Here is a 105,588-nt window from a genome sequence, read left to right on the forward strand (position 1 = left end):
CAAAGCCCAGTTCTAAAAAATTATCGTGAAATTCTGCATTTTGCTCAGGATCTAGAACTTCTAATAATGCCGAAGAAGGATCTCCCTGATTGCTGTTACTTAATTTATCTACCTCATCTAAAACAAAAACCGGATTACTGGTCCCTGCCTTTTTAAGACTTTGTAATATACGACCAGGCATAGCACCTATGTAGGTTTTACGGTGACCACGTATTTCTGCCTCATCACGTAACCCACCTAGACTCATACGCACATATTCACGTCCTAACGCCTCTGCTACAGATTTACCTAATGATGTTTTACCTACTCCCGGAGGGCCATATAAACACAAAATAGGCGACTTCATATCGTTACGCAGTTTTAGCACTGCGAGATATTCTATAATTCGTTTTTTTACATCATCAAGACCATAATGATCGCGATCTAGAATTCGCTTTGCACGTTTTAAGTCAAATTTATCTTTACTAAATTTATTCCACGGAAGGTCTAAAAATAAATCAAGATAATTACGCTGAATGCTATACTCTGCCACCTGCGGATTCATACGTTGCATTTTTGCGAGCTCTTTATTGAAGTGCTTCGCAACCTTCTCATCCCATTTCTTTTTCTTTCCGCGTAAGCGCATCTCTTCTAGCTCGTCTTCTTGAGAAACACCGCCTAGTTCTTCCTGAATGGTCTTCATTTGCTGGTGCAAAAAATACTCCCTTTGCTGCTGACTCATGTCATTATGCACACGATTTTGAATATCGTTCTTAAGCTCTAACTTCTGCATCTCGGTATTCATATGACGCAGTGTCTGCAAAGCACGCTCTTTTAAATCTCCAATTTCTAAAAGTTTCTGTTTTTCTTCAACCGTAAGGTTCATATTTGAACTCACAAAATTGATTAAAAACGACTCGCTTTCAATATTCTTAATTGCAAAGCCCGCTTCACTAGGAATATTAGGTGATTGCTTAATAATTTGCAATGCCTGCTCCTTAATAGACTCAATTATAGCCTTAAATTCTTCATTGCCTTTCTCCGGGCGCAGTTCAGGAACTTCACGAACGGTAGCAACTATATACGGTTTTTCGGTAATAACCTCAGCGATATTAAAACGCTTTTTGCCCTGTATAATCACTGTTACATTACCGTCTGGCATTTTTAATACTCTAAGAATTCGAGCAACCACACCAGTTGTATTTATATCATCTGCCGTAGGATTTTCTACAGATTCATCTTTTTGAGAAACTACTCCAATAATTTTTGAACCCTTGTTTGCCTCATTAATAAGATCTATAGACATATCGCGTCCTGCTGTAATTGGGATTACAACTCCGGGAAACAATACCGTATTTCTAAGTGGTAAAATGGGTAAGGTTTCGGGTAATTCTTCTTTATTTATCTCTTCCTCGTCTTCAGGAGTCATCAATGGGATTAAATCTGCTTCACCATCAAAATCCTGCAATGACAGATTGTCAAGATTTGTAAATTTTGTTCTAGCCATACTATTTAACGTCACATTGTCACAAATTGAATTAATAATGTGGAATGTAAACTTTTTTTATTTGATTTAAAGACCTGCAAAGCACTATATTAAAGACTTTCAGGCTTTCTTACGCTCTGTATAATTCAATTAATATGCCACCGTAAAGAACTTATAAATGAAATATTTTGAAGGCAACTGTAACAAAGTAAAAACAGGTCTATCTTTATAATGAAGCACAAACCAATTGAACACAACTAACCATCACATTGATTTGCTTTTAGAGCAATGTAAAAACGGAAATCAGCAGGCACAACTTGCTGTTTACAAACGCTATTATAAAGCGATGTACAACACCTCATTGCGTATTGTGAAAGATAGTAATGAGGCAGAAGACATCATGCAAGAATCTTTTTTAAGTGCTTTTACTAAGCTAGACAGCTATAATGCAGAATCCTCGTTTGGAAGCTGGTTAAAACGTATTGTGGTTAACAATAGCATAAGTAGCTATAATAAAAGTAAACGCCTAAAAGAAGATGACCTGGATGACTCGCTATATAAGCTTGAAGACGATCAAGGTATTACAGATTGCGATACCAGTAGTTTTGAAGTTCAGCGCGTACTGCAGACGATGAACGAACTTAAAGAAAATTACAGAGTTGCGCTTACCTTAAATCTAATAGAAGGTTTTGATTATGAAGAAATGAGTGAAATTTTAAACATTAGTTATGCTAATTGCAGAACTACAGTATCAAGAGCAAAAGACAGCTTACGAAAAAAATTAAGTGATTTAATTAGAGATTAGTTACTATGAAAAATAATTTAGATAACTGGTTTGAAGAACAGCGAAACTGTTTTGATATCGCTGAACCAGCCCAGGATCACGAGGTTCGTTTTTTAGATAAATTAAATGGTACTACGGTAAATAAAACCCCGCTACGTAAACTAAATTGGTGGAGACCACTAGCCGCGGCCGCTGCAGTACTCGTATTGGTATTTGCAGGTTACAGCTCCCTAAATACACCTGTAAACGCAGATCTGGCAACTGTTTCTCCAGAAATGGCAAAAACACAAGACTTTTTTACTAAAGCTATTGAAGAAGAATTATATAACCTTAATGAAGCCCGAACCCCTCAAACTCAAAAACTAGTAAACGATGCGCTAAAGCAACTAAAAGTCTTAGAAAGCGATTACTCAAAACTGACTAAAGACTTAACCGAAAGTGGTGAAGATAAACGTGTTATTTATGCGATGATCTCAAACTTTCAAGCACGCATAAACTTATTAACTTCAGTTTTAGAAGAAATTGAATCAATCAAAAATACAGATTATGAAAACCAACTACTTTAAATTTATACTACTTCTGTTTTTCTCTACGTTTTCTGCAATTGCACATACTACAGATCCTAAGTTAGGAGGCAGATATACTAAAGAGAAAAAAATATCTAAAGAATACACGGTAAATGCAAATGCACTACTTAAAATTAATAATAGCTATGGCAACGTAGATGTAATCGCCTGGGATCAAAACCGCATTACGATTGAAGTTATTGTCAAGACTAACGGTAATGACGAAGATAAGGTAATCAAAAAACTTAACGAGATTGATGTTAAATTTCAAGGTGATGCAACCATGGTTTCTGCATATACTGAAATCTCGGAAAGTAGCAACTCGTGGTGGAGCGCCTTTACATCTGGAAGCAACAATGTAAACATGGAAATTAATTATAAAATTAAAATGCCTGTTACAAATAATGCAGATCTAAGTAATGACTATGGTGGCATTTCTCTCGATAAAATTAAAGGTCAGGCAAAAATATCTTGTGACTATGGTCATCTAGATATAGGAGAGTTACTAGGTGATAATAACTTATTGAGTTTTGACTATACAAACAACTCTAATATTGCGTATATGAAAAGCGGAAAGATTAGCGCAGACTATAGTTCGTTTACACTAGAAAAAGCAGATAAAGTTTTATTGAATGCAGATTACACCAAATCAAGCTTTGGAAATGTAAAATACCTTAAGTACAATTGTGACTACGGAAGCATCAGCGCTAATGTCGTAAGTAATATTGAAGGGAGTTCAGACTATCTAACTGTGCGACTGGGCAAAATAAATGGCGTGCTAGATATTAATATGGATTACGGTTCTCTTAAAATTGAAGAAATCACCGCAAATGCCGGAAATGTACGTATAAACACAGAGTACGCAGGCGTAAAAGTGGGTTACAATGCTAATGCTAATTTTAAATTCACAATTAAACTTGATTACGCAAGTCTTAAAGGAGATGAAAATTTTGAAGTCACAAAAAGACAAATTGAGTCAACAGATAAATATTATGAAGGCTATTATGGTAACCCTTCGTCAAAAAATACATTCATTATAAATTCTGAATATGGTGGAGTAAGTTTATATAAAGTCAATTAATCAAGAAACATAATCAACATGAAAAAATTTACACTTATCGTGGCGCTTATCTCAATCGCTACAACGGCAAACGCACAATTCTGGGGCGGAAAAAAAATACAGGGAAATGGTAATCTAGTTACCAATAATCGGGATTTAAGTGATTATGATGAAGTAGGAGTCGCCGGGTCTTTTGATGTGATTTTAATCGCAGGAAAAGAAGGGAAAATTAGCGTAGAAGCTGAAGATAATCTACAAGAGTATATTATTACTGAGGTTAAAGGAAACAAACTTAAAATTTATACGAAAGACGGTTATAATTTAAATACCAGTAGAAATAATGTTATTACGATTACGGTCCCGTTTGAAGATATTAGCAAAGTTAGCATGGCAGGTTCTGGAGACATTATAGGCAAAGATCTTATTACGGCAGATCAATTTGAGTGTGCTGTTGCTGGTAGTGGTGATATGGTTCTTGAGGTTAACGCCAAAAATATTAGTGCTTCAGTAGCGGGCTCTGGAGATTTGACATTAAGTGGAAAATCTGATAAGAGTATTTTAAAAGTAGCAGGAAGTGGCGATCTAGACGCTTCAGATTTAAATAGTACAGATGCTGAAGCAAGCGTGGCAGGTTCTGGTGATATAAGCTTAAACTGTGATGGCGGTGATTTAAAAGCAAGCGTAGCAGGTTCTGGCGATATTCGCTACTCTGGGAAACCTAATAATGTAAGTTCTAAAATAGTAGGTTCAGGAAGTGTGAGCAACTAAGATTATATACATCAATCAAAATATTAATCTGAAAAAGGCTGCCTAAATAAGCAGCCTTTTTTTATTTTAAAGTTTCTGTAATACGTTTCCGCGGAACAAAAAGTAAAAGGATTACACCGGCAATAAAAAAGACGATAAAAAACAGAATGGCATACCTGACACTTCCTGTAAGTTGTGCAACATAACCATAACTCAACATACCTATTACAATTCCTATCTTTTCAGAAACATCATAAAAGCTAAAATACGAAGCCGTGTCTTTCTCCCCTTCCGGAATTAATTTTGAATAGGTAGAACGCGACAGGGATTGAATACCTCCCATAACTAAACCTACAAAAGCTGCTGTAAAATAAAATTCAAATGGCGTGGTGATTGTATAAGCGTAAATGCAAATCGCAATCCAGATACAGTTAATAACTATAAGCGTTTGAATATTTCCAAATCTTGCTGATGCCTTAGAGGTTAGCCAGGCTCCTAAAACTGCTACAAGCTGAATTAATAAAATACTTACAATTAATCCTGTGGTACTGTTTGTAGTACCCCAGTCTAACTCTTCAATTCCAAAATAGGTAGCCACGAGCATTATAGTTTGCACAGCCATACTGTATACAAAAAAAGCGGTCAGATACGTACGCATGGGTTTATCTGATTTCAGTTTTTTCCAGATTTTTTTAAGTTCTTTAAACCCGTTAAATAAAAGATCTTTTGTGAATTTCTCTTTTTTGTTTCCCTTTGGTAAATAATAATAGCTATACTGGCTAAAACCTATCCACCACAAACCTGTAAGAATAAAAGATAATCGTGTGGGCAAACCTTCATCTTCGAAACCAAATGTCTCGTACATTAAAATCATTGCAAGACATAACACCAGTAGGATAACGCTTCCTATATACCCTAAAGAATATCCCTTTGCACTTATTTTATCTTGCTGTTCTGGGAAAGCAATATTTGGTAAATATGAATTGTAAAATACAAGACTCGACCAAAAACCGATTAGCGCCAGAAAATAACAAAGCAGACCGAACCATAGGTATTCCATATCAAACCAGAAAAGGCCAATACACGAAACTGCTCCCAGATAACAGAAGAATTTCATAAAACTCTTCTTGTTTCCTATGTAATCTGCAATACCACTTAACAACGGACTTAACACAGAAACAACTAAAAATGCAGCAGCCGTAACATAACTAATTAGCGTATCGTTATTAAAGTCTATGCCTAGAAATGTAACTGTATCATCTAGTATTTTTCCGTTCTCATCTTTTACCAGCGTTAGTGCGCCATAAAAAATTGGAAAAACTGCAGATGCTATTACAAGACTGTACACTGAGTTTGCCCAGTCGTAGAACGCCCAGGCATTCAATAATTTTTTACTTCCTTTAGGTAAAACTTCCATAGATAAATGCTCCTTGTTGAAAGCCCTAAATTAAGAAAGCCGCTCTAATAGAGCGGCTTTTACTTTTTTATTTTATTGTTACCTATTTAAACGAAGTAACTCCAAACTTTTTAGCTTCGGTGACTGCTCTAGGAGCGATAGCCGTTAAAGCTTGAATACGAGTGTCTGGTGAAGGGTGTGTACTCAAGATTTCAGAAGTTCCTGAACCTCCTGCAGCTTTCATACGTTCCCACAGTTTAGGAGCCGCATAAGGATCGTAACCTGCAATTGCAGCTATGATAGTACCTATTTCATCTGCTTCAGACTCGTGACTTCTGCTAAAAGGTAAAATAGCACCTATAGTACTTGCAGTACCGTAGTACTGATTAAAAAGTTGTCCAGATTTAGAATCACCTAAGGCTAAACCACCTACTGCGCCTACCACAGATTGTGCTTCTCCTGCAGTCATACGTTGACCTCCGTGATTTGCTAATGCGTGAGCAAGCTCGTGCCCTAAAATCATGGCTAAGCCAGCTTCATCCTGTGCAATAGGTAAAATACCTGTGTACACTACAATTTTACCACCAGGCATACAGAATGCATTTATAGCTTCATCCTGAACTAAGTTATATTCCCAACGGTAATCATCAAGATAATTAGGATATCCTAAAGCGGTCATATAGCGTTCTGCAGCTTTTGCGATATTAGATCCCACACGTTGCACCATTTGTGCATCTGCAGTACCTTTTACAACCTTATTCTCCTTTAAAAAAGCATCGTATTGTTGAAATGCCATAGGAAACAACGTAGAATTATCGTATCTATTAAGCGTTTGCTTACCTGTAAATGGACTCGTCTTACAGCTTACTATAAAAAGCACAGCTACAAGTGCCAGAAGTATCGATTTAGATTTCATTTAAATTATATTTAGTTAGTGAGCGAAATTTACAAATTATGCCTAATGCGACACGCTACATTAGCTAAACTTTAGCAATAGACATCCTAACCTATAAGATGTACAACCGTAAAATTCTTATTAAGTTTCAGGTATTTACCCTCTTTATCAAGATTATTTAAATCATAATCAACATTGTCTACCGTAATTGATTTAATAACAAATGGCAGGCCTATCAAGTGCAGTTTTATGGTATTGTACGAAGTTTCAAAACTACCTGATTTGTGTTGCTGAATAGTTAACTCACGTTCTTTGCCTGTTAAATTTAAATTGCGAAGACTAAAGCGTCCCTTTTTATAGTCATAACCGTCATTAGCATCTTCATAAACCTGAGAAGCTTCTTTACCTATCTTGTAATACACATCAAGTTTTAACTCTGTAATTACCTTCTCATCTACATACTGCTGAACGGGATATCTAGGTATTATAGAGCCTTCTTTAACAAACATAGGTATGCGATCTAAGTCTGCATCTACCCACATTTCACGCCCACCTTCAATAACTGTTTTATCCCAGAAATCATACCAGGTACCGCGCGCAAGATACATACGCCTTCCCTTAGAATTAGGTTCTAATATAGGACAGACTAAAATATTGTTGCCAAAGATAAATTCATCTGTGCGATAGTTTGTATGTGGATCCTCCTGATCATAATACACCAGAGGTTTTATCATAGGTATCCCTTTAGTGGCATACTCATAGAACATCGTATACAGATAGGGAAGAAAGGTATAGCGCATTTCAATAAAGCCACGAGTAATATCGGTTATCTCATCGCCAAAAGTCCACGGCTCCTGATCACCGTGGTGTCCCGAAGAATGTACTCTGCAAAATGGATGAAAAACGCCCAATTGAATCCAGCGTGCAAAAAGCTCACCAGTAGGCTGCTCTGCAAAACCGCCTATATCAGTTCCGGTAAATGACATACCCGAAAGACACATACGTTGCACCTGATTATTTGCAATCCATAAGTGCTCCCAGGTTGCTACGTTATCACCCGTCCAGGAACTGGTGTAACGCTGGGCGCCGCTATAAGCAGATCTGGTAATTACTAAAGGTCGCTTAGGATATACATATTTTTTTACACCCTCATAAGTAGCTCGTGCCATTTGAGTCCCATAAACATTATGCGCTTTACGGTGACTACACGGGTGGCCATCATAATCGTGACGCACATCATCAGGAAAAGTTTTACCGGGAACCTCCATTACTGCAGGTTCATTCATATCATTCCAAACACCCCGTACGCCAATATCACCTACCAGTTCTTTAAAAAGACCAGCCCACCACTCACGCACTTCAGGATTTGTAAAATCTGGAAAAGCGCATTCACCAGGCCAAACTTTACCTATCATATAGGGCCCATCAGCACGTTTACAGAAATAATTATTTTCTAAAGCCTCATTATAAACCCAGTAATTAGAATCTATTTTGATTCCGGGATCTATGATTACAATTGTTTTAAAACCATCTGCCTCAAGCTCCTTAACCATACGTTTAGGATCTGGAAAATATTCCTTATTCCAAGTAAAGCATCTAAAACCTTCCATATAATCAATATCCAGATAGATACCGTCACACGGAATTCTAAGATCTCTAAACTTTTTAGCTAAAGACTTTACCGTGCTTTCAGGATAATAACTCCATTTACTTTGCTGAAAACCTAAAGTCCATAACGGTGGTAATTCTGGCTTTCCGGTAAGATGGGTGTAATTAGCAACCACATCACTCATATTAGGACCGTAGAAAAAGTAATAGTTCATTTCTCCTCCCGGTGCCCAAAAATTAGTAACATCTAAACGTTCCTGACAGAAATCGAAGTTTGTTTTGAAACTGTTGTCAAAAAAGATTCCATAAGCCCTCTTTTCTTTTAGACCTATATAAAACGGTACAGACTTATAAATAGGATCTGTGTCTTTACCAAAAGCATACGAATCTGTAGCCCAGTTGGCAAATCGTTTTCCTCTTAAATTAAGGTGCACGGGCTTATCTCCCAGTCCAAAAAAGGTTTCTCCGGGATGAGCTCGTTTACTCATTTTTACAATGTTTCCACCTAAAGTAAAACTCTCTTCATAATGAAAACCTATCTCATCTTCATTAATTAAAAACCCTTCACTATCCAGGATTTTAGTTTGTAAACTTATTTTTTCAATCTTAATAATAAGCTTCGTTGTAGTAACGATGTAGAAATTTTTATTTTCGGTAAGCTCAAGGTGATTGTAGCCTATATGACTATCAGGATCTATTGCATACGAGAAATCATCTTCTAAAATCCCTCTAGTGCCATATCTAAATCGTATAACACTATCCCGCAAAACGGTAAGTTGCAAAACGACTTCATTTAAGGTTGTAAAGTACAGTGTATCTACTTCTTGTCGTACCTCTTTTATATCATTAGGGAATTGATTACCCTTCTGTTCTAACTCTGTATTAATGATCATAAACCGCGCCTTACAATTATGTTAGCCCTACTAAAGTAAGGGTTTCATCTTCATTTTTATCTAAAGAATTAAAAAATAGTGACTACAACGTTAACGCTGTAAGTCTACTACTTAAGGGTATATACCATTAATGCTAGTGGTGCCAAATCAACTTGTATGGAATGTTCTCTACCATTCCAAGAGATATCTTCTACCGTTAGTTTATCGGTAATGTAATCGCCACTCCCACCGTAAACTGTTTTATTACTATTAAAAATCTCCTTGAGATTCTTTTTTACTTTAAATACTTCGGAAGGTAAACCAATGCGGTAATTTTCTCGGGGTACCGGTGTAAAGTTACAAATTACGACAACTGTATCTTTTGGCTTATTGCCTTTTCTCATATACGTAAGCACGCTATTCTCACTGTCATTCCATTCTAGCCACTCAAAACCTTCCCGGCTAAACTGATTTTCATAAAGAGCAGGATATGTCTTATATAATTTATTTAAATCTCGCACGCAATTTTGTATACCAGAGTGATACTCGTATTCTAGTAAATGCCAGTCTAAGCTTTGCTGAAAATTCCATTCTGAACTTTGAGCAAACTCACCTCCTTGAAAAATTAGATTTGCTCCGGGATGCGTAAACATATAGCCAAACATCAACCTTAAGTTCGCAAAACGTTGCCATTCTGAACCCGGCATTCTGTCTAGAAGAGATTTTTTACCGTAAACCACCTCATCGTGTGATAGCGGCAGCATAAAATTTTCGGTAAACGCATAGGTCATACTGAAGGTAATGTCTTGCTGATGAAATTTTCTAAATGCAGGATCTTTCTTAAAATACTCCAGTGTATCGTGCATCCACCCCATCATCCACTTCATTCCAAAACCTAAACCTCCTGCAAACACAGGACTCGAAACTCCTGCATAATTAGTTGACTCTTCAGCTATGGTTTGTACGTCAGGAAAATTCTCATAAACAGAAACATTCAATTCCTTAAAAAAAGAAACGGCGTCTAGATTTTGATTTCCACCAAATTCATTAGGCTCCCACTCCCCATCTTCTCTAGAGTAATCAAGATAAAGCATAGAGGCAACTGCATCTACGCGCAAACCGTCAATATGATATTGATCTAGCCAGAATAATGCATTGCTAATTAAAAATGCGCGTACTTCATTACGACCATAATTAAAAATGTACGATTTCCAGTCTGGATGCCAGCCTTTTCTAGGATCTGGATGCTCATATAAATGAGAACCGTCGAAATTTCCTAATCCATGAGGATCTTCGGGAAAATGGGAAGGAACCCAGTCTAGAATAACACCTATGCCAGCCTGGTGAAATTTATCTATAAGTAATTTAAATTCTTCGGGATATCCAAAACGTGATGTTGGCGCAAAATATCCGGTAAGTTGATATCCCCAACTAGGATCGTAAGGATACTCCATAATGGGCATAAACTCAACATGAGTAAACTGCATATCCTTAACATAGCTCACCAGATCGTCTGCCATTTCTGTATAGCTGAGACTTCGGTTTTCTTCTCCTGTTTTTCTCCAGGAGCTTAAATGAACTTCATAAACAGAGTACGGAGCATCAAGTGCATTTTTGGTACTTCGGCTTGCCATCCACTTCTTATCCTTCCACTTGTAATCTGCTTCATAAACTACAGATGCTGTCTTAGGCGGGTGTTCTGCTCTACGTGCAAACGGATCTGCTTTTTCAGTCTTTATATCATTATTAGTAGACTGTATTTTGTATTTATAAATAGTGCCGGCTGCGACTCCCGGTAAAAACCCTTCCCAAATTCCGCTACCATCCCAACGTACATTAAGTTTATGATCACCTTCTATCCAAAAATTAAAGTCTCCCACAACCGATACTGCTTTTGCGCTAGGAGCCCATACTGCAAAATAAGTACCCTTTACGCCATTAACGGTTGTGGGATGTGAACCTAGTTTTTCATAGAGTCTAAAATGTTTTCCGGATTTAAAAAGATCTATATCAAAGTCAGAAAAAAGACTATACACTTGTACGTTACTCATAATTTTGTTGGTTAAGTATATTTGAGATTCCTTTTAGGGGAATAATTGCCCAGGTGGGTCTGGCATTTAGCTCATAACCCAGCTCATACACCGCTTTTTCAAGCAAGCAATATTGCAATAAAAATTCGATTTCTTTAATGTAGCCTATGTTTAAATTGGCTGTTTGAACTTCTGTAATATAGGTCTTTAAAAATACTCCTACGATATGGCTATATAAGACGTCTGCTATTTTAAAAAGATCTTCCTGATTAAGATTAAGTTCACTCTCGTTATTAAATATGGTAGCATAAATAGCATAATTAAAAGATCTAAATATACCCGCAATATCTTTTATAGGAGGTTGCTTTACTTTACGGTCCCTAATTGTGCTCTCTGGCTCACCTTCAAAATCAATTATATAAAAATCGTGATCCTGAACTAAAATTTGCCCTAGATGATAATCGCCGTGAATACGTATACGCTCACTTTTAAGTTTATCTTCATCAAAATCAAGAAGCTGTTTTCGTATAATTTTTTTCTTACTCAGCAGTTCTTCAGCTAGTTCAAGCGCTAATCCATTAAGCTTATAAATGTTATTTTCAACTAAATTTATTCGGTTTTCAAACTGATAAATAAGACGGTTTTTTAACCATACAGTATAATCATTTCCAAAAGCCTGTGGGGTAAATGCTGTGTTAGATCGCTCTGATCCCAGCGCAATATGCATCTGAGCAGTACGTTTTGCTATCTGTGCCACATCTGTAAAAAAACTTTGAGGACACCAGGCTAAAATTTCTGATGGAATCTGATCTATGGGTATTTGCTGCAGATATTTAGTGGCTTGTAGAAAATCTACATTTGGTTTTTGTCTTGATAATTCTTCAAATATAAGTTTTACTTCGTGTGTAAAATACTCCCACGCATCACCTTGATTAGGTACTAAAGCCTGCAGTAAGCCTAATGTAATTACATTTTTATTACTAAAGCGCAATGTTATACTTCCTAGATATTTTGGAGTATTAGTAAATGTCCCCTTCATTGTTAAATACTTACTAATCTCATAATCGGGATTTTCATCTACATAAACCCTTCTGAATATTTTTAGAATGTATTTATCATTATAAATTATTGATGTATTACTTTGCTCAACGCCCATAAGTCTGCTACTCTCATAACACTTTGCCTCATTAGTACGTCCTCGTCTGTAAGCTACTTCTTTATATTTAAACTTATCACCCTCGAGTATTTTTTCAAATATTTGCTTTCTAAATGATTCTAAAATAAGCGCATCAACGAGATAGCCTTCTACCCCATTTAATTTTATACGTACTATGTAGTTATCCCCTATAAGTTCTGCATCTGTAACAAATGCAACGGGTAGAAAATAATTTTGAACAAAAGCTTCCTTGTAATTCACTTCGAGAACGATACCATAAAATAAATCTCCTTCTCGCTCAATAGGAAAATCATCAATAATTTCTATATACTTTAAAGCACTTGCTTTACCGCCATACCAACGTTGATTTAAAATATATTGCTCAAGGATATTCTCACAGAGCTCTTTTCTAAAGCGCTCTTCTTCTAGTAAGTTTTTCCATTCTACATCATAGTGTATTAAACAACTCCCCGCTCCCTGATTATCCTGACTCATAGTTTATTTGTTCTTTGTTAGTTTTTAATATTAGCTGTTTTTACCTAAAAATCTGGAAAATATGAAAAGGCAATGATGGGTGCAGCTCAATATAATTCCATTCTTCATTCCAATGATATGTGCTGTCAGTTATCAAATCTTTTACCATAATATGCGCGCCCGGGGTATGACGCATTAACTCATAAGGTAGTCGTACTCTTCCTGATTGTTTGTAATACGGGTCAAGACTTGCAACGATTAGAAGTTCGTTAGTCATGTCTTGATTCCATTTATAATATGCGATAAGGCCTTCATTACCTATCTCACAAAATCTAATATTATTAGTCTGCTGCAGTGCAGCTTGCTCCTTACGTATGGCGTTAATTTTAGTTATTACACGTATCAGTTTATTATCTGTGTTCCAATCCCAATGCTGAACCTGATACTTTTCAGAATTATAATACTCTTCTTTCCCGGGTACGGCTTCAGAAACCATAAATTCATAAACAGGACCATAGAGACCTATATTACTGCTCATCGTTGCTGCTAGCGCATACCTTATTAGATGCTGCGCTTCATTTGCTCCTTGCAAATGATACGGATTTATATCTGGAGTATTGGGCCAAAAATTAGGTCTGTAGTATTCTTTTTGTTTGGTTTGTGTAAGCTCAGTCATATACTGCGTTAGCTCGTGTTTGCTCGTTCTCCACGTAAAATAGGTGTAAGACTGGCTGTAACCCTCTTTACCTAATTGCTGCATTACCTTAGGTCTGGAGAATGCCTCGGCTAAGAACAACACATCTGGATGTTTTTTCTTGATTTCTGAAATAAACCAGTTCCAGAAGTAAAATGGCTTGGTATGCGGGTTATCTACTCTAAAGATATTTATTCCTAAATCTATCCAATGGAAAGCTACACTTAAAAGCTCTTTCCACAGGTCTTTGTAGTCATCAGATTCCCAATTAAAGTTTACAATATCCTGATATTTTTTAGGCGGGTTTTCTGCATATTGCATTGTACCGTCTGGTCGTTTCTTAAACCAGGATGGGTGTTGTTTAAGGTAAGGATGATCAGGTGCTGCCTGAAACGCAAGATCCATTGCAATTTCAATCCCCATTGCATCTGCCTTTTTAATTAAATGTTTAAAGTCTTTCTCAGAACCCAGTTCAGGATGTATCGCTTTATGACCTCCAAATTTAGAACCTATTCCCCACGGCACACCGCTATCTCCTTCAGCAGCATTAACAGCGTTATTTTTTCCTTTTCGATTTACTTCTCCTATGGGATGTATGGGAGGAAAATACAATGTATCAAACCCCATAGCTGCAACGCGAGGCAATAAACGCTCACAATCTTTAAACGTACCGTGCTTACCGGGCACTTCACTCGCTGATCTAGGAAAAAACTCATACCACGTACTAAAACCAGCCTTTTTTCGGTCTACATAAACCTGAAGTACCTTACTGTCTTTAGCAAATTTGCGGGTAGGGTTGTCTAAAAATATTTGGTGTAGATCGCCAGATTGCGCTATTGCTATAGCCTCATCATAACGCGCTTCATCTGCAAAAGCTTCCTTAGCATTTTTTAAATACTTCTTACCCTCCTTATCAAGCTGCTTTTCAATGGCTTTTATATACTGAATACCATCTAACAACTCACTCTTCACGTATTGACCATCCTTTAGTTTTGCTTCAATACCGTGCTGCCAGTTTAAGGCGTGATCTATCCAACCACTAATTTTATAATCGTAAAAACCCTGATTTTCAACATTAAATACACCGGTATACACATCATTCTCTAGAGGTGTTAGCCGTATCGTTTCCCAGTTTTTAGAATGCTCCCAATTGTAACAAATTTCTGCCTGTAACACGTCGTGACCGTCTCCCAGTACATCTGCGGTTACCTCAATTAACTCTCCTACTACTCTTTTTATAAAAAACTCACCATTTTGTAATTGGGGCTCTATATTTTGTATTACGATACGTTCTCGTGTCAAAATTGAATATGTTTTAAAAGTTGATACCTAAAATTAGCACTAATTAATTATATGAGTACGTAAAATACTAATTTGACGACTCTTTAACAAAAAGAGTCTGTTAGTTAGGCTTTTGTTAAATAATCGACCAATACTGCGGCAAGCTTTACGCTTTAATTAATTTTATCAAAAAATAGATCTATGAGAAAATTAGTAATACTTAGCCTTTTGGTTTCCTTAACCGCATGTAAAGGCACAGCACAAAAAGAAAAAAAAGAATCTTTTGAAGTTAATAAAACAGAAGCAGAATGGAAAGCTTCTTTAACATCAGAGCAATTTTACATTCTTAGGGAAGAAGGTACAGAACGCCCCTTTAGCAGTGAATTGCTTAATATTAAAAAGGAAGGAACTTACGTATGTGCAGCTTGTGAAACACCGGTTTTTAAAAGCAATACTAAGTTTGATAGTGGGACCGGCTGGCCATCATTTTACGACTACATTGAAGGTAATGTAGCATTTTCTACAGACCAAAAATTAGGGTATACCCGCAACGAAGAACATTGTGCAACCTGTGGCGGTCACTTAGGTCACGTGTTTGATGATGGACCAAAACCAACGGGTAAGCGCCACTGTATTAATGGTGACGCTCTAAAATTTGTTCCTGCGAATTAAGCACTGAACTTTGCATTTAAGTAATAAAAGAATTAATGAGAGATTTCCGTAGTTACGGAAATGAAAAAAAACTAGTCATGAAAGAATACCCTATACAAAAAACAGAAGCTGAGTGGAAAGAACAGCTGGGACCAGAACGGTATTATGTGCTACGTCAAAGTGGTACAGAACGACCACATACCGGTAAATATAATTTGCATTTTGATAAAAATGGAAGCTATCACTGTGGCGCTTGTGATGCAAAACTGTTTAAAGCAAACAGTAAATTTGAAAGCGGCTGTGGCTGGCCAAGCTTTGACGAGTCTATAGAAGGTGCTGTAGAATATGTACGTGATACTACCTTAGGAATGATGCGCACCGAAATACTTTGTGCAAACTGCGGGAGCCACTTAGGCCACGTATTTGATGATGGCCCCACAAAAACTGGACAGCGTTATTGTGTTAATAGCGCTTCAATAGACTTTGAGACAAATCAGTAATTTATAAATAAACTCAAGGAGTATTTTTTTGGAACAACTCTTGATATACTTTAAAATGTAAATTAATTAAAAAACTAAAACATGAAAAAAATAACAATAATTCTTAGCTTATTTACCATAATACTTGCCTCTTGTTCCGGTTCTGACGGAAGAGATGGAATAGATGGTCTTGATGGAATAAATACGCTAAGTGCTGTGTTTGAAGTTACAGACATAGATTACGTTTATGATAGCGCAAATAATGAATGGTTTACTCAAAACCCTATTCCTTTTGATGGAGTAGAAGTACTAGAGGGAGATGCAGTATTAGTATATCTAGCAGACGGGACTGTCACTGCATCAGATGGTCAACCAACAGATTTATGGAAATTAATGCCAATTACTTTTTTTGATGCTAGTGGTGAATTTCAGTATGAGTTCAATTATACATTTGATAGCGTAGAATTGAATATTGTTGGAAACTTCGATTTAAGTACTTTAAATGATGCTGCCGTCTCAAATCAAAAAGTAAGAATTGTAGTCATTCCTGCTGAATATGCTCAGGATTTTAATGGAAACTTCTCAAATTATAATGAAGTAATGTCAACTTTAGAATTAAAGGAATCTGATATTCAAGTATTAGACTAAAGAATCTTATTAAATAAATTTTATGAAAGGCTTACTCACGGAAATACGCAATTGTACCGTTTGTAAGCCTTTTTTGCCTTTGGGTGCTAACCCTATTATTTCGGCTACGCCAAAAAGTAAAATCATTTTAGCAAGTCAGGCGCCCGGAAGAATTGCTCACGAAAAATCTCTTGCCTGGGATGACCCTAGTGGAAGGCGTCTACGAGAATGGTTAGGAGTTGATGAAGAACTCTTTTATAATCCCGATAATTTTGCGGTATTACCCTTAGGATTTTGCTTTCCTGGGAAAAGTAAAACGGGCGATTTACCTCCCAGACCCGAGTGCGCTCCACTATGGCACCAGCAGGTTGTAGAAAAATTTGAAGAAAATCCACTTTATATTTTAATTGGTAACCATGCGCAAAGCTATTATCTAAAAGACAAGCTATCCCTCACAAAGCGTATTCAGAATTTTGTTGATTACTTACCAAAATATTTTGTCCTCCCTCATCCCTCACCCGTAAATCACTTCTGGATAAATAAAAACAAGTGGTTTTTAACCGATGTGCTTCCTCACTTACAACAGGAAATCAAGCACCGATTGCAGCTATAAAACAACGTGTAAATCCAGAGAAGTTCCGGTTCGTTTTTTAGGCTTTTTATGTGTAAATTTGTCGCTTCAAATTTCACTGATAACTATGAGTAAATACGATATTATTGTCTTAGGGAGTGGACCCGGTGGTTATGTTACAGCTATTCGTGCTTCACAATTAGGTTTTAAAACCGCTATTGTAGAAAAAGAAAGCCTTGGAGGTGTTTGTTTAAACTGGGGTTGTATCCCTACAAAAGCCCTTCTAAAAAGCGCACAGGTTTTTGAATATCTAAAACATGCAGAAGACTACGGTCTTAAAGTAGAGGGTGCAGATAAAGATTTTGATGCCGTAGTAAAACGTAGCCGCGGTGTTGCAGAAGGAATGAGCAAAGGAGTTCAATTCTTAATGAAGAAAAATAAAATTGACGTTATAAACGGTTTTGGAAAACTAAAAGCGGGTAAAAAAATTGACGTTGATGGTACTGAATATAGTGCAGATAATATTATCATCGCTACCGGTGCTCGCTCTCGCGAATTACCTAGCTTACCACAAGACGGTAAAAAAGTAATAGGCTACCGTGAGGCAATGACCTTAAAAGATCAACCCAAAAGTATGATCATTGTAGGTTCTGGTGCTATAGGTTGTGAGTTCGGAAGTTTTTACAACTCTATGGGAACCGAAGTTACTATTGTTGAGTTTATGCCAAATATTGTTCCTGTTGAAGATGAAGAAGTATCTAAACAGTTTGAACGCAGTCTTAAAAAGACCGGTATTAAAATAATGACCAACTCTTCTGTTGAGTCTGTTGATACTTCTGGCGATGGCGTTGTTGCAACTGTAAAAACAGCTAAAGGAGAAGAAAAACTACAAGCAGATATCATCCTTTCTGCTGTGGGTATTAAAACTAACATTGAAGGTATAGGCCTTGAAGATGTAGGTATTATTACAGATAAAGATAAAGTGATTGTAAATGACTGGTATCAAACAAATATACCGGGTTATTATGCAATAGGTGACATCACACCGGGACCAGCCTTGGCTCATGTTGCTTCTGCAGAAGGAATACTTTGTGTTGAAAAACTTGCAGGAATGCATGTTGAAAAATTAGACTACGGAAACATCCCCGGTTGTACATACGCTTCACCTGAGATTGCATCTGTAGGTATGACTGAAAAACAAGCTAAAGAAGCTGGTTACGAACTTAAAATAGGTAAGTTTCCGTTCTCTGCATCTGGTAAAGCAAGTGCTTCTGGTAACAAAGATGGCTTTGTAAAAGTGATTTTTGATGCAAAATATGGGGAGTGGTTAGGTTGCCATATGATAGGCGCCGGCGTTACCGATATGATTGCTGAAGCTGTTTTAGGACGTAAGCTAGAAACTACTGGTCACGAAGTCCTAAAAGCTATTCACCCGCATCCTACTATGAGTGAAGCAGTGATGGAAGCTGTTGCTGCTGCTTACGATGAAGTGATACACTTATAGACTTTAGACTTTAGACTTTAGACTTTAGACTTTAGACTTTAGGTAAAACTAAAAATCCTGTGACTCAACTAAGAGTTACAGGATTTTTTATTTACTTTAGATTTAGTGTCAAATTGAGCTTATCGAAATGTGATCAAACAAGTTCTTAGATACTAAACCGGTATTAAATCACAAAACCAAAACTTAGTATCCCAGTGTTTTTGATCATCAGAAAAGCAATTATCATCATCACTTTCTAAAGGTTCATAGCCACGTAACACTTTTTCACCTATGCTAAAATTAATAGGGCTCTTAAAAATAGGCCCATCATAGACAAAGGTGTGAAACTCGCCATTCTCTCCACAAGGATCAACTCCTGCTGGTAAGTCTTTAATAAATTGTTTATCAATCACGCGCCCTACAAACGACTCATTGAGAAGATTAGCATTTACACAAACCGTAATGGCTTTAAAACTCAGATCTATAAAATTGTGTATGAGTTCTGTTGTATTTTGTTTCCAAAGCGGAAAAACAGCTTTTAAACCCGCTTTCTGAAGTTGCTCCTCGCGATAGGCTTTTAAATCTTCAAGAAAAATATCTCCAAAAATACTATGCGTATTTCCTGCTGCTTTTAAAACTTCAGCAGCATCCCCTAAAATTTTAGAATATTCAGACATACTCACATTGCCCGAAAGAAGAATCTTCTCTAATGGTAACCCAAGACTTTCAGCCTGCAAATCTAAAAGAACTTCTCGCAAACCGTGCATAGAAACCCTATCAACATCAGAGTTTACTGTTGTAACTAACTTCGTGATTTTATATTCTTGCTGCTCCAGCATATTGTAAAGCGCAAAGGCGGAATCTTTACCACTACTCCAATTAAAATAGGCCTGTTTCAAATTGAATTATAAAAATGATTTAATTGCCAACTCGTAACTTTTGAGACCAAAACCTACGATAATTCCTGCGGCATTTTTTGAAATGTATGAATGATGGCGAAAAGATTCACGTGCAAACGTATTAGAAATATGCACCTCGATAACCGGTACAGAAACTGCCGCAATTGCATCACCTATACCTACCGAAGTATGCGTATATGCTGCTGCGTTTAAAACAATACCATCAAAAACACCATCTGCCTCCTGAATTTTTGAAATTAAATCTCCTTCACTATTTGATTGAAAATAAGAAAGCTCAGTTTCTTTAAACTGAAACTGAAGCGTAGAAAAATAATCTCCAAACGATTGATTCCCATAAACATCAGGTTCGCGTTTGCCTAAAAGATTAAGATTGGGACCGTTTATGATGAGTATTTTGAGTTCTTTTGCCATTGATTTTATTTGTGATTCAAATATAGCCGTTTCCTTCAAATTCAAAGAATACTAAAACCGATAACCTAATCCTAAATTCAAGTAATTGGTTTTTATTTTGGGTGCATTATCAATTTTAAAATAATCATTCAATTGAAAGATATAGCGTGCTTCTAAAAATAGATTTTCAGTAAAATCATATCCTAATCCTGCACCAGCTCCTATATTTAACTTATTGATGTCATCTTCAAATGTACCCAAGTTTTCTAAGATATAGGTAAACTGAGGTCCTACCTGAATATTTAAACCTCCAACACCCACATAATAATTCAACAAAAAGGGTATCTGCAAAAAATCAGCTTCATTATAATTGGCATAGTTGATATGACCACTCAAGCCTAAGGTTTCTGTAAAACGATATTGAACGCCTAGACCTACAAAAAAACCACTTTCAGCATTAGTTTCTTCTAAATAAGCACTACTTATAACAGGATCAAAATCATTAAATGAATCAATCATGGTTAAGTCTGCTGTTAGTTTACTAGTGCTCAACAAATACCCTGCGTTAATATCAAACTTGAATTCTTGAGCGTTTACCATGTAGCTTAAAAGCATAGTAAGAATACATAAAGTAGTTTTTTCCAAAATAATTAGTTCTAAAATTTTGAACGAATATAAATATTTTCTAAAAACAAAAGCCCCGCATTGCAGGGCTTTTTCATTTAAGTAACTAAAGATTATTATTTTAAAATCTGTAACCTACTCCTATTTGAAGCGAGTTTATTTTTCCTTTAAAATCTTTAGGTATTCCTTGCACATCGCCAATACGATTGGTTAATTCAAGACTATATCTCGCGTCAATGAAAAAGTTATCAGTAATGTCATAACCTATACCAAAACTGGCATCAATTCCTAATTCATTATATCCCTCACCTCCCTCTTCTAGGTCTATAGTAGCCTGAGGTCCTGCCATAATATTAAAGTTAGATTCTGAGATATAATATTTTAATAAAACAGGAATAAATAAGACGCTAGCATCGTTAATATTTCCATATAATACTTCTGGTTGTAAATGAAGTGAACCATTAAGGTCAATGTCTGCAAGTGCTCCTACATAAAACCCGGAGTCCGATTCTGAAATCGACCCTTGATTGTCTGCGCTAATTTTAACTTCCGCGTTTAAGAAACCTCCTGTAAAACCAAATTTAGTTTCTTGCGCAGATACTGATAATGCCGATAAGGCAAACAATAGAATAAATGTAATTTTTTTCATTAAAAAAGTTTATTTGTTTCTGCTAAAATAAAACTTCAACTAATATAATAGTTAAACCTCAATTATATTTAGCACAAATAAATTATTAAAATATTAATAATCAGAGTTTTATATTTACAATAAATTATTAATCTAAATAATAAAAAAAGCCCCACACAAGTGGAGCTTTTAAATAGTTGGTTAGTTTAAGCGTTTTTTAGAATACAAAACCTACGCCTGCCTGTATTGCATAGTTGTATGCATTTACGTCATCATAGATTTTTGTAAAACCTCTTGTGTAACGACCTTGAATAAATAAACCGCTGTCAAATTTATATTCTAAACCTGCTGCAGTACCAAATTCAAAATCATTTGCACCATCTACGATGTTTACATCACCACCATTATTAGTTGGCTCAAAATCAATCTCTTCATTAACTAAAAAGTTAAAAGAAGGTCCTGCCTGTAGGCTTAAACCATCTACTAAGTAAATTTTAGCCATTAATGGTACCTGAATGTAATCTAATTGATATTCTGTGTTATCATCAACATCAAAAATATTATCCTGATCTATAGTAGCAATAGTTGCTCCTTGTGCAGAATAGATAACCTCTGGCTGAATAGAGAATTTTTCAGAGATAGGTAATTCAGCTACTAGACCTGCATAAAATGCCGTTCTTGAATCTGGATCGTTAGAATCGTCACCTGCAATATTTGCAAAGTTAACTCCACCTTTTACACCAAATTGAAAAGATTCCTGAGCTTTAGCTGCGGTTGTTCCTAAAGCGATAATACTTGCGATTAAAATTAGCTTTTTCATAAATTGTTTGTTGTTTATATTTCGCTGCAAAGCTATATTCTACAAGGGCTAACGAATGCTAAGACTTCTCTAATTTTATCTAAATAATTGCCAATTGGCAACACCTTTACACTTAAAAGCTGAATGTTTTGAACTACTGCTATTTAGGAATTTTTAGACTACACTAAGCGCTTTTAATAACCACACAAAATACTGATTGAGTTAATTTTGCAATTTATTGCACTTTATATCAGATTTATTTTAAATGTTAAAACATGTTAATGAAAATAAATTTAAAAAGCCTACTGCATAAAAAAAGCCCCGCAATGCGGAGCTTTAAATTTTCTATATTTTAACCTTTTAATTAAAGCTAAAACCAAGTGATGCAGAAAATACACCATTCTTAGCATCTAGAAAGTCAGTATCAACATTGTTCCCATTGTCATACACATCAGAGAAACCTTGAGTGTAACGAGCGTTTAAAAATAAACCTCCGTCAAACTTATACCCTACTCCTACTGCTCCTGCAAAATCAATATCATTAAAGTTATCTTCGTCGATATCTATACTTCCATTAGGGCCGTCAAGCTTACTATCTACTAAAAATCCTATTTGTGGTCCTGCTTCAACATACAATCCCTGCACTAAATAAAGCTTAGCTAAAACAGGTACATTAATATAGTTTAACTGAAATTCTGTATCCTGATCATTATCTCGTTGAACCAAATCAAAACCCTGACCCGAATACACAACCTCTGGCTGCACTGCAAATTTTTCAGTTACAGGAATTTCAAGAACAGCACCTAAATTAAACGATGTTCTGGCACTATCGTCATCAAAACCATCGCTACCGTCACCAGTAAAGTTTGAGAAGTTTACACCTCCTTTAACACCAAATGCAAGGTTACTTTGAGCCATAACCGATGTAGAGCCTGCTACTAATACTATTGCTGCAATAAATATTTTTTTCATAATGATAAGTTTTAAATTTGGGACAAATCTACTAGGTCTAAACAATGAAGATTCTTAACAGACAATTAAATATTATCTAAAGAAATCCCAAATAGTATATCAGAATTAATGAATTGGCAAAAATCCTTAACAGATTATAAAGTATACCTAAAGCTAGAGCGCGGTCTTTCTGAAAACTCTATTGTCAATTATGCCTTTGATATTCAAAAACTAATTAACTGGTTAACACTCTCTGATACCGAAACTACACCACTAAGCTTAAATAAAGAACATTTACAAGAGTTTATATATAGTGTGGCAAAAGACCTCAACCCGGCTTCACAGTCGCGGTTAATATCAGGATTAAAGGGTTATTTTGATTATCTGGTTTTTGAAGATTATCGAAAAGACAATCCTACAGATCTTATTGAATCTCCTAAAATAGGCCGTAAACTACCCGATACACTTTCTGAAGACGAAGTAAATAGTATTATTGATGCTGTAGACCTAAGTCTTCCGCAGGGAGAACGCAATAGAGCTATTTTAGAAACACTTTATGGTTGCGGTTTACGCGTTTCTGAATTATTAAATCTCAAGTTATCTGACTTGTTTTTTGATGAGGGTTATATTCTTGTCACCGGTAAAGGAGATAAGCAACGTTTTGTACCTATTGCCCCTATTACAATGCGCTATATAAACATATATAAAGATCAAATACGTATTCACGAAAATCCCAAACCAGAATTTAAAAACATACTCTTTCTCAACAGAAGAGGCGCCCAACTTACACGTGCTATGATTTTTACAATCGTAAAGCAACACACTAAAATAGCAGGTATTCAAAAGACTATTAGTCCGCATACCTTTAGACATTCTTTTGCAACCCATTTATTACAAAATGGCGCAGATTTACGCGCTATACAGTTGATGCTGGGTCATGAAAGTATTACAACTACTGAAATTTATATGCACATAGATCGTACTCATCTTGCGCAGGTAATGAATGAATACCACCCTAGAAAATAATTCATAAGAAAACCGACAGTTAAGTCGGTTTTTAATTCTCTAAGTATAGGTCTAGCTAATTATCAACTACCAGTCGTATAGGCAGAAAATAAGTTTGCCCCTTTATGACCTTAGCAGAAAGTTTCTTGTAATTAAGACTATTTTGAATTGAATTTCTAATAACCAAATCATCTGTAGATACATTTAAAACTACAATCTCGTTCTCTTTATTAACGGTAAACGAAATTTGAATTACGGTCTCTTCACTAACTTTAAATGTAGAAGTACTTAGTAAACTTACTAATTGTTTATTCATAGAAGCTTTTGCTTCTTTACTGGTAGTTTTACCTACCGGCTTAGTAGGATCTACTGTGTTTGCGCTTAGAACACTTCCGCTAATGATTGCAATTGCAAGCATAAAAATTTTGATTGATTTCATAATATTTGATTTTTTGATTGATATTATAAAGACAATCAGAAAATACTACAGTTACAGTTTAAAATAATCGTTAACATTATTTTAACTTTATAACTTATTGAAATCTAAATTTTTACAATTTTATGCAAAGAAAAAGCCCGACTTAACAGCCGAGCTCTTTCCCCTAACTAAACAAAATTTTTGTTTATAAACTACCTTCCAAAACCACCGGTAGATAATAGGTTTGTCCCTTTAAAGCATTTGCTTTGATTTTTTTGTAATTAAGTCTATTCTGAATAAACTGTTCTACTTGTGAATTTTCTGTTTCCACATTAAGTACAACTACCTCACCCTCATTATTTATTGTGAAAGAAACAGTTGTAGTAACTGTCTGAATTAAATTCAGGTTTGACCTTGTTAATAAAGAACTCAGTTCTTTATTCATTGAGGCTTTTACAGCTTCACTAGTAATCTTTTTAACTGGGTTTGTAGGTTCTGTAGAATTTGCGTGCAAAGCACTACTAAATACAATTAATCCTGCTAATGCGATTGTCTTTAAATAATTCATAATGTTTGATTTTTGATTGATACTTAAAAGACGCCTTAAACCTATTTGAGTTACAGTACACACCCTGTTTTAACATAGTCTTAACGTATTTAGTGATTGATAATCAGTCATTTAAAATTATTGCTAAATCAATTAACTAAATAGTATTATGCTCAAAATCAGAATTTTAAAAAAAAAAAGGCTTTCCAAATGGAAAGCCTTTTTTTAAAAGATTCTATTTTATTTTCTACATTATAAATCAGCAAGTACTTTTTGAACTTTATCTGCAGCTTCCTGAAATTGAATTGCACTTTGAACATCAAGACCACTATTATCTATTAGTTCTTTAGCGATATCTGCATTTGTTCCTTGCAGACGTACAATGATAGGCACATTTATAGTCCCCATATTTTTATAAGCATCTACAATACCCTGAGCTACACGATCGCAACGTACAATACCTCCAAAGATATTTACCAATATTGCTTTTACGTTAGGATCTTTAAGTATAAGCTTAAAAGCTGTTTCTACACGTTCTGCATCTGCAGTACCACCTACATCAAGAAAATTTGCAGGCTCACCACCCGCTTGCTTAATTAAATCCATAGTTGCCATTGCAAGACCTGCACCATTAACCATACATCCTACGTTACCGTCAAGATCTACATAGTTAAGACCTACTTCTTTAGCTTCTACTTCTACCGGGTTTTCTTCACGGGTATCACGCATTGCAGCGTAATCTTTGTGACGGTATAATGCGTTGTCATCTAAAGAAACTTTAGCATCAACAGCAAGTATCTTATCATCACTTGTTTTTAAAACCGGGTTGATCTCAAATAAAGAAGAGTCAGAATCTGAATACGCTTTATAAAGAGCGGTAACAAATTTTGTCATTTCTTTAAATGCTGTACCGCTCAAACCTAAGTTAAATGCAATACGTCTTGCTTGAAAAGGTAATAATCCTGCAGCAGGATCTACTTCTTCAGTATATATAAGATGTGGTGTTTTTTCTGCTACTTCTTCAATATCCATTCCACCCTCTGTAGAATACATAATCATATTTCTACCTGTACCTCTATTTAAAAGTACAGACATATAATATTCTTCCGGCTCGCTATCACCAGGGTAATACACATCTTCAGCAACTAAAATTTGATGTACAAGTTTACCTTCTGCAGATGTTTGAGGAGTTACAAGATGCATACCTAAGATATCTCCTGCTATTTTCTCAACTTCCTGTAAATTCTTAGCAAGTTTTACTCCACCACCTTTTCCTCTACCACCGGCGTGTACCTGAGCTTTAATAACGTGCCATCCAGTACCTGTTTCTTCAGTAAGTTTTTTTGCAGCTTCAACGGCTTCTGCCGGACTGTTTGCAACTTTACCGCGCTGTATGCGCACTCCAAAACTATTTAATATTTCTTTTCCTTGATATTCGTGTAGATTCATAATCAGGCGTTTCTATGTATTTGAATTTTGCAGAGCAAAAATAAGTATTTTAAGGCAAACCCTACTAGTAAAATACTTGGGATTTCGTCCTTTACTTGCTAATCTATTTCCCCTAAGGTATAGTCTGTAAAATCTAAAGGATTGAAGTTTTTAAAATGACCATTTAGTTCTATAAGTTGTCTGGTGCGATTAATCTCTTCGATGATAGGTATGGTTACTGTTAAATGGTCTATTAAATAAACATAACGATCAGACTCGCGCATCATCTTTAAAACGAGAAGCTCTTGTTTTAAAGACAATCCTAACTTATGAGCAAAGCTAAAGCTGGTAATTTCTTCATACGGGATTTCTGGGAAATCAACTTCAAGCACATTATACAAACGCTGTACTAAATTTATAAAATGCTCTTTTTGTCTAATTGAACCATCTTTGTGATTTTCTCTAAATATTACATCTGCACCAGCATATAATCGATCATTAAGTGTAGGCTGAAAATTTACAATGCTAAAAACACGTAAGCCCCTACAAATAACATCACTCGCTCCGGTTGCATATTTTTTTTCAATTTTTTCGAGCCGCACTTCGGTACCATAAGCCAGCTTGCGATTTATATATGCAGGTATCCCAAAGGTGATTTCCTTTTCTTCACAGTCATTGATAAGTTGTTGATACCGCTCTTCAAAAATATGCAAGGCAAGTCGCTCATGCGGGAAAACAACCATCTCTAATGGAAACATTGCTAAAGTCGTTCTCATAACTAATTTTTTTCTTGTGAAATTAGGCAAATACAGGTCAAAAAATAAATTTTCAGGATTTCTATTACAGATTTATCATTTTTTAGCCTTGCGAAGTGCTTAAGTAGATATTCTATATTAGATTTGTACGCTTAAAGTCTATATAGTTATGACCAATCAAAATCTTTTAGCAATTGCTAAAGAATACGGCAGCCCTGTTTATGTTTATGATGCCGCTAAAATAGAATCTCAATACAACAGATTAACCAGCGCTTTTAAGAAAGTTAAGGAACTGCGTATTAATTATGCTGTAAAGGCACTTTCTAATTTAGCTGTACTTCAGCTCATACACAGTTATGGGGCAGGTCTTGACACAGTGAGTATTCAAGAGGTGCGTTTAGGTATTGCTGCAGGTGTAGACCCTTCAAAAATTATGTTTACTCCTAACGGTGTTTCTTTGAGCGAACTTGAAGAGGTAGATAAAATGGGCGTTCAGATTAATATAGACAACCTTTCTATCCTAGAACAGTTTGGCACTAAGCACCCTAATACACCGGTTTGTATACGTATAAACCCACACGTAATGGCCGGCGGAAACTCTAATATTTCAGTAGGACATATAGATAGTAAATTTGGTATTAGTATACATCAAATTCCACATTTATTACGTATTGTAGAAAACACTAAAATGAATATCAACGGAATTCACATGCATACTGGAAGTGATATTCTTGATATTGATGTTTTTCTTCACGCTGCAGAAATTCTTTTTGACACCGCAAAAGATTTTAAAAATCTTGAATTTTTAGATTTTGGAAGCGGATTTAAAGTGCCTTATAAAACAGGTGATATTGAAACCGATATAGAAGAACTAGGCGATAAACTGTCTACTCGATTTAACAATTTTGCTAAATCGTATGGTAAACCATTAACGCTAGTTTTTGAACCGGGTAAATTTCTGGTAAGCGAGGCCGGAAAGTTTTTAGTAAACGTAAATGTTATTAAACAAACGACTTCAACTGTTTTTGCACAGGTAGATAGTGGTTTTAATCATTTAATACGTCCTATGCTTTATGGTAGTCAACATGAAATTCACAATATAAGTAACCCATTAGGACGTGAGCGTTTTTATTCTGTTGTAGGGTATATCTGTGAGACAGATACTTTTGCAACTAACCGAAGAATCCCAGAGATTGCTGAAGGTGATATGCTTGCTTTTAGTAATGCAGGAGCTTATTGCTATAGCATGGCGAGCAACTATAATTCTAGATACCGCCCTGCAGAAGTATTGTTTTTAGACGGGGAAGCGCATTTAATAAGAGAACGCGAGACTTTTGATGATTTATTAAAACATCAAATACCTCTAAAACAAACCGAAAAAGCATAACTGCTTAGGATGTAGGCTAAAATAATAGCGCGTTTTAAAATACTCGCATATTGAGAACTCCTAAGAACTTCTAAGTAGTTTTTTTAATAATGTATGATTATAAATACGCTTATCAGATTATTTTCTCTACAAAGTTTTCAATATTCCTAAAGTGTATTAATTATCACGGCATTCTTAGAAATGCCGTGTAAATAGTCTTAGTCAAAATTTTTGTGCATCTCGATTTAACTTGTGCTAGTTCTTGAATTATTAGGATTACTTACAGTATTTAAAAGAGGATACAAGTTTGGCTTTTTGATGTAAATCTATAGCTTCAAGCACAAAAGCTAGAAAGAGTACCGGGTGTTGTTTTAATTACTTAGACTTAACGGTATTCTCTGTAGTGTAGTTTTTATCGACAAGAAATTATTCTAAATTATTATTTAGGGCGCTTAGTAATGAGCACCCTATCTTATAGGCTTTTGACTAGAAAATAGTTAATTTTGCACTTCAATTCAATAACAAATTTTACGTGAATCGATTACTACTCACAGGTATATTTATCTGCTCGCTGTTTTCATCTGTATGTGCTCAACAAGTAGCTGTACTTCAGTATGAAGGTGGTGGTGACTGGTATTCTAATCCTACCTCGGTTCCTAATCTCGTTTCGTTTTGTAATCAAAATATAAGTACCCGTTTAGATCCTAAGGTTGCTACTATACAAGCAACAGATCCCGGGATTATGCAGTATCCTTTTGTACATATGACTGGCCACGGAAATGTATATTTTTCTGATGAAGCTTTATTAAATTTAAGAAACTACCTCAACGGTGGCGGTTTTTTACACATTGATGACAATTACGGGATAGATCAATATTTAAGGCCACAATTACAACGTTTATATCCTGATGAAGAATTAATTGAATTACCTGCTTCTCACCCTTTATTTTCTTCAGCTTACCCTTTTGATAAAGGTTTACCTAAAATTCACGAGCACGAAGGTACGCGACCACAAGCTCTGGGGATATTTAGAGAAGGTAGACTTGTACTATTGTATACTTTGGAAAGCGACCTGGGTGATGGCTGGGAAAATCCAGAAGTTCACAATGATCCTGTAGCTGTGCACGAGAAAGCCTTAAAAATGGGAGCTAATATCATAAAATACGTCTTTGAAAACTGAGCAACTAACGCACAACACTACACAACTTCAATCTGGTGCGCATAATCTGGTTATACTTTGTGATGGCATTACGAGTCCGGCAAATGCTGGAAGTTTAATGCGACTTTCAGATGCTTTAGGACTAAAACACCTTTATTTTTGTAACAGTAATATCAATTTTGAAAGTTCAAGATTTAAAAGAACTTCACGGTCTACAGAAATGTATGTATCTTATACACAGACTTCAGACTATGATGAGATTTTAAAAAATCTTAAACGTGAAAACTATATCTTAATAGGTTTAGAACTCACGAATAACAGCATATCTTTGGCAGATTTTAATATTCAGGCAGATGAAAAAATTGCTTTAGTTTTAGGAAATGAGCGACACGGGATTTCTCCTACTGTACTTACAAAATTGAATAAATCTATTTACATACCTATGTATGGTAAAAATAGTAGTATGAATGTTGCCCAGGCAGCTGCAATAGCGACTTACACTCTTATAAATAACAGGCTTTAATGGAAGATAGATCTAAAATAATAGCATATGGTATTCTGCGAGCCCTAGGTATCGTGGGGGGTATCATTTTAATTCTCTGGTTTTTATATAAGGTACAGGCTGTTATTATGTTTATTGCAATTGCTGCAGTGGTTTCTTTAATAGGAAGACCTATTGTAACTTTTTTAAAAACCAAATTAAGGTTTAATGATATTGGCGCTGCAATTACTACCCTACTATTTGTTATGGGTATAATCGTAGGTATTATAGCTATTTTTGTCCCCATTCTTATAGATCAAAGTGAGCATATAAGCAAAATCAACTTTGAAGAAGTACAGCATAACGTAAACCGCCTAAATGTAGAATTTAGCCGCTCACTTGGCGTAGATCAAGTTACTTTAATTGAGGGTTTTAAGCAGTCTGAATTTATAAAGAACTTTGATATATCTGTTATCCCAACCTTTATAAACAGTATTCTGGGTAACTTCAGCTCTCTGGTTGTAGGCCTTCTTTCTGTGACATTTATTTCTTTTTTCTTACTAAAAGACAGCAGGCTTTTATTAGATAGTTTTTTAGTATTTGCAAATAAGGGCGAAGAGAATAAATTTAAGCACGTTTTTCATAAAACAAAGCATTTACTTTCTCGGTATTTTATTGGGATTCTATTGCAATTACTCATTCTGTTTATCATTTATTCTATTCTATTATTTAGTTTCCAAATCCCTAATGCATTTGCAATTGCTCTATTTTGCGCTATGCTTAACGTTGTTCCTTACATAGGTCCTGTTATAGGTTGCGGTGTAATGATGCTACTGGTTATTTCGGGCTATTTTACAGCAGATTTTGAAACTGTAATCCTGCCTAAAATGATTTACATCTTTATTGGTTACTGTATTGCTCAGCTCATTGATAATTTTATTAATCAACCGCTTATATTTGGTAACAGCGTAAAATCACATCCTTTAGAAATATTTCTGGTTATTATTATAGCCGGCTTGTTATTTGGAATTTTAGGAATGGTAGTAGCAATACCCACGTATACGGCTATAAAAGTTGTTGCACAGGAATTCTTATCAGAATATAAGATCGTTCAAAAGCTTACTAAAAATCTTTAATTTTTGAATAAACGCATTTTAGATCCAGATGTTTCAGAATTTATTAAAGCTAATTTAAAAGAGGATGTATCTCGTTTAATTCTTAATGGAAGCCCTTTCCCTGATGTTAGCGTACAAGAACTGGCTCAACAACTTTTAGGACTTCAAAAAGCACAAACTAAATTACCCACGTGGGCTGAAACAGCAGGTATTTATTTTCCACCAAAATTAAGTCTAGAACAAACTTCATCAGAACTTACAGCACAGTATAAAGCATCTCTAGTTAACGGTGCTAAACTTATAGATCTTACAGGTGGTTTTGGTATAGATGACTTCTACCTAAGTAACCAGTTCACACACGTTACACATTGTGAACTCAATGATGATCTCGCTGTAATTGCTGCGCATAACTATGACAAACTCAATATATCTAATGTTGAAGTAGTTACGCTAAATAGTCTTGAATATCTAGAAAATTCAATAGACCAGTACGATGTGATTTATGCAGATCCATCACGCAGAAGTGATAGTAAAGGAAAAGTTTTTATGCTTAAAGACTGTGAGCCTAATATTCCGGAAGCCCTCCCATTTTTGTTTACAAAATCTAAAACTATACTTATTAAAACGAGCCCACTACTTGATATTAGCGCCGGTTTAAAAGAACTTAGAAATGTAACAGAAGTGCACGCTGTTGCATTAAAAAATGAAGTTAAAGAGTTGTTATGGGTATTAAAACAGGATACAACAAATGAGCCTGTAAAGCTCATTTGCGTGAATCTTGAAAGTAGTTACACGCAACCTGTTCATTTAAATGCCCATTCCCTAGGTGATGCTATTGCAAACTTTGGAGAGCCTGCAACTTTCTTATATGAGCCCAACGCTGCTATAATGAAATTAGGAGCGTTTAATTGGGTAAGCGCTCATTACAACCTTGATAAACTTGCTCCTAATTCACATCTATATACCTCAAAGAATAAGATTGATTTCCCCGGAAGGGTTTTTAAAGTTGATGCGGTAATACCGTATTCAAAAAAAGAAATTAGCAAGCAGATAAAAAACATAAAAGCACACATCACCACCCGAAATTTTAAAGAAACTAGCGCTGCCTTAAGAGCGAAGTTTAAAGTCAAAGACGGCGGTGACACCTATTTATTCTTTACAACACTGTTAAACAATAAAACGTGTATGCTAAAGTGCTCTAAAATTGAAGATTAGTACGACTGTTTAAATACTGAAAATGCAAAGTTTGCTCCTGCTACAGCATCATCAATTTCAACATCAGTATAACTTTGTGTATCTACCGCTTCTGTAAATGATTTCCAACGATTAAGAACATCTGGAGCCGATTTACCAAAAAAATGATGCTTTTTAATATGCTCTAGATTTGAGCACGCTTCAAGATTTTTTCTAATTAATAATCCTCCCATCATAGAGCCTTCAGCAACATAAATCATTCCTAACATAAAAGAGGAGCTAATACTTTGTGGAATCTTAATAGTAAGTTTATCAAGCACTAAGGCATCTAATTGGTTCAAATCTCGCTTTAAAGCTTCCGTTTTCTGTGCGTCAGCAAATTTTTTTAAGTTACTAGGAACCAATTCTGCATATTCTTCAGACAATTCTGAAAGTGTAGCATAAGCCTTAAAGTTTTGAACAAGTAAGCTTTGATATTGATTAGTAGTTATGCTATGGTCTAGTATATATTTTGCAAGATTATCTTCTTCAGTTTCTTTGTGAAGCGTCGCTGTTCTTGTCTTTAGCTGTTTTAGAATCATATCCTATTTTAAGGCGTTTAAGGTCTTCCTGTATTTTGTGCATTCCGTCTCTATGAGACATATTTTCTTTAGAAAAATTCTCTAGAAAAAGCTCAATATCGCTAACTAACTTTTTGCTTTCTAAAATTCGTTGACGTACGGGATTTATGTAAGGCCCGTTATTACTTATCGCTTTTAAATACGGCTCAAGACGTTTATGTAGCGTACTTATGTTTTTCTTTAATATATATCCTGATGCGCCATTAAGAATAGTATCTGCTGCCAGTTCCTCATCGTTTATGGTACCGGTAATAAAAATAAAAGTTACAGAAGGTGCTAGTTGCTGCGCCATTTCTAAAACCTCTAAGCCAGTACACGTAGGCAAATTATAGTCAGATAATATAAGGTCTGGTTTTAAATTTTCAACAGCAAGTTCAAAATCGCTCAAATTGTTACACACTGAAATGGTTGCATTCTCAGCAACTTTAGATATTTCGCGTCGTATTAAAGTACTATCACTAGGATTGTCTTCAACCATTAAAATCTGCAAAGGTTCTTTAATCATATTATTTATTATAAACAATCCAATACTCTATTAAAACCGGCAATGTTTTACACAAATCAATGTAACTTTTTGGTTTTTCTACAAAGCTATTTGCGCCTATTTCAAAAGCTTCTTTAATGTCATTTGGCAAATCTGAAGAACTCAATATAACGACCGGAATATGCATATATTCTTTATTAGATCTAAATCTTCTCAGTATTTCTAACCCATCTATTTTTGGGATTTTCATATCTAAAAGAATCAGTTTAGGCAAAGCATTTTTAAAACCTGCGCTTTCTAAATACGTTACTGCATCCTCCCCGTCACTAATATGTGTAATCTCATATTCAGGTATCTGCTTATTAAATATACGCTTCATCAGCGCTATATCTGTTTTGTTATCTTCAATTGAGAGTATATGCTTTGAGTACACTATTTTTTATTTTACCCTAAATTAAAGAAAAAAGTACTGCCACGATTAACCGCACTTTTAACATTGATAATTCCTGAATGTTTTTTAATAATACGTTCTACAATTGTAAGTCCTATGCCAGAACCTGTATACTCATCTCCAACAAGACGATTAAATAATTTAAATATGCGCTGCTCGTGCTTTTGATCAAAGCCTATGCCATTATCTTTTACAAAATAAAATTGCTTCTTCTCAATTTCTATAGAGCCTATTTCTATAAACGGTTGGTCTGAATGTTCGGTATACTTAAGAGCATTAGTTAATAAATTCTGAAGTAGCTGTGCAATCATATTACGATCCCCAAAACTCACCGGCATATTAGGCTCTATCTTAATTAGTATGTTGGGATAATTTTGCGCTACATTTATGAAACTTAATACACTCTCAGCAATTTCCTTAATGTTTAACGGCTCACGATTAAGCTGATATTGTGTAACTCTAGAAAATTCTAAAATATTGTCTATAAGAAGATTCATATTTCTTGCTGAATCTACGATGGTTTCAATCGAAGATTTACCAAAGTCATCAAGTTTATCGTAATAATCCTCCTTTAAGATTTGCGTAAAACCATCTATACCACGTAAAGGAGCTCTTAAGTCGTGGGCTACGCTGTAACTAAAGGTTTCTAAATCTTCATATGCATTTTGGAGTTTACCATTAAGTGCTTTTACCTCTTCATATTGTTTTAAAATAATTTCAGAAATATTCTGCCTCAAGGTTTTTGCAGCTGCTATCTCATAATCCTGCCAGGGTTCTGAATTACCTTTTTGCTCTACAGACCATTTGTCAAACGATTTGCGTGGTGAAATTTTAAAATTATGCTCTTCGCTTGCCGCTTTTTCCGGATTTCCGCCCCAGGTCACTGTAGAAATTTTCTCAGGCTTAAACCAAATTAGGCAATCATTCTGCAGCTTAGATATAAACACACATAAAACACCTGAAGCTTTATTTACAAGCTCTTGGGTACTCTTTGAATCTAATGAAAATCTACTGCTAGAATAGGTATTTTCAGAAGTTTGACTTCTTATGTAATTTATAATGTTAAAAATCTCATCTTCCTCAGGAGCATCTCCTAAACGGTAAACTATATTATCTAAACACAAAGCTGCTCCAGTCGCTTCTGTAAGTTCTAACATTGTCAAATTACCTTGCGTTAGACCTGCCGGTATATCCCAATTTCTCGTTATTTGCTCAATTAATGTATTGCGTAAAACAGCAGAGGTGTTCACTTTTTGCAGTAGCGTATTTGAAGCAGACAAAATAAGCTGATTTGAAAAAACCTGAGTTAAAAAATTACAGGATTGACGCTCGTAATAATTAATAAATTTAGGTTTATAGTGATGGCACGCGATTAAACCCCACAATTTGCCTTTTGAAACAATAGCTGCAGTGAGCGTAGCACCCACCTTCATATTTTTTAAATATTCAATATGAATGGGAGACGAACTTCTTAATTCACTTAGGGTAAGATCTACAGGATTTTCACGTTCTTCCCCTTCTAAAGCTAAAATTGAAATGGGTTCACTATGTACGTCAGAAATAATACGTACACCTTGCTTCAAAAATAATTCTCGTGCCTGAGCCGGAATATCTGATGCTGGGTAACGCAATCCTAACCAGGACTCTAATTTCTCTTCTTTTGCTTCAGATATCACAATGCCATCCCAGTTCTCATCAAACCGGTAGATCATCACTCTGTCGTAAGCATAAAATTGTTTTATAAGATCTGCAGCAATATCACACATATACTGCTCTTCCTGTATATCATTTAACTTTGTTATAATCTTAGAAAGCTGAATTTGATAACTAAAAGGATCTGAAGGTTGTAGGTATTTCTCAAATTCTAAAAGTACAGAATTGCCATTTTTATATGCAATTAGTAAAAAATCTTCAGCATTAATATTAAGTACCTGGGGTGTAAATTTTATGTTCTGCTCTAATTTTTTGAATTCTAATACAAATGGTTCTTCTAAATACTGGTGTATTGAAGCCCCTAAAATTTCGGTAACGGGTGCGTTTAAAATTTGCGCTGCGTTGGCACTACAGTAGCTAATTATAGATGTGATTACATCATAAACTAGAAGATACCCATGATCTTGTATTTTACCAATGATATGTATTGGCTCTTTATCGCAATTTGTTAATGATAAATCTTTAGGATATAATTCTTTAGAGCCTTCTGCCATACTAAAGCTTAATTTTAAAATAAAATGTACTGCCTTCTCCGAATTGTGAATCTACCCAAATCTGACCATCGTGTAGTTTTACAATTTTTTTACAATGAGCCAGACCTACGCCGGTACCATCGTATTTTTCTTCGGTAGGTACACGGCCAAAGATTTTAAAAATACCCTCTAAATCATCTTCAGGTATACCTATACCATTATCTGATATTGCAAAAGTCTGGTATTCTTCATCTGTAAATGTTGATATGCGTATTACGGGCTTTCGATCTTTTTTTCTATACTTTAAAGCATTGCTTATAAGATTTTGAAATAAAAGTCTCAACTCAGTCTCATATGCCATCACTTTAGGCATTTTGGCAATACTCACAGAAGCACTTGCCTCGCGTATACTCTTATTTAAATCATATTTAACAACTTCAAGAAGCTCATTTACATCAACTTTAGTCTTCTTAAGATCTTCTCCTATTCTACTATGCTCTAAAAGCGCCTTAATTTGCTCTGCCATTCTACCTGAAGCTTCATGAATATAGCCCAGATATTCTATTCCTTTTTCATTTAGATTCTCACTATATTTTTTCAGAATAAAATCACTGCTAAAACGTATGGTCGCAAGTGGCTCTTGCAAATCGTGTGAGCATATAGAGACAAACTGTTCTAAATCTGTATTGGTGCGTACTAAATCTTCTTTCTGTCGCATCAATTCTTGCTGAATTTGTTTCAGCTCAGTAACTTCCATTAATGTGCAACGGTAAAGGGTTTCAGATTCATCAAAATTGCTCAAAGCATCTGCGTTAAAAAGAATTTCTATCTTCTCACCGGTAGACTTTTCAAGAGTCATCTCTTCTGTAGTCACTTTACCTTCCTTCTTCAATTTTTTGTGCAGTTGCAAACCTTTCAGTTTACTTTCATTTGTATAATACTCAAAAATTGATGAACCTAAAACCTGGCTTTTTTTATCAAAACCCAATGTCTTTATAAAAAGTTTATTGCACTCAACGATGATACCAGAATCTGCATTTAAACTCACGTGCATTACAGGATCATCCTCATAAAACGCTTTAAATTTTTCTTCACTTTTGCGCAGGCGCTCTTGCGATTTTTCAATTTTTGTAATATCAATAAATGATATAACGACACCTTCTATCTTCTCCCCATGATTTATAAAAGGAGAAATTCTTTTTATAAAATGTCTTCCAGTTTTACTTATAATACGTTTTTCAAAAACGTTTCCTGTACGCATTACATTTTTAGAATTCTCAACTAAAGTACGCTCACTTGAAATGCTAAAGCTTGAAACAAAATTATCTATAGATCTTCCTATATCATGTTTCATTAAATGAAAATGCTCCCTTATAGCGGGTGTGAATTTTCGGATAATAAGATTCTCATCTAGAAAAACTGTCCCAATACGCGTACTGTCAAGTAGATTGTCCATATCTGCATTAAGCATCGCCAGATCTTCCATCTTTTCGATGTGCTCAGCATTAATAGAGTGTAATTCTTCATTTACACTTTGTAACTCTTCATTTGTACTTTGTAATTCTTCATTAGAAGCTAGTAATTCTTCATTAGAAGCTTGCAACTCTTCATTGCTCGTCTCTGCTTCTTCCAGGGCATTACTGAGCTCGTGCTGCGTTTCTCTAAGCTCTTCTTCTAAACTTGTAATACGTTCCTGCGCGCTTTTGTGAATGTCTGCACGCTCAATAACAACTCCTTTTAAATTTGTATTATCTTGTTTTAAAAACGTAACTATAAAATTATATATATCATTTTTACCGGTGTAAACAGGCTTTACAAGAACATCTATAACAGCGTCAATCTTTTTATCAGTATCATATAATTCAACACCTTGATAAAAAACAGTTTTTAATTTACGTGCTGATTTTCGTACAGTATTACGCACAGCTACAGCAAGCTCTGGAGCAATCATAATCATTAAGTCTGTCGTAAATCCTTCACTAGGTAATTGAGCATATTTATTAAATGCACCCATCGCCTCAATAATTTTGAAATCTGCATCTATATATATACTGGCAGCCCCAAACTGTTGAAGAACAGCAGTACTAATCTCATTTCTTAAAAACTCTGTCGTTACCTGTTTTTTGGTTGTTGAATTTTTCAAATCTGATATTTGATTTTTAAACGCATTGCGCTCTACAGTTGAGCTTAATACTTCGGTTCTCAAGCGATTAGGAGTTTCTATATTTCTATAGACATTCCATTTTCTGTTAATTTCTTCAAATGAGTCTGCATGTTCTCCTAAAGATTCACTGGTGCCTAAAGTTAAAATACCACTTTCCTTAAGTGCGTAATGCAAAATATGAATCACTTTTGCTTGTACACTACTTTGTAAATAGATTAGTAAGTTGCGACAAATGACCATATCCATATTTTTAAATGGCGGGTCGTTTGTTATATTGTGGTTAGAAAAAATAATAGATTTTCTAAGTTTATCTTTTACAGTGTAAGTCTCTTTATCTCTGTTGAAGTATTTTGCTAAACGCACTTCAGAAATGTCTCCTAAAACATTTTGAGAATACTCGCTTTTCCCAGCTATTTCAAGATGATCATTAGAAATGTCTGTCGCAAAAATTTTGAGACTTATATTTTTACCTTGTTTTTCAATTTCATCTAAAAATAAAATTCCCAAAGAGAAAGGCTCTTCTCCTGTACTACAGCCTACATCCCAAATTTTTATTACTTCACCCACGGGCTTTTCAGAAACAATTTCTGGTATTACCTCGGTTTCAAGAATTTCCCAGACACGCTCATCTCTAAAAAACTTAGTGACACCTATTAAAAATTCTTTATATAAAATGTCTACTTCTTTACGATGCTCTTTAAGGTATGTAAAATACCCTTCAAGTGACTCTAATTTTAATACCCGAATACGTCGTCCTATACGTCTTAAAAGTGTAGGTCGCTTATACAAACTAAAATCAAGATCTGTATGTACCTTTAAAATGGCAAGAATATCTTTTAGTAAATTCTCATCATATTGAAACGAACCTGCATCAAAATCAATGTTACTTTGAGCTTCAAAATAATTAGCAAGCTCATCACTCATACGACCTACCGGAACCACATAATCTGCTAAGCCGGTTTTAATAGCATTGCGCGGCATCCCATCAAATTTTGCCTGACTGGGTTCTTGCACCATTACAACACCACCCTTCTCTTTTATAGATCGAATGCCTCTAGAACCATCACTACCGGTACCACTAAGTACAATTGCTGCGCAATGCTCTCCAGCTGTCTCTGCTAATGAATCAAAAAATAAGTCAATAGGTAGATTTAAGGATTTATCTGTAGGCTTTGGTAATAACTTAAAAGTGTTATTCTCAATAACCAGGTTGTTTGTAGGTGGAATTAAATAAATACAATTAGCCAGAATCTCACCCCCGTCTTCAATGATATTTATGGGAATTTTTGTGTTTTTACTCAACAACTCTGCCATTAGACTTTTATGGTCTGGAGAAAGATGCTGAACTACTATGTAACTGTAAAGTGATGAATTAGGTACGTTATCAAAAAACTCGTTGAGAGCTTGAAGACCGCCTGCACTTGCGCCTATTCCAACAATTACATGTTTTGCTTTTCTGATGGTTGTATTTGTAGTCACAAAAATAAATTGCGGGTTAATTGAGCTACTAACGAGCCTATTATTATTAAAAATAATATACTCGGGAGATAGTATTCAAAAATAAACCTTTTAAGAATATAATTTTAACGCGGTGTTAAATTTTAAGAAATCCTTAAGTATTATATTATTTAAAATAATATTTTGAGTATATAATTATTTCTATCTTAATTTTTATTATTAAGTTATTATTGTTAGAAAAACAGTAAAACAAAAAAGCGCTATTGATAGCGCTTTTTTTGTTTTCTAGCATTTAAATACTAATAATTATAAACTACAGCATTTATATTCATACCCGCTCCTACTGAGGCAAATACAATACAGTCTCCCGGTTTAATCGTGTGTCCTTCTACTTTTGCTTTAAGAATAAGATCAAGTAATGTTGGCACTGTAGCTACAGAAGAATTACCTAACCAAGATATAATCATAGGCATCACCTTTTCTGGTACCTCATCTATATCATATAATTTATATAGACGCTCAATTATAGCATCATCCATTTTACCATTAGCTTGATGTATAAGCACTTTACTAACGTCAGAGATATCCTTACCAGCTTTATCCAGACACGCCTTAATAGATAATGGCACTGTTTCTAAAGCATATTGATATAGTCTGCGACCATTCATTTTTAGATAAAGATCATCTTTATTAGAATCTGTAGAATTATAGGAACATCCCATCGTAAGCATTTCTGCATATCTGTAGGTATCTGATCTCGTTTTATGAGCCAGTAACCCTATAGGTGATTCACTTTCTACAGCTTCTAAAATAGTCGCTCCAGCACCATCTGCATAGATCATACTGTCTCTGTCGTGCCTATCTATAATACGTGAAATCGTTTCAGTACCTATTACAAGAACTTTTTTTGCATCTCCAGACTTAATAAAATAATCTGCCTGAATTACTCCCTGCAACCAACCTGGACAGCCAAATGGTAAATCATAAGCTACACAATCTGGATTCTCAACTCTTAATTTATGCTTTACACGCGCAGCAAGAGCAGGTACCATATCACTGCGATTTGAGCCGTGTTTTACATCGCCAAAGTTATGCGCAACTATAATATAATCTAGTGTTTCTTGATCTATGCCAGCATCTTTTATAGCTTCCTGTGCTGCAAAATAGGCAATATCTGAAGCCACTAAATCATCGGTGACGTAGCGCCGCTCTTCAATTGTTGTGATTTCTTGAAATTTCTCGATAATATAATTATTATCTTTTGCTACTGGGTTTCCATTAGATTCATAAAACTCATGATTTAAAAAATCACTGTTTTTTATGCGTCTCTCAGGTATATAGTTTCCTGTACCGGTAATCGTGCTGTATATCTTCTTTGTCATAAATTCCTGCATTTAGTCGCAGCTTACACCTTTAGTTTACATTTAGAATAGATCATATTTAAACATAAGTGGGTTAAAATACAATCTTATTAGTTAATTGGCGTTACACACCCCTTTTTATTACAATGTTCAGCGCTAACAAAATAAATTTAAAATATTGAATTTCAGATACTTAACGTCATTCCTGAGTAGTTTTTAAATTTTAAAAAATCACCGCTTTCAAGACTTAAATATTGATATTATGCTCCCACAACTGCGCATCGTATCACTGTAATATGGATTTTTAATTTCTTCAGATTCACTAAGCCATACGGCTCCTTTACTATCATTTGCCATTGGACAACGCTGCAAATATAATGTAGTATTTAATTTTTTTACTCTATTAGCAATTGCAGCCATATTTTCATTTAACAAAACAAGATGTTCTCGCTGATTCTCAATTGTTTTTGCTCTATTAATGGCTGTGAGCATTTGTGTAATTTTAGAAAAATGTGATTTATCTACAGTTTCTAATGCTGCATTATCAATTTTATCTAATTGTTCTTTAAATTTTTTCGCATTCGCGGAAACTTTAGAAACATCAGAAGCAATAAAAGCTTCCGTCATTGCTAAATAAGTAGGGATTGCTTGCTTAACTTGTTCCTGTACCTCTTCAGGAAGCACTGCCGGCTTTGAATCATTTTCGACAGCTACTGCTACTCCACTATTCATCATCGACTTTTTACCGCCTAGTTGAGCTGCCGCATCTACTGTAAACGTACCATTAACTACAATTTCTTCGCCAGGTGATAACCCGGAAACAATACTATAGCTGTCTTCCTTTTTTGGACCTAAGCTTACTTCTCGCATTTCAAAAACCGACTGCGTAGGGTTTGGTTTTACATATACGAGTGAGCGTTCGCCCGTCCATAATATAGCAGAAGCCGGTATATTAATATCTGTGGTAGCTGCACTGTTATTATTTTCTACAGTAGCCGATACAAACATTCCCGGTTTAAATAAATCTTCAGAATTCTTAAGCGTTGCTCTAATTATAACGGTACGTGTGTCTGTATTTAAAATAGGATCTATAAAAGAAATTTCACCCGTAAAGGTTTTATTAGGATAGGCATTTGTTTTTATAGCTAAATTTTGCCCTTTTTCAAGTTGACTTAGCTGTCGCTCATACACATCAAATTCTGCCCAAATACTAGATAAATTACTTACTTTAAAAATGGCGCTTCCATTCATTACGTGGGCTCCTTCAGTTACGGAAATTTCTGTTACTACCCCAGAAACATTTGAGTATATAGGAAACCGCGTAATTATAGTTCCTGTTTTTTCAATCTCATTTAAAACAGAACTACTTATCATTAAATTTTTAAATTTGTTACGCACTGCTGCATAGAGTCTGGGTTGTGTTTCTTTAATTTTTGAAGCGGTGATTAATTCTTGTTGAGCTGCTACGAGTTCTGGTGAATAAATGGTTGCTACACGTTGCCCTTTAGCGACTTGTTGTCCTAAAGATTTTATGGTTAAGGTTTCTATTCTCCCGTCAAAATGTGCCGACTGTGTTGCAGTCTCGTTTTCATTAACAGCAATTTTACCCGAAAGTGTAATACTTGCGGCATTTGACTCAGAAGAGTTTCCTATTACCCAGGTTTGAATGTCTGCAAGCGCCATAGCATTTTCAGACATTTTAAATTGATTTGCAGACAATCCAAAGGCATTAGACTCTTTTTCAACCAAATCCATTCCGCAGATAGGGCAGTCATCTGGCTCTTCACGTATAATTTGAGGATGCATAGAGCAGGTGTACAATTGAACCGATTCATTGGCACTATGTTCGTGAGATGCTTCATCATTAGCCACCGAATTCTTAGTCGTAGTATTAAATAATATATATCCTAATCCCAAACCCAAAACAGCGGCGATAAGTATGTAAACAACAGATTTATTCATAGTTTTATATTTTACTTCCGAAGAAAAAAAGATTTATTTAGCCGCTTCTAAGCGCTTAATTATTGATTTCATTTCTCCTATTTCTTTTTCTTGCGCTTTGATAATATCTTCTGCTAGTTTCTTTACTTCAGGATCTTGAATGTCTGCCCGCTTACTGGTTAAAATAGCTATGGAGTGATGCGGAATCATAGCTCTCATCCATGTAATATCATTTACCGGCTTTTGAGAACGTACTAGATAAAGTACACTGCAGAAAACAAGAACGCTTCCTATTAAGATTGCTGCATTTTTAGACTTGCTTTTATACATTTTTAGCATAAACAACAACATAATTACAGCCATTGTACAAATACCCAAACAACTCATATAAAAACGCGTTAGGCTAAAATATACGTGATCAATCTTATAAGTATTTAAATACATCGTGATGTACATCGCAATAAATGAGCAACCAAGCATCATTAAAAACTTAGTGTAATTGCCTTTGTGCGAATTAGAACTTTTGTTTTCCGCTTTCATCCTATTGGTTTTAAAATTCTACTTCTTTTTTCTCAACATTCTCAAAGTGGGTGAGCTTATATACCATAATATAAAGCCGCTTAAAACAGTTACTAAGCCTAAAATGGAGAAGGCTCTAAGTAGCCAGTTATTTATATTATCTCTACCTTCATAATCCATTGTATGGGTCATCCATAAAAAGTCAAACCAGCGCCAATTGCGGTGTCGTACCGTTTGAAATGCACCATCTGAAATTGATACGTACGCTTTAATTGTCTCATCACCTGCATAACTTATAACATACGCCGGAAGTAATTTCTCTCTATACTCGTGATGCTTATCAACTTGATCTATTTTTTCAACTCCAGAAACTTTAAGCTCTGGTAACATCCTAGTTGATGCAATTTTTAGTGCTTCCGCTTCAGAAATCTCACCCTTTAGCACTCCTGTCTTAGCATTGTAAAGTAGGTTGCGATTTATCCAGTAATAGGGCTCACCATTTATTTCGCGTAGCGCAAGCGTTTCTATTTTTAAGGTAGAATCTAATGCAGATGGACTCACCAAACCCTGAAATGCAACCGGCTGTTGATCTTGCTTAAAGTGATCTCCGTGAATCTCGTCAAGGTCTGTCCAACTAAAATACAAGCCACTTACCGTCCAAAATATAAATTGAACCCCAATGAACAGCCCTAAATACCTATGGGTTTTTCTAATTTTTTTTCTGATTCTAATTTTACTCATTTTTTAGTCTAATGATTTATTCCGTAAACGTAATGCATTTGCAATTACAGATACCGAACTAAAACTCATTGCCAATGCAGCAATCATAGGAGATAATAAAATTCCAAAAACCGGATACAATACTCCTGCAGCAACCGGCACACCTATAGAATTATATATCAAGGCAAAAAACAGGTTCTGCTTAATGTTTTTCATCACAGCATCACTTAGATTTCTGGCTTTTACAATACCATGCAAATCCCCTTTAACTAAAGTTATTGCAGCACTTTCTATCGCAACATCTGTTCCTGTACCCATCGCAATACCAACATTACTTTGTGCCAGAGCCGGTGCATCATTAATACCATCACCCGCCATCGCTACTTTTTTACCTTCATTTTGCAAGCGTTCTACTTCACTTAATTTATCCTGCGGAAGCATTCCTGCTTTAAAATCGGTTAGATTGAGTTCTTCTGCTACTGCACGAGCTGTATCTTCATTATCGCCGGTAAGCATCACAACTGCTATTCCCTTTTCTTTAAGAATTTCTATCGCATTTTTACTTGTTTCCTTTATTTTATCAGAAATAACGATATAACCTACCGCCTTTTGATCTACTGAAAGAAAAGATACAGTTTTGCCTTTTTTCTGTGCTTCCGTAGCTTGTTGCATCAACCCTTCCGGGATAGTGGCATCTGCTTCCTGCATCATTTTTAAATTTCCTAAAGCAAGAGTCTTACCATTTAGATTTCCTGTTACTCCCTTTCCTGTTACCGAATTAAAATTTTCGGCTTTCCCCGATGGTACATTTTGCTCTTTAGCATAACGAACAGTCGCTTCTGCTAATGGATGCTCACTCAATGTATTTAAGGAGACTATGTATTCTAAAACCTGATTCTCATCAAAGCCTTCAGAAGAACCAATGGCTTCTACAGATGGTTTTCCCTCGGTTATTGTTCCTGTTTTGTCAATAATAAGCACATCAATTTTATCCATTTTCTCGAGTGCTTCGGCATTTTTAATCAATACCCCATTTTGCGCGCCTTTACCCACACCTACCATTAAAGACATGGGCGTCGCTAAACCTAAAGCACAGGGGCAAGCTATAATAAGCACTGCGATAGCATTTACCAGCGCGTAAACATAAACCGGCTCAGGGCCAAAAATCGCCCAAATTATAAAAGTAATAATCGAAATACCAACAACTACCGGCACAAAATATCCCGAAATTTTATCTGCCAATTTTTGAATAGGAGCTTGACTGCGACTCGCCTTGTTGACCATTTCTATAATTTGCGAAAGCAAGGTCTCTCCGCCTATTTTTTCGGCTTTCATTAAAAAGGTCTGTTTCCCATTTATGGTACCACTGCTCACTTTATCGCCGGTCGTTTTACTAACCGGAATAGGTTCACCGGTAATCATCGACTCATCTACCGAAGTTTCTCCTTCGGTAATTACCCCATCAACCGGAATTCTCGCTCCCGGCTTAACTCTCAAAACATCAGCTTTCTCAATTGTATCTATTTTAACTTCCTGCTCTTCCCCATCAACCACTTTTATAGCTTTATTAGGTGCCAATTTCAAAAGTTCTTTAACTGCAGAATTAGTTTTGCTGTGTGCTCGCGCTTCAAGCACCTGTCCCATTAAAACCAGCGTTAAAATTACCGTTGCCGCTTCAAAATAGACGTGTACAGTACCGGACTCTGTTTTAAATTGTGGTGGGAAAAAATTTGGGAATAGCATTCCAAAAACGCTAAAAACCCAGGCTACACTTGCTCCTATACCTATTAAGGTAAACATATTGAGATTCCAGGTTTTTATAGAACGCCAGGCCCGTTCAAAAAACATCCAGGTAGCGTAAAAAACCACAGGTATAGATAGTGCAAACTGAACCCAGTTCCAGTACTTAAGCGGTATCAAATCATATAAAGGGTTGTTGCTGATCATCTCACTCATCGCAATGAGAAATACCGGCAGGGTAAAACCTAATGCAATCCAGAATTTGTGCAATAGTTTTTTATAGGTCTTTTCTTCCGCCGAAAGATCGGGTTCTACAGGAACTAGATCCATACCGCAAATGGGGCAACTACCAGGTTCGTCTTCGACTATCTCAGGATGCATAGGGCAGGTGTATTGCGTGCTGGTTACTGCATTCGCAGATTGCTCTTCTACAAGATCCATCCCACAAACAGGACAATCGCCCGGCTTATCGTAGGTTTTATCTCCCTCACAATGCATAGGACAGTAAAAGGTCCCGGTTCCATTAGTATTTAAGGTCTTTTTCGCTTTTTGCGAATGTTTATCAGGCTTAACTCCGGGCTTAAGAATTTCATAACTACCATCATCTTCTGCCAGTGCCTTTTGAAAGGTCGTAATAGAAATGTGCTGTTCCATCTCAATTACGGCTTCGGCTTTTGCCAAATCAACGCTCGCGTTTTTAACGCCTTTCACATTAGAAAGTGTTTGCTCCACGTGTGTGCGACATCCGTTACATGTCATTCCGGTAATAGTATACGTATGCGTTATTGCCTTGTGCCTTTTTAGTTCTTCAATACCATAAAGACCACCGTCTGCTTCCAGCACCTCTTGAAATTTTTTAAGTTCAATATGCCTTTCCATCTCGATTACAGCTTCTGCATCAGCGAGGTCAACACTTACACCTATCACACCCTCTACCTTAGACAGAGTTTGCTCTACGTGATTGCGGCAACCCTTGCATGTCATTCCTGTAACTGTATAGATATGTGTCATTTCTTAATAATTTGAAATTACAAATTGGTTTTTAAAAGTACTGGGCTAGAGGATATAGCGATAAATTAAACAACCGGTTTATTCTTCAATTAAATTACTTAGTAATGGTTGCCGTAACCGTACCACAGTTCAACATTTTATCACCATAATACGGATTTTTAATTGCCGACTCATTTGATAACCAGTCTGCTCCTTTACCGTTTAGTGCCATAGGGCAATGTTGTTTGTAAAGTGTTCCTGCATTAATATTCTTCTTAAAATAGGATTGAACAGCATTTGAAAATTGAGAAAAAGCTTTACGCTGTATCTCTAAATCTTCTGTTGTAGCCATTGCTTCTGCAGCAGTTTTTAGTTTGATATTATTTTCACCAAATATCATTGCTAAGTTTGCTGCTTCCTGTTTTACTTTTTCAGAATCTGATGCTATGAGCGACAAACGTACTGCATTGTAAGAAGCCCACACTCCTTTTGAAGTGTCGTCTTTAAAAGATAAAATAGCTTTATCTATTCTCATTTCTGATGATTTTGAAGTGGATTCTATAGTCTTAGTACCCTCATCATTTTGTACGGTATTCATCATTTGCTCGTCTCGAGTTACCACTTCTTCAGAAGATTCTTCCTCATTATCGTTTTTCTTATCATTCCCGCAAGCGCCTAGTGTTAGGGTTATAGCGGCAATACCCATAAATTTTACTGTATTTTTCATTGTATCTTTGTTTTTAAAATGTAATTAAATAATTGATTAATGCTGTTTGCTCATAATAGCGCTGTACTGCATTTATTTGATTTTGATTGAATTGTAATTGCAATTCTTGTATATCTAGAATTTCATTAAAATCTATCGTTCCGGTTTCATAATTTTTAAGCAATATTTCTTCAGCATCACGAGCCTGTTCTAAATTCTTTATTTCTTTAGTATAATTTATACGCGCGGTATTTCTATTCTTTAAAGCCTCTGCAAAAAGACTTTTCAACATATTTAACTGTTGGTTTTTTTGAGCGCTCAATTCTTCCTGCTTAAGTTCATTCTGTCGGGAAACCGATTTGTATTTTGAATTAAAAATAGGCACCGAAACCGAAATCATAGGCATAACAACATCCTTTCCGTTGTCTATTATATTCATATCTGTACGTTCAGAAACCGGTATATAATCAAGTCCCACCCCCAGTTTTGGTGCTGCATCTTTTCTATTTACTAATTCAGACTGCGTAATGCTCTCATAAAGTTTGTCGTATTGCAAAACTTCTGGATTTTGAGAAATCTCTTCAATGGAAACTTCTATATCTCGTTGCGGCATTACTAAACTATCTACTAGGTAAACCGGTGTCGTCTCGCTAACATTTAAAACGCTGTTAAATTGAATTTTCGCAGCTTTCAAATCTTCTTCTAAAGCCTCTAGCTGAGCAATCAAATCATTTTGTCGTATTTGTATTTTTAAGAAATCTACCGCCGATGCTTTTCCTACTTCAACTGAGTTTAAAGCTAACTCTTCATAACTCTTAAGCAGCATTAAACTTTCTTTTAAGACCGCAGCACTTGCCTTAATGCGGTACAACTCATAATAGCTCTGGGCAACTTCAAGACGTAACTTTCGCTTTGCAATAGTATACTCAACATAGGTCGCTTCTGTTAGTGCATCCTGGTAATTTACTCGGGCGTTAATACTACCAAACCAGGGCAACATCTGCTTAACTGAAAACCGGGCGCGCTGTGCTCCCACCCGAGTTTCCGGAGTGCTCACAAAATAGCCTGCCGCAAACTCTGTATCTGGCAAACTTTTTACTTCATTAGATTTTTCCTGGGCAATAGAATACCGTACTTCATAAGCCTTTAAATCAGCATTGTTCGTTTCTGCCTGTTCAATATATCCTGCCAGATCCTGTGCTTCCATTTTAAATAAAGCCAGAATAGCGCACAACATAGCGACTAAAGTGCGGTGGCAATATGTTTGTTTATTTTTCATTTCTACACGTATTATTTATAATCCAGACTTGCTTCGACTGTGTGACAGGCTTCAACAGGTTGAGTTTTACTTCCTTAAACTGACTAATCTTCATGCTATTAACTATTGACCCTTAATTTCCTAAATTCTCGTTCCTTTTTCCAACTGTACAATACCGGTACAATGAAATAGGAAGTCACATCTATAATCATCCCACCAAAAACAGGTATCGCCATAGGTATCATAATATCACTACCGCGCCCCGTTGAAGTAAGCACCGGTAATAAAGCGAGTATTGTGGTTACCGTAGTCATTAAGCAAGGTCGTATACGTTTAGTGGCTGCTTCTAGTGTAGCATTGCGAATACCTTTTAGATCTTCTGGAGTCTCCTTGTTAAAAGTCTGGGTTAAATAAGTCGCCATAACCACACCATCATCTGTAGCAATACCAAATAACGCAATAAAACCAACCCAAACCGCAACACTTAAATTCACCGTTTTTATATTGAATAAATCCCTTAAATTTTCTCCAAAAAAACGAAAGTTCAAAAACCAATCCTGCCCATATAACCAAAGCATAATAAAGCCTCCGGCGAAAGCAACTGCGATTCCTGTAAAAACCATCAATGAGGTGGTTACAGATTTAAACTGAAAGTAAAGAATGAGAAAAATAATTATTAACGCCATCGGAATAACTACAGAAAGTGTTTTCTCTGCGCGCAATTGATTTTCATAAGTGCCGGTGAACTTGTAACTAATGCCTTGAGGAACCAATAACTCACCCGAATCTATTTTTGATTGAACCAGTAACTGTGCGTTCTCAACTACATCAACTTCGGCAAAGCCATCTAGTTTATCAAAAAGTACATAACCTACCAGAAATGTGTCTTCACTCTTAATCACCTGCGGTCCCTGCTGATATCTAATTTTAACAAGTTCACCCAAGGGTACGGGAGCCCCATTACTCACGGGAACATAGATTTTATTGAGATCATCTGGATTTTCACGTAATTCTCTGGGATAACGTACGCGCACCATATAGCGCTCTCTGCCTTCTACTGTCTGTGTTATAGGCATGCCGCCTACGGCAACCTCTAGAACTTGTTGTACATCTTGAATAGAAATGCCGTAACGCGCCAATTGCTCGCGTTGAATATCTATAAGCAAATAAGGCTTACCTACGATACGATCTGCAAAAACCGCCTCGCTTTTAACGCCTTCTGTATCTTTTAAAATAGATTCAAGCTGTAACCCAAAAGCTTCAATTTCCTGTAAATTATCTCCTTTCACTTTAATACCCATAGGTGCCCGCATCCCGGTTTGTAACATAACAAGCCGTGTTTCTATAGGTTGAAGTTTTGGCGCAGATGTAATGCCAGGCAGTTTTGAAACACGTGCAATCTCATTCCAGATATCGTCTGGTGAATTTATTTCTGGTCTCCAGTTTCGGTAATATTCGCCAGAATCATCAGCAATTAATTTTTCTGAGGTAACTGGAAAAAAATGCTCGACTGCGTTCAAGCTGACATCATTTTGAGAAGCTGAATTTAAATTGGGATTATAAGTAATCCCCCCATTTTTTAAAATAAAATAGCCGTTTTCGTCCACGCGGTAGCGTTGCTTTTTTCCTTCACTATTCAGCATATATTCGGGTTTATACTGAATGATATTTTCATACATAGACAAGGGTGCGGGGTCTAGTGCAGACTCAGTACGTCCTGCTTTTCCAACAACCGTTTCAATTTCAGGAATACTTGCAACAGCCATATCTAATTGCTGTAAAACCCGTTTATTTTCTTCGACACCGGCGTGTGGCAAGGATGTAGGCATTAATAAAAAAGTTCCTTCATTTAAAGAAGGCATAAATTCTTTACCGGTATTAGAAAGAATAAAACCACCACAAATTAAAACCGTAGCCGGAATCATTAAAAACAGCAGCCTGTTTGCTAAAGCCCATCTCAAAATACGCTCGTAGAAGTGTTTGACCAGCCAGAATGCACCAAAGAACAGTATAAAAATAAGCGATACAAAAAATAGATTGATTAGAATGCTTCGGTTAAAACCTAAAGGACGCCAATAGGTTGCTAATAAATATACAATGGCGATGATTGCCAGTATCATTTCCGCTTGCGGTAAACCATGTAGTGGTAATTTTTTATACCTGCGCAGTAATGCGAGCGTTCCAAAAGCGATTAAAATTAAACCCAGCCAATAGCCAAACCCTACAGCAACACCTCCTAAAATGATGAGTATCATCTGTGTTCCTAGAGCGGCGGTTTTTTTAATTTTCTTTCTACGGAAAATCAAGGCTGCAAAAGGAGGAATCAAAAATAATGCGATAACCAGCGAAGCCGTTAAAGCCGCTGTCTTTGTAAATGCCAGTGGCCAGAATAATTTTCCTTCTGCACCTATCAAGGTAAACACCGGAATAAAACTAATTATCGTTGTGAGAACAGCAGTTACAATGGCTCCCGAAACTTCTGCAGTTGCATTGTAGATAACCGTATTAAGCGGTAGGCGATCTCCGGTTTCTGCATTAGACGCATCGAGATGCCGAATCATATTTTCGGTGAGAATTACACCTACATCTACCATCGTACCTATGGCTATTGCGATTCCTGATAGCGCCACAATATTAGCATCTACATTAAAAAGTTTCATCGCTATAAATACCATCAACACTGCCACGGGCAACAGACCAGAAATAAGCACCGAAGCTCTTAAATTAAAAAGCATCACAATGATAACCAGAATGGTGATGAGAATTTCCATCGTTAACGCTTCATCAAGCGTATTTAAGGTTTCCTTAATAAGTACCGTACGGTCATAAAAAGGAACAATAGTGAGTTGCGATCTAGTGCCATCTGCTAAGACTTTACTAGGTAAACCACCACTTATTTCGCTTATTTTATCTTTTACGTTAGTAATAACTTCCATAGGGTTAGCCCCATAGCGCGCCACCACAACTCCACCTACAACCTCTGCTCCTTCTTTATCTAGAATACCACGTCTTGGTGCCGGCCCAAGACTAACTTTTGCGATATCTTTTACTCGTATAGCTGTGTAGTCTTTTGAAGAAACTACAGCATTCTCGATATCTGAAATAGACTTTACGTAGCCTAAACCCCTTACCAGATATTCGGCCTTATTAATTTCTAAGGTCTGTGCTCCAATCTCCTGATTACTCTCTTTTACAGCGTTTACTAATGTCTCAAGACCTAAGCCATATTGCCTTAGCAGTTCAGGGTTTACGTCTATTTGATATTCTTGTACATAACCCCCTATAGATGCTACCTCAGAAACTCCACCCGCGGCAGCAAGACCATATTTTACATAATAATCCTGTATGCTTCTTAATTCTTGTAGATCCCAACCACCAGTTACATTACCGTCAGGATCACGACCTTCTAAAGTGTACCAGTATATTTGACCAAGGCCTGTTGCATCTGGGCCTAGTGTGGGATTTACACCATCAGGTAATAATGTAGCCGGTAACGAATTTAATTTTTCAAGAATGCGACTGCGACTCCAATAGAATTCTATGTCTTCTTCAAAAATGATATAGATACTTGAAAAACCAAACATAGACGAACTACGAATCGTTTTTACCCCCGGAATACCTAGTAACGCAGAAGTAAGCGGATAACTTATCTGATCTTCTATATCCTGAGGAGAACGCCCCTGCCACTTTGTGAAGACAATTTGTTGGTTCTCGCCAATATCTGGAATGGCATCAACTGCCACAGGATTTGAGGGTATTAAGCCCGTATCCCAATTAAAAGGTGCCGTCGAAATTCCACAACCTATAAAGATTGCAAGAATCAAAAACGCGACAAGCTTGTTTTCTATAAAAAATTTGATGCTTTTATTGAGCATAAGAAATTAGTATTGAGATGGGAATTCTGAATTTCAACAACTAGTTGAAACGCACTAAATTCTTCCGCAACTGCGAAAAATTAAATAGAACATGCAAGAACATATTCTTCTCAATAAACTATCAAATGATAAAAACCTGATCGAGCGTCTGTGTATCTCGTATCAAAGTGGGCGGGGAATATGCCGTATAAGAAGTAGTATCTAAAGTTTCTAAATTAAATAAAGAAACGTAACTGTATAAAAATGTAACCGCAATAAATTGATGTTCTAAATCTAAAGGATGAAAAACCGGTTTTAGATCATCCTGAGCTTCAGCACTTATGGTTTTATCTGAGCAGCACGATTGTGTACTAATTATAGTGTCGCAAGAACCGGCCATTTTATTATCCTGCTTTACCTCCATACCACAGGATTTGGCATGATTGGTAAGTGAGTAATCTACAAGCGTATCGCCGCAATAATGCATATTCACAGTAAATGACATTGTAGTACACAATACTACAAATGCCATTAGAACAGCCATTATTTGGTTAAAAACTTGTTTCATAATACTGCAAAGATACACAAATTCAGATTGCAAATAAAAAGCCTGCAACATTCAATTTACAGGCTTCTATTTATAAAATCTAAAATAATCTTTAAATTTTTACAACCATTTTACCTTTATTCTTTCCATCAAAAAGATCTAAAAATGCTTGTGGAATATTATCGAAACCTTCAACTATTGTTTCTTCATATTCTAATTTCCCAGAAGATAACCATCCTGCAAGTTTTTGAACACCTTCAGGAAAATCTGATCTAAAATCTCCTAAAGTAAAACCACTCATAGTAACACTATTTTTGATTATAGCAGTGTTCACACGTGGTCCTGTGGGAATTTCTTTTTTATTATAATCTGCAATTGCACCACATAAAACTACGTGAGCATTTCGCGCTATATTCGCCATAACTGCGTCAAAAATAGGGCCTCCTACATTATCAAAAAATACATTTACTCCATTAGGTGCTGCTTCTGCAATAGCCGCATTCATATCTGAAGTCGTATTGTAGTTGATCGCTACATCATACCCAAACTTAGATTTAAGCATTTCTACTTTCTCATCACTACCGGCGACACCAATAACCTTGCACCCATTAATTTTACCTATCTGTCCTACAATGGTACCCACGGCTCCTGCAGCGCCAGTTACAACTAAGGTATCGCCTTCTTTAGGCATTCCTAGTTTCATAAGACCAAAGTAAGCCGTTAAGCCCGTCAAGCCTAAAACACCAAGATATGCCGAAAGTGGTGCTTTATCAGGATCAACTTTACTCAAACCTTCTCCCGTAGAAGTTTGAACTTCTTTCCAGGCCAGCATTCCATTTACAAAGTCTCCTTTTTTAAAGTTTTTATTATTAGATTCTATTACTTCAGCAATTATTCCCGAAACTATAGGTTCATTTAGTTTAAACGGTTCTATATATGACTTTTGATCCATCATACGCCCACGTAAATAAGGGTCTACAGAAACATAGCGCGCTTCAAGTAAAATCTCATTTTGTTTTGGCGAAGGAGTATCTTCAGTTTCAAATTCAAAATCTGATATCTGAGGAGTTCCTTCTGGTCTATTTTTTAATTTTATTACTTTATTCATCATTATGATATTTAAATAAAGTACAAAGTTAAACAGGAAACATCAGCAGGTAGCGGAATCTGATTGTAAGGTTTTCTTAAAAGAAGCTAATACATTTAACACTAGCAAGCGTTAGTAAGAGATGCTAAGATGCTTTTTAATACTTGCAGATAGCTCTGCAGGATCAAATGGTTTTGATATAAAATCTGCTACTCCCATAAGAAAGGTACGTGTGATAATGTGCTCTTCATAGACAGAAGATAATACAATTATAGGAAGAACAGGATATTCGGTTTTTGCCCACTTAATTACCTTAAGTCCAGAAGTAAATGGTAAAACCAAATCTATCAAAATCATATCATAGTTTTCCTGCCCTATTTTGATAATTGCTGAAGTACCATCTCTACATACATCAACTAGAAAACCTTCTTTTAAAAGCTTATAATTTAGAGCCGCCGCTAACATAGGATTATCTTCTACGATGAGAATTCGCTGACTCATTATATTGAACCGTTTTTAAAAGTTAATGCAGATATTAACGGCTAATTTAAAACTATTATTTAGTTAATCAATAGTTCATCTTATACTATAGCGGAGCGCCAATAGTCACTAACGATACAATTTAAAATATGGGGTGCTGTTTTTTATTAAATCACTAAAAGAAATTCAACTTTACTCAGATAAAGTAGGGAAATCTTTATCTATACCTATAATTATTTTAGTGGTTTCAACTTTCAATTTTTCAACTAAGATATCTATTTCTTTGGGAGTGGCAACATGAGCGATTTTATCACAAACCTCACTTCCTCTTACGTTCTCTAACATTTCAAAAGAAGGTTTAATATTATGCGCTATTTCTCTAACAGACTCTAAGTCTAAAATTTTCAATTTTGTTTCCATCTCCTCAAGGCGTACGGTAACAGAATCCTTAAAAATTTTTAGACTTTCTAAAATAAATTCAAGATCGTTATCTGATAAATTTTTGAGATAATTTAAAGAAAATGCAGGCTCTGTATATAATCTATTATCACTCATATTGTTAAGAAGACTCCTAACTTTTAAAATATCTTCTTCTAAAAATCCTTTACTCAATACGCCATAAACGTGCGTATCTGTATATATTTTATCCTTAGAATCTGAAATGATTAAAGCGCTACCACAATAGTTGAGCTGGTCATTTAAATATTTTAGAGTCTGTAAAGCTCCTAAAGGTTTAATGTGTTCTTCAATGATGATGAGGTCTGGCAACTCACTTTGTTTAATAAACTGAATTGCCCCCATACCTGTTGTAAAGTTTGTTATGGAAGCTTCAGATGAACGAATAATAGAACTGAAAGCAGTTTGAGACTTCAAATTTGAGTCTATAAAAATAATATGTTTTTTACGAGTACGCACAGCCATTAAAGTCTCTTATTATATAGTATTAAGCAATTGATTTACAATCTGCTGATTTGTCTTTTTCTACAAGAAATTGTAAAATACATTTCTTTAAATCCTCAAGGACTACCGGTTTAGATACATAATCATCCATCCCATTATCAAGGCAGCGCTCCCGCTCTCCCTTTATAGCTCTAGCCGTAAGTGCAATAATGGGTACTCTTCTACTATTATTTTCTAAGAGTCTAATTTCTTCAGTAGCTTCAAAACCACTTAGTATAGGCATTTGTATATCCATTAAAATAAAATCTATAGAAGCATTATTTTTAAAAGCTTCAACCGCCTGAGAACCATCATCTACTTCTATAAGCTTAGCTTGTGGGAGAATCTTACGAATTATCGTACGGGTTAAGAATTTATTTACAGGATTGTCTTCTGCAATTAGTACCGTTGGACATAGTGTTGCTAAATCTATATTTTCTACAGTTTCAAATACGGTAGGAATAGGCGCAACTGGATTTTCAAGATCATCTAAAAATTCAAATAATTGATGCCTTTGAACTGGTTTTACCATCTTACTAATAATACCCAGCTCTTCACTCCTACTATTTATTTGCTGGTCTTCTCCACTACTGTGTAACAATAAGACCGGTAGCTTTTCTTTTGGGATTTTTAGTTCTTTACGCATATGACAAACCAGATCTATCCCATTTATATATGGCATATGATAATCTATAATTGCAAGATCATAATCAATGTCACCCTCTAGAATTTCTAGGGCATCAATACCATTTTCTACTAGAGTTGTTTTAATATTTCTAGTACTTAACATCTCTCTTAAAATAATCCGGTTATTTTGATTATCATCTATGATTAAAACACGCTTTAATGAGATATCTTCAAGAATATTTTGGGTTAAGTAAGGTTCGTTTGCAAAATTAACTGTAAAAGAAAAAGTTGTACCAAAGCCTAATTCACTGGTAACATCAAGTTTACTCCCCATCAACTCCAGCAAGCGATTGCTTATAGTAAGGCCCAATCCTGTACCACCATATTTTCTTGTGGTGGAAGCATCTTCCTGATCAAAAGCTTTAAATATTTTCTGAAGATTTTGGGGCGCAATACCTATACCTGTATCCCGAATTGAAAATTTATAAGTCATTTTCTGACTTTTTTCATCAGCTCCCAGCTGCTCTATTTTAAGTTCTATTTCTCCCTTGTGTGTAAACTTTACAGCATTACTTAATAAATTAATAAGTATCTGACGCAGGCGCAAACCGTCTGCCATTATATATTGATCAAGGTCACCGGGAATATTTAGAAGTACCTCAATATTCTTCTCGTGTGCCTGTTGTTTAATCATTTCTACAGACCTGCCACAAAGGTCACTTAGATATACGTGTTCTTCGCTAATTTCTAGCTTACCAGCCTCTATTTTAGAAAAGTCAAGAATATCGTTTATGAGATCAAGTAGTGAGACAGCAGAAGTATATACAGTCTCCATATACTTACTTTGATTCTCATTTAAATCTGTCTGCATTAATATATCTGTAAAGCCTATTACACCATTAAGCGGTGTGCGTATCTCGTGACTCATGTTTGCCAAAAATTCAGACTTAGATCTATTTGCATTTTCAGCCCGCGTTTTTGCTTTAAGCAGCGAAGCTTCCATAGCTTTTAGATTAGATATATCTGAAGCTACACCTAGATATCCTTTGATCTCACCTTTCTCATTTTTTATCGCAGTAACCACTAAATGGACCTGAAGCTCAGAACCATCTTTTCTAACATAGGTCCAGTCACTAGCTTCAAGATCATTTTTACCTAATTTATGCGTAAACACTTTATGAGTAGCTACTGGCTCTCCGTATAATTCTTCAAGTTGAATAGCATAATCAAGCATTTCTTCTTTGAGGTGAAATACACTGGGTGTCATTTTATCTACAACATCTTCTGCTTTATAACCCAGTAAATTCTCTGCTCCTTTATTAAATTTTCGTATTACATGATTTAAATCTGTCTCAATTATTATTACTTGAGTAGTTGAATCTAATACGGCTCTAAGATCAAGTAAGCTTTTTTCAAGCGCGATTTTTGCATTAATCTCATCGGTCATATCAACTACATGACCTATGAGTGAAGAAACTTCTCCACGCTCATTTTTAAGACCTGAAACCGTTAAATAACAATGTACGATATGGCCATTTTTATGAATGTATCTTTTCTTTATTTGATACGAATCAATCTGATGTTTAATGATTTTTGAAAACTCGTGTATATCGTTATCTCTATCGTCGGAATGCGTAATTTCTTCAATACGATACTTTACTATTTCGTCTTTAGTATAACCCAGCATAGCGGCGAGATTATTATTTACATTACGCCAGCGACCACGTAAATCTACTAACGCCATACCATTAGGAGAGAATTCAAAAACACGCTTAAATCGCGTTGCATTTTCTAAAGATTTACGTTCTAATCTTTTTTTATTAGTAATATCTTCTACCTGAGTAATAATTAAATTATCACTACCATTTTTTACGAGCGAGCAATTAAGATTACACCATATTGAATGCCCCTTAAAATGATAGCACTCGACTTCTATATTGTAATTATCTACATTCCCTTCTAGCAGGTCCTTTCTGTGTTGAACGGCTAAATCAAGAAAATCTGGCTTGATAACGTCTTTAAATGTGTATTTAAGAATATCAGGATCAGATACATGCTCTAAACCAAAAATCTTACGAGCAACAGGATTAACCATTTCAAGTTGACTTTTGCCATTAACTAAGACGATTCCTAATGAAGAATTTTCAAAAACATTTTTAAATCTGAGCTCAGCTTCGTTTTTTTCTAACTCTTGAATCTTACGGTCGTTAATATCCTGAAATGCACCGTAAACACGAATGCATTTACCTTCCCACATTTCTGCTTTACCCATACTACGCACCCACTTTTCTGTGCCATCATCGAGTACTATAATAAGTTCAGCATCATATGGCGTACCATTTTCGGTACACTCTGTAAATAATTTAATAATTAAATCTCTACTCCACCCTTCTTTAAAAAAATTAATTGCGGTTTCAATATTTGGCTCATATTCTTCAGTTAATCCGTGAATTTCTTTAGTGACTTTTGTCCAGGTTATAGTGTTGTTCACGAGATCTACATCCCAGCCACCTACAGTAGCTAATTCATTTGTCTCTTGATAAATTTCATTAAATTTTCTAAGTCTTTTAATTTTACGCGAAAATTCTGTATTTGAAATTTGGCTTTCTTTCTTACCTACAAACTTTAAGATAAGATGTGAGTTACCCATAGCATCTTTATGAATAAAATGCTTAACCTCACAGTTAAGTAATTCTCCATCGCGGGTAAGAAGAGCAGACAAACATTTTTCCTCTGGAAGCTTTTTACCTGTTATAATAAGATTTGAAAAATTTTCTATTTTATGGCGACCTTCATTACCCACACATTGCCACCACAAATCAGCCAAATCTTCTGAAGCGGGCTCCTTATAATCTAATTGGGTCCAGATAGATTGCGCAACTAAAAATTCTTTAGACTTTGTAAGATTTGAATAATAATACCCAAGATTCATCTCACTTGTGAGCCAAGAAAGTAATTCTGGATTTTCACAAATGATACGATGGAAATCTTGATTTAGAGTTGATGCTTTAGACATTGTCTAAAATATTAGATATTAAGTTGGTTTTGAGTTTAAAACAAAGGGTTAGAAACTCACGGGTAAATCAAATGTATGACATTTGAACTTAAATATAAGCTCTTTAACGACAATATCTGTAAATTAATGACTTTTTAATCTAATAAAAAGTTAATTCCTATAAATTATTTAAATAGATATTTTATGATTTATAAATATATTTAACTAATAAAGCCCCGAGAACCTGAGGCTGTTTTGATTAGCTCAATAGTTCTTGATAAATTTAGTTGAGCTTCTACTCTATGAGAAACAAAAATTATCGCTGTTTTACCAGATTGCATTATTTTATTTAATAGTTCTACAACTCGTGCTGCACCTGCTCTATCTAGTGACCCTGTGGGTTCATCTAAAATTAATAAAGGCGGTTGCTTGATCATTGCTCGTGCAATTAAAACCATTCGTTTGTGAGCTTCATCAAGATCTCTAAAACGTATTTCTTTAAAAAATTCTATATTCATAAAAGATAACCAGTCTTCAGCAATCTTAATTTCTAGCGTTGTAGGTTTTTTATAAAGTCCTACGCTATCATAAAAGCCAGAAATAATCATTTCTAAGAGTGTATGCAATCCATCAAAACGCTCTGTCATTTGAGTTGTAAAAAACCCAATTTTTTGCTTGATCTCCCATACACTCTCACCGGTTCCCTTTTTTCTGTCAAAAATATACAGGTTCTTACCATAACCTTTTGTACTATCTCCACTAATCATAGAAAGCAATGTGGTTTTCCCGGCGCCATTAGGACCTTTTAAGTGCCAGGATTCTCCTTTTTTAACTTCCCATGTAATATCTTTTAAAATTGGCTTATCATCAAAATCAACAGAAACCTTCTCAAAACGAACTAATGATTGTGATACATCACTATAATCGTGCAAACTCTGCGGAAAATCACCTACCTGAGTTATTTCTAGTTTTTCAATTTTTCGTTTTGCTAATTGAGTTTTTTCAAATTTGCCCTTTTTGAGCAGTAAACCTTCCGTGATAAATGGCAGCACATCTTCACTACGCTTGTATAATTGTATTAATGTAGTCGTTTTAGAAAGCTGCTCTAGCTTTTCTTTAAACCATTTTACTTTATCGACATCAAGCGCATCAAACGGATTGTCAAGAATTAAAAAATCTGGATTTTGCTTTAACTGGTAATCTAAAAGCAGCTTTTTTCGCTCTCCTGTGGATTTAGTTAATAAACTATCATTCCCTTCTGTAAGTATTCTTTTTGAATGTCTATATTCCTCATCTAAATAATAGTTAAGTGTACTTTCTGAAAAAATTAAACCGGTTTCCCCCGCCTCTTTGATCAACCAGTCTAATGATGCTAATTTTATTACATCTTTTATAGATACGTTAGTTTGAGACACATCAAGGGCATAATGTGTACGGGTTCTCGTTTTAAACTTTGTCATAATAATTAATCAAGCTTAGGTTAGTCCACTTCTAATACTATTTTACCTATATGTTCACTGCTTTCCATTAACTCGTGCGCTTTGCCGGCCTCCTCAAGTTTAAAGGTTTTATCAACAACAGCTTTTATTTTATTTTGAGATAATAAAGGCCAAATAACCTCCATTAACTCGCTAGCTATTTGAGATTTAACCGCAATACTTTGTGGCTTTAGTAAGCTACCCGAAAGTCTCAATTGTTTAGACATCAGTGTCCATAAATTAATTTGAGGCGTTAAACTTTTCATCCCATTAATGTATTGAAGTCTTCCTTTTTTTGCTAAGATGTTTAAATTTTTCTGGGTATAATCACCACCTACCATATCTAAAATCACATCAATTTTATCATCTGCAAAAGCAGTTTCAAAATCGGTTTCCTTATAATTAATAACTTTAGCTAAATCGTGTTTTTCTATATAATCTAACTTGGTTTGAGAACCTACAGTGGTAAACGTGTTCATTCCTAATGCTTTTGCCATTTGCAAGCCCATTATACCTATACCGCTGGTACCGCCGTGAATAAGCAAACCTTCCCCTTTTTGTATTTCAGCTTGCTGAAATATGTTGAACCATACCGTAAAAAGTACTTCTGGCAATGAGGCTGCTTCTACAAAACTCATTCCCTCAGGAATGGGTAAACACAATCCCGCATCTACACAAATTTCAGTAGCATAGCCGCCACCCGCAACAAGGGCACATACACGATCACCTTTTTTAAATGTTGTAACACCTTCTCCTACTTCAATGATTTCACCAGCAACTTCAAGACCGGGTATTCGAGCCGCTGCTGCATCAGAACCATAGGCGTCTGGGTTTTCGCGCGTAAGTATATCGCTGCGATTCACCCCTGCAGCTTTTATTGCTATACGTAATTCACCGCTATTGATTTTTATATCTGGCAATTCCTGAAGTTTAAGAACTTCAGGACCGCCTGCTTCTGTTATAATTATTGCTTTCATAATATTCAGTTTATAAAGCTAAAATTAATTATAAGCTGAGCCAAAGCGGTATATATGGTGTGAAGAGTATGCTAAAATTAAATCGTAAGCAAAAAAAAAAGCCTTCTCATTAATTGAGAAGGCTTTTACTATTTTATACTGAAAATTTATACGTGAAGTGCACGATCTTCGGTAGCTGCAAGAGCCGCTTCCTTAACCGCTTCTGCGTAGGTAGGATGTGCATGTGACATACGTGCAATATCTTCTGCACTCGCTCTAAACTCCATTGCGGTAACACCCTCTGCAATTAAATCTGCAACACGAGCACCTACCATATGAACACCTAAAACCTCATCTGTAGTTTTATCTGCTAATATTTTTACAAAACCGTCTGTATCTCCTGAAGCTCTTGAGCGCCCTAAAGCACGCATAGGAAATTGTCCTGATTTGTATTCAATGCCTGCTTCTTTAAGTTGCTCTTCGGTTTTGCCTACAGATGCTACTTCTGGCCAGGTATATACAACACCTGGAATTAAATTGTAATCAATATGTGGTTTTTGACCTGCAATAGTTTCTGCAACAAAAACACCTTCTTCTTCCGCCTTGTGCGCTAGCATAGCTCCCTTAACCACATCACCTATTGCGTAAATATTCGCAACTTCGGTTTGTAAATGATCATTTACGGCAACACGACCGCGATCATCTGTTTTTAGATTAGCAGCTTCTAGATTAAGACCATCTGTATATGCTATACGCCCTACAGAAACTAATACGTAGTCTCCTTTAAACTCTACCTCGTTATCTTTTTTATCTGTTGCTGTAACCACAACCTCATCGCCATTGCGAGTTACGCCATTTACTTTATGAGAAACAAAGAATTTAATTCCCTGCTTCTTCATCACTTTTGTCAATTCTTTACTTTGGGCAGAATCCATCGTTGGGATGATACGATCCATATACTCCACAACGCTTACTTCAGAACCTAAACGGTTGTAAACCTGACCAAGTTCTAAACCTATGACTCCACCACCTATCACAATCATGTGTTTTGGTATTTCGGTGAGTTTTAAAGCTTCGGTAGAAGTAATTATGCGTTCTTTATCAATATCTATAAATGGTAGGCTGCCGGGTTTACTACCTGTTGCAATAATTATATTTTTTGCTTCAATAACCACATCATCACCATCTACTACTGCAATGTGAACGTGTGTTTTATCTTTAAAGCTACCTACACCCTGGTAAGTGTCGATATTATTTTTACTCATTAAAAATTCAATCCCTTTAGTTGTTTGCTCAACAACAGATGCTTTACGGGACATCATTTTCTCCAGATTAATTTTTACCTCACCCGGTATTTCAATACCGTGCTCTTCAAAATGCTTGATGGCATCCTCGTAATGATGTGAAGAATCTAATAAGGCTTTAGATGGAATACAACCTACATTAAGGCATGTACCGCCTAAAGTTGAATATTTCTCTATAATAGCTGTTTTAAGACCCAATTGGGCGCAGCGAATAGCAGCCACATAACCTCCGGGACCGGAACCAATGACCGCAACGTCGTATGTACTCATAATTTTGCTTTCTTTTTAAGAGGGCATAAAGGTACGATGTAGAAATACGTTAGACAATTAAAGAATTAATCAATTATCACCTAATCTTCTTATAGATAGATTACAAGTATTAGCAGGAAATGATGTATTACCAGCTCCTACAGTATATCTAAGACGAACTCTATCATTTGCATTTAAGTTTACTAAGAACGTTTTTGAAGTAGTTACTCGCTGACCAGTTGCAGAATGCATAGTTTGATTAGAGCTTTGATTTATTTTAGTATATGTATTGTTGTTAGGCGCTTTTTCTACATAAAAATCAAAAGTTCGTACGGTTGCATCATTAGCTAACATGCTGATTGCGTATGAAATCTCATAATTACCCGCTATCGTTGTTTGTAAATAATATTCAGTAGTACTATGCAGAACATTTTTAAGAACAGAACTCGCATTAAGACTTCGTGTATAATCACCAGTTACATTTAAACCTCCATCATTATTCCCAAACATTTCACCGTATGCTTCAGTATACTGGTTTGCAGGCGCCTGCCAGGTCGCACTTCCATTAGCATCAGAAGTTAAAACCTTTCCTGCTCCCTGAGTACCATCTGTGATTCTTAACGTTCCACCACTTACATGCAATTTATCCTGTGGGGCGCTTGTACCTATACCTACATTAGCATTACTACCTAAAATAACTGTATTAGGTTGATTTGCATTTACACCGGTACCTACAGCAGTAGCATTAATAGCTGTTGCACTAGAACTTGAACCCAAAGCAGAAGAATTATCTGCTGTAGCATTTGAATTATTACCTATAGCCACAGCATCGTTAGCTGCTGTTGCGGCATTTTGACCAACAGAAACAGATCGTGTTCCTGAAGATGAATTATTACCAATTGCTACAGATCTTGGACCGGTCGCATTTTTGCCGGCATCATTTCCTATACTCACACCAAAGCTTCCCACCCGGGTAGCACTACCTATAACTACTGAATATTGAGCAGATGCATTAGCTCCATTACCCATAGCTATTGCACTCTCATCGGCAGATCGAGCAGAATTACCTATTGCTATGCCATTAGGTTGTTGTGAAATACTATTTGCTCCGATCGCAATTGTATTTAATTGACTCGCTCGCGAAGTAAAACCTATGGCTATGGTATTATCATAATCTTTAGCATATGATGCGGTACCTATTGCAACTCCATTTACAGAATTTGAATTAGCCCCGGTTCCCACAACTATATTATCTTTAGCTGTCGCTAGTGCATTTTTTCCGATAGCTATTGTAGCATCTGCATCTTTAGCCCTGGCGTTAAAACCTATTGCTATATCATGATCTTTTAGTGCATTTGCAGTATTACCTATTGCTATTCCATTTATTCCTCCTGAAGCTAATGAAGTTGTACCTATTGCTATTGCATTATCATAATCTTTAGCTCTAGCGCCATTTCCTAGAGCAATAGCGTTAAGGCCTTGTGCAGTCGCCGAAAAACCTATTGCGGTACCATTACCAGTTAACGCCTTTGCATTAGAACCTATTGCTGTAGCATTAGCTACGGTCGCACTAGAACTAAGTCCTAAACTCAAACTTCCGGAAGGATCTATTTTTCCGGACTCTGTTGAATTAACTTTGAATATTAAGGGTTGAGAATTTGTACTTCCTAAAAAATTTGTTGCAGTAACAGTATTTCCTGCAAGAGACCAATTAGTTCCTGCAGTTGAAGCCGCTTTCATTGCCGTCCAGGTGCTACCATCCCAAAAATAATAACCCACACCATTACCACTTGGTAATAATGCATTAGTGTTGTAAATCATTAATCCGTTTGCATTGGTATTAATACCATCTATACTGGCATTAGTAGTCGATGTTAAGTTAATTCGGGGTGCCAAAAAGCCTTTATTTGATGCACTAAGATCTAAAATTGAAGATTGATCTGGTGTAGTGGTACCTATACCTACCTGAGCGAATACAGGTAGTAAGTTGAGTACGAAAAAAGTAGAGAGTAATAATTTTTTCAAGCCTAAATAATTATGTTGATTCGTAATCCTACTTGATTAATAAGACCTTGATTCTGAAGAATAAATAGTCAGATTAAACTTGTACAAATAAACATAATTTCAAATTCTTAGAAAAAGAATATTCTTTCTTAGATCACCTGTGTCAAAAAAATTGAAGATAGTTTTGATGTGTTATAACTGATAATTTAATTATGCCGCAAAAAAAAGCCTCAGAAAATCCGAGACTTTTAATTTTAAAGAAAAGTTTTATTAAAAAACTAAAAATAAAAAATTTTAGCTCCTTAAAAATCTATTACTGAAAACGAAAATTCGATATCAATATCTGCTTTTTGAGTAGTTCCATTATCACTATCTCCAATATTAATCTTAAATCCTGTTGCTTGACGATCGTAGTATGCAATACCAGGATCATCATAAGGACATTCTGCAGAATCCATACAATCTATTGTAGTTAAATTAACCACATAATTTACAGAAGAGCGTGGTGAAGCGAAAGTGACCTGATAGTCACCCAAATTAATTCTGGAAACAGTAGCACCAGTAATTTTTAGAGCAGTTCCGTCTGGATTAACTAAACCTGCAGCTACAACTTGTGGTATAGCTTGCCAACTGGCATTACCATTTGCATCTGAAGTAAGAACTTTGCCGTTATCATCACCCGGAGTTGCATCTACGTACCGTAAAGTACCATTAACTTGTAATTTGGCTGTGGGTGTATTTGTACCTATACCTACATTAAAGGGTATCGTACTTGAAGAATTTCCTAAAATAATAGTATTTGCCTGACCTGCTGTAGCTCCATTTCCTATAGCAGTTGCGTTTTCTGCAGAAGCTACAGTATTAGGTCCTAGTGCCAGTGCAGAATTTGCAGTTGCCTGTGCCTGTTTGCCCAAAGCAACCGCTGAACCGTTGCTGGCACGGCTCTGTGTACCTAAAGCCAGCGCATCACCTCCTGTACTTTCGGCATTTTGACCGATGGCAACTGACCCGGTTTGGTTGGTGTAGGTATCAAAACCCAGCGCGATGGAATTTTGCCCTTGAGCATCTGATTGTCTTCCAAGTGCTGTAGCATTGAGTTGATTGGTATAGCTATCAGGACCAAGAGCCAACGAATAGTCACCCTGTGCATCGGCAGAATAACCAATTGCCAGGCCAAAAGCCCTATTACTGTATGCATTATCTCCTATAGCCAAAGCATTAGTGGCTACTGCTTCAGACGAATAGCCTATCGCAATGGTATTAAGTGCGTTACCAACGGAACGATCCCCTATTGCCACTGAGGAAATACCCGTGGCTTGTGTTTCATATCCTACAGCTGTAGCATTATCTGCCGTAGCATCCGAATTATATCCTAAAGAGGTAGTATTAATTGCAGAGGCATTAGCCTGATTTCCCAAAGCAGTACTGTTAGACTGGCTAGCTGTAGTATTAGGTCCTATTGCCAGTGCTGAATTTGCAGTTGCCTGTGCCTGTTTGCCCAAAGATGTCGCGTTTGAACCCTGAGCTCGAGAATCTCTTCCTATTGCAGTACTACTTGGGCCCATTGCTGCAGCACCTTTCCCGTAGGCTGAAGCCTCCGCTGCCTGCGCACTTGATCCAGATCCCGCTGTTATTGATTTACTGCCTGAAGCTGATGTATTATGACCTAATGCTGTAGCGTCTGCTGCAGTAGCTTTTGCCTGAAAACCTAATGCAGTAGCATTAGCTGCTGTGCTTGAAGTCTCACCTCCTAATTGCAAAGAGTTATCTACTTTAAAACTACCTACCGGTATATTATTTACTCTAAAATTAAGTGGTTGGGCATTTGTCGTACCTAAAAAGTCTGTTGCTGCAACTGCATTTCCTTGCAATGACCAGTTTGCAGCATTTGCACCAGGAACTTGCCAGGTGGCTAGACCGGTTGCATCTGAAGTAAGTATCCTGCCTGCTGCCTGAGTACCGTCTGCAATTTTTATCGACCCTAAAATATCTAATCTTGCTAAAGGATCAGCCACACCAATACCTACGCGACCTATATTATTAATTGTCATTGCAGGAATCGCCAAAGTTTGATTTACTGCACCAGCTGCTGTTGTATTAAAAATGATTTTAGTAGGCAGATTTCCGGCTGCAGGCGTACCATCCATTAACATTCGTATACCACCAACTTCTCGAATAGCAGTACCATCGTGAGTTTTAAAAACTAAAGAACCTATTTCCTGATTAGTACTTAATAAATTAGGGGTATCTAATGTTCCGCCTGTATTGTAAAATATAACATTGGGAGGATTTGTACTTGCGCTCGTGAACTGCAAATCATTATCTCCTGCCCGTTTTAATTCAACGTGCTCTATAGGATCATTTGTACCTATACCTACAAAACCATTAGCCCGAATAACCATTCTGTCAACAGTAGACGTATCACCAACCGGAGTAGTAGCAAATTTTATTTTACCAGAACTTGATCCAGAACTGCTGGCTCCTTCAGCTTGAAAGTATATTTCTGCACTAGGTTTAAAAGCATAGGTTGATGCGTTTGTAAGCGCCTGCCCTCTCAAACCACCTATGCGGGTATCATTTTGCAACAATCCCGGAGCAGCTATTGTACCTCTAGACCTAAAAATGTCTAAATCTAAATCATCGTCCAGTTTATCTATAAATCTTATAAACAAAACATCTCTAGAATTTTCTGTTGTGATATGTAAAGCACCTAAAGGATTATTTGTACCTATACCTACCTGACCCATCGTATAAATATTGTCTGTATTTAATGTTGCAGGTTGTGTTGTTTTAGCTTTAAACCAGGGCTCTATCGTGCTGTTTAAAGGGAGCCAACTGCTAAGCCCTGAATCCCAGTAGTGAAAACCTTTAGTGTAAGGTGATACAGATGCTGTTAAGTAAATTAGTTGTCCATCTGTTGATCCATTAGTAGCGAGATTATTAACACGAGGAACTAAAACACCATCTGAAGCAGTTACTGCGCCTAGATGATTTACTGCTCTAATATCTAAAGAGGCTTCGGGAGTTGTTGTACCTATTCCTACCTGAGCGAATACCGGCAGTAAGTTGAATACGAAAAAAGTAGAGAGTAATATTTTTTTCATGCACTAATTATTAAGTTAGTTTGTGGATATGTAAGTTTATAAGACCTTGATACAAAGGGGGTAGTCATTTTAAACTTGTACAAATAAACGTATTTTATACTTATAAACGAAATAACACCTCCTTTTATCTATATATACGTATATATTTTAATTAAGGTTTGTAAGAAATAATAGTAAAAGCTGAAAAAGAACGGTTATATGTAATATACGGTCGTTTAAATGCAAAAAAATCCTCAGAAAATCTGAGGATTTTTTTTTGAAAAATTATGGTTACATAATATTTATTAAAAATGGAGTCTGACTTAATTTAAACTCATAGTAGGTCTACAACCAAACTCACATAAATTTTATTTAACAAATACTTGCTTCGTAAGTGTTGCTCTTCCCCAATTGAAATTGGGATCTGTGGTGGACCACATATTAAAACGGTAATTACGTGATCCACTGCCAGTCTGCTCAATATAACCATTTAGCGTATATGTGATAGTTCTTTCGACTGGAGAAGGAGTGATAGTTTCTGTATATGTGTTTGAAACAGAAACCATATTTACAGTACTTGTATTATTTAAAACAGAGAACTTGCGAGATCCCTGAGGAGCTTCTACACTATTTCTTAAAAATCTTATCCCATAATATCCCTGTGCAGTAGTTCCATTAGGAATTCCCATAGGAACGGAATAATTTATTACTACTAATGCTTCTGCATTAGCTGGTATTATTACTGTAGTAGAGAGTCCCAAATCAATATTATTAATAGTATTTACTCCAGAAACAGTATAATCCACATTAGTGGTAGCAACTACAGAATTAATATCTGAAATCAAAAAAGTATCAAATTTTTGTATATTACCATTAGCATCAGTAGTTAGCACATCGGTAGAATTCGTGGTAACTGGAATGTTTCTTATTCTCAATTCACCATTAATATCAAGATTTTTGGTAGGGTCACTCGTCCCAATACCTACTCTACCATCAGACTTTATTGTCATTCGCTCTATTGTTGAAAGTGCTCCAACAGGCGTGGTTGCAAAATTAATTTCAGCAGCACTTGAGGTGGGACTACTCGCTCCTTCTGTCTGAAACCAAATCTCTGCACTCGGATTAAAAAGTGTACTTGAACCTGTAAAAGATTGTCCCCTTACCCCCCCAAGACGGGTATTGTCTCGAAGCAATGTTGGAGCAGATGCAGTCCCTCTAGCTCTTAGTAGATCTATATCTAAATCGTCACCTGGTGAGTCTATAAATCTAAATAATAGAACATCTCTAGAATTCTGAGTTGTTATATGCAATGCTCCTAGCGGATTATCTGTACCTATCCCCACCTGTCCCATAGTATATAAATTATCAGAGTTAGATGTAGCAGGATTGGTTGTACCTGCTTCATTCCAGGGTTCTACATTACTATTTATAGGCGTCCATTTGTTAGCAGTGGAATCCCAATAATGAAATCCTTTAGAAAATGTAGAAACATCTGCAATTAAATAAACTAATTGCCCATCTGTTGAACCAGCTGTTGACAAAGCATTTACGCGAGGAACTAAAACACCATCAGATTCACTAACACCACCTAAATGATTTGCACCTCGTATATCTAACGAAGATTGCGGCATTGTAGTCCCTATTCCTACTTGAGAAAAAGAGATTGAAATATTACCTAATAAAAATACAAATAGTAGTATTTGCTTCATATAATGTCAATTAAAGTTGGGGATACTAATTTTAAATTATTAAAAATTTAAAATGCGAAAATAACACTTTATCTAGAATAAATGCATTTTATCCCTTAAAAATTACACTTTAACTTTCTATCAGCTATTATATTATATATTTTAAACACTGTTTTTCATTCAACCTAATAAATCATCACATAAACGTTATTAAGCAAGAATCGTAGCAATTATCATTACTCAGCTCAATTGGGATTCAGAAGCTGTATCCCATTTTAAAGTTAGAATGATTATAATTGTAAACATTTTATAATACATCATGAAAAATCAGGATTTAGACCCTAAAAATCAGGAAATCGTAGACAATCGCGAACTCAATATATGGGAAGCTATGATTCCTATCATTGCATTAGTGATAATGCTAGCGTATAATGTTTATGTTTTTGGGGATGACGCATTAAGCGGGTCAAATCAGTTTATTTTACTTCTGGGAGCAGGAGTTGCTGCAATTGTAGGTTTTTTTAATAAAACCTCATTTGACACTATGATGGATGAAGTTGCACAAAATATTAAATCTACCGCAGGAGCCATAATCATTCTCCTTATGGTTGGTGCACTTGCAGGAACCTGGCTTATAAGTGGGATAATACCTACCATGATTTATTACGGTTTACAAATTTTAAATCCCTCTATATTTCTTGCTGCCTGCGTAGTTATTTGCGCCATAATTTCTGTCGCGACAGGAAGTAGCTGGACGACTTCTGCGACCGTAGGTATTGCACTTATAGGTATTGCAAATGCACTAGGAATTTCTTTAGGTATGACCGCAGGCGCGATTCTTTCTGGCGCCTATTTTGGAGATAAATTATCACCGTTGAGCGATACAACAAATCTGGCACCGGCAATGGCAGGTACAGATCTGTTTACGCATATACAATATATGCTGTACACTACGGTTCCCACCGTTACTATTACACTAATAGTATTTATAATAATAGGTTTTAATATAGATACTACAGGTGATGCCGACACCTCAACTATACTTGCTTCAATAGATGAAGCCTTTACAATTAGTCCGTGGTTGTTTTTAGTTCCTGCGCTTGTGATTTTTATGATTATTAAAAAAACCTCGCCACTCATTGCCTTATTAATAGGTACACTCTTAGGAGGTATTGCAGCATTAATTGTTCAGCCAGAAATTGTGGCTACTTTAGGAGGCAGCGATGTGCTTACTTTTAAAAGCGGTTACATGGGTGTTATGAATGCTATTACAGTAGATACTGCGATAGAGACTACTAATGAAAATCTGAATGATCTTTTTGCCGCAAGCGGAATGGCAGGAATGCTGGGAACTATCTGGCTAATCATTTGCGCAATGACCTTTGGCGGTATTATGGATGCCATAGGTGCTCTATCAAGAATAAGTAAGTTTATGCTTAACCTTTTTGATAGTACTTTTGGTCTATTTGCCAGTACCGTAGCTACCTGCATAGGTCTTAATGCAACAGCTAGTGATCAATATTTAGCAATAGTTGTTCCCGGTAAAATGTATGCAAAAGCTTATCGAGATAAAGGCTTAGCACCAGAAAACTTAAGTAGAACTTTAGAAGACAGTGGTACGGTAACTTCAGTACTTGTGCCTTATAATACTTGCGGTGCTTATCAAAGTGGTGTTCTAGGCGTATCTGTTTCAGATTATTTTGTATACGCGATATTCAATTGGTTAAGTCCGTTTATGACTCTAATTTTTGCAGCCTTCCGTATAAAAATTAGAACTTTAGCACAGGCAGGAAAATCTAAGTAATTATTAGTTTAAAGCTTCTGAAGGTAAAAGTTGAGTTTAAGTTTTAAAAGCAACTACTCTTAACAACTAATACATAAATAGGAATAGCTAAAAAATTTCAATTTATTACTTTACGAAAGAACTAATGAGCGCGCCGCATTTTTATCAGTTTGATAAAATGCGGCTTCTTTTTTTGCTGCAATCTCAATATACCACTACACTTATAACCTCAATAGAAAATACCTATAGCAGCATAGTTTGTTTCATTTTCACAACTAAACAATTCATTTAAATGGGACTAATTTTGCAGCAATATTAAAAACAACTATAATGACATTAGTAGGAAAAAAATTCCCAAGCATCAGCGTAGATGCAATGAACGAAATGGGTGATACGTTCAAATTAAATATTCTTGAAGAAGCTCAAAAAAACAACAAGAAGGTTTTACTTTTTTGGTATCCTAAAGATTTCACATTTGTATGTCCTACAGAATTACATGCATTTCAAGCTGCATTAGCAGATTTTGAAAAAAGAAATACTATGGTAATAGGTGCTTCTTGTGATACTCCAGAAGTTCACTTTGCGTGGCTAAATACAGCAAAAGATAATGGTGGTATTGAAGGTGTTACCTACCCTATTCTTGCAGATACAAACCGCAATCTTGCTAACCGCTTAGGTATATTAGATATCACAAATGAGCGTTATGATGAAGAACATGGTAATGTATTAGTTGATGGAGATAACGTAACATACAGAGCTACATACTTAATCGATGAAGAAGGCACAGTATTTCATGAAGGTATTAACCACATGCCGTTAGGACGTAACGTAAACGAATTTCAGCGTTTAATTGATGCTTATACCCATGTACAGGAAAAAGGTGAAGTTTGCCCTGCAAACTGGGAAGAAGGTAAAGATGCTATGAACGCAAACCGCGATGGCGTAGCTTCTTACTTATCATCTAACTAAAATTTAACATCAAGACTTTATTCCCTAATTAAAGTCTTGATTTTTTGATTTTCGTTGAAGCTTCAGTAATTTAAATTCCACAGTGTGGAACTAAAAAAATATAAAATGGTTAAAGAACTTGATCAAGATAATTTAGCAGAATTAGTAAGTAGTAATAATACTGTTGTCGTACAATATATGGCCGGCTGGTGCGGTAACTGCAGATTGATGAAGCCTAAATTTAAAAAACTGGCTTCAGAACATGAAAACACAACCTTTTTACTGGTTGATGCCGAGAAGTATCCAGAAAGCCGTAAACTAGCAACTGTAGACAACCTGCCTACATTTGCTACATTTAAAAACGGAAGTTTTGTAAATCAGGTACAAACTAATAAGTTTGAAATCTTAAAAGAACTTGTAGATGAAATTACCAGTAATTAAGCACTTACAAAAGAACAACAGCGCTCAGGCGCTAGAACATACTATAGAAGTTTTAGAATCTTTTACAGAACACCGCTCTGTTTCTGATGAAGAGATGGATGTTATAGGTGAACTCATCACAAATTTATGTGGTGCTGTAGAAATGCATCAAATGATTACAGACGGAATGTCTGAACGTGATGCAGCTAACGGCTTTGCTCAAAAAGTTTTAGGCTCTATAGATCGATAACACTATAAAATGAATACTATAGAATCCCTTGTTTAAATAAAACTAAGGGATTTTTTAGTTTTAAAAAGGCAATCAAATTAGCATTTGTTTAATTGCTACTCTTTAAGCTAATAAGTACATTTACTCAAACATACAAACACAATATGGCTACTATCACTTTAGGTGGAAACACTACACATACATTAGGCGAATTACCAACAACAGGAAGCAATGCGCCAGAATTTCAGCTTGCTGCAAAAGATCTACACCAGGTTTCTCTTAATGATTTTAAAGGGAAGCGTGTAGTTATGAATATCTTCCCAAGTGTAGATACCGGCGTTTGCGCTGCTTCTGTGCGTCATTTTAATAAGAATGCCTCAAACCTGGAAGACACAGTAGTACTTTGTATTTCTAGAGATTTACCATTTGCACAGGCTCGCTTTTGTGGTGCCGAAGGTTTAGAGAATGTGGTAACACTTTCAGATTTTAAAGACGGTTCTTTTGGCAAAGCCTATGGTTTAGAGATTGAGGACGGCGCTTTTGCAGGTTTGCACTCGCGTGTAGTTATTGTTCTTGATGAAGATCACAAGATTGTTTATAGCGAGCAAGTTTCAGAAATAGGACAAGAACCTAATTATGAGACTGCACTAAACGCGTTAAATTAATCTATGAATAATGCAAAAGATAATTTTATTGTAAACAGATTAAAAGCGTTTAAATATGCTTTTAAAGGTGCCTGGCTTTTAATACGCAAAGAACCCAGTATAAAAGTACAGTTTACCTGTGCGGTTATTGTAACAATTCTTGGCTTCATTCTCGATATATCTGCCACAGAGTGGATTGTTCAATTACTGGCAATAGGTTTAGTATTAGCTGTTGAAGGTCTTAATACCGCAGTAGAAAAAATTGCAGATTTTATTCATCCAGAATATCACGAGAAAATAGGTGATATCAAAGATGTTGCTGCAGGAGCAGTAACCTTTGCGGCAATTATTGCAGCCATAATTGGTCTTATAATTTATATTCCAAAACTGTTATAAAATTTTATAAGTTTAGTACCGTTTGATATTTGTATTTTTGCCCACCTGTAAGTTTAAAAAGCAGTGATCATTCTTTGCTGTTTTTAAATTTTCAAACAAAAACCCCTACTAATAAGACACCGGTACAAATAGTCAACGCTTGGAATGGCCCGAAAAAAAACCAAAACCACAACCAAAAAAACCGCTCAGCCTAAGAAATTATCTCTTAAGCTGTCTAAACAACAGAAAATAGTTCTTGGAAGTTTTCTCTTTCTCCTGGGACTTGCTTTGGTGTTTTCATTTATATCCTATTTTTTTAGCTGGCAGGCAGATCAAAGCACGCTTGACAGTCTGGGCGATCGCAACGTTAAAACCGAAAACTGGCTCAATAAATTTGGTGCAGCTATAGGTGATTTCTTTATTTATCAAGGTTTTGGTCTGGCTTCATTTACACTAGCTGTTTTAATAACACTCACAGGCTTTTACTATTTCTTTGATAAAGAGAAAAAAACCTTACGCACATTCTGGTTCTGGGGTATCGTCTTAATGCTTTGGTTCTCTGTATTTTTCGGCTTTTTTGCTGAGTCTGCTCCGCTTTTAGGGGGTATGGTAGGTTATGAACTTAACGATTATCTTCAGGATTATTTAGGACTCATAGGTACAATACTTATTCTCGCTTTCTTTGCAATTGTATATTTCGCCGTTAGGCTAAAAATAACTCCAGAACTTGTAGGTAGTTATCTCAAGCAAAAAAGACAGTCGTTGAAAAGTGAACTAAGCGAAGATGAAGATGAAGACTTTTCTGAGTATAGAGATAATGCGTTTGATAAAGACAATATAGAGTTACCTAAACCTGCACCGGTTGCTAAAGAAATTAAACCAGACGAGCCAGCTCTCAAACCTGCTCAGCCAGTTGCAAATGATGTTGAAGAACCCGAACTTAAACTTGAAACCACACAACCGGCTCAGGAAGAGTTTGAGATCGAGATTGAAGAAACTGTTGAAGAAGAAGAACTCGTAGAAAATCTAAGCACAAAACTGGTTCAGGATTTTGGAGAATTTGACCCTACTCTTGAATTGAGTAATTACAAGTTTCCGTCTATAGATTTGCTTAAAGATTATACTAAAGGGCAAAGCATCACCATAGATCAGGAAGAGCTTGAGGAAAACAAGAACCGAATTGTAGATACTCTTAAAAACTACAAGATTGAAATAGCGCACATCAAAGCAACGGTAGGTCCTACTGTAACTTTATATGAGATTGTACCCGAAGCTGGTGTACGTATTTCAAAAATTAAAAATCTTGAAGACGATATCGCTTTATCACTTTCTGCATTAGGTATACGTATCATTGCGCCAATTCCGGGCAAAGGAACCATAGGTATAGAAGTACCTAATAAAAATGCGCGTATCGTATCTATGCGTTCTGCTATTGCTTCTCCCCGCTTTCAAAATGCAGAGATGGAGTTACCGCTTACATTAGGTAAAACCATTTCTAACGAAACATTTGTGGTTGACTTAGCAAAAATGCCGCATTTACTTATGGCAGGTGCTACCGGTCAGGGAAAATCTGTAGGTTTAAATGCAATTCTTACTTCTTTACTTTATAAAAAGCATCCTGCGGAAGTAAAATTTGTTTTGGTAGATCCTAAAAAAGTAGAGCTTACCTTATTTAATAAAATAGAGCGTCACTATCTGGCTAAATTACCAGATTCTGAAGAAGCTATTATAACCGATAATGCTAAGGTTATAAATACCTTAAATTCACTCTGTATTGAGATGGATAACCGTTACGATCTGCTTAAAAATGCATTGGCTCGTAATATTAAAGAATACAACGCTAAATTTAAAGCACGTAAACTTAACCCTAACGATGGCCACAAGTATTTGCCGTATATCGTACTCGTAATTGATGAGTTTGCAGACCTTATTATGACTGCCGGTAAAGAGGTAGAAACTCCTATTGCGCGATTGGCTCAACTGGCACGAGCGATAGGTATTCACTTAATTGTAGCTACTCAGCGACCATCGGTTAATGTTATCACAGGTATTATTAAGGCAAACTTTCCTGCACGTATAGCATTTAGAGTAACTTCAAAAATTGACTCGCGTACCATTTTAGATAGTCAGGGTGCAGATCAATTAATAGGTCGTGGGGATATGTTATTCACTCAAGGTAATGAACTTACGCGTGTACAGTGTGCTTTTGTTGATACTCCTGAAGTTGAAAAAATAACAGAATTTATAGGTTCACAAAAAGCATATCCTGATGCACATCTCCTGCCAGAATATGTAGGTGAAGAAGGTGGCACAAGTCTTGATATAGATGTGAGCGATAGAGACGCGCTCTTTATGGAAGCTGCCGAAGTTATAGTAATAGCGCAGCAAGGCAGCGCCTCTTTATTGCAACGTAAACTGAAACTGGGTTACAATCGTGCCGGTAGAATAATTGATCAATTAGAAGCTGCAGGTATTGTAGGACCTTTTGAAGGCAGCAAAGCCAGACAGGTACTCGTTTCAGATATGAATGCTTTAAATCAACAATTAAACAATGATTAAAATGAAAAATTTAAAAATAAAAGCACTTACTTTTTTACTCGTATTTCTTTCTGGTATTGCGATGAGCCAGGCACAGGATGCTAAGGCTAAAGCGCTATTAAATGAGGTTTCTACAAAAGTAAAAACCTATAAGAATATGTTTATAGATTTTAAATACAGCCTTTCTAACGATGCGGCAGGTATTAATCAGGAAACACGTGGAGATGTAACCTTAGTTGGCGACAAATACAAATTAAATCTAATGGGTACTACCCAAATGTATGATGGTAAAAAATTATACACTGTAATTCCTGATGATGAAGAAATTACTATTTCTACGCAAGATCCCGGTGATGATGATGCCATTACACCTTCAAAAATGCTTACCTTTTTTAATAAGGGATACACCTATAAATGGGATATAGATCAAAACGTAAATGGTCGTAAAATTCAATATGTAAAGTTGATACCTATTGATTCTAATAGCGAATTAAAATCTGCTTTATTAGGTGTAGATGCACAAACCAAGCATATTTACCGTCTCATAATGACGCAAAAAAACGGTACCAAAATCACCATTACTGTAAACTCTTTTAAAACAGACCAGCCTGTACCAGGCAACTTATTTGTTTTTGACGAGAAGAAATACGCAGATTACTACATCAACAGGCTAGATTAGTTTTGTGAAAATACTGGACCGTTACATACTAACAACATTCGTCAAAAACTTTCTGAGTACATTCATCATCCTGATGTTCATTTTTGTACTTCAGACGGTATGGTTGTACATTAAGGAGCTTGCTGGCAAAGATCTGGACTTTGTAATTATTATAAAGTTTTTAATGTATTTCTCACCGCGTCTTGTAACGTTAGTGCTACCGCTTACAGTATTGCTTACCAGCATTATGACCTTTGGTAATTTTGCTGAGAATTATGAGTTCGCTGCAATGAAATCTACAGGTATTTCATTGCAGCGCGCTATGCGAAGTCTTACGGTATTTATCATTGGACTCGCTATCACGTCATTTATGTTTGCTAATTATGTGATTCCTGCGGCAGAGTTTCAGTCCCTAAATCTGCGTAGAAATATTGCCCAGGTAAAACCGGCGATGGCGATTACAAAAGGCCAATACACAGATATTGCAGACGGCTATGTCATAAAAGTTGCAGACAAACAGGGAGAAAACGGTCAGTTTTTAAAAGATGTTATTATCTATGAGAAAGACCCAACCAGAATAGGAAATTATACTGTTATAAAAGCCCGAGAAGGTGAATTAATAAGTGCCGAAGGAGATAATATTCTTTCCCTAAAATTAATTGACGGAAACTACTATGATGAAGTAGAGCAGAAAGACTACAATAAACAAAAGAGAGAACCTTTTGTAAAAAGTTATTTTGAGACGTATACCATCAACATTGATTTATCTGAACTTGATAATGTTGATATGGATGAGAAAAGTATTGATAACGCCTACACGATGCTTACGGTCCTACAGTTGCGCGATACACTAGTTGATATTTCAAAAAGTTACAGCAACCACTTGAAAACCTTAGGTAAAGGCCAACTACGAGAAATGTATTTGCAAAATCTCGACTCCTCTTACTTAGCTAATATTCCTATTGATACGAGTAAGGTTTTAAATACAGTCTTACTTGAAAATTTTAAGGATACTGAAAAAATGCAACTGCTTGACCGCACGCTGGCCAAAATAAAGAATGAAATTAACGATGTAAAAAACGATAAAACCACAAACGGTCAAAAAGTGAAAGTCTTAAGTAAATACGAGATAGCACTTCACGAGAAATTTGTACTTGCCTTTGGCTGTATCATTCTCTTTTTTGTAGGAGCTCCATTAGGAGCGATTATACGTAAAGGAGGTCTCGGCCTCCCTATAGTTATAGGTGTGGTCCTATTTTTAACCTATCACTTTATAGGTATTTTTGCTAAAAACAGTGCAGAAGATGGCAGTATTTCAGCGTGGCTTGCAAGCTGGTTAAGTACACTAATTTTATTTCCGTTAGGAGTTTATTTGACCTATAGAGCAACGACAGATCAAGGTTTATTTGATCTTGACGGCTTTCTTGACCCTGTAAAGAAGCTCTTCCGTAAGAAAGATAAAACTGCAGTAGGTAAAACACAACCTTTAAAAGATTCTGAACTATCTAATGCCGAAAAGGCCCTGCTCAAAGTCAAAACCAAACAGGAACTTGAAGATATTGTTGCAAATTATGAGCAGTACGGCTACTCTATAAAATTTAAAGAAGCCGCAGAAGTCCTTCTCAAAAGCTATACTTAATAATCAATTATTGATTCTTTTTTAGCTCGATTTACCAATGCTCATAGTGCTAAATTGTACCTTTACATTTCTAAATTAAAAGCATGAATTCGCAAACCTTTACTCGGGATATAGAACTTAATACCATTGAAGAAGCTATTGCAGATATTAAAAATGGTAAGGTAATTATTGTAGTAGATGATGAAGACCGTGAGAACGAGGGTGATTTTCTTGCTGCCTCAGAGATGGTAACCCCAGAGATGATTAATTTTATGGCAACTCACGGTAGAGGTCTTATCTGCACTCCTATTACCGAAGAGCGTTGTAAAGAGTTAAAACTCGATATGATGGTGGGTACTAATAGTGACCCTATGGAAACTGCATTTACCGTTTCGGTAGATTTAAAAGGAAACGGAGTTACCACAGGAATAAGTGCTTCAGACCGTGCTAAAACTATAAAGGCATTAATAGATCCTGATACCAGATCCTGGGATTTAACACGCCCGGGACATATTTTTCCGCTTAAAGCAAAAGAAGGTGGCGTACTACGTCGTACCGGTCATACCGAAGCTGCTATAGATTTTGCACGTCTGGCAGGCTTTGCTCCTGCCGGTGTGATTGTAGAAATCATGAACGCAGACGGTACAATGGCGCGTTTACCAGAACTCGTCAAAGTTGCTAAGAATTTTGATTTAAAAATTGTTTCTATAGCAGATCTTGTTGCGTATCGTATGCAGCACGATTCGCTAATTGTTAAAAAAGAGGATTTTAATATCGAAACCCGCTACGGAAGTTTTAGACTGCGAGCGTATCAACAAACCACAAACGATCAGATACATATTGCGCTTACAAAAGGTACCTGGGCAATAGACGAGCCGGTACTGGTACGTGTTAATTCGACCTTTGTAAATAATGATATTTTAAGCACCCTGACGCAGGAAAATGATCGGAAATTGGATACCGTTTTTGAAACTATAAATAAAACCGACAAGGGAGCTATTGTTTTTATTAATCAGGAAAATATAGCAAACAAATTATTATTCCGCCTTGCGGAATTAAAAGAACGACAGGAAACCGGTCGCGAACACGTTGTACAGTCAAAAATGGATCTTAAAGATTTTGGGATAGGTGCTCAAATTCTGCACGATTTAGGTATTACCAAGATCAAATTACTATCTAATAGTGAAGATCACAAACGTGTGGGTATGATAGGATATGGGCTTGAAATAACAGATCGGGTTACTTATTAAAATACTCGATTTAAAGTTTTCTAAACTAGTTTTGTAACATACATAGATGTTTTTCGTAGTTTAAGCTAAACGAAATTCTATGAATTCAAAATTATATGTTTCGGGTTTGTTTATTTTTTGCTTCGGAAGCTTTTTAACTGCTCAGGTAAATTCACAACCTATACTTATTCCGGGGGATTCACTTTTCAGAAAATTGAACCCAAATACAACAGATTTTTCAGATTTAGAGCTTTTTGAAAACCATGATGCGTTAACTGAGTTAACAAAACCCGGTTTAAAGCCGAATAATCTTAAAAATAGGATGCCAATTCTTAACCCAGATGACACCTTTCATTATCCTATGCGCATTTATAGACCTAATCCTATTTATGAATACAAAATGCAGGTCTTAGAACCTATTATCATAAAACAAAACTATTAATCATAACTTTATAATAGTTTCTTCCTGAGGTCTGCGTACTTTTTTAAAATCTGCGAACATATCGTCTTCTGCGCGGTAGCCTACAGGCATTACAAGTACAGATGAAAGGTTATATTCTTTTAATTTAAGAAGCTCATCATACTTTTGAGGCTCAAAACCTTCCATAGGGCAACAATCTATTTGCTCTATAGCACAAACGGTTAGTAAATTCCCAAGAGCTAAATAGGCTTGTTTTATCGCCCAGGCCCTAGTTTCTGTCTCTGGTTGCTTATCAAATTTATTTTCAAGCATTTCTCTAAACGGTTTGAGAATTAAATCTGGTGTATTGCGCAGTTCTTTTACTCGTTCAAAATATTCAGTAACATAGGGAGCTTTTACTGTATTTTCTATACAAATAATCAGCAAATGAGAAGCATCTGCTACCTGGCGTTGATTCATTGAAGCAGCAAGTAACTGCTCCTGCAACTTTTTATCTGAAATAACAACCAGTTTTAAGGGTTGTAAACCATACGAAGTAGCCGTAAGATTAAATGCCTCTGTGAGAATATCTATTTTAGCATCTGAAACAATACGCATAGCATCAAACTTTTTAGTTGCATAGCGCCACTTCAAACTCGTTATTACATTCATAGCCATTATTTTATTACAAAGGTAAGACCTATCTATTTACATAGGCTTAAGTTATTGCAAGAGATCTACTTTAAATATAAAATATCAAAAACGGTAGCTTATCTTTATGACCTAGAGTATAACTCCCTTTATAAAATGCTATACCTTTTGTATGAGATTGAAGAAAATAGTTTTATTGAAAATTCTGGGCTATTTAACACTCAGTTTTGTGGTGTTGCTTCTCTTTACAAGTACACTCTCCTACCGCATCAAATCGTATAGCGAACCTTTTATTTTTGATAAAGCTTCAGAAATTCCTGAGGCCTACTCTGTACTTGTGCTGGGAGCAAGTGTGCTACCCAGTGGCGAACTTTCTACTATGCTACGTGATCGAGTAGAATCTGCCCTACTACTTTATGAAAAAGGAAAAGTGAAACGTTTTTTATTAAGTGGCGATAATGGTTCTACCAGTTATAATGAGCCCAAAGCAATGAAAAAATATCTTAGAGAACGCGGTGTTCCTGAAGAGGCAATTTTTATGGACTATGCAGGTTTTGATACCTACGACTCAGTTTATCGAGCATCTTATATTTTTGAGATTGACAATGCGATTGTGGTCTCTCAACGTTTTCATCTACCCAGAGCAATTTATATCGCACGTCAAATGGGTCTCAATTTTTACGGATACAATGGCGATCGCAGAGCTTATGAACTCGAATCTCGTAACCGCTTTCGCGAAATTGCAGCAAATGTCAAAGCATTTTTAGAACTGGCGATTAACAAAGAGCCTCATTTTAAGGGAGATAAAATACCTATTACAGGAAAAAACAATTAAATGAAAAATTCCTTTAAAAAGTACAGTCTATAATCAAAAAAACTTTCTATATTTGCACCCGCAATCAGCAAATAGCTGATGAGACACTCAGGAGAAATGGCAGAGTGGTCGAATGCGGCAGTCTTGAAAACTGTTGAGGGTCACACCTCCGGGGGTTCGAATCCCTCTTTCTCCGCTGAAAAGCCCCGTAAACCTAGTGTTTACGGGGCTTTGTTTTTTAGGGTGCCAGTATAGGTGCCAGTTGTACTTATTTAAAGGATATAAACCATAAATTGCTAACTCTAATTTTTAGATTGTTTATTGATTTTTAGATAAAACTTATAATGAATTCTTTGCTATAATTCGAATACCTTTATCTGTTTCACTGAAAGACGATATTAGCTCTGAATTCTTTAGCTTTTCCACCAATTGTAAGTTAAATTGAGTTTTAGGTAATAATGGCCTTTTATGTGCCTCAGAAATCTTTTTAAAGGGGTACGGCATTTTATTTATCAAATCATAAACATCACTATCTGTCAACTCCCTAAAGTTCATAATTAGAAGTTTCACTCTAAGCTCAGTAGATTTAGTTTCATCAAATAGACTTAGTAAGATATGTATAGTTGTCTTTAGCCCTGCATCAACTAATAAGTTGGAGACGACTTCTCCCATTCCAACTGTTCTTGTAATTAATGAATAGTCAACCTGCTTTTGAAAGACGATAATTTTTTCTTTTATACTTAATTTTTTAGATTTAATTAAGGCAAAAATATCTTCATCTTCAAGCTCAAAAATTTCAATATCCTTAAGAAATTGAATTGATTTGGCCTCAGCTAAATGTATATGCTCATTTTGGAAATTCTTTTTCAGATAATCGAAATTGGCTTTTGTTGCTTCAGCGAACTGATTTTCAACAACCCAACTTACCTTATCATTTGATAAGTCATCTATGAATATTTCAGTAAAGCCGAATCTACATACGTCTAACAAATTAGAAAATGCCTCAAAAGTCAATTCGTTAGAATTAATCATTTTTTTAACAAATTCTTGTCGTCTTAACTTATCGTCGATTACTTCTCTCAATCTTTTTTTGGTTAGCTCAAAGAAAACTTCTCGCTCATTTAAAAATTTAATTAGATTTTCATTTATTTTCTTATCTGAGATTTCGTAATAATCAAGTACATTGACCCAAGTAGGAGAAATTAAAAGGTTGTCAATAAGGGCGTCTTTAATTGAAGCGGAATTAATCTGATTTAAATGAGGAATAATTGCTTTAGATCCTTCGATCAATTTTATTTTAAGTTCTTGAGATAATGAACTTTTGTTTAGTAGTATAGTTAAACTCTCTACAGGCTCATTCTTAATCTCTTTAAGATCTAAAAGTATATTCCGCACATAAATATCAATTTCAATTTCAATAAACTCCTTTAAGTTTTCCAAATCTGAGTTTGAAATATCAAAATAGCCCAAGGATAGATCCCTATTGTTATACTCTAGAATAGTTTTAAGATTATGCTCATTTAGCTTATACCTATTAGTTTCATAGATATAATCCATTAAAGCATTTCTTGTTAAACTTAAATTTTCAAACTCTATTCTCAATTCAAGAATTACGTCCTGTAATTTTTTAAAATGTATTTCGTTAGGAAAAATATTTAAGAAAGAATCTGTATTTTCAATGTAAACTTTAAGAGATGACTTCTCGCTTTGTCTTACGATATCCTTGAGATCACCATATATCAAAACCGATTTAAAATAGACTTTTCTAATATCATCCGAATAAGCTGAGTTTTCTTCTAAGTGTTTCCAGAATTCGCTCCAATTTGCCACTGCAATTGATGAAAAGTTATTAATTACACTAATATTTTCAGGTAAGCCCCTTAGAAAATCAACACTTTCCTTAGATTCTTTGGAAAGTAAATCTATCATAGAGTTTTGTTGGATTATGAAGTCTGAATTAGAGAACCAATACTCAAAGAGACTATAATTTAAAATTGCCTTAGTCAGATAATATTTCTTCTCTATTTTCTGAGTTAGGTTCGCTATATTCTTTAGTTCAAATTCAAAATCAAAAGGCACACCGCTTCTTAGAGCTATGAGATATTTAAAGTCAGCACTAGATAGATTTACTCCGTGAAAATATGATATGTATTCAGAGTAGTATTTATCAATATATCCATTTGTTACACAGAATATTAATAATTTATTTGATTGATATTCTGTTAAAATCTCTTTAGAATCAAGTTCCTTTAAAAGCTGCTTTAGATCAAAATTTTTAACCTCTTTTTTCTTTTGCTGTAGATTATTGATCTTAGATATTATTTTATTTTTATACGAATAATCTCTATGGACTAACATCATTCTCTTTTTAAAAGAGATTTTATCATTTACCTTATCCGCTAAGTTCTCGAAATCAATAATGAGTTTTTTAGACCTAACTGTGGAATAATAGTTTGACCCATTAAAGTTTATAGAATCACTATAGACAAGGGTAACGGAATTAGAATCCCTAAGTTTATTAAAGTTCTCTTCTTTAACTAATGATTCTAATTCATAGATTCCATTATCTATTACAAATGCTACAGTACGCGGGTAAATCTCATTTATAGTTGCTATATAGATTTTTCTAAGTTCATCAGCATCTTTAATTTGATGTCTTTCCAATTCTTTAAGCTCTAATCTCAAGATTTCTATTTCAAAATCAATATTTTTAGAAAAATTGGATTCAAAAACTTCTCTCTTTTCAAAGATTTGAGATATATCGCTTTGGTTTGTATGTAAGGCTACAAAATCATCAGGATAAAAGTTTTTATAAGTTATAAGCGTAAACAATTTATCTTGAGACAATGAGTTTTTCAAAATATCCCTGTAAGTTAAATATTCATTCCAAATATTCTTGAGCAATCTCATATCATCGATATAATAAGATATTCCTTGTATAAGCTCTTTACTTGGTTTATGACCTTGCAAAACATCTAGCTTCTTTAATAGAATATCGCTAGAGTTTGAAGGATTTATAATAGGAATAACAGGAATTATAAAATCAAAGAATTTAACTCTATCCCTATCTTTAAACATATCATCTCTAATTGCATATATAAAGACTATTGGCTTTTTAGATTTAAGAATTTGCTCTGAGTTATTTAAGAGTAAATTTATCTCCCTTAGCTTGCTAAATATTTCAGTATTATTAAATCTATCCAAATCTTCAATAACAACTATTCTATAATCTGTTGCTTGAAAAAAATATATTATTTCATCTAAATGTTTATTAATTATAGACCTGTCTATATCCTTATCAATTTCAAAATCCCCGCTTTGAATATTAAACCTATTTATTCTAGAATTATTAAAAATTCTTCTCAAGTTGCCTAAACCTAAGCCAATCCCGACAATAAATGTTAAACTAGTTATTACCTGTAGGATTAAGTTTTTTTCAATTTCAGGAAACCAGTCACTAATTATTTGAAAGTGAAATAAAAAAGAATAACTGATTAACCAAAATATTACAGTCATCACAAACCATAAAATATTCCATTTTGATAATGAGTTAATCCTTCTAAATCTTGAATCAGGTATTTTACTTTTATCGACGTGATAGAATATTTGTTGAAATATGCTCAACTCTAGAAGGCGATTCAGGTTATTCTCGTCATTCTTTGAAAGGTTTCGATTGTTATCATCATCTATTGAGTCAACTTTGAAATTAGCTAGGGAAATATTTAAGAAAACCTTTTTTAAAGTAGTAGCTTGGTATGTTTTTATAATACTACTTTTACCTGATCCATATGCACCTGTAATAGCAATATTCTTATTTTCGTTATTAGCTAATGCTTCATCAATTGCTTCTATATAAGTTGAAACATCTCTAGTATCTAGCAGTGTAGGCGATAATGAATCATACATTTTTAATTTTTCTACAATCTTTTTAGTTTTATCCTTATTATCTCTTCTAAAAAATCTGAAAATATCGCTCATAATATCCTGAATATCAAATTCAATTTACTGCGTTTAATATTTATAAATAGTACTGAGTTGATAAATTTATAATTGATTTTTTAAAATTTTTAAAATCCTTCATATCCATTCCTATTAGCATAGGTATTGCTCCAATTAAATCTTTAGCTAAGGTTGCTAATAAGAGGGCTAAAAAGCTTCCTGAAAGCACGAAAGGAAGTGAAGTGATAAACGGAGGAGAAAAATAGAAAAGGCTCTTAAATTAACGAAAATTGGAGATTTTTGGTGACTGGTAAACAGTATCAAAAAAAATACCGGATATATAATATAGGTTTTTAATACCTGGCAATTTATTCACCTTCATAATGAGTATGTACATAAGGAAGGAAATGAGCATTATCGTACTAAGAATTCAACGATACCCTTCTCGCGATTCTACCCTAGATTTAGAAGAGGTAGCTCAAAAGAAAAATATTGCGGTGACACTTTCATTTGAAAAAATGCACACAGAATTTGAAGACATACAAGAACGGTTAGCAACCTATGGTGGAAAGATTGGTTATTAGATTCGCAAACAAAATAGCTGTTGTAGGGTTGCTTATATTTTCCTAAATACTAACATACATAGAAATGATTTACCGCAATACAGTAAAGGTATAAGCGTGCGAATGCCATTTTAAACAAGTTCTCCTTTGTAATCACTAATGCAGTTATAAAGCTTTAAAAAGAATATATAAGGAAGGCTATCATTACAAAAAAGCAGGCATAATTGTAATGGGATTAACTCCCGATACTCAAAAGCAACTTTCATTTTTTTACAATTAAGATCCCATACATAAAATATTGATGCAAACAATCGACCGCTTAAATCGTAACTGTTTTAATCAGGTTAAGTTTGGTGCTCAGGATCTCAAAAAAGTCTGGAAGATGCAACAGAACTACCTTTCAAAAAGGTATACAATTAGATTGAATGAAATCATTGAGATAAGGTGTCTCTATTAAAATTAGCTAGATTAATGTTTAAAGTCAAATGACCCTGCTAGCTATTGTTAATATAATTTGAAATGCATAAATTCCTAGTGTTGAAAATGTTTATGGTAATTAATATTTCAACTTAGACATTTAGGACTTCAGGCTTTCTAGCTTGATGTCTTTTTTTTCAACCTATTATTGTGACCCTGTTAATGACAAATCTAACATCCAACATTTATAAACTCATTAATACTGTTATACCGAATGTTCAATGTTTATCTGTAAATTTCATTCTTTGAAAAATCATTCGGCCGCAATTTAATGATACCATTTACACAAAATATTGAAGACGTTATAATTGAAAAATTTTTGCGAGCTAAAACTTCTATTGTAATTGTAGTTGCCTGGTTTACAAATCATAGAATAATTGAGACTCTTATAAAGTTAAGGAAATATTCAAACATTAATATTGAGGTTTTAGTTGATGATAATGTGATTAACAGAAAATTCTTTTTCGCGAAACACGAAGAAAAACTAAAGAAGGCAGGGATAAAAATTAGAAAACAAACCATCCGGAATTTTAATCACAATAAGTTTTCAATAATTGATGATAGAACAATTATAACAGGTTCATATAATTATACAATAAGAGCAAATAGAAACCTAGAATCTATTATAGTCTTTGATGATGAAAGTATTGCATCTTATTTTACTAGGATTTTTAAGTTTTTAACGATTGAGAATCATATTGATGAAAATGTCGAATTACTTTTTGAAAATTTTGATTTTGCAAATAAATTAATTTCAACATATTATACCTTTAATGTTAATTTGTTTAAAATACTAAAAAAAGATATTCTTATAGGTCATTGTTTTACACACCCAAATGGATTGTATGACGAGATTTCTTATGAACCTGGACTTATATTTAATCCTAAATATTTTCTTCATAAAGAATTAAGGGATGTTATTAAAAGGCAAAAAAATAATGAATATTCTTTTGAGGATATTGATTCAGAACTATGTCAAGAATTTGAATTACCTATTCAAAAAGAAACTATCAAAGGTCATTATGTAACTGCTATAAGTGATTTTAATCATTCTGTCAGTCAAGAAATAGCGTTCGATAACGGAACTGAAATCGATTATGAAAAATTTGGAGAAGATTATGAAAAATTAGAAATGGCAGTAAGTAATTATTACACAAGAAAATTTGAAAAAACGTTTAATAAAGAAAAATTAAAAACAATTTTAACTGAAGATATTGATATAATAATTGAAGATTACATTTGGATAAACAACTTCAAACCATTTCTTAATGATAAAATTATAGCTGATATATATAGAAGAACTGCTGTAAAAACCTTAAGAAAATCATAGCCTATTATTTGATCAAATGAAGTATAGGAATATTTACGAAGTTGCCAAATTTTAAATTTAACGACTTCCAATAAAAAATAAATAGTAAAGTTTAAAAATCTGTCTTGTGCTCAAACCGAAAATAATCGCTAATTCAGAAGCTAAGAGCCATATGTAGGACCGTTTTAGCCACTGCAAATAACCAAATTCTGAAACATATTCTATGGCTTTTTTTATTGAAAACAAAGAATTATTTAAACTACAACCGGTTGAAGGAAATGGTTTAAGAAAATGCCAATTAGGTGCAATTTGGGCTCTAAAAAGTCATTTTACCACTTCATCAAATGAAATAGCTTCTTTAATAAGTATGCCAACTGGTTCTGGTAAAACTGCATTGATGATGGCTACTTGCTTTGAATTAAATCTTAAAAAAATATTAATAGTAGTTCCTTCTAAAATCCTACGCAGACAAATCGCTGAACAATTCAAAACTTTAGAAGTTTTGAAGAAAGCAAACTGTTTGCCTGATGATATTGGTAAAACAAATGTCTTTGAAGTTACAAAACGACAAAAAAACAGAGAACAATGGGAAGTTATCTTGAATGAACATGATGTAATTGTAGCCCATCCAAACAGTATATCTCCATATTATAAGGACATTGAACCAATTCCAATAGATTTGATAGATGCTGTATTAGTTGATGAAGCGCATCATGAGCCTGCCGAAACTTGGCGAAAACTAAATGATTTTTATTCAGAATTAAAAAGAGTCTTTTTTACCGCAACACCTTTTAGGCGAGACAGAAAAAGAATGAAAGCCAAATTAATTTATCATTATTCTATTGATAAAGCTTTAGAAGATAACATAATGAGAGAAGTAAGTTTTGTTGGTGAAAGGGCTGGTATACAAAATACTAACGAAGCATTAATGAATTCGGCTTTTGATGTTTTTCAAAAAGAAAAAGAGTTAAATCCAAATGCTTCAATCTTGATAAGAACCGATAGAATAGAAGATTCTATTTTACTAACTCAACTTTATAATGAAAATGGTTTTAATGTAGACTATATTCACTACAAACGATCCGCTAATGTAAACTCACAACTAGTAGCTAAAGTTAAAAATAATGAGTTAGACGGTTTAGTTTGTGTTGGAATTGCTAGTGAAGGTCTAGATATTCCTTATTTAAAGGTTGCTGTTTTACATGCAACACCTCGTTCAATTCCATATACAATTCAATTTCTCGGTCGAATTTCTAGACAACCTGAAGATCAAGAGGGTAATGCTACACTTATTGCAAATAGAGACGAAGTAAAAGGTGAAGTCTATAAACTATATAAATCAGATGAAACTTGGGGAAAACTCATTCCTCAGTTAATTGATGAACAAATGCAAAGGGCGAGACATTATAAGTCTAGTCAAGCAAAAGAAGTTGATTTTCAAATGCCTGAACTGAATGTTTTTTTTAGTGCTTTGATTTATGAAACATCAAATAATTTTGAATTTGAAAATGTCGAAGAAATTAATGCAAAAAAACCTTTTGAGATTCTTAGAATAGAACAACAGAATGATGATTCTCCGCTAATTATCGTTACGGCTTATGACAAACCCTTGGAATGGGCTAATAATGAAATCCATATTGAAGATCTGTTGGATGTACACTTATTGTATCATCATTCTGATAGCAATCTTTTATTTGAACTAACAACAAGTGAAAAAGCTTTTGGTTCATTTAAAAAAGAGCTAATCAAATCTGGTTTAAGAAGATTACCACATAGTAGGCTTTATAAAATACTATCACAATTTCGACAAAGTGATTATATTATGGTTGGTATGAAAAACGCTGTTTCTCAAGGAGCATCCCAACCATCATATAAAACTGTAATTGGAAGTGGTGTTCAAGCTTCAGTCAGAGCAAGCGAAGGACGAGTTTTCAGTACAGGCCATGCATTATTGAAATTAGATTTAAAGAAGACTTGGGGTCTCGCTACCAAAAAAGGCCGAGTGTGGGCAATGAAAAGAGGGACTTCGGAAGAGTTTAAAAATTGGTGTGATTCATTAGTGAATCTAATTGAAGATGGACCAGTAATAGCTAATTTACCAGGTCTTTCGTTTTTAGCTAGTTCAGAACCAATAAATAATATTGAGGAATTACCAATCGCAATAATTCCTAACGATCTGTTTTTCCGTGCCTATTCGACAATCATCCATATTAATCATGAAGAACCAATAAGGAATTGTATTCCTGAAATACTACCACTAAGCTTAGATGTAGATAATAATCGATTAGAATGTCAAATAAAAATAAATGAATTTGAATATGACATATTAATGAGTCTAACCGAAGATAAAATTTGGACACTAATTACAGATAGTGAAATAAGAGTTAGAGCTGATAAAAGTGAAAATGATATCATTGAAAAATCATTAGAAGAAATACTAAATGAATTTTATCCCTCTTTAATTATGCCTACAGGTTCTGTAATTGAAGGAAGAAATAAAATAACTCCAAATCAAAATATAGAAAATTTACCTTCTAATATTTGGAAAGTGAAAGATTGGAGTGATTGTAATATTTGTGCTGAAAGATATATTCGAGTTCCTACAGCAAATGCTCTTCCTGTAATTAACAAAACAATAGAATTGATTAGACCTGATTTTGAAATTAACAGTGATGTTTTAATACTTGATGATGGGGCTAATGAAATTGCAGATTTAATTTGGTTTCAGCAAAGCACTAAACAAGTACATTTCATCCATTGTAAAGCTTCTCATGGAGAAATTCCAGGTCGTAGAAAAGCTGACTGTGATATTCTTTTTACTCAAGCAATGCGCAGTATTCACTGGGTATCATCTGTGTCATTAATAGATAGACTTAGAGAACGTATCCAAGGTAATTCAGAATTAATAATAACAAATCAAGCTACTTGGGAAACGTTAGCGGATAACTTTAAAATTAATAATTGGACTTATAATATAATTTTACCACAACCAGGTTTTGATATACAGCAAGTTTCAGACCGTGATAGAAATAATAACAATATATATGAGTTAGCTATTCCAATGTATGAAAGAATTTTAGGTAGTATGGCTGAATTAGAAATTTGGGGTTCATAAAAGTATATGAAAAATAGCGGAGTAAATACTAAAATGAAAGTATAAACATAAAATAGAGGTCAATATTAAACCAAAAAGTTAATCCATAAAAACCTCTACTTTTAAAATTAGACCATAAGCTTGAAATGCAAAATGATAGCATTCAATAAAATACCTACATCTAAATTATAGATTCGTCGTAATGCACCATTAATATACATCGTGCATTACAACATTTTCTTAATTGAAACAGTAGAATGTGAACTTTTAAAATATATCATCAAAAGATTAATGCAATTACACCCCCACCCCTAAAAAATAAGTGATTTTTATTTAAAGCAAATTTTCTAAAATTAGGTATAGGGCATCAAACCTTAATACAGATATCGTTTTTTTTAAATTCTCTATTTATAGCTAAATACCACTAATAAAAGTAGAAACGAAATTCTGAATTTTATTAGTGATACGCATACTTATAGTTTCCCTTTGTAAAACACTTGGCTGCTTCTGTAAGGCTTCGATAATTTCATCTTCGGTAGCCATTCGGCCCGTAAACAGAAAATCATTTATGATGTCTTCTACCTTTTGCTGATTCAGAGCTTCTGTAGAACTTAAAGCTTGAAGAGCACTTTTAGTTTCAGTTTTCCAGTAAGTATTAAATTCACCTTCTACATCATCACTCTCACTTATTTTAGGTAGGTTATTTTGAATGAACTTCTCTATCAGGTCACGTTTGCTTCTAAGCTCCGTTTCACCCGCTATTAAGTCTATAATTTGCTTTTTCTGTTTGGCTTGATCTTTTGGCTTAGCATCTTTCAGTTTTGCTAATAACTTTAAAATATAGGCAACGTTTATTTCGTCCCGATGTATAAGCTCTAACTCAAAATCAATTTCATCTAAAATAGAAACCGACTCTTTTAAATTGTTGGTTTTAATCTTATCATAGAGGTCTAGGTATTTGCTAGTGTAGTCTGCAAACTCCTGCTCCTTCATATAGGTGTCTTCAAATGTAAATTCTACAAATGAGGATAAGATATTTTTTAGACGCATTATTTCCCTAAAGGCTTTCGCAAACTCTAATTCATCTTCTTCACTTACTAGATCGTTGACGCCATCTACAGTGGGGGCTATAGCCATTAAAGCTTTATATGCTGCGTTAAATTTCTTAACCTGATCATCATAAGGATCAATTGTAATAGTCTCCTTTGCATTCTTGTCTGAAAAGAGTGCTATAGCATCATCAGTATTTTGCTTCAGATTACGGAAAGCCAATATATTACCCTGAGATTTCTTTTCATTTAAAATTCTATTCGTTCGGGAATAGGCCTGTATGAGACCGTGATAATTTAAATTTTTATCCACATAGAGCGTATTTAAGGACTTGCTATCAAAACCCGTTAAAAACATATTCACAACTAAAAGAATATCAATCTGCTTGTTCTTTACACGCTTAGAAATGTCCTTCTTGTAGTTTAGAAAGGTATTGCCATCCTTTGCAGAATGTTTTGAGCCAAATTGCCTGTTGTAGTCTTCTATACACTCATCTAACTTATCCTTATGAGGAATAACACCGTAACCTACTGAAGGTTCTGCCGCCATCATCATATCTGGAAAATCTTCTTCTACAATCTCACCATTGGCTGAAGCATCTTCTGGGTTAGCTGCGTATGAAAATATGGTAGCTATATTTAAATGATGTTTACCCTCATCTTTCTTGGCTTTTAAGAGATCATAATACTTAATTAGAATATCTACGCTGCTTACACACAAAATAGCCGTAAACGTCCTGTGATGAGTTTTACGGTTATGATTTGCTAGGATATAGTTAGTTATTGCATTTATATAATTCTCACTCTCATAAACCTCTTGCTTATCTATATCTTCTACCTTAATATCATCAAACCCCTCTTTAGATTTGAATACGTTATAATACTCAATTGAAAATTTTAAAACGTTCTCATCTCTAATAGCATCGGTAATAACATAGCGATGTAGGCAATCGTGAAATAGGTTTGCGGTAGTTTGCTTAATCCCTTTTTTACTAATGGCATTCTTAACAAAAATTGGAGTTCCTGTAAAACCAAATAATTGGTGGTTAGTAAAGAAACTTACTATGCGTCTATGGGTATCTCCGAACTGAGAACGGTGGCACTCATCAAAAATGAAAACAATCCTCTCATCTTTAAGCTTTTCAATTTGATTTCTGAATTTAGCTTTCTTAATAGTACCGTTCAGCTTTTGAATAGTAGTTACTAATAGCGGCCTATTATCGTCTAAAAACTGCTGTATAAGCATTTTAGTATTCTCAGTACCATCAATACTATCTTTATCAAAAGCTCTAAATTCCCTAACAGTCTGATCATCCAGATCCTGTCTATCAACCACGAAAACAACCTTTTTAATTTTAGGGTTGTGAGTTAGTATTTGGCTGGCTTTAAAAGAAGTGAGTGTTTTACCTGACCCTGTGGTATGCCAGATGTAGCCATTTTTATCACTGTTCTTAACCCGATCTATGATTGCCTCGACTGCATAGAACTGATAAGGTCTAAGCACCATTAAGATCTTATCACTCTCGTGTAAGACGATATACTTAGTTATCATTTTAGCGATATGGCAAGGCTCTAAAAAGATACCTGCAAATTCATCTAACTGTGTAATCTTTTTATTCTTCTCGTCTCCCCAAAACGAAGTGAACTTAAAGCTTTGCTTACGGTGATTAGCATAATACTTTGTCCCCACTCCATTACTTACCACAAATATCTGCACGTAATTAAATAGGGCATTATTTGAAGCGTAAGACTCATTCTGATAACGCTGTACCTGATTGAAGGCTTCTTTTAGCTCTATACCCCTTCGCTTTAACTCTATTTGAACTAAAGGCAACCCGTTGACAAGGATTGTAACATCGTATCTATTTTCTCTCTTGCCGTTTATGGTAACCTGATTGGTCACCTGAAACTCGTTCTGACACCAAAAATCCTGATTTATAAATTCAACGAAATCCTTATCACCATTGTCTTTTTGAAGCACATATTTATCGCGGAGTGTCTTTGCTTTATCGAAGATATTACCTTTAGAAAGGTGAATAAGTATTCGATCAAACTCAGCTGCTGTAAAAGTGGTCTTATTATGCTTCTCTAATTGAGCTTTTAGATTTGTCAGTAGGTCTTCTTCTGTTCGAATAACTACGGATTTGTACCCCAGACTTATTAGCTGATTTACTAGATTGTTTTCTAATACCTGTTCTGGTTGTGTGGTCATTTACTGACGAAGTAAAATATCAAGTCCCATTATTAAACCTCACTTTAATTCAAAGGAAATTCTACGTCCTCCGTTACCATTTTTGTTACATCTAATGTTGGCAACATATATTTATTGAAAACTGAACCTTCTGTTTTAGCATGAAGTACACCTCTTACCGAACTTACTGTTATCATAGTTAAATGAGTCATAAATCCTTTTGGCAAAATAATCTTTGAATCCTTACAAAAACTACTAAATGAAGCATCCTCAATCTTGAATTGACAACTAACTTCTAATTTCAAAAAGGGCTTTTTATTTTGCTCAAATATGACTGTAACTATGACTGCTATTAATTTTTCATCCAAATTGAATTTAAATTCCAAGCCTGTTTTTAATTCAATTTTAGCTTTTTCTTTATAGTTATCATTGAAAGTAGCAAATTGCTCTGTTTTTATACCAACTAATGCAAACCCAATTTTCTCTTCTTTCATTACGAGGCCATTTGATATCTATATTCTTTTACTGAAACCATTTTTGGCTCAACATTGAAGCCTTTAATAAATTCTTTTTTATAAAAAGAAATTCCAGATGAAATATTCTCGATCTGTTGAGATATATCAGATTTCAAAAACTCGTCAAAAGAAAATGCTTGTATTTTGTTCTCGTAAAAACTTGCTAGAATCGGAATATCTAATACCTGCTGAAGCTTTACTACAGTTTCTAAAGTTAAATTCTCTTTACCTTTTATAATTTTACTTACCTGTTGAGGGGATACTTTTAATTCTGACGCTAATTTACGTTGAGACCAATTTAACTCATCCAGTTTACTTAGTACCTTTAGAGCAATGTCTTGAGATTCTCTCAAGCGTGCTCTATTTTTTATTCGGTCTCTATTAATTGAAACTGAATTAGCTTTTTCTCTAGAAATTAGATTATTAAATTTTTCTTTATTTGTCATTGCTTTCATTTTCTATTCTAAATTCATAAAATGAATCATAATCAATAACACCATTCTCTTTCAAAAAGGATTTCACCTTATCAATCTTTTTCATTTCTTCCCTTGTATCTTTATGATCATCATTTTTCAGGCTCATTTTAATAGCGCCACCAGTTATTAAAAAGCAGTCATCATCAATTTTAATTGCATAAAAACGTAGACCATCTTTATTTGAAGTTTTACCCTTGCGAAGTGATAGTAATTTATATCCAGTTTCTTGATTATCTAATTGGTGGAAATATGCATCTAATGAAATTTTCTCTTCAATTAGTTCATCGAGAAAGTTTTCTATTTTTTCAGCATCTTTAAGTCTTGCCTTAACAAACTTGTTGATTTCTTTTATGTTATTCGTTTTTGCATATTGATAAAGATAGCTAACGTCTGTCCATAAATCTAATAACCTATCATACTCACAAATATCATATTCATCCGCACCTTTTTTTTTGTAAGCAACGGAACATAATTGTTGTGCGAATATATCAACTATTTTCATAAAATCAACCTCTAGGTTTACTTATTAACATTTCATGAACAACTATTTGTTCTTATTAACCTCAATTTAACATCAACTTTTTTTAATCTAGTCATAGAATTTTTTTTAATCTAAAAACTTTTAAATAAAGGAGTTCATTCATTATTGAAATCTCTATACCTAACGGTTTAATTTGTACTTTCCAATCTAGAAAAAGGCTCTTCACATAGTAAAGCCAGCTCTTCCAATTTATCAGACAGCCCTTTAACCAAACCTGCTCTTTCGGGATCATTAAAAAGTTTGAGCCTGTCTTCTGAAGTACCTAAGCTCAGTATTTCTTTATAATAGGGCCAAACTTTACTTTCTTTAAATCCACTTTTAAAAAGCTCAACATCTACTAATAATGATTTAACGCTTTCCCTGTTAAATTTATCTTTAGATGCCATTATACCATAAATGGATGTGCTCCACGGTATTTTTGAGTTGCCTTCCAATTTTACATATACGTGTTCTGGCCAATTTTTATGTGATATATAAATTCCCGTCCAAGCAATTTTAAGATCTTCTCTTTCAAAAATTTTAAAATCATCTGATAGTGAATCCGTAAGCGCTTGGCAAATCTCATCAATTAACTTCTCTGCATACTTTAATTCTACCTTCCAAATATTATCGCCAATTACACTTGCAGCTTGATAGTTCGCAATTATTATATTTTCAACTTCCTTTTCCATTTTACTATCCGATAATTGATTGGTTAGTTTTTTTATTAAAATTCCGTACTGGTTTATTGATTCCCTAAGAATAGGTAATCGTGTTGCTTCCTTTTGGCATTGCTCTAACCACTCTAAAATTTCAGACTTATAGCTCAAGGCATAAAAGTCTATATCAATTCTTTTATCAATAGAGCTATCTTCCGACGGAGCATCCCCTTCAAGAGTTAAATAATAGACTTTGTTTTTATATGTGTTGTAATTACAGTATCTCGCTATTTGAACTTCCTGATCTGACGCATAAATTTTATTTTCAATACAGATACTATTTCCCGCTGCATCTTCAATGAAGATATCAATGCGACCACCTGAGACATCTTTAATCTTGACTCCCCCTATGTAATGCTCCAACTTGACCGTTGTAGAATCTACTTCGAGGTGAGAGACATCTAATTGTTTTAAAAAAAGCTCTAAAAAGAGTGTCCCTAACCCGTGAGAGCCATTAGGATTTAACAGCTCACCTAAAAATGCTGAATGTGTCTCATTCTCTCTGCTTTCCATTTTTAAGATGGAGAACACATTAAAATTCTCTCCTCTTAATTGAGCTAAATCCTTTTGATGGCTAATAATTCGTGACGTTTCACTTAAAAGCTTTTTATATGTTGATAGTGCTACTTCCATAATTAGACAAACATTTGCTGCAAAAGCCCTTTTTTAAAGGTGGTGGTTTTCTCTATTTGAGTTGTTAACGCTTCAATCTTATCGTCTACAGCGCTCAGAAAATTAGAAATTTTGGTTTGCTCTTCTCTGCAAGGTAATTTAACTATACAGTTACCTATCTCTCCTAAATTAATCTTTATGGGAAAAGCTACATGAATTATTCTCTTCCATAGTTCACGCTGAAAAGGCTCAGCATTTATATATTGAGCGAGATACTTACTTGAAAACGATGAACCTTGTTTTATCAAAGCTAAACTAACATAAAATGAAGCTTTAACATTCCAGTCGATATATTTAGCCTTACCAACATTACCAATTCTGGTCATTAGAATATCTCCCTTTTCCAGCTTTACTCTTTTATTCTCTTTGTCAAAAACCTCTTCAGAAATGTATTTGGTTTTCTCAAATTGGTTGGCTGTGACATGCTCGACACTGTAAAATGGGATACCTTCGGAAACATAATTTGGTGTTTGATGAGTACCATCATAATACTTAGTAATCTTACTTAATCTCTTCTCTTCCCATTCAGGAAAATCATTACCATTATCATCTTTAAACCGTATCTCCTGACTAAAAATCTTCTGCATAACCCCTTTCTTATACTGTTCAAGGAGTTCTTTCTTTTTAGTAAGTTGATTGATTTTAGTATCTACCGCAGTAAGGAAGGAAGCGATTTTTTGTTGTTCTTCTGATAAAGTGGGAATTGAAAATTTAATACCAGAAAGATAATCCCAATCAGTTCTAGGCATTTTTGAACCTGAAGAAACATTTGATTCGTAATTAAATTTTTCTGTTTGGATTAAATAAAATAGATACTCATTAGATGTTAATTTTCCTTGAAAAACCAATATTTCAGAAGTGCATACACCCTCAAAATTTGTTAAAAGGAATTTTTTTAAATATGGTCTCAATTTTCCAAACAAAACTTCGTTTTTTGAAAATCGCGTTTTGTTACTTTTTAAGCTCTTTGAATCAAAAGTTTTGATTAATTGACCTGTTCCTTGCGTTAAACTCTCAAGTTCAATACAAGGTAAATTTTCAGGATCTTTACTGGGGTTGTAAGATTTTTTTCCTCTTTTGACTATATCGGAAAATTCATACTTTGAATATTTATTATTAAACTCAGGAAACCTCAGTTTGGGTATAAATTGCTTTTCCATTTTAAAAAGGAGTTTCAATATTGAGTTGTTTACAAAAATCTGCAATTTGAGAATCGGTCTTTGCCAGCTCGCTATCTAAGACCTGTATCTCTTGAGCAACTGTATTAATATCAATTGGCTCTTCTTCCTCAAAGGTGTCTACATAACGCGGTATATTAAGGTTATAATCGTTCTCAGCAATTTCTTTTAAAGTTGCTTTGTAACTGTACTTGTCTTTTACTAATCGCTCTTTATACGTGTCTACGATAGCATCTATATGTTCCGGTAAAAGCTTGTTGTCTTTACCTTGTTTTTCAAAATGATTACTGGCATCTATAAACAAAATATCTTCATCAACTTCTCTACATTTTTTAATTACCAAAATACACGTTGGTATCCCGGTGCCAAAAAAGATATTTGCAGGTAAACCTATAACGGCATCTATATAGTTTCTATCTTCAATTAAATAGCGTCTTATATGCGCTTCAGAACTCCCACGAAACAATACCCCATGCGGTAAAACGGTTGCCATTATCCCGTTTTCATCGAGATGATGCACCATATGCTGTACAAAGGCAAAATCTGCTTTTGTTTTAGGAGCTAACTTACCGTACTGGCTAAAGCGGTCATCGGTACTAAAAATACTCTTGGCACTCCATTTTGCCGAAAACGGAGGATTAGCCACAATAGCCTCTGCGCGTAATTCTTCGTGCTGGGGTTCTTCTAAAGTATCTTCCTGCTTGATATCAAACTTGCTGTAGTGTACATCGTGCAGAATCATATTCATTCGTGCCAGGTTATAAGTCGTACGGTTTAATTCTTGCCCATAAAAGAAACCAACATCAACTACTTCTCTGGCTACTCTCAACAGCAACGAACCACTACCACACGTAGGGTCATATACAGACTTGATACGGGTCTTACGTGTCGTAACAATTTTTGCCAATATAGTAGATACTGCCTGTGGCGTATAAAACTCACCTGCTTTTTTACCTGCACCCGCTGCAAACTCACCTATTAGATATTCGTAAGCATCACCCAGTAGATCACTATCTGAGTTCTTTAACTGAAAGTCTATCTGATCAAGATGCGTAAGTATTTTGGCTATGATTTCGTTCTGTGCCTTTGCTGTTCTACCCAACTTAGAAGATGTCAAATCGAGATCTTCAAACAAGCGTACAAAATCATCTTCTGAGTCTGTACCCATTGTACTTTGCTCAATATTTGTAAGAATGCGCTCAAGATCTTCTATAATGAAGAACTGCTTTGCTTCATCATTATCGTTGGTTTCTACCTCGTTAAGATTGTTCCCTTTTTGAGCTATAGAGGTGAAAAGTTCGGTTGGCTTTAAGAAGTATCCCAGATTCTTAACACAAGCTTTTCTAACGGCTTCTATATAGAGTTTACCGTTATCTGAGTTTTCGTCTAGTTGCTCATACGTGAGGTTGTCTGGGGCTAATATCTCATCTGCATAGATGTGTAGCTTCTCAGAGAGGTATTTAAAGAAGATAAAGCCTAAGATGTAGTTTCTGTAATCGTCTGCATCCATTTTGCCCCTAAGAAGGTTAGCAATAGCCCATAATTTTTTTTCGAGTTGCTTTTTTTGATCTTCAGACATGAATTTGAATTAGTAATAATCGTAACGTTCAAAAATAAGAAACTTACGCACGGCAATTCGATAGAATTGAATAAACCGGTTTGTTTTTTGAAAAGGAGATCCTGGGAAACGATTTAAAAGGAATATATAAATATATATTTTACTCAGAATGAGGAATTCTGTAATGATAATCAGTTGGTTATGGTTAAATTTATTCAATACCAGTTACTATTAATTACTCAAACCAAAAAACTTATGGAAACGATCAAAGCAATTAAGCCCGGTCCCAAACCCAAAAAAGAAGATGGAAGTCCTGATAAAAGAAGACGGGTTAACCCTGAAACTAAACCGAAGCACCCAGGCCTAAAACCTCATAAGCATAAGCCCGGGGATTAATGACCTGCCTATTTTAGCTTTGGTAAAGTCAGCACTTAATTTAACTAATAGGTGCTGATTTTCATTTTACCTGCTGATCGTCTTTAAATCATCTACAGCTTCAATAAAAGCCTTTCGCAAATCTTCTCTAGAATTGGCCTCGTAGATAACGAGATGGTTTATCTCAAGAAATTTTCCATACCAAACTCCATCAGAAGAACTATACTCAATGGTACCTTTATAATTTTTATATGTAAGATAGTTTTTCACAGCTTTTATTAATTTTGATATACTTAAATTTATTCATTAGAAATGCTTTATTTTCTGTTAATTGTATAGGTTTTCCTGTTTCCGAAAAGCCTACAATTTTACCGATGTTACTTGAAATCAAACAAACATTGAACGCTTAGAAGAATTTCCTATACTCAGAGAATTTAGAGGGACAAAGGAATATAAAAACTTTAAAGCTGAGTCTAAATTTTTCAAAGAGAAAAATAAGGAAGTCATTACACCCGATACAATAGAAAAAGAATAAAAGTAGCTGCCAACAGCAGGTTTTTAAAAGAGAGATATTTAAGATTATTTTAGGTTCTAAACCATAATCCTAACATCTAGACCACTCTCATAATATTAATCATTAGTTTTAGATATATGTAATGTATTTCAAAAATAAAAATATAATTATTGGACTGCTTAAATACTTTATCAAAAAAAATAACCTACACGATAAAGAAGGGTTCAAAGAATTTAATAAATATTATTTTGTAGTTGAACTAGATGTAAGTGGCTTTGAAGAGGGCTTAATTATGAAGGGGATTGAAGAATTAATGATAAATCCTAAATGGATTATAATTGGAAAATCTCATATTCTTTTTAGAGAAATTAATAACCCGGAGTATAATATAACTAATCAAATTCTGAAATTTCATATATTAAAAACAAAATTGATTGAATTCAGAGATTTAGCATTAAAAGATAAATAAGGGGGTATCCTTTTATTCCCTTCTGCTTTATATCTAAGTCAAAAACGAATGTATTTTGCTTCATATTTATTAATTTTAATAAAACCTCAAATCCTGAAAATGCATCAAGAAACCCTTCAATACTTCGACCCCTTCTATGATCAGATCTCATATAACTACTCAGGTTCTGTTCAGCTTGAAGAAATATTACATTTTCTCGATTTAGCCTTTCCAAAATGGAAAACTAATGGTGGCTTGGGTGCATTTGCTCCGGAGTTTGTGAATTGGCTTCTAGAACATACATCAGAGTCATTTCAAGATGATTCCTTTTTAAATTTTTTAAATTTACTGTACTTAGAGATTGCTGATGAATATTCAAAATATGAAGAATCTCAAGCTTTCTCGTTTGATCTTGAATGCATAAAATACTTCCCTGAGGATTTAGAGACCAACTACGATGCTTTATCAGATTTTGAATATAAATTTGAGCTAGAGAAATTTAAAGCGAGCAGAAGGGAAATAAATGCATTTGATTTTATATTCTGATTCTTTCAACAACAACTTATTTATTTTTTCAATCTTATTGTTTTAACGTCCTTATCATTTCTATCGAAGATAGATACCCTTTGTTTAAGCTCTCTTTTCTCTAATGCTTTTGATTTAATTTTTTGTTTTAACTTATCATTTTCAAAAGGTGATCCATTTTTAAGTGTGTATTGATTCTCAAACTTTTCAAGTTCTGGTCTATCATATTTGAAATAAGCATCAAAAGATTTTTCATTTAAGTCGGTCCACTTTTTACGATCAAACCCAACTTGATAATCATTATTTCCGATTTTACGTTGTGTGGATCTCTCCTTAGTGGTTGGCGTCAGCTTTAACCTTTGTGTCTTATCCTTACGACTTACTAATATGTGAACATGTGAATTTAGACCTGGTTTATAATCTCCACTTTTAAACTCTCCTGATTTGGTTTTTGTATCAGTTCCCTTAAATTTTCTGAAATGCTCAATTTTTGCGAAATAAAGGAGGTCATCTCCTGAGAGTAAGCCTTTGTCCTTTCTGTTAAAGTTTAAAGCGTAGTTATTCATTACTCTTAAAATATACCCTCGCAACAATTCGTTGTAAAGCTCAAACTGTTTCTGATTAAGTTCCCAAACAGTTTTCACTTCTTCTTCAGTAATTAATGAAATTATATGCTCTTGCTCTTCTTGACTAAAATTAATGGTTGGAGCAAAAAATTTTGAATCCTTCTTACATAATTTTTTAATATTATTATCAATAGAGTCAACTACTTCAATAATACTAATATCACTTTTTGTATGGTTAAAAAAATCCTGTTTTCGATTCGAATAATTGGCTATATCTTTTAAAGAATTATTCTTGTTTAAAAGATTTTCTAATTCTCGATTTTCCTTTTCCAAATAACGAGCAAGGTTGTAACAACTACCCGAGTTTTTAGAACCCAAAGAGCTATGAGGTTTAGATATAGGCATTATTCAAAGATTTGTTTTAATCTATTAAAAACTTTTGATTCGCTTTTTTCATTTAAATGCTGGGCTATCGCAGTGATAATCTTTTTCTGATATTTTAATTCTGAAAGGATTTCTGATTGCCTTTTATTATTCATTTCATTAAGAACTTTTAAACTTGAGATTTGTTTTAAAACTTCATTTGACCTGTTTTCAGTATTTTTATCTAATGCGATAAATTTTTTATTAATTTCAGTTTGTAGTGCTTTTATTTCAAAGAATTGTTTTTTAGAATAATTATAAACTTCATTTCTAAGAGGCTTTAAAATATCTCTTTCTTGAGCTTTTATAAATGAAATAAGCCTATGATCTAATTCTTTCAATGCTCTTGTGGGACTTTCATTTTTAGGCTTACTAGGATCAATCCCTGTTTTACTAAAATAGTTTATCATTTCTTCTACCATCTTATAGAAACTCAAATTATAAGTTTTTGATAGTTTCTTAAGTGCTTTATGGTAATGTGCTGAAATTAGAATACTTTTTTTTGTCATTTTATAATTTTTATACTTGATAATCAATAACTTAAAACACAATTTATATTTTTTATATAAATCGATATATTTTCTTAATTGGCCTTAGCACAATAATAGCAAGGTTTTAAGCCTCGCAGAGCTAGTTGAATTAGGGGCTCAGCCCCTGTTCTACTAGCTATTACTTTCGTAATACACTACAGCAAAATTTTGAATCTATAGAAGATAAATCTGATCCCCATTTTCATCCTCTAAATCAAAAACATCAATCAAGGTTTTTAGGTTCTTATTCTTCATATAAAGGCTTATATACTTTTGATGATGACCGGATATTAATTTTCTTGGTTTATTACTATTATTTTCTAAAAAATAATCTGCCAAATCATAACCCTCTCGCTTATGCATTTCATTTCCTTTTCGTTCAAGTAAATCTGATATAGCTACATCAAAACCTTTTTTTTCAAAATACTTCTGTTTTAAACACCATTGTTCAAACGGACTTTTTGTTTTTTCACTTATGCCTAAATCTGGATAAAGTATTATTTTTCTATCCCTCAATGGTTTCAATTTGCTCTCAGTTAATCCGCTAAGGCTTCCAGCTGCTAGCCATATATACTTATCGAAGAGCAGACTCATAATGCAGGCCGTCTTCTCTGATTCAACTATAGCTATAACTTTTTGAGCTTGGTTAGTTAGATGTAAACCAAAGAGACACTGTTTTAAATGAAAGCTATTTATTTCTTTATTTTTTATTTGAGTAGCGTGTATCCAATTAATGTATTTTGTGCGTTTTCCCATTTTATTATAGCTGATAATTTTTCCACCTCTAATTTTTTCTTCTTGATCAATCTGCCAAAAAACGGTTGCATTGTGCCAACTGACAGCAGTTCCTACTCTATAATCCCTTAGCATTTTATCCACATTAAATTGATCAAACATTTTGTATAAAAATTGAATAAAATTATTTTCTGCATTATTAACCAATGTACTTTGAAGCTCTTTTAAGCTATGATATGACGTCTCCTGTTCCAATTTAGGTATAGCAAAACTCTTCTCTATGGTTGGAGAATAAGGCTCACTATGTAGGCTTCCCCTTTTTAGGACACCTTAAAATTCGATAAATAGTTATTATTTAGTTCAGGTTTGATGAAGAATTTAAATTCTTCATCAAACC

88 protein-coding genes, 1 tRNA gene and 1 pseudogene (1 of these 90 running past the window's edge) are annotated in these 105,588 nt (G+C 34.8%); 36 read left to right on the forward strand and 54 right to left on the reverse strand.

Annotated features, from left to right (window positions below; genetic code table 11):
* A protein-coding gene (gene lon, locus ACIGAM_RS13845) for an endopeptidase La (RefSeq protein ID WP_396512043.1) crosses the window boundary here: on the reverse strand, positions 1–1,486 show its 5' portion. The gene continues 965 nt to the left of window position 1, outside the view; 1,486 of the gene's 2,451 nt are visible here — the first part of the coding sequence; the start codon lies at positions 1,484–1,486; the stop codon falls past the left edge of the window.
* A gap of 226 nt (positions 1,487–1,712) precedes the next feature.
* On the opposite strand from lon, the gene ACIGAM_RS13850 reads away from it, so the two are divergent.
* The 4 genes from ACIGAM_RS13850 to ACIGAM_RS13865 are packed head-to-tail and all read left to right on the forward strand — an operon-like array spanning position 1,713 to position 4,643.
* Positions 1,713–2,270, forward strand: coding sequence for an RNA polymerase sigma factor (locus ACIGAM_RS13850; RefSeq protein ID WP_396512044.1), 558 nt, complete (start codon positions 1,713–1,715; stop codon positions 2,268–2,270).
* Between the two features lie 5 nt (positions 2,271–2,275).
* A complete protein-coding gene (locus tag ACIGAM_RS13855; RefSeq protein ID WP_396512045.1) occupies positions 2,276–2,815 on the forward strand; it encodes a hypothetical protein in 540 nt (179 codons plus the stop codon).
* On the forward strand, positions 2,796–3,896 hold the full coding sequence (locus ACIGAM_RS13860; RefSeq protein ID WP_396512047.1) for a hypothetical protein: 1,101 nt from the start codon (positions 2,796–2,798) through the stop codon (positions 3,894–3,896). The genes ACIGAM_RS13855 and ACIGAM_RS13860 overlap by 20 nt, the downstream gene beginning before the upstream one ends.
* A gap of 18 nt (positions 3,897–3,914) precedes the next feature.
* The gene (locus ACIGAM_RS13865; RefSeq protein WP_396512048.1) at positions 3,915–4,643 is read left to right on the forward strand and encodes a head GIN domain-containing protein; all 729 of its coding nucleotides are present in this window, start codon (positions 3,915–3,917) and stop codon (positions 4,641–4,643) included.
* Between the two features lie 61 nt (positions 4,644–4,704).
* Here the strand turns inward: ACIGAM_RS13865 and ACIGAM_RS13870 are convergent, their stop codons facing one another.
* The 6 genes from ACIGAM_RS13870 to ACIGAM_RS13895 form a co-directional block, all read right to left on the reverse strand.
* Positions 4,705–6,039 carry an MFS transporter gene (locus ACIGAM_RS13870; protein WP_396512050.1) on the reverse strand — a complete coding sequence of 445 codons (1,335 nt, stop codon included), beginning with the start codon at positions 6,037–6,039 and terminating at the stop codon, positions 4,705–4,707.
* 82 nt (positions 6,040–6,121) lie between these two features.
* Positions 6,122–6,934: a M48 family metallopeptidase gene (locus tag ACIGAM_RS13875; RefSeq protein ID WP_396512052.1), complete on the reverse strand. Its 813-nt coding sequence runs from the start codon at positions 6,932–6,934 to the stop codon at positions 6,122–6,124.
* An 86-nt stretch (positions 6,935–7,020) separates the two neighbouring features.
* On the reverse strand, positions 7,021–9,414 hold the full coding sequence (locus ACIGAM_RS13880) for a glycoside hydrolase family 31 protein (RefSeq protein WP_396512054.1): 2,394 nt from the start codon (positions 9,412–9,414) through the stop codon (positions 7,021–7,023).
* Between the two features lie 107 nt (positions 9,415–9,521).
* On the reverse strand, positions 9,522–11,444 hold the full coding sequence (glgB, locus tag ACIGAM_RS13885; RefSeq protein ID WP_396512056.1) for a 1,4-alpha-glucan branching protein GlgB: 1,923 nt from the start codon (positions 11,442–11,444) through the stop codon (positions 9,522–9,524).
* Complete coding sequence (locus ACIGAM_RS13890) at positions 11,437–13,074, reverse strand: trehalose synthase (RefSeq protein WP_396512057.1); 1,638 nt, start codon at positions 13,072–13,074, stop codon at positions 11,437–11,439. Before ACIGAM_RS13890 ends, glgB begins: the two co-directional genes overlap by 8 nt.
* A 40-nt stretch (positions 13,075–13,114) precedes the next feature.
* Positions 13,115–15,049 (reverse strand): alpha-1,4-glucan--maltose-1-phosphate maltosyltransferase, encoded by a 1,935-nt coding sequence (locus tag ACIGAM_RS13895; RefSeq protein WP_396512058.1) that lies wholly within the window; start codon positions 15,047–15,049, stop codon positions 13,115–13,117.
* Positions 15,050–15,229: 180 nt separating this feature from the next.
* Between ACIGAM_RS13895 and msrB (ACIGAM_RS13900) the strand changes: the two genes are divergently transcribed.
* From msrB (ACIGAM_RS13900) to lpdA (ACIGAM_RS13920), 5 genes are all read left to right on the forward strand, one after another.
* The gene (gene msrB, locus ACIGAM_RS13900; protein ID WP_396512060.1) at positions 15,230–15,700 is read left to right on the forward strand and encodes a peptide-methionine (R)-S-oxide reductase MsrB; all 471 of its coding nucleotides are present in this window, start codon (positions 15,230–15,232) and stop codon (positions 15,698–15,700) included.
* Positions 15,701–15,777: 77 nt separating this feature from the next.
* The gene (gene msrB / locus ACIGAM_RS13905; RefSeq protein ID WP_396512061.1) at positions 15,778–16,179 is read left to right on the forward strand and encodes a peptide-methionine (R)-S-oxide reductase MsrB; all 402 of its coding nucleotides are present in this window, start codon (positions 15,778–15,780) and stop codon (positions 16,177–16,179) included.
* Positions 16,180–16,260: 81 nt separating this feature from the next.
* Entirely contained in the window at positions 16,261–16,806 is a 546-nt protein-coding gene (locus ACIGAM_RS13910) for a collagen-like protein (RefSeq protein ID WP_396512062.1), read from the forward strand.
* Positions 16,807–16,828: 22 nt separating this feature from the next.
* Entirely contained in the window at positions 16,829–17,398 is a 570-nt protein-coding gene (locus tag ACIGAM_RS13915; protein WP_396512064.1) for a uracil-DNA glycosylase family protein, read from the forward strand.
* An 85-nt stretch (positions 17,399–17,483) separates the two neighbouring features.
* Complete coding sequence (gene lpdA / locus ACIGAM_RS13920; protein ID WP_396512066.1) at positions 17,484–18,860, forward strand: dihydrolipoyl dehydrogenase; 1,377 nt, start codon at positions 17,484–17,486, stop codon at positions 18,858–18,860.
* 152 nt (positions 18,861–19,012) lie between these two features.
* Here the strand turns inward: lpdA (ACIGAM_RS13920) and ACIGAM_RS13925 are convergent, their stop codons facing one another.
* The 6 genes from ACIGAM_RS13925 to ACIGAM_RS13950 form a co-directional block, all read right to left on the reverse strand.
* The gene (locus ACIGAM_RS13925; protein ID WP_396512068.1) at positions 19,013–19,738 is read right to left on the reverse strand and encodes a diphthine--ammonia ligase; all 726 of its coding nucleotides are present in this window, start codon (positions 19,736–19,738) and stop codon (positions 19,013–19,015) included.
* A gap of 6 nt (positions 19,739–19,744) precedes the next feature.
* Complete coding sequence (aroQ, locus tag ACIGAM_RS13930; RefSeq protein WP_396512070.1) at positions 19,745–20,170, reverse strand: type II 3-dehydroquinate dehydratase; 426 nt, start codon at positions 20,168–20,170, stop codon at positions 19,745–19,747.
* A gap of 51 nt (positions 20,171–20,221) precedes the next feature.
* Positions 20,222–20,794, reverse strand: a complete 573-nt coding sequence (locus ACIGAM_RS13935) for an outer membrane beta-barrel protein (protein ID WP_396512071.1) — start codon at positions 20,792–20,794, stop codon at positions 20,222–20,224.
* Between the two features lie 100 nt (positions 20,795–20,894).
* Positions 20,895–21,422, reverse strand: coding sequence for an outer membrane beta-barrel protein (locus ACIGAM_RS13940; protein WP_396512073.1), 528 nt, complete (start codon positions 21,420–21,422; stop codon positions 20,895–20,897).
* A gap of 196 nt (positions 21,423–21,618) precedes the next feature.
* Positions 21,619–22,221 carry a porin family protein gene (locus tag ACIGAM_RS13945; protein ID WP_396512075.1) on the reverse strand — a complete coding sequence of 201 codons (603 nt, stop codon included), beginning with the start codon at positions 22,219–22,221 and terminating at the stop codon, positions 21,619–21,621.
* A 339-nt stretch (positions 22,222–22,560) separates the two neighbouring features.
* Positions 22,561–23,172 carry a porin family protein gene (locus tag ACIGAM_RS13950; RefSeq protein WP_396512077.1) on the reverse strand — a complete coding sequence of 204 codons (612 nt, stop codon included), beginning with the start codon at positions 23,170–23,172 and terminating at the stop codon, positions 22,561–22,563.
* A 108-nt stretch (positions 23,173–23,280) separates the two neighbouring features.
* Between ACIGAM_RS13950 and ACIGAM_RS13955 the strand changes: the two genes are divergently transcribed.
* Positions 23,281–24,177 carry a site-specific tyrosine recombinase gene (locus ACIGAM_RS13955; protein ID WP_396512079.1) on the forward strand — a complete coding sequence of 299 codons (897 nt, stop codon included), beginning with the start codon at positions 23,281–23,283 and terminating at the stop codon, positions 24,175–24,177.
* 55 nt (positions 24,178–24,232) lie between these two features.
* Here the strand turns inward: ACIGAM_RS13955 and ACIGAM_RS13960 are convergent, their stop codons facing one another.
* The 4 genes from ACIGAM_RS13960 to ACIGAM_RS13975 form a co-directional block, all read right to left on the reverse strand.
* Positions 24,233–24,595, reverse strand: coding sequence for a hypothetical protein (locus ACIGAM_RS13960; protein ID WP_396512081.1), 363 nt, complete (start codon positions 24,593–24,595; stop codon positions 24,233–24,235).
* 184 nt (positions 24,596–24,779) lie between these two features.
* On the reverse strand, positions 24,780–25,142 hold the full coding sequence (locus ACIGAM_RS13965; RefSeq protein ID WP_396512083.1) for a hypothetical protein: 363 nt from the start codon (positions 25,140–25,142) through the stop codon (positions 24,780–24,782).
* A 231-nt stretch (positions 25,143–25,373) separates the two neighbouring features.
* Positions 25,374–26,570, reverse strand: coding sequence for an ADP-forming succinate--CoA ligase subunit beta (gene sucC / locus ACIGAM_RS13970; RefSeq protein WP_396512085.1), 1,197 nt, complete (start codon positions 26,568–26,570; stop codon positions 25,374–25,376).
* Positions 26,571–26,668: 98 nt separating this feature from the next.
* Complete coding sequence (locus tag ACIGAM_RS13975; RefSeq protein ID WP_396512087.1) at positions 26,669–27,325, reverse strand: LON peptidase substrate-binding domain-containing protein; 657 nt, start codon at positions 27,323–27,325, stop codon at positions 26,669–26,671.
* A 148-nt stretch (positions 27,326–27,473) separates the two neighbouring features.
* Between ACIGAM_RS13975 and lysA the strand changes: the two genes are divergently transcribed.
* The 5 genes from lysA to ACIGAM_RS14000 all read left to right on the forward strand — a co-directional run bounded on the left by lysA (position 27,474) and on the right by ACIGAM_RS14000 (position 32,640).
* Positions 27,474–28,691, forward strand: coding sequence for a diaminopimelate decarboxylase (gene lysA / locus ACIGAM_RS13980; protein ID WP_396512089.1), 1,218 nt, complete (start codon positions 27,474–27,476; stop codon positions 28,689–28,691).
* Positions 28,692–29,202: 511 nt separating this feature from the next.
* Positions 29,203–29,850, forward strand: coding sequence for a DUF4159 domain-containing protein (locus ACIGAM_RS13985; RefSeq protein ID WP_396512091.1), 648 nt, complete (start codon positions 29,203–29,205; stop codon positions 29,848–29,850).
* Positions 29,840–30,352 (forward strand): TrmH family RNA methyltransferase, encoded by a 513-nt coding sequence (locus tag ACIGAM_RS13990; protein ID WP_396512093.1) that lies wholly within the window; start codon positions 29,840–29,842, stop codon positions 30,350–30,352. The genes ACIGAM_RS13985 and ACIGAM_RS13990 overlap by 11 nt, the downstream gene beginning before the upstream one ends.
* Positions 30,352–31,446 (forward strand): AI-2E family transporter, encoded by a 1,095-nt coding sequence (locus ACIGAM_RS13995; protein ID WP_028374810.1) that lies wholly within the window; start codon positions 30,352–30,354, stop codon positions 31,444–31,446. Before ACIGAM_RS13990 ends, ACIGAM_RS13995 begins: the two co-directional genes overlap by 1 nt.
* A gap of 3 nt (positions 31,447–31,449) precedes the next feature.
* On the forward strand, positions 31,450–32,640 hold the full coding sequence (locus ACIGAM_RS14000; RefSeq protein WP_396512095.1) for a class I SAM-dependent methyltransferase: 1,191 nt from the start codon (positions 31,450–31,452) through the stop codon (positions 32,638–32,640).
* On the opposite strand, the gene ACIGAM_RS14005 is transcribed toward ACIGAM_RS14000, so the two are convergent.
* The 24 genes from ACIGAM_RS14005 to ACIGAM_RS14120 form a co-directional block, all read right to left on the reverse strand.
* Complete coding sequence (locus ACIGAM_RS14005; protein WP_396512097.1) at positions 32,637–33,200, reverse strand: biliverdin-producing heme oxygenase; 564 nt, start codon at positions 33,198–33,200, stop codon at positions 32,637–32,639. The two genes, ACIGAM_RS14000 and ACIGAM_RS14005, sit on opposite strands and share 4 nt — an antisense overlap.
* Positions 33,148–33,744, reverse strand: coding sequence for a response regulator (locus ACIGAM_RS14010; RefSeq protein WP_396512099.1), 597 nt, complete (start codon positions 33,742–33,744; stop codon positions 33,148–33,150). The genes ACIGAM_RS14005 and ACIGAM_RS14010 overlap by 53 nt, the downstream gene beginning before the upstream one ends.
* Position 33,745: 1 nt before the next feature.
* Positions 33,746–34,156, reverse strand: a complete 411-nt coding sequence (locus tag ACIGAM_RS14015) for a response regulator (protein ID WP_396512101.1) — start codon at positions 34,154–34,156, stop codon at positions 33,746–33,748.
* 11 nt (positions 34,157–34,167) lie between these two features.
* Positions 34,168–36,381, reverse strand: coding sequence for an ATP-binding protein (locus ACIGAM_RS14020; RefSeq protein WP_396512102.1), 2,214 nt, complete (start codon positions 36,379–36,381; stop codon positions 34,168–34,170).
* 1 nt (position 36,382) lies between these two features.
* Positions 36,383–40,003, reverse strand: coding sequence for a chemotaxis protein CheB (locus ACIGAM_RS14025; RefSeq protein WP_396512103.1), 3,621 nt, complete (start codon positions 40,001–40,003; stop codon positions 36,383–36,385).
* 278 nt (positions 40,004–40,281) lie between these two features.
* Positions 40,282–41,364: a 3-oxoacyl-ACP synthase III family protein gene (locus ACIGAM_RS14030; RefSeq protein ID WP_396512104.1), complete on the reverse strand. Its 1,083-nt coding sequence runs from the start codon at positions 41,362–41,364 to the stop codon at positions 40,282–40,284.
* A 219-nt stretch (positions 41,365–41,583) separates the two neighbouring features.
* Positions 41,584–43,305, reverse strand: a complete 1,722-nt coding sequence (locus ACIGAM_RS14035; protein WP_396512105.1) for an efflux RND transporter periplasmic adaptor subunit — start codon at positions 43,303–43,305, stop codon at positions 41,584–41,586.
* A gap of 33 nt (positions 43,306–43,338) precedes the next feature.
* Positions 43,339–43,824 carry a DUF305 domain-containing protein gene (locus ACIGAM_RS14040; protein ID WP_396512106.1) on the reverse strand — a complete coding sequence of 162 codons (486 nt, stop codon included), beginning with the start codon at positions 43,822–43,824 and terminating at the stop codon, positions 43,339–43,341.
* Positions 43,825–43,842: 18 nt separating this feature from the next.
* Entirely contained in the window at positions 43,843–44,544 is a 702-nt protein-coding gene (locus tag ACIGAM_RS14045; protein ID WP_396512107.1) for a PepSY domain-containing protein, read from the reverse strand.
* 3 nt (positions 44,545–44,547) lie between these two features.
* Positions 44,548–47,274, reverse strand: coding sequence for a heavy metal translocating P-type ATPase (locus tag ACIGAM_RS14050; protein ID WP_396512108.1), 2,727 nt, complete (start codon positions 47,272–47,274; stop codon positions 44,548–44,550).
* A gap of 94 nt (positions 47,275–47,368) precedes the next feature.
* Positions 47,369–47,980, reverse strand: a complete 612-nt coding sequence (locus ACIGAM_RS14055) for a hypothetical protein (protein ID WP_396512109.1) — start codon at positions 47,978–47,980, stop codon at positions 47,369–47,371.
* Between the two features lie 13 nt (positions 47,981–47,993).
* On the reverse strand, positions 47,994–49,238 hold the full coding sequence (locus ACIGAM_RS14060; RefSeq protein WP_396512110.1) for a TolC family protein: 1,245 nt from the start codon (positions 49,236–49,238) through the stop codon (positions 47,994–47,996).
* 98 nt (positions 49,239–49,336) lie between these two features.
* Entirely contained in the window at positions 49,337–53,092 is a 3,756-nt protein-coding gene (locus ACIGAM_RS14065; protein ID WP_396512111.1) for an efflux RND transporter permease subunit, read from the reverse strand.
* A gap of 121 nt (positions 53,093–53,213) precedes the next feature.
* Positions 53,214–53,639, reverse strand: coding sequence for an HYC_CC_PP family protein (locus ACIGAM_RS14070; protein ID WP_396512112.1), 426 nt, complete (start codon positions 53,637–53,639; stop codon positions 53,214–53,216).
* A gap of 91 nt (positions 53,640–53,730) precedes the next feature.
* The gene (locus ACIGAM_RS14075; RefSeq protein WP_396512154.1) at positions 53,731–54,726 is read right to left on the reverse strand and encodes an NADP-dependent oxidoreductase; all 996 of its coding nucleotides are present in this window, start codon (positions 54,724–54,726) and stop codon (positions 53,731–53,733) included.
* Positions 54,727–54,837: 111 nt separating this feature from the next.
* Positions 54,838–55,206 (reverse strand): response regulator transcription factor, encoded by a 369-nt coding sequence (locus ACIGAM_RS14080; RefSeq protein WP_396512113.1) that lies wholly within the window; start codon positions 55,204–55,206, stop codon positions 54,838–54,840.
* 171 nt (positions 55,207–55,377) lie between these two features.
* Positions 55,378–56,106 carry an Hpt domain-containing protein gene (locus ACIGAM_RS14085; protein ID WP_396512114.1) on the reverse strand — a complete coding sequence of 243 codons (729 nt, stop codon included), beginning with the start codon at positions 56,104–56,106 and terminating at the stop codon, positions 55,378–55,380.
* A gap of 22 nt (positions 56,107–56,128) precedes the next feature.
* Positions 56,129–59,767: a PAS domain S-box protein gene (locus tag ACIGAM_RS14090; RefSeq protein WP_396512115.1), complete on the reverse strand. Its 3,639-nt coding sequence runs from the start codon at positions 59,765–59,767 to the stop codon at positions 56,129–56,131.
* 200 nt (positions 59,768–59,967) lie between these two features.
* Positions 59,968–61,206 carry an ATP-binding cassette domain-containing protein gene (locus ACIGAM_RS14095; protein ID WP_396512116.1) on the reverse strand — a complete coding sequence of 413 codons (1,239 nt, stop codon included), beginning with the start codon at positions 61,204–61,206 and terminating at the stop codon, positions 59,968–59,970.
* A gap of 20 nt (positions 61,207–61,226) precedes the next feature.
* Positions 61,227–62,201, reverse strand: a complete 975-nt coding sequence (locus ACIGAM_RS14100; RefSeq protein ID WP_396512117.1) for an NAD(P)H-quinone oxidoreductase — start codon at positions 62,199–62,201, stop codon at positions 61,227–61,229.
* Between the two features lie 146 nt (positions 62,202–62,347).
* Positions 62,348–63,754: a dihydrolipoyl dehydrogenase gene (gene lpdA, locus ACIGAM_RS14105; protein ID WP_396512118.1), complete on the reverse strand. Its 1,407-nt coding sequence runs from the start codon at positions 63,752–63,754 to the stop codon at positions 62,348–62,350.
* A gap of 69 nt (positions 63,755–63,823) precedes the next feature.
* Positions 63,824–65,758: a hypothetical protein gene (locus tag ACIGAM_RS14110; RefSeq protein WP_396512119.1), complete on the reverse strand. Its 1,935-nt coding sequence runs from the start codon at positions 65,756–65,758 to the stop codon at positions 63,824–63,826.
* Positions 65,759–66,039: 281 nt separating this feature from the next.
* Positions 66,040–68,841, reverse strand: a complete 2,802-nt coding sequence (locus ACIGAM_RS14115; RefSeq protein WP_396512120.1) for a hypothetical protein — start codon at positions 68,839–68,841, stop codon at positions 66,040–66,042.
* 347 nt (positions 68,842–69,188) lie between these two features.
* The gene (locus ACIGAM_RS14120; protein WP_396512121.1) at positions 69,189–70,529 is read right to left on the reverse strand and encodes a hypothetical protein; all 1,341 of its coding nucleotides are present in this window, start codon (positions 70,527–70,529) and stop codon (positions 69,189–69,191) included.
* A 298-nt stretch (positions 70,530–70,827) separates the two neighbouring features.
* Between ACIGAM_RS14120 and nhaC the strand changes: the two genes are divergently transcribed.
* The 11 genes from nhaC to ACIGAM_RS14175 all read left to right on the forward strand — a co-directional run bounded on the left by nhaC (position 70,828) and on the right by ACIGAM_RS14175 (position 81,392).
* A complete protein-coding gene (nhaC, locus tag ACIGAM_RS14125) occupies positions 70,828–72,312 on the forward strand; it encodes a Na+/H+ antiporter NhaC (RefSeq protein WP_396512122.1) in 1,485 nt (494 codons plus the stop codon).
* A gap of 309 nt (positions 72,313–72,621) precedes the next feature.
* A complete protein-coding gene (locus tag ACIGAM_RS14130; RefSeq protein ID WP_396512123.1) occupies positions 72,622–73,260 on the forward strand; it encodes a peroxiredoxin in 639 nt (212 codons plus the stop codon).
* 105 nt (positions 73,261–73,365) lie between these two features.
* The gene (locus ACIGAM_RS14135) at positions 73,366–73,680 is read left to right on the forward strand and encodes a thioredoxin family protein (protein WP_396512155.1); all 315 of its coding nucleotides are present in this window, start codon (positions 73,366–73,368) and stop codon (positions 73,678–73,680) included.
* A complete protein-coding gene (locus tag ACIGAM_RS14140) occupies positions 73,661–73,909 on the forward strand; it encodes a DUF6952 family protein (protein WP_396512124.1) in 249 nt (82 codons plus the stop codon). The genes ACIGAM_RS14135 and ACIGAM_RS14140 overlap by 20 nt, the downstream gene beginning before the upstream one ends.
* 143 nt (positions 73,910–74,052) lie before the next feature.
* Positions 74,053–74,553, forward strand: coding sequence for a thiol peroxidase (gene tpx / locus ACIGAM_RS14145; RefSeq protein ID WP_396512125.1), 501 nt, complete (start codon positions 74,053–74,055; stop codon positions 74,551–74,553).
* Between the two features lie 3 nt (positions 74,554–74,556).
* A complete protein-coding gene (locus tag ACIGAM_RS14150; protein WP_396512126.1) occupies positions 74,557–74,928 on the forward strand; it encodes a diacylglycerol kinase family protein in 372 nt (123 codons plus the stop codon).
* Positions 74,929–75,072: 144 nt separating this feature from the next.
* Positions 75,073–77,466: a DNA translocase FtsK gene (locus tag ACIGAM_RS14155; RefSeq protein WP_396512127.1), complete on the forward strand. Its 2,394-nt coding sequence runs from the start codon at positions 75,073–75,075 to the stop codon at positions 77,464–77,466.
* Position 77,467: 1 nt separating this feature from the next.
* Positions 77,468–78,124: an outer membrane lipoprotein carrier protein LolA gene (locus ACIGAM_RS14160; protein ID WP_234405810.1), complete on the forward strand. Its 657-nt coding sequence runs from the start codon at positions 77,468–77,470 to the stop codon at positions 78,122–78,124.
* A gap of 4 nt (positions 78,125–78,128) precedes the next feature.
* Positions 78,129–79,742 (forward strand): LptF/LptG family permease, encoded by a 1,614-nt coding sequence (locus tag ACIGAM_RS14165; RefSeq protein ID WP_396512128.1) that lies wholly within the window; start codon positions 78,129–78,131, stop codon positions 79,740–79,742.
* Between the two features lie 83 nt (positions 79,743–79,825).
* Positions 79,826–80,971, forward strand: coding sequence for a 3,4-dihydroxy-2-butanone-4-phosphate synthase (gene ribB / locus ACIGAM_RS14170; protein WP_396512129.1), 1,146 nt, complete (start codon positions 79,826–79,828; stop codon positions 80,969–80,971).
* Between the two features lie 79 nt (positions 80,972–81,050).
* Positions 81,051–81,392: a hypothetical protein gene (locus tag ACIGAM_RS14175; RefSeq protein WP_396512130.1), complete on the forward strand. Its 342-nt coding sequence runs from the start codon at positions 81,051–81,053 to the stop codon at positions 81,390–81,392.
* Here ACIGAM_RS14175 and ACIGAM_RS14180 read toward each other — a convergent pair whose 3' ends face one another.
* The gene (locus ACIGAM_RS14180) at positions 81,393–82,022 is read right to left on the reverse strand and encodes an NAD(P)H-dependent oxidoreductase (RefSeq protein WP_396512131.1); all 630 of its coding nucleotides are present in this window, start codon (positions 82,020–82,022) and stop codon (positions 81,393–81,395) included.
* Positions 82,023–82,173: 151 nt separating this feature from the next.
* Between ACIGAM_RS14180 and ACIGAM_RS14185 the strand changes: the two genes are divergently transcribed.
* Both ACIGAM_RS14185 and ACIGAM_RS14190 read left to right on the forward strand, forming a co-directional pair.
* Positions 82,174–82,836 (forward strand): vancomycin high temperature exclusion protein, encoded by a 663-nt coding sequence (locus ACIGAM_RS14185; protein WP_396512132.1) that lies wholly within the window; start codon positions 82,174–82,176, stop codon positions 82,834–82,836.
* A gap of 90 nt (positions 82,837–82,926) precedes the next feature.
* Positions 82,927–83,011, forward strand: a tRNA-Ser gene (locus tag ACIGAM_RS14190).
* Positions 83,012–83,154: 143 nt separating this feature from the next.
* Here ACIGAM_RS14190 and ACIGAM_RS14195 read toward each other — a convergent pair.
* Complete coding sequence (locus ACIGAM_RS14195) at positions 83,155–86,793, reverse strand: hypothetical protein (protein WP_396512133.1); 3,639 nt, start codon at positions 86,791–86,793, stop codon at positions 83,155–83,157.
* Between the two features lie 368 nt (positions 86,794–87,161).
* Between ACIGAM_RS14195 and ACIGAM_RS14200 the strand changes: the two genes are divergently transcribed.
* The 5 genes and pseudogenes from ACIGAM_RS14200 (at position 87,162) to ACIGAM_RS14220 (ending at position 92,218) form a co-directional block, all read left to right on the forward strand.
* Positions 87,162–87,338, forward strand: a complete 177-nt coding sequence (locus ACIGAM_RS14200) for a hypothetical protein (RefSeq protein WP_396512134.1) — start codon at positions 87,162–87,164, stop codon at positions 87,336–87,338.
* A 160-nt stretch (positions 87,339–87,498) separates the two neighbouring features.
* Positions 87,499–87,597 (forward strand): annotated as a pseudogene (locus ACIGAM_RS14205) (hypothetical protein); the annotation flags it as partial.
* 21 nt (positions 87,598–87,618) lie between these two features.
* Positions 87,619–87,774 carry a DUF4113 domain-containing protein gene (locus ACIGAM_RS14210; RefSeq protein ID WP_396512135.1) on the forward strand — a complete coding sequence of 52 codons (156 nt, stop codon included), beginning with the start codon at positions 87,619–87,621 and terminating at the stop codon, positions 87,772–87,774.
* Positions 87,775–88,065: 291 nt separating this feature from the next.
* Complete coding sequence (locus tag ACIGAM_RS14215) at positions 88,066–89,124, forward strand: phospholipase D-like domain-containing protein (protein WP_396512136.1); 1,059 nt, start codon at positions 88,066–88,068, stop codon at positions 89,122–89,124.
* A 202-nt stretch (positions 89,125–89,326) separates the two neighbouring features.
* Positions 89,327–92,218, forward strand: a complete 2,892-nt coding sequence (locus ACIGAM_RS14220) for a DEAD/DEAH box helicase (protein WP_396512137.1) — start codon at positions 89,327–89,329, stop codon at positions 92,216–92,218.
* A gap of 393 nt (positions 92,219–92,611) precedes the next feature.
* Here ACIGAM_RS14220 and ACIGAM_RS14225 read toward each other — a convergent pair whose 3' ends face one another.
* From ACIGAM_RS14225 to ACIGAM_RS14255, 7 genes are all read right to left on the reverse strand, one after another.
* Positions 92,612–95,458, reverse strand: a complete 2,847-nt coding sequence (locus ACIGAM_RS14225) for a type I restriction endonuclease subunit R (RefSeq protein WP_396512138.1) — start codon at positions 95,456–95,458, stop codon at positions 92,612–92,614.
* A 44-nt stretch (positions 95,459–95,502) separates the two neighbouring features.
* The gene (locus ACIGAM_RS14230; RefSeq protein ID WP_396512139.1) at positions 95,503–95,931 is read right to left on the reverse strand and encodes a hypothetical protein; all 429 of its coding nucleotides are present in this window, start codon (positions 95,929–95,931) and stop codon (positions 95,503–95,505) included.
* Positions 95,931–96,398: a transcriptional regulator gene (locus ACIGAM_RS14235; protein WP_396512140.1), complete on the reverse strand. Its 468-nt coding sequence runs from the start codon at positions 96,396–96,398 to the stop codon at positions 95,931–95,933. Before ACIGAM_RS14235 ends, ACIGAM_RS14230 begins: the two co-directional genes overlap by 1 nt.
* Positions 96,388–96,930: a hypothetical protein gene (locus ACIGAM_RS14240; RefSeq protein WP_396512141.1), complete on the reverse strand. Its 543-nt coding sequence runs from the start codon at positions 96,928–96,930 to the stop codon at positions 96,388–96,390. The genes ACIGAM_RS14235 and ACIGAM_RS14240 overlap by 11 nt, the downstream gene beginning before the upstream one ends.
* Positions 96,931–97,097: 167 nt before the next feature.
* Positions 97,098–98,300 carry a PD-(D/E)XK nuclease family protein gene (locus ACIGAM_RS14245; protein ID WP_396512142.1) on the reverse strand — a complete coding sequence of 401 codons (1,203 nt, stop codon included), beginning with the start codon at positions 98,298–98,300 and terminating at the stop codon, positions 97,098–97,100.
* Positions 98,301–98,302: 2 nt separating this feature from the next.
* Positions 98,303–99,499, reverse strand: coding sequence for a restriction endonuclease subunit S (locus tag ACIGAM_RS14250; RefSeq protein ID WP_396512143.1), 1,197 nt, complete (start codon positions 99,497–99,499; stop codon positions 98,303–98,305).
* A gap of 1 nt (position 99,500) precedes the next feature.
* Complete coding sequence (locus ACIGAM_RS14255) at positions 99,501–101,096, reverse strand: type I restriction-modification system subunit M (protein WP_396512144.1); 1,596 nt, start codon at positions 101,094–101,096, stop codon at positions 99,501–99,503.
* A 234-nt stretch (positions 101,097–101,330) separates the two neighbouring features.
* Here ACIGAM_RS14255 and ACIGAM_RS14260 point away from each other — a divergent pair, with 234 nt between their 5' ends.
* Positions 101,331–101,471 carry a hypothetical protein gene (locus ACIGAM_RS14260; protein ID WP_396512145.1) on the forward strand — a complete coding sequence of 47 codons (141 nt, stop codon included), beginning with the start codon at positions 101,331–101,333 and terminating at the stop codon, positions 101,469–101,471.
* A gap of 66 nt (positions 101,472–101,537) precedes the next feature.
* Here ACIGAM_RS14260 and ACIGAM_RS14265 read toward each other — a convergent pair whose 3' ends face one another.
* On the reverse strand, positions 101,538–101,720 hold the full coding sequence (locus ACIGAM_RS14265) for a DNA repair protein (RefSeq protein ID WP_396512146.1): 183 nt from the start codon (positions 101,718–101,720) through the stop codon (positions 101,538–101,540).
* A gap of 386 nt (positions 101,721–102,106) precedes the next feature.
* Between ACIGAM_RS14265 and ACIGAM_RS14270 the strand changes: the two genes are divergently transcribed.
* Together ACIGAM_RS14270 and ACIGAM_RS14275 are read left to right on the forward strand one after the other, a co-directional pair.
* The gene (locus ACIGAM_RS14270) at positions 102,107–102,433 is read left to right on the forward strand and encodes a hypothetical protein (protein ID WP_128756050.1); all 327 of its coding nucleotides are present in this window, start codon (positions 102,107–102,109) and stop codon (positions 102,431–102,433) included.
* Between the two features lie 99 nt (positions 102,434–102,532).
* Entirely contained in the window at positions 102,533–102,958 is a 426-nt protein-coding gene (locus ACIGAM_RS14275; RefSeq protein ID WP_396512147.1) for a hypothetical protein, read from the forward strand.
* A gap of 20 nt (positions 102,959–102,978) precedes the next feature.
* Here the strand turns inward: ACIGAM_RS14275 and ACIGAM_RS14280 are convergent, their stop codons facing one another.
* The 3 genes from ACIGAM_RS14280 to ACIGAM_RS14290 form a co-directional block, all read right to left on the reverse strand.
* Positions 102,979–103,908: a DUF5712 family protein gene (locus ACIGAM_RS14280; RefSeq protein WP_396512148.1), complete on the reverse strand. Its 930-nt coding sequence runs from the start codon at positions 103,906–103,908 to the stop codon at positions 102,979–102,981.
* The gene (locus tag ACIGAM_RS14285) at positions 103,908–104,435 is read right to left on the reverse strand and encodes a BfmA/BtgA family mobilization protein (RefSeq protein ID WP_396512149.1); all 528 of its coding nucleotides are present in this window, start codon (positions 104,433–104,435) and stop codon (positions 103,908–103,910) included. Before ACIGAM_RS14285 ends, ACIGAM_RS14280 begins: the two co-directional genes overlap by 1 nt.
* A 195-nt stretch (positions 104,436–104,630) precedes the next feature.
* Entirely contained in the window at positions 104,631–105,446 is an 816-nt protein-coding gene (locus ACIGAM_RS14290; RefSeq protein WP_396512150.1) for a DUF6371 domain-containing protein, read from the reverse strand.
* Between the last annotated feature and the right edge of the window lie 142 nt (positions 105,447–105,588).

The sequence above is a fragment of the Leeuwenhoekiella sp. NPDC079379 genome (assembly GCF_044542075.1).
GTDB lineage: Bacteria > Bacteroidota > Bacteroidia > Flavobacteriales > Flavobacteriaceae > Leeuwenhoekiella.

Bases quoted from the DNA above. Each gene is read 5' to 3' on its own strand.
- ACIGAM_RS13880 (WP_396512054.1), bottom strand. From the start codon at position 9,414: ATGATCATTAATACAGAGTTAGAACAGAAGGGTAATCAATTCCCTAAT.
- ribB (WP_396512129.1), top strand. From the start codon at position 79,826: ATGAATTCGCAAACCTTTACTCGGGATATAGAACTTAATACCATTGAA.
- lpdA (WP_396512066.1), top strand. From the start codon at position 17,484: ATGAGTAAATACGATATTATTGTCTTAGGGAGTGGACCCGGTGGTTAT.
- msrB (WP_396512061.1), top strand. From the start codon at position 15,778: ATGAAAGAATACCCTATACAAAAAACAGAAGCTGAGTGGAAAGAACAG.
- ACIGAM_RS13940 (WP_396512073.1), bottom strand. From the start codon at position 21,422: ATGAAAAAAATTACATTTATTCTATTGTTTGCCTTATCGGCATTATCA.
- ACIGAM_RS13910 (WP_396512062.1), top strand. From the start codon at position 16,261: ATGAAAAAAATAACAATAATTCTTAGCTTATTTACCATAATACTTGCC.
- aroQ (WP_396512070.1), bottom strand. From the start codon at position 20,170: ATGGCAAAAGAACTCAAAATACTCATCATAAACGGTCCCAATCTTAAT.
- ACIGAM_RS13965 (WP_396512083.1), bottom strand. From the start codon at position 25,142: ATGAATTATTTAAAGACAATCGCATTAGCAGGATTAATTGTATTTAGT.
- ACIGAM_RS14035 (WP_396512105.1), bottom strand. From the start codon at position 43,305: ATGAATAAATCTGTTGTTTACATACTTATCGCCGCTGTTTTGGGTTTG.
- ACIGAM_RS14160 (WP_234405810.1), top strand. From the start codon at position 77,468: ATGAAAAATTTAAAAATAAAAGCACTTACTTTTTTACTCGTATTTCTT.
- msrB (WP_396512060.1), top strand. From the start codon at position 15,230: ATGAGAAAATTAGTAATACTTAGCCTTTTGGTTTCCTTAACCGCATGT.
- ACIGAM_RS14100 (WP_396512117.1), bottom strand. From the start codon at position 62,201: ATGAAAGCAATAATTATAACAGAAGCAGGCGGTCCTGAAGTTCTTAAA.
- ACIGAM_RS14120 (WP_396512121.1), bottom strand. From the start codon at position 70,529: ATGAAGCAAATACTACTATTTGTATTTTTATTAGGTAATATTTCAATC.
- nhaC (WP_396512122.1), top strand. From the start codon at position 70,828: ATGAAAAATCAGGATTTAGACCCTAAAAATCAGGAAATCGTAGACAAT.
- ACIGAM_RS14150 (WP_396512126.1), top strand. From the start codon at position 74,557: ATGAATAATGCAAAAGATAATTTTATTGTAAACAGATTAAAAGCGTTT.
- ACIGAM_RS13975 (WP_396512087.1), bottom strand. From the start codon at position 27,325: ATGAGAACGACTTTAGCAATGTTTCCATTAGAGATGGTTGTTTTCCCG.
- ACIGAM_RS13860 (WP_396512047.1), top strand. From the start codon at position 2,796: ATGAAAACCAACTACTTTAAATTTATACTACTTCTGTTTTTCTCTACG.
- ACIGAM_RS13955 (WP_396512079.1), top strand. From the start codon at position 23,281: ATGAATTGGCAAAAATCCTTAACAGATTATAAAGTATACCTAAAGCTA.
- ACIGAM_RS14250 (WP_396512143.1), bottom strand. From the start codon at position 99,499: ATGGAAAAGCAATTTATACCCAAACTGAGGTTTCCTGAGTTTAATAAT.
- ACIGAM_RS14260 (WP_396512145.1), top strand. From the start codon at position 101,331: ATGGAAACGATCAAAGCAATTAAGCCCGGTCCCAAACCCAAAAAAGAA.
- ACIGAM_RS14010 (WP_396512099.1), bottom strand. From the start codon at position 33,744: ATGATTAAAGAACCTTTGCAGATTTTAATGGTTGAAGACAATCCTAGT.
- ACIGAM_RS14270 (WP_128756050.1), top strand. From the start codon at position 102,107: ATGTATTTCAAAAATAAAAATATAATTATTGGACTGCTTAAATACTTT.
- ACIGAM_RS14180 (WP_396512131.1), bottom strand. From the start codon at position 82,022: ATGAATGTAATAACGAGTTTGAAGTGGCGCTATGCAACTAAAAAGTTT.
- ACIGAM_RS14210 (WP_396512135.1), top strand. From the start codon at position 87,619: ATGCAAACAATCGACCGCTTAAATCGTAACTGTTTTAATCAGGTTAAG.
- ACIGAM_RS13875 (WP_396512052.1), bottom strand. From the start codon at position 6,934: ATGAAATCTAAATCGATACTTCTGGCACTTGTAGCTGTGCTTTTTATA.
- ACIGAM_RS14200 (WP_396512134.1), top strand. From the start codon at position 87,162: ATGAGCATTATCGTACTAAGAATTCAACGATACCCTTCTCGCGATTCT.
- ACIGAM_RS14130 (WP_396512123.1), top strand. From the start codon at position 72,622: ATGACATTAGTAGGAAAAAAATTCCCAAGCATCAGCGTAGATGCAATG.
- ACIGAM_RS14005 (WP_396512097.1), bottom strand. From the start codon at position 33,200: ATGATTCTAAAACAGCTAAAGACAAGAACAGCGACGCTTCACAAAGAA.
- sucC (WP_396512085.1), bottom strand. From the start codon at position 26,570: ATGAATCTACACGAATATCAAGGAAAAGAAATATTAAATAGTTTTGGA.
- ACIGAM_RS14070 (WP_396512112.1), bottom strand. From the start codon at position 53,639: ATGAAACAAGTTTTTAACCAAATAATGGCTGTTCTAATGGCATTTGTA.
- ACIGAM_RS14275 (WP_396512147.1), top strand. From the start codon at position 102,533: ATGCATCAAGAAACCCTTCAATACTTCGACCCCTTCTATGATCAGATC.
- ACIGAM_RS14240 (WP_396512141.1), bottom strand. From the start codon at position 96,930: ATGAAAATAGTTGATATATTCGCACAACAATTATGTTCCGTTGCTTAC.
- ACIGAM_RS14245 (WP_396512142.1), bottom strand. From the start codon at position 98,300: ATGGAAGTAGCACTATCAACATATAAAAAGCTTTTAAGTGAAACGTCA.
- ACIGAM_RS14060 (WP_396512110.1), bottom strand. From the start codon at position 49,238: ATGAAAAATAAACAAACATATTGCCACCGCACTTTAGTCGCTATGTTG.
- ACIGAM_RS13890 (WP_396512057.1), bottom strand. From the start codon at position 13,074: ATGAGTCAGGATAATCAGGGAGCGGGGAGTTGTTTAATACACTATGAT.
- ACIGAM_RS14080 (WP_396512113.1), bottom strand. From the start codon at position 55,206: ATGAGTCAGCGAATTCTCATCGTAGAAGATAATCCTATGTTAGCGGCG.
- lpdA (WP_396512118.1), bottom strand. From the start codon at position 63,754: ATGAGTACATACGACGTTGCGGTCATTGGTTCCGGTCCCGGAGGTTAT.
- ACIGAM_RS14055 (WP_396512109.1), bottom strand. From the start codon at position 47,980: ATGAAAAATACAGTAAAATTTATGGGTATTGCCGCTATAACCCTAACA.
- ACIGAM_RS14115 (WP_396512120.1), bottom strand. From the start codon at position 68,841: ATGAAAAAAATATTACTCTCTACTTTTTTCGTATTCAACTTACTGCCG.
- ACIGAM_RS13855 (WP_396512045.1), top strand. From the start codon at position 2,276: ATGAAAAATAATTTAGATAACTGGTTTGAAGAACAGCGAAACTGTTTT.
- ACIGAM_RS14220 (WP_396512137.1), top strand. From the start codon at position 89,327: ATGGCTTTTTTTATTGAAAACAAAGAATTATTTAAACTACAACCGGTT.
- tpx (WP_396512125.1), top strand. From the start codon at position 74,053: ATGGCTACTATCACTTTAGGTGGAAACACTACACATACATTAGGCGAA.
- ACIGAM_RS14195 (WP_396512133.1), bottom strand. From the start codon at position 86,793: ATGAGCGATATTTTCAGATTTTTTAGAAGAGATAATAAGGATAAAACT.
- ACIGAM_RS14085 (WP_396512114.1), bottom strand. From the start codon at position 56,106: ATGGCTGTGCGTACTCGTAAAAAACATATTATTTTTATAGACTCAAAT.
- ACIGAM_RS13960 (WP_396512081.1), bottom strand. From the start codon at position 24,595: ATGAAATCAATCAAAATTTTTATGCTTGCAATTGCAATCATTAGCGGA.
- ACIGAM_RS13915 (WP_396512064.1), top strand. From the start codon at position 16,829: ATGAAAGGCTTACTCACGGAAATACGCAATTGTACCGTTTGTAAGCCT.
- ACIGAM_RS14285 (WP_396512149.1), bottom strand. From the start codon at position 104,435: ATGACAAAAAAAAGTATTCTAATTTCAGCACATTACCATAAAGCACTT.
- ACIGAM_RS14075 (WP_396512154.1), bottom strand. From the start codon at position 54,726: ATGAATAAAGTAATAAAATTAAAAAATAGACCAGAAGGAACTCCTCAG.
- ACIGAM_RS14040 (WP_396512106.1), bottom strand. From the start codon at position 43,824: ATGAAAGCGGAAAACAAAAGTTCTAATTCGCACAAAGGCAATTACACT.
- ACIGAM_RS14235 (WP_396512140.1), bottom strand. From the start codon at position 96,398: ATGACAAATAAAGAAAAATTTAATAATCTAATTTCTAGAGAAAAAGCT.
- ACIGAM_RS13870 (WP_396512050.1), bottom strand. From the start codon at position 6,039: ATGGAAGTTTTACCTAAAGGAAGTAAAAAATTATTGAATGCCTGGGCG.
- ACIGAM_RS14230 (WP_396512139.1), bottom strand. From the start codon at position 95,931: ATGAAAGAAGAGAAAATTGGGTTTGCATTAGTTGGTATAAAAACAGAG.
- ACIGAM_RS14215 (WP_396512136.1), top strand. From the start codon at position 88,066: ATGATACCATTTACACAAAATATTGAAGACGTTATAATTGAAAAATTT.
- ACIGAM_RS14095 (WP_396512116.1), bottom strand. From the start codon at position 61,206: ATGACAAAGTTTAAAACGAGAACCCGTACACATTATGCCCTTGATGTG.
- ACIGAM_RS13945 (WP_396512075.1), bottom strand. From the start codon at position 22,221: ATGAAAAAGCTAATTTTAATCGCAAGTATTATCGCTTTAGGAACAACC.
- ACIGAM_RS13950 (WP_396512077.1), bottom strand. From the start codon at position 23,172: ATGAAAAAAATATTTATTGCAGCAATAGTATTAGTAGCAGGCTCTACA.
- ACIGAM_RS14065 (WP_396512111.1), bottom strand. From the start codon at position 53,092: ATGCTCAATAAAAGCATCAAATTTTTTATAGAAAACAAGCTTGTCGCG.
- ACIGAM_RS14045 (WP_396512107.1), bottom strand. From the start codon at position 44,544: ATGAGTAAAATTAGAATCAGAAAAAAAATTAGAAAAACCCATAGGTAT.
- ACIGAM_RS14020 (WP_396512102.1), bottom strand. From the start codon at position 36,381: ATGGCAGAAGGCTCTAAAGAATTATATCCTAAAGATTTATCATTAACA.
- ACIGAM_RS13995 (WP_028374810.1), top strand. From the start codon at position 30,352: ATGGAAGATAGATCTAAAATAATAGCATATGGTATTCTGCGAGCCCTA.
- ACIGAM_RS14090 (WP_396512115.1), bottom strand. From the start codon at position 59,767: ATGTCTAAAGCATCAACTCTAAATCAAGATTTCCATCGTATCATTTGT.
- glgB (WP_396512056.1), bottom strand. From the start codon at position 11,444: ATGAGTAACGTACAAGTGTATAGTCTTTTTTCTGACTTTGATATAGAT.
- ACIGAM_RS13865 (WP_396512048.1), top strand. From the start codon at position 3,915: ATGAAAAAATTTACACTTATCGTGGCGCTTATCTCAATCGCTACAACG.
- ACIGAM_RS14185 (WP_396512132.1), top strand. From the start codon at position 82,174: ATGAGATTGAAGAAAATAGTTTTATTGAAAATTCTGGGCTATTTAACA.
- ACIGAM_RS14255 (WP_396512144.1), bottom strand. From the start codon at position 101,096: ATGTCTGAAGATCAAAAAAAGCAACTCGAAAAAAAATTATGGGCTATT.
- ACIGAM_RS14280 (WP_396512148.1), bottom strand. From the start codon at position 103,908: ATGCCTATATCTAAACCTCATAGCTCTTTGGGTTCTAAAAACTCGGGT.
- ACIGAM_RS14050 (WP_396512108.1), bottom strand. From the start codon at position 47,274: ATGACACATATCTATACAGTTACAGGAATGACATGCAAGGGTTGCCGC.
- ACIGAM_RS14140 (WP_396512124.1), top strand. From the start codon at position 73,661: ATGAAATTACCAGTAATTAAGCACTTACAAAAGAACAACAGCGCTCAG.
- ACIGAM_RS14030 (WP_396512104.1), bottom strand. From the start codon at position 41,364: ATGACAAAGAAGATATACAGCACGATTACCGGTACAGGAAACTATATA.
- ACIGAM_RS14175 (WP_396512130.1), top strand. From the start codon at position 81,051: ATGAATTCAAAATTATATGTTTCGGGTTTGTTTATTTTTTGCTTCGGA.
- ACIGAM_RS14135 (WP_396512155.1), top strand. From the start codon at position 73,366: ATGGTTAAAGAACTTGATCAAGATAATTTAGCAGAATTAGTAAGTAGT.
- ACIGAM_RS14225 (WP_396512138.1), bottom strand. From the start codon at position 95,458: ATGACCACACAACCAGAACAGGTATTAGAAAACAATCTAGTAAATCAG.
- ACIGAM_RS14155 (WP_396512127.1), top strand. From the start codon at position 75,073: ATGGCCCGAAAAAAAACCAAAACCACAACCAAAAAAACCGCTCAGCCT.
- lysA (WP_396512089.1), top strand. From the start codon at position 27,474: ATGACCAATCAAAATCTTTTAGCAATTGCTAAAGAATACGGCAGCCCT.